Below are 90911 nucleotides of genomic sequence, written 5' to 3'. Positions count from 1 at the left end.
CATGGCTTGCCATGCCAACCCATTAACTGTTTCTTTGCACAAGCAAAGAAAAGTGAGTCGCCAAGAGGCGAAAAAAACTATCAAGCCCTGCGAGGCCAGCAGAGCGCGAACGCAAACCGCCGCACACCAGCAGAACTAAGCGAAAGCACTGCACTCCGCCACGGCAATCCCCCTCCCCTAACCCCTCCCCACAAGGGCGAGGGGAACAAGTTGCGAGAAGTCGCGGGACAGCCGTGGCCCCTCAGCCCTTGGGCACCGCCACCGTGCGCAGATAGGGCTTGATGGTCTTGTAGCCCTGCGGGAACAGCTGCTTGGCGTCTTCGTCCTTCACGCTCGGCACGATGATCGCGTCGTCGCCCGGCTTCCAGTTCACCGGCGTCGCCAGCTTGTACTGGTCGGTGAGCTGCAGGCTGTCGATCACCCGCAGGATCTCCTCGAAGTTGCGGCCGGTGGAAGCCGGATAAGTGAGCGTCAGACGGATCTTCTTGTTGGGGTCGATCACGAACACGCTGCGCACCGTGAAGGTGTCGGAGGCGTTCGGATGGATCATGTCGTAGAGGTTGGCGACTTGCCGTTCCGGGTCGGCGATGATCGGGAAATTCACCGCCGTGCCCTGGGTTTCCTCAATGTCCTTGCTCCAGCCGATGTGGTCGGCGAGCGGGTCCACCGACAGCGCGATGGCCTTGACCTTGCGCTTGGCGAATTCGTCCTTGAGCTTGGCGGTGTAGCCCAGCTCGGTGGTGCACACCGGCGTGTAGTCGCGCGGGTGGCTGAAGAACACCACCCAGCTGCCCTGGGCCCAATCGTGGAACTTGATCGTGCCCTGCGTGGTTTCGGCAGTGAAATCGGGGGCGAGATCGCCCAGTCGTAAGGTCATGGCTTGCTCCTTGTGTGCAGCTCCAGGGGGCAGCAGGTTGCGCCCGCTAAGCAGCCGATACAAGGGATTAGCTCAGAGCTTTTCGGCCATATCGCAGCGCGCCCGCCAGCAGCAGCGGCGCCAGCAGCAGACCACCCAGGCCGCCACCACCGCCCTGACCACCACCCGGCGCGTCGGCGACGGTGGAGCCACCCGAGGAAGAGCTGGAGCCGGAACCGGTACCGCTCTTGGCCGGCACCTGGCGGCCGAGATTGGCCGGGTCCAGCCAGGGCCGCAGCGAGCCGCTGCTGCTGCCGTCGCCGTTCCAGGCCGGGCCCAGGCGCGAGTAGTAGAGGCTGGGCAGCGGCACCGCATCGCAGTTGCTGGAGGCGCTGAGCACGCCCACCACCTTGCCGCCACCGACGAACAGCGCCGAGCCGGAAGACCCGGCCGACGCGGCGCCCAGTTCCGAGAGCATCTTCCACACCGGCAGATTGCCGATCGACAGGCCCAGCACGGTGATCTGCGGCGGGCTGGAGCCCCAGACGATCTGCCGCGCCAGCCGGCCGCCGTGGTGGATGCCGGTCAGCTCGCCGCTGGCAGGCTGGTCGCTGGCGTCGATGCCGGCCCAGTAGGGCTTGGCGCCGGCCGGCGGCGCGTCCTTGAGTTCCAGCAGCCAGACATCGCTGGACTCGGCGCGGTGATTGGCGCCGCTGCTGGTCTGCGGCGCGACGCTGCTGGCCGCGGCGAGATCGCTGCCGCAGGGGCTGACCGCGTTCCAGTACACCCGCAGCGAGGCCGCCGCCGCTTGCGCGTCGCCGCGCTGGCCGTTGAGCTCGCGGCAATGGCTGGCGGTGAGCAGATAGGGCCGGCCGTCCTGCAGACTGTTGTTGACCAGAGTGGCGGTGCAGCCCACGGCATTGAGCACGGTGATCGCCACCACCGACTGCCCCCATTCCAGCGCGTCGTTCTGCGCCGAGCAGCTGAAGTTGATGGCGCAGGCGCTGCCGGCCTTGGCGCTGACCGCCGGTGCCGCCAGCGGATCGCGGAAGCCGGCCTGCAGCTGGTCGATGCGCAGCGCGTAGCGGTTGGCGGCCAGCAGCGGCATGCGCGCGACCAGCGTCAGGCTGCTGCCCGGTTGCGGCAGGCTCCAGTAGTCCTCGCCCGCCAGGTCGGCGGCGGTGACCGTGCTGGCGCCGATCTCCAGGCTGGCCTGTTCCGGCAATTGCAGGGCGCTGGCATGAAACGCCAGGCTCTGCGCGCCCGGCACCTCCAGCTCCATGCGCCAGACCGCCTGCTCGCCTTCGCGGCTCCAGTGGCCGTCGCGGAGGGCGTCGATCGTCACCGGCCGGGCAATGGCGTAGCGCGCCGGCTCGGCGGCGGCCTGCGCCAGCTCGCGATCCCAGTCCACCGTGTAGGTCTCGGCCCGCGCGTCCAGCGCCAGTCCGGAAAGCAGCAGGCCTAAGCCCCAGTACCAGCGCTTGCTCTTGGTTTGGATGTCCATGTCCGTCTCCCCCCGCCGTCAACCACGGCGCCTGGCAAACAGACTGAAGGACTGAACCAGGCCGCAGGGCGCGGCGCCGATCAGCGTTGCGCCAGCGCGGAAGAACGGCTGTGGCGGCGGAAACGCAGGCTCAGCCCCAGCGCCGCCGCACCCAGGCCGGCGGTCAGCCCCCACCAGAGGCCGTCGGCGCCCAGGCCCAGCCCGAAGGCCAGGCCCCAGGCCACCGGCAGACCCAGCAGCCAGTAGGCCGCCAGGGTGATGAGCATGGGAAAGCGCGTGTCCTTGAGCCCGCGCAGCGCGCCATTGGCGGTGACTTGCAGGCCGTCGAAGAACTGGAAGGCGCCCGCCAGCGCCAGGAAGCCGGCGGCCTGCGCGGCGATCGCCGGGTCACGGCTGTAGGCGGCAGCGATGACGCCGCCGGCCAGCAGCATCAGGCTGGCGTTGAAGGCGGCATTGGCCACACCCAGCAGCATGCCGCTGTAGCCGGCCAGACGCGCGGCGGCGGCGTCGCCGGCACCACGGAAGTAACCGACCCGCACGGTGGTGGCAAAGCCGATGCCCATCGGGATCATGAAGGTCACCGAAGCGAAGTTGATCGCCACCTGGTAGGCGGCGATGGTCTGCTCGCCGATGCGCGCCATCAGCACCGACACCGCCACGAACAAGCCGGCCTCGGCGAGCAGGATGGCGCCGATCGGCAGGCCCAGGCGCAGCAGCTGGCGCCGCGCGCCGGGCTCGAAGCCAGAGCCGGCAAACAGACGCAGCGGCCGCAAGTGGCGGTCGCTGCCGTAGTACCAGGCCAGGGTGCCGGCCATCACCAGACAGGCCAGGCTGGTGGCAATGCCGGAGCCGACCACGCCCAGCGCCGGAATCGGCCCGGCGCCGTAGATCAGCAGCCAGTTGAACAGGGCATTGGCGATCAGGCCAGCCAGCCCGGCGAGCATCACCGGCCGCGAGGCTTCCTGACCTTCGGCGAGAAAGCGCAGCGCGAAGAACAGACAGAGGCCCAGCGAGGAACCGGCATAGGTGCGCAGATAGGCGATGGCCAGCTCGGTGGTCTCGGCCTCCAACCCCAGCCGGTGCAACAGCGGCGCCGCCAGCAGCTGCACCAGCGCGAACCAGAGCAGCGCCACCAGCAGCGCCAGCCGCAGCAGACTACGGCCGAAGCGGCCCAGGGACTCCGGATCGGCACCGGCGCCCCGCCGCTGCGAGACGATCGCCGAGGCGGCCATGAACAGGCCCATGAACAGCACGAAGGGCACGACGTTGAGATTGGTGCTCACCGCCACCGCCGCCAGCTCCCGCGCGCCGAGGTGGCCGGCCATCACGGTGTCGGTGGCGCCCATGCCGACGCCGGCCAGCTGCGCGGCGATCAGCGGCAGGGCGAGCTTGAGATTGGCGCGCATTTCGGCGCGGGCGGCGGGCGACAGCAACACGATGGGCTCCAGCGAGGGGCGCGCATTCTATCGGCCTCCACCGGAGGCTATAGTTGGTTCTCGTCTTCCCCGGTCGCTGCCTGGCATGCACTCCGCCCTCGCCGTCGCCAACCACCTGTTCGAGCGCGCCCAGCAGGCGCGGCTGCCGCTTACTGGCGGTCAGTTGCAGTGCCTGTGCTACTTCGCTCACAGCCTGCGTCTGGCCTTGGTCAACCTGCCCCTGCTCGACGAGACCGTGCTCGCCGACCGCGACGGCATCAGCATTCCCAGCATCACTCGGCTGGGCTTGCACGGCAGCCGTCCGGTGCCCCAGTTGCTCGCCGAGGTGCGGCCCACCGCCGCCGGTCTGCTCGACGAGGTGGCCCCGGTGCTGGACCCGCAGGAGCCGGCGCTGACCACGGTGGATCTGGTCTGGAGCCGCTTCGGCCGCTTCAGCGCCTACGACCTGGGAGTGTTCGTGCGTAGCGCCGGTGGCCCCTGGGACGAGACCTGGAACCATCCCGACCGCGTCGATGGCCTGCTGAGTAGCGTCGCCAGCCAGCCGCTGGCCGCCGATGGTCGCGCGCTGCCGATCGCCAATTCGCTGATCCGCCGCTGGTTCCGCGAGCTGACCATCCAGGAGAGCCGCGACCAGGCCAGCGCCGATGGCCTGGCGCCGACGGTGATGGCCCGCCATGTGCGGCCCGAGAACACGCTCAGTCTGGCGGCGGTGAAGAAGCTCCGCGCGCCCTGAGCCGAGCCGGCCCCTGGGGCCGGTAACGCGGCGGTCGCCGTCGCTTTAACGGGTCCTAGCCGCGCCGCCAATCGTGGTAGCGCGCCACCAGCTTGAGCAGGCCTTCCGGCTTGTGCGCCTGCTTCCAGACGCCGGCGCTGTACTTCGCCGCCTCCGACCAGGTCGGGTAGACGTGGATGGTGCCGAGCAGCTGGTTCATGCCCAAACCGTGGCGCATCGCCAGAGTGAACTCGGCGAGCAGCTCGCCGGCATGGGCGCCGACCACGGTGGCGCCGAGGATGCGGTCCTTGCCCGGCACGGTCAGCACCTTCACCCAGCCCTCGGCCTCGCCGTCGGCGATGGCACGGTCGAGATCGTCCAGGCCGTAGCGCGACAGCTCGTAGGCGATGCCCTTCTCCTGTGCTTCGGTTTCGTTGAGGCCGACCCGCGCCACTTCCGGCGCGGTGAAGGTGACCCAGGGCACCACCGAGTAGTCGATGCGGAAGCGCCCGCCGCGCAACCACAGCAGCGGCCCGAACAGCGCGTTCACCGCCGCGTACCAGGCGGTGTGGGCGGCGGTGTGGGTGAACTGGTAGGGGCCGCTGGCGTCGCCACAGGCGTAGATGTTGGGGAAGCTGGTGCGACCGTAATCATCGACCTCGATGGTCTTGCCCAGGCACACGCCCAGCTCGCGCAGGCCGGTGCCGTCCAGCCGCGCGGCGCGGCCGACCGCGACCAGGATCTGGTCGAAGCCGATGCGATCTTCGCGGCCTTCGCGCTCGCAGATCAGAAGCTTCTCGCCCTCTTCGACGACCACCGCCTTGGCGCGGGTGGCCAGCCGCAGATCGATGCCCTCGGCCGCGAAGCGCGCCTGCACCAGCGCCGAGACTTCCGGGTCTTCGCGGATCATCAGGCGCGGCAGCATCTCCACCTGGGTCACCTGCGCGCCCAGGCGGGCAAAGGCCTGCGCCAGCTCGCAGCCGATCGGCCCGCCGCCCAGCACCAGCAGGCGGCGCGGCAGTTCCTGGAGGTCCCAGAGCGTGTCGGAGGTGAGATAGCCGGCCTCGGCCAGGCCGGGGATGGGCGGCACGAACGGCGCGGCGCCGGTGGCGAGCACGATGTTGGGTGCGGTCAGGCGCTCGCCGTTGTCCAGCTCCACCGTCCAGGGGTCGACCAGCCGGGCGCTCGCCTGGCGGCAGTCGACGCCCAGGCCCTGGTAGCGGGCCACCGAGTCGTGCGGCGCGATCTCCGCCACCGCCCGGCGCACGCGCGCCATCAGCGCCGGAAAATCCACCTCTGGCGCCGGCAGCCGCAGGCCAAAGTCGGCGGCGCGGCGCGCCTCGCTGGCGCTCTTGGCGGCCCGGATCAAGGCCTTGCTGGGCACGCAGCCGGTGTTCAGGCAGTCGCCGCCCATCTCGCCCTTTTCGATCAGCGTCACCTTGGCGCGCACGGCGGCGGCGATGTAGCTGCTGACCAGACCGGCGGCACCGGCGCCGATCACGATCAGGTTGCGGTCGAAGCGCCGTGGCCGCCGGTGGCCGCGATAGGCCTGGCGCGCCTTCAGGGCGTCGATCAGCCGGCGTGCCAGCAGCGGCAACAGGCCGAGCAGCGCGAAGGCGCCGATCAGGCCGGGCGAGAGGATGCCGCGCAGGCTGCTGAGCTGCGACAGCTCGGTGCCGGCGTTCACGTAGGCGGCGGTGCCGAGCAGCATGCCGAGCTGGCTGACCCAGACATAGGTCCAGGTGCGGATGGTGGTCAGACCCATCACCAGATTGACCAGGAAGAACGGGAACACCGGCACCAGCCGCAGCGTGAACAGATAGAACGCGCCCTCGCGTGCCACGCCGGCATTGATCGCCTTCAGCCGCTCGCCGTAGCGCGCCTGCAGGCCGTCGCGCAGCAGGTAGCGGGCGGTGAGAAAGGCCAGGGTCGCGCCGGCGGTGCTGGCGAAGCTCACCAGCAACGTGCCCCAGCCCAGGCCGAACAGCGCGCCGGCCGCCAGGGTCAGCACCGCCGCGCCGGGGAAGCTCAGCGCGGTGACCAGCACGTAGACCGCGAAGAAGCCGGCGGTGAAGGCCAGCGGCCGCGCCTCTTGCAAGGCTTCGAGGGCGCCACGCTGGGCCTTGAGCGCATCCAGGCTCAGATAGCGGGTGAGATCGAAATACAGCGTCAGGCCGATGGCGGCGGCGACTAGGAGCAGCAGCAGGAGCTTGCGCATGGCGCGGTCTTGAAAGCCGGGAAGGAAGCCGGCTTGCAGCTTACGGCCAGTTCCCGCTCCCGGATGCTGCCGGAACGCTCGGGTTCATGTCCCGGCGTCCAGCGCGCTATTCCTCGTGCGGCGGCTTAGCCCCCTGCGGGCGCGGCCCGCGTAGCGGCGGCTCCGGCAACCGGCCTTGCAGGCTGATCGCCGTACCCTGGCGGATCACCTCCAGGCTCAGGCTGGCCTGCGGCGCCAGGCTGAACAGCTGATCCAGCAGATCCACCGGACTATGTACCGGCTGGCCATTGATGCGCTGGATCACGTCGCCGCTCTTGAGCTGAGGCGCGCCTTCGATGACCGGCGGCGCTTTCACCACCAGCACGCCTTCGCGGGTCTTGAAATAGCCGGCGAGATCCTCGTCGAGCCGCGCCAGCTGAAAGCCGGGGCCACCCAGCGGGCCGGCCATCAGGCGTCCGATGCCGCCGCCCGGCGGCGGCGGAAACATCGGCCCCAGGCCGTCGACGGGCAGCCGCGGCAGCAGCAGGTCGCCACGCGGCCCGAAGCGCTCGATGTCGAAGTCCAGGGCCGCCGGAACTTCCTGGCGCTGCGCCACCACCGACAGGTTCTTGTGCTTGCCGCCGCGCTCGACTTGCAGGCTCACGGTCGCACCCGGCTCCAGCTCCCGCAGCGTCTGGCGCAGGGTCAGGCCTGGCCCCGGGCGCGCATCCTCCGGCAACTCCAGCGACTTGCCGTTGGCGCTCAGGATCAGGTCGCCACTCTGCACGCCCGCCTTCTCGGCACCGGAGCCCGGCGTGACCGCGGTGACCACGACGCCGCGCTGCCGGCCTTTCTCCAGCGGGCCGGGGGCGATGCTGACGCCGAGCGCGGCGCGGCGCGGGTCCACCAGCAGACCCATGGCCTGCGAGAACGGCGTGTCTTCGCCGAGCTGGCCCTGGACGCGCGCCAGCTCGCGCGCCGACTTCACCAGCTGTTCGCGCGCGGCGCGCAGGTTCTGCTCGGCTTGCTGCAGCTGCGCGCGCAGCTCGGGCGTAGGGCTGGCCTCGGTCTCGGGCGGCTTGGCCACCGCCGGCAGGCTCAGGCCCAGGGCCAATAGCAGGCCGGGGAGCAAACGGAGATTTTTCATGGCTTACAGCTCCAGGACTGCGCCGTCGTCAGCGGCATCGCTGGCGAACTCGGCGGTGGTGGATTGCACCAGCGTCGACGCCTCGTGCGCCGATACCAGCTGATTGAGCAGGCCGACCCGGCGCTGCCAGAGCGCCTCGGCGGCGCGACGGTCGGCCACCGGCTCGAAGGCGAGATCGCTGAGCTGCACATCGAGCAGGGCGACATCGCGTTGCAGTGTCGCGGCGGTGCTGGCCTGGGCGCCGTTCCAGACTCCGGTCTCGGACTTGAGCGCCGAGAGCCGCTGCTCCAGCGCCTGCGACTGCTGCATCAGGCCGGCGACAGTATCCGGGCCGCCGACCTGGGGCGCCGGCCTCGCAGGGTCCGGCAGCGGTCGCAGGCCCACGACCGCCAGCAGCACCGAGGCCGCCAGCGCCAGGCCGCCGGCCCACTGGCGGCGACGGCGGCGCTGGCGCTGACGCGCGTCCAGGCTCTCGGCCAGCCGCGACCAGCCGTCGGCCGGCGGCGGCAGCTCGGGCAGTTCACGCAGGGATCGGGACAGGTCGTTCATCTCAACACTCGGCGGCAACGGTCAGGGCGGCAGGTGGCAGGGAAGACGGGAGCGGCTCGGCGACCGAGCGCGCCGGCGGCGGCTCGTTCTTCACCCCGAGCAGCTCGCGCAGTTTCTGATGGGCGCGTGCCAATTGCGACTTCGAGAAGCTCTCGGACTTGTTGTTCATGGCGGCGATCTCGGCATGGGTATAGCCCTCGACGTGATACAGCCAGAGCACCGCGCGCGGCAGCGGCGGCAGCGCCGTCAGCGCCCGTTCGAGGTCCAGCTGGTGCACGTCGAAGCTGGGCACCAGATCGACTTCGGCCTCCGGCGCGAACAGCTCCAGAAAGCGCCGCTGGCCGCGCAGATGCATCAGCGCCCGGCTCGCCGCCACCGCCCGCAACCAGTAGCCGAACGGCGACTCGCCGCGGAACTGGTGGATGCGCGCGAAGGCATCGAGAAAGCTGTCCTGCAGGAGATCGGCGGCGGTGTCGGCGCAGTCCACCATGCGCCGCAGCAGCGTATAGACCGCGGTCTGGTAACGGCGGTAGATCAGGCCCTGGGCGGCGCGTTCCCCGGCCCGGGCGCGGGCCAGCAGCTCGGCTTCGAGCGGCTGGGCGAAGCCGGTGGCGGGTTTGGAATCCTTGTCCATGTTCATCAGATGCGGGGCGTGGGAAAAAGGTCGCGCCCCTTGTAAGTCGGCCTGCCGCCTATCCGGCCGACATTTACCGGCCCTTTATATTTGGCCTGCCATCACCACCGTTTTCGGTCCATGCTTCACCGCCACCGCAGGCAGACCCCATGACTCTCGATCTCGACCGCGTCAACGCCGAACTCGGCAACAACAGCGAGGCTCTGCTGGACTGGGCGCTGGGCCTGGGCAAGCGGGTGGTCACCACCAGCAACTTCGCGCCCTATGCGGCGGTGCTGCTGCACATGGTCAGTCAGCGCCGGCCGGAGACGCAGGTGCTGTGGATCGACGCCGGCTATGCCACGCCGGCCACCTACCGGGTCGCCGACGAGATCGTCGAGCGCCTGAAGCTCAACCTGGTGGTCTACCAGCCGCGCCGCTCACGCGCGCACCGCGAGGCGGTGGAAGGCGCGCCGCCGGGCCTGGACGAACCCGAGCGGCTGGCGCGCTTCACCGAGGAGGTGAAGCTGGAACCTTTCGAGCGCGCGGTGCGCGAGTTGCGGCCCGAGGTCTGGCTCACCGCGCTGCGCGCCGAGAGCACCGCCGAGCGCGCCGCGATGCAGCCGGTCTCCTGGAGCCGCAACGGCCTGCTCAAAGTGACGCCGCTGCTGCACTGGAGCAGCAAGCAGATGTACGAGTACCTGCAGCAACATCGGCTGCCGAACAACTTCGACTACTACGATCCGACCAAGATCGAAGGGCATCGGGAGTGCGGGCTGCATACCGCGGTCTAGGGTTTCAGGTGACCTTGCCGCGCGCCTGGAATTGCTCCTGGCGCCAGGCGCCGCTGGCCATCAGCTGCACCAGCTGCTCCACCGCATCCCAGACATCGACATGGCGCAGGTAGAGCGGCGCAAAGCCGAAACGCAGGATGTCCGGGGCGCGGAAGTCGCCGACCACGCCGCCGGCGATCAGCGCCTGGCAGATCGGCCAGGCCTGCGCGTGCCGCCAACAGACCTGGCTGCCACGGCGCGCCGCCTCGCGCGGGCTGGCGAGCGCAAAGCCCTGCCCGGCCAGGCGTGATTCGACAAGGCCGATGCACAACTCGGCCAGCGCCACCGACTTGGCGCGCAGCTCGGCCAGATCGACGCCCTCGAATTGTTCGATGCCCACCTCCAGCGCACTCAGGCCGAGGATGGGCGGAGTACCGCAGAGCGCCCTTGCGATGCCGGACGCCGGCTGGTAGTCGGGCTCGAAGGCGAACGGCCGGGCGTGACCGAACCAGCCGCTCAGTGGGCTCGCGACCTGCCCCTGCCAACGATGGGCGAGGTACAGGAAGGCCGGGGCTCCGGGGCCGCCGTTGAGGTACTTGTAACCGCAGCCCACCGCGAAGTCGGCGCCGTCGGCATCCAGCGCCAGCGGCAGCGCGCCCGCCGAGTGCGCGAGATCCCAGAGCGTGAGCGCACCCGCGGCATGGGCGGCGGCGCTGAGCGCGCGCATCTCGTGCAGGGCGCCACTGCGGTAGCTGACGTGCGAGAGCATCAGCACCGCCGTGTCCTCGTCGAGCGCCGCCGCGTAGTCGGCGGCGCTGGCACCGGCCGGCAGCAGGCGCAGCGTATGGCGCCCGCCCAGCTGCGCGATCAGGCCCTGGGCGATGTAGAGGTCGGTGGGAAAATTGTCAGCCTCGCTGACGATCACCCGGCGCTCCGGGCGCAGGCTCAGGGCCATGGCCAGCAGCTTGTAGAGATTCACCGAGGTGGAATCGGCGACCGCCACCTGCCCCGGCGCGGCACCCAACAAGGGCGCCAGACGCTCGCCGAGGCGCAATGGCGCATCGACCCAGCCCGCGCCCGCGGTCGAGCCGGGCGAGGGACTGTTCCAGCTCTTGATCAGGCCCTCGCCCCATTCCTGCTCGATCACCCGTGCCAGGCGTGCCGGTGTCGCCGCCGGCAGCACGCCCAGGGAATTGCCGTCGAGGTAGATGAGGCCGGGCGGCAGGCGAAAGCGCGCGCGCATTGCCGCCAGTGGATCGGCGGCGTCGAGGGCGAGGCAGGCCTCGCGGGTGGCGGGAATGCTCATGGCCGGCAGGCTAGCATCGCCGCGCCAGAACATGGACGCCGGCCGCCGGGCTGCCGATACTGGCGCCACTCCGCACCGCGCAATCCGCAATCCGCAATCCACCCATGCTCCGGCTCAGCCTCCTGCTCATCCTGTTCGCGCTGGGCCCGAGTGCGCATGCCGATGCCGAGCCGCCCGAGTACGGCGGCATGCTGGCCGCCCACAACAGCCTGCGCAGCCAGCTGGGCCTGCCACCGCTGCGCTGGTCCACCGCCAATGCCGACAGCGCCCAGGCCTGGGCCAGCGAGCTGGCGGCGCAGGGCTGCGCGCTGCGCTACAGCAGCGACCCGGCGCGGCGCGAGACCACCGGCGAGAACCTGCTCAAGGCCTGGTCCACAACCGCCTACGACGGCTTCAAGCGCAGCCCGGCGGCAGTGGTCGAGCGCTGGTCTTCGGAAGGCCTGTACTACCGCCACGCCGAGCAGCGCTGCCAGGCGCCGCAGGGGCGCCAGTGCGGGCAGTACCTGCAGATGATCTGGGAGACCACCACCGAGCTGGGCTGTGGTCGTGCCCGCTGCGCCGATGGCGAGGTCTGGGTCTGCCACTACACCCCGCGCGGCAATCAGGAGGGCTTGAAGCCCTACGGCAATCCGCCGCCGGAGCCGATGGCGCCACCCGAGGTGCTCGGCTGCGCCATCGATGACGCCATGACCGTGCAGCAGGCGACGCCGGTACTGTCCTCGCCGCACCTGATCCCGGTGCCGCCGCCTCAGTAGTGCGGCGGCACTTCCTCGGCGAGGCTGAGCTTTTCCTGGCTGCCATCGCCTAGGCGATCCAGGCGCTCCTTGAGCTGCCGGCACAGGGATTCCAGCCGGTCGATCTGTTCGGTCTGCCGGATCAGCACCTCGTTGAGGATGCGCAGGCTGTCTTCCTGCTCGGCCAGCTTGATTTCGAGGGTGATGAAGCGGTCTTCGGACATGCGTGGCGGCCCTGTGGAATACCGGATCGTAACGAAAGTTGCGCGCCCAACCTGACTTGCGCGCCAGGTTGGTGCATTGTTTGCGTTAATTTTCCATCAATCACCCGTCTCGGACTCCCCTTCCATGCGTTTTCTCCGACTGCCGCCCACCGCCTGGGCAGCCGCCTGCAGCCTGCTGTTGGTCACCGCCGCCCTGCACACCCAGCCAGGGGCTGAGACCCGGCAGCAGCGCCTGAGCACCCAGCGCAGCGCCGAAACCCCGGCGCAGCTGATGCAGGCCAAGGACGTCCGCCACCGCAAGGCCGGCGTGGTGCCGGAGGGCGCGATCCGTTCGGCGCTGGCGCAGAAGGCGCTGATCGCCGGCAAAGCCGACATCCCTGGTTCCGCCGGCGTCTGGAGCGAACACGGCAAGGGCAATCTCGATGACGGCTCGGGCGCCTTCCAGGCGGCGCGGGTCGACAACTTCGCTTACGACGCCGCAGCCAAGCGGCTGTTCCTGGCCGGCGGCACCGCCGGCGTCTGGATGTCCAGCGCCGTCGATGGCGACATCACCACCATCGGCGATACCTGGGTCTCGGTGAGCGAGACCCTGCCCACCCAGATCGTCGGCGGCGTCGGTTGGAGTTCGTCGGAGGGCGGCACCCTGATCGCCGCCAGCGGCGAGGCGGTGATGGGCTCCAGCGGCTACCTGGGCCTGGGCGCCTACTGGAGCGGCGATCTCGGCGCCACCTGGCACCAGGCCAGCGGCTTCCCGGACGCGGCGCTGGTATTCCGCGTCGCGGTGGACGAGGCCAATCCCCAGTACGTCTACATCGCCAGCAGCAAGGGCCTGTTCCGCTCCACCGACACCGGTCGCAGCTACACCAATGTCGCCCTGCCGACCTCCGAGGACTGCGCCGGCGTCGAGGACATTTCCAGCAAGTGCTTCTACGCCAACTACGTCACCGACGTGATCGTGAAGGTGCCCGGCGGCCTTACCGAAGAAACCTGCGACCCCAAGGGCTGCCCGGTGCTGGCCGGCGTCGGCTTCCGTACCGGCTCCACAGCGACTTTCCAGGACGGCACGCCGCAAGCCCCCGGCAACGGTCTGTACCGCTCGGCCACCGGTGAGGCCGGCAGCTTCACCAAGCTCGATGTTTCCGCCGCCAGCCCGCTGCTGCCGGTGGGCTTCGCGCCGCAGGAGCGCATCGGCCGTATCGAGCTGACCAGCGCCCACGGCCCGGATCAGGACCACAACTACGTCTACGCCATCGTCCAGGACGCCATCCTGTTCAATGGCGGCATCACCGGCATCGAGCAGCTCGACGCCCTGCTGGGGCCCTTGCTGATCCTCGGCTTTCCCTCGGTGTTCAACGGCCTGTACGTGTCCTCCAACTTCGGCGACAGCTGGGTACGGATGGCCGACACCACCGAGATCATCGCGCCGATCACCGGCTCCGAGATCGCCCTGATCGGCGTGGTCGCCGGCAGCGGCGCCGGCATCCAGACCTGGTACAACGCCTGGGTCGCGGTGGACCCGACCCGCGCCGACCTGCTGCTGGGCGCGCCCACCCGCCTGGGCTTCGGCCTGGAAGAGGTCTGGCAGAACCGCATCCCCGGCGTGCCGCTCAACGGCCTGAGCCAGATCGGCCCCTCCGACTTCGAGGTGATCGGCACCTACTTCAATCTGGCTGGGCTGTTTCCCTCCACCACCCACCCGGACCAGCACGCCGGCATCTACCTCGCCACCGACGACGGCGGCGTCTGCCTGTTCGCCGGCAACGACGGCGGCGTCTACAAGCAGTGCGTGGCCGCCAACGCGCAGATGAACAACAGCGGCTGGGGACAGGGCTCCAACAGCGGCATGTACAGCCTGCTGCCCTATGGCATCGGCGTCGCCAAGGACGAAACCGTGTGGTTCGGCCTGCAGGACAACGGCTCCGGCCTGATCGACCCCAAGCGCGAATTCAAGATGTTCCAGGCTCTGGGCGGTGACGGCTTCTACGCCGAAGTCGACCCCGATAATTCTGATGTCGCTTACTTCGAGACCCAGAACGGCGGCCTCACCCGCACCACCGACCGTGGCGCCAGCACCACCGACATCGCGCCCACCTATACCCGGGTGATGTTCGACAACTGGTTCCGCATGGACCCGCTGGACGCGCAGCACATGGTCACCGGCGCGCAGGAGATCTACGAGACCAAGAGCGCCTCGACCGTCACCGGCAGCAGCTGGGTGGAGGTGTTCAACTTCGGCACCAATCCCGACACCGGCGCGATCATCACCACCACCACCATGGAGGTGCTGGGCACCGCGGTGTACGTCGGCGGCTGCGGCGACTGTGGCGCTTCCGGCAACGACACCGGCTTCCAGAATTTTCTCGCCACCAACGTGAAGGACGGCGAGGAGCGGGTACCGGAAACCTCGGCCGGTTGGCATCTGGCCAAGCGCGAGGGGCTGCCCAACCGCTACATCACCAGTATCGCCATCGACCCGGCCAACCCGAAGACGATCTACGTCGCGCTCGGCGGTTATCTGTCCAACCTGCGTCCACCGGGTCACTACAACGACCCCAATACCAACTTCGGTGGCGGCGCGCTGTACAAGTCGGTCGACGCAGGCGAGACCTTCGTGGCCGCCTCCGGAGATCTGCCGGAGGCCCAGGCCTCCAGCGTGGTGTTGCGCGGCAACCAGTTGATCGTCGCCACCGACGTCGGCGTGTTCATCTCCAGCGACCTCAGCGGCAGCAGTTGGACCGGGCTGGGCACCGGCCTGCCGGCGGTGCCGGTCAACATGCTGCGGATGAAGCCCAAGGCCACTCCTGCCGAGGAAGACAAGCTGTTTGCGGCCACCTTCGGCCGCCATGTCTGGAGCTATCGCTTCGCCGACCCGGCGGGCGGTTCCAGCAGCGGTGGTTCCAGCTCGGGTGGCTCGACCAGTTCCGGTTCGAGTTCCAGCTCCAGCTCCGGCGGCACCAGCAGCGGCGGTTCTACCAGCTCCGGCTCCAGTTCCGGCGGCTCCAGCTCGGGCAGCGGCTCGGGTTCCGGCGGCAGCTCAGGCAACGAAGGCAGCTTCGGCGGCAGCCTGGGCGGCGGTCTACTCGGCCTACTGATGCTGGCGGCGCTGGCTGGCCGTCGGCGCCTGGCTGGCGTCCGCTGAGATCGCATATGTCCCTACCCAAGACACCACTGCTGGCTGCCTCGCTGGCCATCATCGCCACCCTGGCGGTCAGCGGCGCCGATCCACGCCCCGAGCAATGCCCGCAAGGCACGCAGCCGATCCACAGCCTCCGGGCGCAGCAGGGCGGTCGCTACTGCAGCAAGCTGGTGCCGCGCGAACTGGAGGCGAGGGCGCCGAGCGCGCACCCGCTGTTGCGCGGTGCCGCGCCGGACCCGGCTGTCTTTCGCGGTGCCCTGCACGACAAGGCGAGCCTGGAACCGCTCAAGACCCTGGTGCCCAAGGCCAATGGCGACTGGCAGCCCTACGCCCAGGGCGGCCTGATCTCCGGGCGCTCTATCTACAGCGCGCGCGTCGACAACTTCGCCTACGACGAGGAAGGCAAGCGCCTGTTCGCGGCGGTGGGCACCGGCGGCCTCTGGATGAGCGAGGCGACCGATGGCGACATCCGCACACTGGGCGACCACTGGGTCTCGGTCGGCGAGAAGCTGCCCAGCCAGATCAACGGCGGGGTGATCTGGACGCCGGCCGGCGGCGGCACCCTGGTGGCGGCCGGCGGCGAGTCGGTGATGGGCAACAACGGCTACATGGGCCTGGGCGCGCACTGGAGCACCGACCTCGGCCAGAGCTGGACCCGCGCCACCGGCTTCCCCGACGGCGTGCAGGTCTACAACGCCCGCCGCGATCCGGGCAATCCGCAGATCCTCTACATCGCCTCCTCAATCGGCCTCTACCGCTCCGAGGACGCCGGCCGCAGCTTCGTCAACGTGCGGCTGCCGACCACGCCGGACTGCGCCGGCAACGAAAGCATCAGCAGCCCCTGCCAGTTCGCCAACGTGGTCACCGACGTGGTGATCAAGGCCCCGGGCGGCAGCACCGGCGAGGTCTGCGACCCCAGCGGCTGCCCGGTGGTGGCGGCGGTGGGCTGGCGCGCCGGGCAGGCGACCTTTCCCGACGGCACGGTGATGGCGCCGGCCAACGGGCTCTACCGCTCCGCGACCGGCGCGCGCGACAGCTTCGTCGCCATCGACGACGAGCCGGTGAACGCGCTGCTGCCGCAGGGCTTCGCGCCGCGCGCGCGTACCGGCCGCATCGAGATGGGCACCGCCAGCGGCCCGGAGCAGGATCACAACTACCTCTACGCCATCGTCCAGGACTCGGTGAATTTCAATGAGGGCTACGCGCTGCTCGACCCTATCCTCGACGACCTGCTGACCCTGCCGCTCACGACCGCCGTGCACGGCATCTTCGTCTCCGCCGACTTCGGCGAGAGCTGGTTCCGCATGGCCAATGACGACGAGCTGATCGCCACGCTGGGCTCGCTGTCCTTCCTGCCCGGCGTGCAGACCTGGTACAACGAGTGGATCGCGGTGGACCCTACGCGCCAGCTCGGCGGCATTCCCACCCGCATGACCTTCGGCATGGAGGAGGTGTTCCAGAACAGCCTCACCCAGGTGCCGCTCAACGGCATCCTGCAGGCCGGCCTGCTCGACTTCACGGTGATCGGCCGCTACTTCGAGCTGGGCCTGCCCGGCGAGTCCACCACCACCCATCCCGATCAGCACGTCGGCCTCTATCTGCCGGATGGCGAGGGCGGGGTCTGCCTGTTCGCCGGTGGTGACGGCGGCGTGTTCAAGCAATGCGTGGCCGCCAACGAGGAGATGGACAACACCAAGTGGGGCGCCGGCGCCAACGAGGGCTTCTACGCGCTGCTGCCCTATGGTCTGGCGGTGGCCAAGGACGGCACCGTCTGGCAGGGCCATCAGGACAATGGCTCCGGCCACATCGAGCCGGATACCCGTGAGCAGTTCCAGGACTTCGGCGCCGACGGCTTCTTCGCCGAAGTGGACCCCGACAACAGCGATGTCAGCTACACCGAGTCGCAGAACGGCGGCCTGCGCCGGACCACCGACCGTGGCGCCAGTTCGACCAGCATCGCCCCCAGCTACACCCGGGTGAACTTCGCCAACTGGTTCGTGATGGACCCGCTGGACGCCCAGCACATGCTCACCGGCGCGCAGGAGATCTACGCCACGCTGAACGCCGAGACGGTGACCAGCAGCTCCTGGGTGGAGGTGTTCAACCTCGGCACCAATCCCGATACCGGCGCGATCCGCACCACCACCACCATGCACGTCCACGGCCCGTACGCCTATGTCGGCTACTGCGGCGACTGCGGCGTGACGGTCAACGACACTGGCTTCGCCAATGGCATCGCCACCAACGTCGGCGGCACCGAGGCGCCGGAGAAGGGCAGCGCCAAGGGCTGGCACTTCGCCAAGGCGCAGGGCTTGGACAGCCGCTTCATCGCCGGCATCGAGATGGACGAAACCGATCCTAAGACCATCTACGTGACGCTCGCCGGCTATGCCTCCAATATCCGGCCGGCCGGCAGTTACAAGGATCCCAACGCCGCGAAGATCGGCAGTGGTGCGGTGTTCAAGTCCACCGACGCGGGCGAGAGCTTCACCGACATCTCCGGCAACCTGCCGCGCGCGCAGACCAATACCGTGGTGCTGCATCGCGACGCCAGCGGGCGTGGCCAGTTGATCGTCGGCACCGACATCGGCCCGTTCATTTCCACCGACACCGAGGGCAGCAACTGGGCGCCGCTGGGCAACCAGTTGCCCAATGTGCCGGTGGTGATGCTGCGGATGAAGCCCAAGGCCAGCGACGAGGAACCCGACACCCTGTTCGCCGCCACGCATGGTCGCGGCATCTGGAGCTACGAGCTGCCCAAGCTGATCGTCGATCCGCCGCCCTCCGGTGGTGGTGGCTCGGGCGACGGCGGCGACCAGGGCCGCTACGGTGGCAGCCTGGGCGGCCTGAGCCTGCTCGGCCTGCTGGGCTTGCTGGCCCTGCGCCGCAGCCGTCGAGTGCACTGAACCGACCTGTCTTTCGAACGGTCAGGATCAAGCCCGGGCAGAACCCGGGCTTTTTTCTTGCTAGCCAAACCGAATGAACCGCTCTCCCCTGCCCCGCCTCGCCCTCCTGCTCGTCGCCTTCGCCGCCCCCCTGCACGCGGCACCGATACCGATCCGGTTGCAGGTCGATGTCAGCGATACCCAGCGCCGGTTGTTCCGGGTGGAGGAAACCATCCCGGTGCAGGCAGGGCCTCTGTCCCTGCTCTATCCGGAATGGCTGCCCGGCAATCACGCGCCGCGCGGCCCCATCGAGGCCTTGGCCGGCCTGCGCATCGAAGGCGGTGGCCAGGCCATTCCCTGGACCCGCGATCCGCTGGACATGTACCGCTTCCGCCTACAGGTGCCGGAAGGTGTAGTCGAGCTGAAGGTCCGGTTCGATTACGCAACGCCGATGGTGCGCGAGCAGGGCCGCATCGTCGCCACGCCGGAGATGATCGGCCTGCAATGGAACACGGTGCTGCTGTATCCCGAGGGCGCGGCCCGCGCGCTGCCAGTGGAACCGAGCATCCGCCTGCCAACCGGCTGGCAGCAGGCCAGCGCGCTGCAGGCGCTGGACCGCGAGGGCGACCTCGTCCGCTTCGCCGGCGTGGATCTGGAGACCCTGATCGACTCGCCGCTGTTCGCGGGCCGCCACTTCCGACAGTTCACCCTGGACGCCGGCGCGCAGCCGGTGCGCCTGAACGTACTGGCCGACGCGCCCTACCAGCTCGACGCCAAGCCCGAGCAGCTCGCCGCCCATGCGCGCCTGGTGCGCGAGGCCGATGCGCTGTTTCGTTCGCGGCATTTCGAGCGCTACGACTTTCTGTTCGCGCTCAGCGACGCCTTCAGCGGCATCGGCTTGGAGCATCACCGCTCCAGCGAAAACGCGCTGGCGCCCAATTACTTCAGCGACTGGGACAAGGCCGCGGCCGGCCGCTCGCTGCTGCCGCACGAGTACGTGCACTCCTGGAATGGCAAGTTCCGCCGCCCCGCCGACCAGGCGGTCGTCAACCACAACACGCCACTGCAGAACAGCCTGCTCTGGGTCTACGAGGGGCAGACCACCTACTGGGGCAATGTGCTGGCGGCGCGCTCCGGGCTGTGGAGCGCTGACTTCGCCCGCGAAGCGCTGGCGCAGATCGTCGCCACCCAGGCGCTGGCGCGGCCCGGGCGGCTCTGGCGGCCGCTAATCGACACCACCAACCAGCCGATCCTGACCCCGCGCCGACCGCTGTCCTGGCTGGGCTGGCAGCGCACCGAGGACTACTACACCGAGGGCGCGCTGATCTGGCTGGATGTCGACACCCGCCTGCGCGAGCTGAGCCGCGAAAAGAAATCGCTGGACGATTTCGCCGCCAGCTTCTTCGGCGTCGAAGATGGCCGCGTCGAAGCCCTGCCCTATACCTTCGACGACGTGGTGGCGGCGCTGAACCGGGTTGCCCCCTACGACTGGGCCAGCTTCCTGAAGGAAAAGCTCCAGCGCACCGGCGAGGACGCGCCGCTGGACGGGCTGGCCCGCAGCGGCTGGAAGCTGAGCTTCGGTCCGGAGCCCACCGCCTTCGTGAAGAGCAACGAAGACCGCAACAAGAACAAGGATTTCAGTTGGTCTCTGGGTGTCGTGGTGGGCAAGGACGGCGCGCTGGAGGACGTGCTCTGGGGCTCGCCCGCCTTCGCCGCCGGACTCTCCAAGGGCGACACCCTGCTGGCGGTGAACGGCCGCGGCTACAGCGCCGACTTCCTCAGGCAGGCGCTGATCGACGCGCAGAAGAACGCCCAGCCGATCGAGCTGATCGTCAAGAACCTCGACCGCTGGCGCACGCTGCGCATCGACTACCGCGACGGCCCGCGCTATCCGCGCCTGGAGCGCCTCCCCGGCACGCCGGACCGGCTGTCCGCCATCCTCAAGCCGCGCGCGCCGAACTAGCTGCCTCGACGGCGCGCACATGCTCCAGCAGCAGGCCTGAGAGCTTGGGCAGCAGTGCCGGCGGAATGTCGTGGCCCATGCCCGGGATCAGATGCAGGCGCGCGCCCGGGATGTGCCGCGCCAGATCGTGCGCGGCCGCCACCGGCACCAGCGGATCGGCTTCGCCGTGGATGATCTGCACCGGCATGCTCAGGCGGCGCAGCAGCGGCCGGCGCTGGCGGGCGGCGAGGATGGCCGCGGTCTGCCGGGCAATGCCGCGCGGATAATAGGCGCGGTCCAGCTGGCGCTCGACCAGGGTGCGCAGCTCGGCCTCCTCTAGCGGGTACGCCGGGCTGCCGATCAGTCGCCAGGTCTGCATGGAATGGCGAACCAGGGCCTCGCGGTCACGGCCCTCGGGCCGGCGAATCATCCGCAGTTGCAGGGCGAGGCTGGGCCCCGGCAGGGCCGGATGCCCGCTATTGGTCATCCACAGGGTGAGACTGCGCACGCGCTGCGGATGCCGGGCGGCGAGGATCTGCGCGATCATCCCGCCCATCGACAGGCCGGCGACATGCGCTTCGGCAATGCCCAGGGCGTCGAGCAGACCGAGGGCGTCGTCGGCGAGATCTTCCAGGCTGTAGGGGGAGCGCACCGGCAGGCGCAGACGCGCGGCGATGCCGGCGCGCAGCAGCTTGGGCCGGCCGGCCGCTTCCATCCGGGTGCTCAGGCCGACGTCGCGATTGTCGTAGCGGATCACCCGAAAGCCGCCCTGCACCAGGCGCTCACAGAGCGCGTCCGGCCACATCGTCAGCTGACCGCCCAGGCCCATGATCAGCAGGATCACCGGCGCGTCGTCACGCCCCAGGCTTTCGTATTCGATTTCGATTCCATTGGCGGTGATGCGGGGCATGGCGGGGCTCGGATTGCGGATTGCGGATTGCGGATTGCGGATTGCGGATTGCGGATTGCGGATTGCGGATTGCGGATTGCGGATTGCGGCAATCCTCGCACAGCGCCAACGAAACCGACCGGCCGCTGGCTACACTGGTGCATGTCCGCGCCGCCCACCAAGAAACACCTGCTGCTGGTCTGGCACAGCCAGTCTGGACGCACCGCGGCGCTGGCCGATGCGGCCGAGGCCGGGGCGTCCGAATTCGCCGACGAGGTGGAGCTGCGCCGTTGCCGGGCACTGGAGGCGAATCTCGACGATCTGCTCTGGGCGCAAGGTCTGCTGATCGGCACGCCGGAGAACTTCGGCTATCTATCCGGCGCGGTGAAGGACTTCCTCGACCGCACCTATTACCCCGCGCAGGGCAGGGTCGATGGTCTGCCCTGGGCGATGTTCGTCAGCGCCGGCAACGATGGCAGCGGCGCGGTGCGGGCGCTGGAGCGCATCGCCCTGGGCTACAACTGGCGGCGCGTCGCCCCGCCGCTGATCGCCCAGGGCGAGGTCGCGGCCCATCACCTGGAGGCGGCGCGCGAACTGGGGCAGACCCTGGCGGCCGGCCTGGCCTATGGCGCCTACTGAAACGCCGGTGCTGGAGATTGCCGGGCTGGCCGTCTACGAACGCGAACTGGACTGGCAGGCGCTGCGCGCCCAGGGCTCCGGCGGCCAGAACCTGCACAAGACCGAGAGCGCGGTGCAGCTGCGCTACGACATCCGCGCCGGCTCGCTGCCCAGCGAGGTGCAGGAGCGGCTCTTGGCGCGCGGCGACCGTCGTATCAGCCGCGAGGGCGTCTTGGTCATCAAAGCGCAAAGACTGCGCAGCCAGGATCGCAACCGCGAGGACGCGCTGGCGCGGCTGGCCGAGCTGATCGCCACCGCCGCCGTCGCGCCCAAGCCCCGCAAGCCGACCCGCCCCAGCCGGGCGGCGAAGCGGCGGCGGCTGGACGAGAAGAGCCGGCGATCGGACCTCAAGGCCGGTCGCGGCAAGGTTCTTGAATAGCCGAACTCAGCTCCCGCAATCCGCAATCCGCAATCCGCAATCCGCAATCCAAAAAGCATGTCTCGCCGCATTACCGTCCGCCGCTCTCCCATCCATGGCTCTGGCGTGTTCGCCGTCCAGGACATCCCCGCCGGCACCACCCTGCTCGAATACCGTGGCCGCCGGCTCAGCCACGAGGAAGGCGACCTGATTTATGGCGACAACCACGAGGGCGGCCATACCTTCCTGTTCACGCTCAACGAGCGCTGGCTGATCGACGCCAATGTCAGCGGCAACGCCGCGCGCTGGATCAACCACAGCTGCGCGCCCAACTGCCAGGCGCTATTGGTGGAAAGCACGCAGCCCGGGTCGGAATTCGACCGGGTCTATATCGAAACCCTGCGCGAGGTGAAGGCCGGCGAGGAGCTGGCCTACGACTATGGGATCGATCTGGGCGTAAAGCCCACCGCCAAACTGCGGAAGATCTGGGCCTGCCGTTGTGGGGCGCCGGAGTGCACCGGCACGCTGATCAAGTCCTGGCCGAAATAGCGCTCGGCACCGAAACCGTGACCCAACGAAAAACCCCGGCGCGAGACCGGGGTTTTCTTACTGCGTCAAACCTTTAGAGCAAGCCTTACAGGGGCTTGATCTGGGTGGCCTGCATGCCCTTGGGGCCGCGCTGCGCGGTGTACTCAACGCGCTGGCCTTCCTTGAGGGTCTTGAAGCCGGTGCCCTGGATTTCCTTGAAGTGGGCGAAGAGGTCTTCACCGCCGCCTTCCGGGGTGATAAAGCCAAAGCCCTTGGTGTCATTGAACCACTTGACGATGCCGGTAGTCGTGGACATTGAAACGTTCCTTTTGAACTGATGTTTTTGAAAATGCGGCGAGTAACCGCGGTTTTGTCAGCCATCCAGAAACGTTACCGTGACGCTACTTCATCTACGCCGGAAGACGTCGATGAAACTCCCGGAAATCTTTTTTTGAATATGCTGCGGTGGCGATTCTACACCCAAGTAGAAATTGCAGCGCAAGCCCCAAATTGGCCCCGCCAACCGGGCCGCAGAACCCAGGCTGGGGCCCGGTGTCAGAGCCTACTCGCACCCGACCGGCGGGCTCGCTGCGCCAGTCGCGCGCCGCCTGCACCTTGCCCGCCGCCCCGGGCGTATCCTTCGCCACCTTTCACCGCCTGTTTCCCGCCATGAGCGACCGCCTTCACCCCAGCACTGTCACCCGTTACGACTGGATCGCCTGGGGCTTGGCGGTACTGACCCTGGTCTTCGTGCTGAAGGCGCATCTGCTGCCGGCCCTCTTGGCCGGGCTGATGGTCTACTCGCTGGTGCAGCTGCTGACGCCCAGACTGGCGATCACCAGCCTGGGCGGCGAAGGCCGGCGCTGGCTGGCGGTGCTGATGGTCGCCAGCGCGGTGATCGCCAGCATTGCGGCCCTGGGCTTTGCCATCGCCTCGTTCTTCCGCGCCAGCGACGAGAGCATCCCGGCCTTGTTCCAGCGCATGGCGGAGATCATCGACCAGTCGCGTGACCGCTTTCCGGACTGGTTGTTGGCCAATCTCCCCGACAACGCCGAAGACCTGCGGCGCTCGGCAACCGACTGGCTGCGAGTGCACGCGCAGTCCTTGCAAACCGCCAGCACCGGATTTCTGCGCGGGCTGGCGCATGTGATCATCGGTATGGTGATCGGCGCCATGCTGGCGCTGCAGGCCGCCATCGGCCCACGCGAGCCAGCGCCGCTGACCGCCATCTTCGTCCGCCACGGCCGCCGCGTCGCCGACTCCTTCCGCCGCGTGGTGTTTGCCCAGGTCTGGATCTCGGCGATCAACACCCTGCTCACCTGGGTCTACCTGGTCATTCTGCTGCCGACGCTGGACATCAATCTGCCGCTGACCAAGACACTGCTGGCACTGACCTTCGTGGTCGGCCTGCTGCCGATCATCGGCAATCTGATCTCCAATACCGCGATCTTCGTGGTGAGCATGAGCCAGTCCCTGGTACTGGCCTTTGCCTCGCTGGCCTATCTGGTGCTGATTCACAAGCTGGAGTACTTCCTAAACGCCCGGATCATTGGCGGCCACATCCGCGCCCGCGCCTGGGAGCTGCTGCTGGCGATGCTGGCGATGGAGGCGGCCTTTGGCATTTCCGGCCTCGTCATCGCGCCCATGGCCTACTCCTATTTCAAGGACGAGCTGCGCGACAAGGGCTTGGTCTGAATACCGTTCGCGCAACCGTTCGTCGGATACTTTTTAACCAGGCACCACAACCCATTGTGTCTGCCCCGGAGTTGATCCACGATCCCTAGCGCTGGAGGTCGTAGTCTCCGCGTGGTGCGGAAACCGCCCCCCACGTACTGAAAGGTAAGGAGGAATCAACATGGCCGCTGCTAAGAAACCCGCCGCCAAGAAGACCGCTGCGAAGAAGACCGCGAAGAAGAAGTAGGCGCTGTCCTTTACCTTGGGGCATGGCGCGCTTCCCGCGCCATGCCCTTTTTCATGCCCGGCACCCCAAGCTTCAGGCGGGGAAGAACGCCGCCACCGCCGCACGCTGGCTGGCCGCCTCGCCCAGCGTGCAGACCTCGCGCCAGAAACGCTCGCCCTCCGGCCGCGCCTCGCAATACCACTGGATGTGCTTGCGGGCGACGCGCAGTCCGCGCGCTTCGCCATAGAGCGCATAGAGTTCGTCCAGATGCTGCAGCAGCACCGTGCGCACTTCCGCATCGGACGGCGGCGGCGGGCTCGCGCCGGTCCGTAGATAGGTGCTGATCTCACGGAAGATCCAGGGGTTGCCCTGCGCCGCGCGACCGATGTAGAGGCCGTCGGCACCGGTCAGGCGCAGTACCTCGGCCGCTTTCTCCGGACTATCGACGTCCCCGTTGGCGAACACCGGGATGCGCACCGCCTGCTTCACTTCGGCGATGGTCTGGTACTCCGCCGCGCCGAGGTAATAGTCCTCGCGGGTGCGCCCATGCAGCGCCAGGCTGGCGATGCCGGAGGCCTCGGCAATGCGGGCGATGTTCAGGGCGTTGCGGCTCTGGCGCGAAAACCCGGTGCGGAACTTGAGCGTGACCGGCACCGAGACCGCCGCCACCACCGCCTCCAGGATGCGCGCCACCAGCGCCTCGTCGCGCAGCAGCGCCGAGCCGGAAAGCGCGCCGCAGACCTTCTTGGCCGGACAACCCATATTGATGTCGATGATCTCCGCGCCCTGCTCGACGTTCCAGCGCGCCGCCTCGGCCAGCAGCTGCGGATCGGCGCCCGCCAGTTGCACCGCAATCGGCCCGGGCTCGCCGGCATGGTCGCGGCGGGTGCGGCTCTTCTCGGTATCGCGCAGGCGCGGGTCGGCATGCGCCATCTCGCTCACCGCCAGGCCGGCTCCAAGCCGCCGGCACAGCACCCGGAACGGCCGGTCGGTGACGCCGGCCATCGGCGAGAGCACCAACGGCGGGTCGATGCAGTGCGGACCAATCTGGATCGCGGGCAGGTTCAAGTGGGTGACCAAGACGGGGCGGCAGGCAGGCGGGGCGCGAGTTTAGGCCGGCGGCGCCGCTCTTTTAAGGAGTAGAAAGCCAATTCAGCCGCCAGCCTGGGCTGGCGGATCGATTCGGCCGTCCGGCATGGCCCGCCACGACCGGCCAACAGCGCAGTTCGTCGGCCGGAGGGGCATCAAGCTTCATTTGCTGCTTGGCCGTGCCGATAGGGAGTGGTAGGTTTGACTAACGATTCATAGAAATCTCCCCATGATCAAGACCGCCCTCGTAGTGGACGACTCCAAGTCGGCCCGCTTCGCCCTCCGGAAGTTTCTGGAAGGCTTCAATTACAAGGTGAACACCGCAGACGGCGCGGCGGATGCCTACCGCCAGCTGGCCGGCCCCTTGCCGGACGTGGTGTTTCTCGATCACATCATGCCGGGCGTCGATGGCTTCGAGGCCCTGAAGGTCATCCGCGCCGATCCGCTCACCGCCAAGCTGCCGGTGGTGATCTGCTCGTCCAACGAGGGCGAGGACTTCGTCCACCAGGCCAAGCTGCGCGGCGCCACCGACGTGTTGCAGAAGCCGCCCAGCGCGGAGCAGATCGCCGGGGTGCTGGCCAATCTCTCCAACCAGGAAACCGACTTCGCCGCCCTGGCACCGAAGCTGCAACCGGAACCCGCGCCGGTGCGCGAGGCGCCGAGCATGATGGAGCGGCTGATGGCGGCCATCCCCGCCAAGTCCGGCACGGTCAACGCGGTGCCGACGCCGATCACGCCGTCCAAGGTGCAGCCGATCCGCGAACCGGCGGTGGCGATCCAGCAGGCGGTGATGAAATCTCTGCGCGACGCCATGCCGCAGAACAGCGAACCGCGCCCGCAGGCGCTGCCGGAACTGCCGGCGGTACCGACGCTGTCCAGCGAGTCCCCTGCCCTGGCGGCAACTTCCCTGGAGCAGTTGCGCGAGGAGGCGGAAGAACGTTTCGCCCAGTTGCGCCAGGATCTGTTCGCCGAGATGCAGGCCCTGCGCCAGCAGCTGAGCCAGCTGAATGCCGGCAGCAGCGGCAGCGAGGAGCGCCTGCGCAATCTCGCGCAGGAAGCCGCCAAGAGCCGCACCAACGCGCTGGCCCAGACCCTGGAGCAGCACCTGACCTCGCTGCAGGCCAATCTCGACGCCGTTCTGCGCGCGCAGAACGAGCGCCTGGAGCAGGCGCTGCAGCTGGTGCGTCAGACCGCCGCCGAGGAAGCCGAGCGGGTGGTGATGAACGCCGCCCAGCGTATCGCCGACCAGATGACCAGCTCCATGCTCAAGACCATGGGCCAGCAGCTGTCCTCGCTAGGGCGCGGCTCCTTCTAGAGCCGGCGGGCGCGTCAGTAGCGCTTCAGCGCCGCCCAGAACAGCAGAGCCCAGCCGGCCAGGAACAGCAGGCCGCCGATCGGCGTGATCGCGCCCAGCCAGCGCTGCCCGGACAGGGCCAGCGTGTACAGGCTGCCGCTGAAGATCAGCACGCCCAGCGCAAAGCAGATGCCGGCATTGGTCAGCGCGATGGACGGCCGCTGGCTGGCGAGCAGGCCCACCAGCAGCAGCGCCAGCGCGTGATAGAACTGGTACTCCACCGCGGTCTTCCACACCGCCAGAAGATCCGGCGTCAGCCGCTCGCGCAGGCCGTGCGCCCCGAACGCCCCCAGGGCGACGCCGAGAAAACCGTAGATCGCCCCACCCAGCAGGGCCAGTTGCGCAAAGCTCATGTCCGTTCCACCACGTCGAAACTGATGCCGGCCTTCTGTAGCCGCACCAGCAAAGCATCGCCCATCGCCGTGACGGGCGTCAGTTGGCCGGCGCGGGCCGGCAGATTGTCGTAGGCCAGCGCCAGGGTCGATTCGGCCAGCATCTTGGCGGTTTCGCCGTAACCGGGATCGCCACCCTTCACATCCACCACCACCCGCTGCCCACCGGCCTCGCCGACGAAGCGCACCCGGAACCAGCCCTGCTCACGCTGCCTTGGGCTAGGCCCCTCGCCGGAGGTCTGGCGAGCGAGCAGGAAGTCGCGGCTGAGCCGGAACTGCGCGCCGGCGAACAAGGCGCCGACTCCGGCCACTAGGGCCAGCGCCTGCGGCAGCTTGCTCACCTGCAGATAGTGCCCGTAGCGGAACGCCGGCCCGTAGCGATCCAGCGCCACCGCGCTGCGCTTGACGATCTGCGGGTCGATGGTCGGCATCGGCAACAGCCAGCTCGCCAGCGTCCGGTCGTAGCGCGGCCGCGTGCGACTGCCGCCGATCTTGCGCAGCAGCGGCCGGGTCTCACGCATCCGGCGCTCGCGGTTGATCTTGAGATAGCCACGGGCGCGGGCGAAGGCATTGATCAGCGAGTGATAGGTGCCGGCGGAAAAGCGGCCGCCGAAGCGCACATAGCCTTCGATCTTCACCGGCACGCCCTCGGGCAGTTGCAGCAGCGTGTAATAGGCGCCGAGATCGTGAGGGATGGAGTCGAAACCGCAGCAATGCACCAGCTTGGCGCCGCTGCGTTCGGCGACCGCCTGGTACTTCAGCCACATGGCGTCGACGAATTCCGGTTCGCCGGTGAGATCGCAGTAATGGGTACCAGCGTCGGCGCAGGCGCGTACCAGCGGCTCGCCATGCAGCGCATAGGGGCCAACCGTGCTCACCACCACCTTGCTCTGCGCCGCCACCCGGGCGAGGCCGGCGGAATCGCGGGCATCCACCACCAGCAACTCCAGCGCCGCACAGGCCGGATTGATGCGGGCGAGGCCGGCGCGCACCGCGTCCAGCTTGTCGCGGTTGCGGCCGGCCAGCGCCCAACGGGCGCCGCGCGGCGCATGGCGCGCCAGGTATTCGGCGGTCAGGCCGCCGGTGTAGCCGGTGGCGCCGAACAGGACAAAGTCATAGCTGCGTTCGCTCATGGGCAAGGACAGTCCACGCCAAGGCGCGGTGGCTCATTTTTGAGTGTCGGGAAAAGGGCGCCGCGTTCAGCGCGCCGCATCATAGGCGGCGCGAACCTGCTCCACATGCGCGCGGTTGGCGCCAAAGTCGTAATAGCCGAGCCGACTGGACGAACGCACCTCGATACGGCCCGGCGCTCCCGACGGAAACACGAACTCCAGGTCATCGACGTAACGCATGATGCCGGTGGTGTAGCTGGCGTGAATGTAGTCGCCCCGGTTGCTGAGCACCGCGTAGTTGGGCAGGCCAGCCAGGGTCCGCGCCAGACGCTCGCGCGCCGCCACGGCGGAGTCGGCATGGGCGAGCGGCGCAACCTGCTGTTCGCCGTCGGCGAGCGAGGAGACGCAATGCGGCGCCGGCGGACAAGGCGCCAATTGGCCATCGGCGCCGCGCAGCACCGAGGAGCCCAGACCACAGGCACTCAACAGGCCGGCGCTAACGAGGATCGAAACCGCGGTCCAACTGCTCGACATAGGTCACCCACCCGTCCTCAAGAACCACCAGGCGCATCGCCGCCCGCGAGCCGAAGTTGTAAACCCATTCCTCGCGGTACGTCGGCGTCACGTACTGATTGCGGTAAGCATAGGGATCGCGGTTTTGCCGGTAAATCTCCGGGCGGTTGTAGAGTGGCCGCAACACGTTCTCGGAGCGTCGGGTCAGCGGCTCGCCGCAACGGCGCAGCAGGCGGTACTTCGACAAGCCTTCGGTGAGCGCGCGCGGCTCGCAGCGCCGCGGCGCGTCTGCCGCGAAGCCATAGCCATCGGTCTCGACCTCGACGATGCGGCCGTTGCGCAGCTTCACCAGCCGCAGCAGCTGGCTGGGGCCAAGGTCGTAGACCCAGACCTCGGTGTCGGCCACATAACCGCCTTGCGGCAGCTGATAGCTCCACTGGTCGCGCAGGCTGGGCTCGCCGCAGGCGGCCAGCAGCTCCGCCGCCAGCGCGTTTTCGTCGACCAGCCGCGAGCCGCAGCGCAGCGAACCCGCAGCCGCGGGCGCGGAAGCTAAGATGCCGGCCGTCAGCAGCATCGCCAGCACGCCGAGTCGCAGCCACACCGCCACTTGGAACCGGTTTGTATTCACCGGGTCATTATCGCGCCCCATGGACAGAATTCCCGTGATCCGCCTTCTTTTCGCCGCCCTGCTGACCGCGTTCATCAGCCGGGCTCCTGCCGCCGAGCCCGAGAACCTCCCCCATGTCCGGGCCGAACTGGTCGCCGAAACCACCGCCCTGCTGCGCGGCGGCGACAGCCTGGTGGCTCTCAAACTGGCTCCGGAGCCGGGCTGGCACACCTACTGGCGCAATCCCGGCGACTCCGGACTATCGACCAAGCTCAACTGGACGCTGCCGGCCGGCGTCAACGCCGGCCCGATACAGTGGCCGGCGCCGCACCGCGCGCCACTCGGCGAGCTGACCAATTACGGCTACGACGACGAGACCCTGCATCTGGTCAGCATCGCGGTGCCGGCCAACTGGCCGCTGAGCCGCCCGCTGCCGCTGCGCGTGCTGGCGAAATGGCTGGTCTGCAAGGATGTCTGCATCCCCGGTGAAGCCCAGTTGGCGCTGAACCTGCCGGTGGTCGCCGGCAGCGCCGATCTCGATCCCGCCCAGGCCGCCGCCTTCGAGCGCGCCCGCGCCGCGTTGCCGGAGCCGATGCCGGCCGGCTGGCAGGCGCGCTACCAGGTCGCCGACGGCGCCTTGTCACTGGCGCTGAACGCCACCGGCCTGGGAAAGGCCGAGGTGATCGAGTTCTTCCCCTACGCCAACGATCTGGTCAATCATGCCGCGCCGCAGAAGCTGGCGGTGGATGCGCAGGGCCTGCGCCTGAGCCAGGGGCTGTCCAGCTATTTCCTCGAAGCCCCCGCCCAGGTCGAAGGCGTGCTGGTGCTGGAACAGGGCGGCCAGCGCCGCGCCTACGAACTGAGCGCCAGCGCCGGCACGGTCGCGCCGGTGCTCACCGAGCGCGCTCCACCGGCTGGCGCGGCGGAGGCCACCGGCAACACAGTGGCCAAGACGCCGGGTCTGCTGCCGGCCCTGCTGTTCGCCCTGCTCGGCGGCCTGATCCTCAACCTGATGCCCTGCGTGTTTCCGGTGCTCTCCCTGAAGGCGCTCTCGCTCGCGCAGCACGCCGGCCACGCGCGCGCCAAGCAGCGCGCCAGCGCCCTGGCCTACACCGCTGGCACGGTGCTCAGTTGCGTGCTCGCGGCCGGCGTGCTGCTGGCGCTGCGCGCCGGCGGCGAGGCGCTCGGCTGGGGCTTTCAGTTGCAGTCGCCGACCTTCATCGCCGCGCTGGCCTATCTGATGTTCGCGCTCGGCCTGTCGATGTCCGGCCTGCTGGAGATCGGCACTTCCTGGATGGGCGTCGGCTCCGGCCTGGCCAGCAAGTCCGGCCTGACCGGCAGCTTCTTCACCGGCGTGCTGGCGGTGGTGGTGGCCAGCCCTTGCACCGCGCCGTTCATGGGTTCGGCGCTGGGTTACGCCGTGACCCAGCCGGTGCCGGTGGCGCTGCTGGTGTTCGCGGCGCTGGGCCTCGGCCTGGCCCTGCCCTTCCTGCTGATCGGCTACTTCCCGCGGCTGGCGCGAGCGCTGCCGCGGCCCGGCGCCTGGATGCTCACCTTCAAGCAGGCGATGGCTTTTCCGCTCTACCTCACCGTCGCCTGGCTGCTGTGGGTGCTGACCCGCCAGGCCGGCGCCGATGCCCTGGGCCTGACCGCCTGCGGACTGGTGGCGGTGGCGCTGGCGGTCTGGCTGCTGGGCCGCCCCGGCCGCAAGCTCGCCAGCACCCTGATCGCCGCGCTGGCCCTGCTCGCCGCCGGCTACGTGCTGGCCTCGCCGCTGCTGCGTGTGCAGACGGCGACCGCCAGCCCGGCGTCGGCCAAGGAAGCCTGGAGCCCGGAGCGCGTCGCCGCCCTGCGCGCCGAAGGCCGCACGGTGTTCGTCGATTTCACCGCCGACTGGTGCATTACCTGCAAGGTCAACGAGCGCGGCGCGCTGGCCTCCGAGCGGGTGCTCCAGGCCTTCGCCGAGGCCGGCGTGGTGACCCTGGTGGCGGACTGGACCACCAGCGATCCGCGCATCACCCAGGCCCTGGCCGAGTTCGGCCGCAATGGCGTGCCGCTGTATCTGCTGTATCCAAAGGGCGGCGAACCGCGGGTGCTGCCGCAGATCCTGAGTCCGCAGATCGTGATCGACGCCCTGCAACCCTGAAGCGGCTCCGCGCTACAGCGGCCTCATTCGCCTGGTAGCCATCGCCAGCACTACATAGCTGCCCGCCGAGGCCAGCAGGGCGGCGAGATAGGGCGCCTCCCAGTCGAAAGCGTGGGAGCCGATGAGAAAGACGCCAGTGCCGCTCAACAGCGCCGCGTAGGCGGCGAGCCTGGAGCCGGCATCCCTGCGCCACAGCGAGGCCAGCAGCAGCACGAAGATGCCGGCCGAACCGAGGCCGGCGGCTTCCTCGACCAGGCCGTAGACGCTGTCGCTGGCCAGCGCGATGCCGTAGGCGACCACGCCAAACAACACCACCGCGATGCGGTTGGCGCGCAGCTTGTCGCGCTCGCTCCAGCGCGGCCTGAGCGGCAGCAAGACGTTGTGCGCGGCCAGCGAGCCGGCCACCAGCAGCGCGCCAGACAGCGTGGAAAGAATCGCCGACACCAGCGCGCCCAGAAACAGCACGTAGAGCGGCAGCGGCAACTGGCTCTGCGCATAGCGCGACAGCACCTGCTCCGGTTCCAGGCCCTCCCCTATCAGCCCCAGGGCGCCCAGACCCAGGGCCAGCGGGATGCAGGCGATCAGAAAGTACAGGCCAGCGGCACCGACGGTGGCTCCGCGCGCCAGGCCGGGGCTGCGCGTGGCCAGCACCCGCGAGGCCAGCTCCTGCGCGGCGATGGTGCTGAACACCGGCGTCAGCAGGGTTTCCGCAAAGTCCCAGCCGCTGCGCTCGTGCAGCGGGTCGAGGCGCTCGGCCGGCAGCGCCGCCAGTTGCTCGGCGCCGCCCTGCCAGAGAAACACCGCGCCCAGGCCGAGCAGGCCGGCGATCAGCACCAGGCCCTGCACCAGATCGGTCACCGCGTCGCTCCACATGCCGCCGAAGGCGGTGTAGGCGATCACCACCGCGGCCGCCAGGGTCATCGCCAGCAGCAGGCCCAACTCGCTGACCGAGGCCAGCACCTGCCCGAAGGCGCGCACCTGCGCCGCCGCCCAGAGCAGCGAGGAGGGAATCATGATGATCGCCGCCAGCCGCTCCACGCCCAGGCCGTAGCGCTGGCGGAACAGATCGGCGAGCGTGGTGACGCCGCGCTTCCACAGCGATACCGCGAACAGCAGGCCCACCGCCAGCAAGCCCAAGGTGTAGCCGAAGGGATCGGCGACCACGCCGGAGAGCCCGTGCGCATAGGCCTCGCCGGCGGCGCCGATGCAGGTCTCGGCGCCAAACCAGGTGGCGAACACCGCGAAGGTCGCCATCCACGGCCCCAGCGAGCGCCCGGCGAGCAGATAGTCGGACTCGCTGACCGTCCTGCGGCGAAAGCGCCAGGCGATCAGCAGTTGCAGCAGGATGTAGGCGAGCAGCGCGAACAGGATCAGGTTCACGGGCGTCAGCGGTCGGTGGAAGGAAGAGCTGGCGGAGTCTAGCCAGCGGCGTGCCAGAGTTGGTTGTCGGCGGGCTGCCCTGGCTCGAACCGGCTCAATCCCACTGGCTCCGTGCCGAGGCTTCGCGGTAAGGTCGGCAAAGGAGCAAGGGGGAAGCGATTGGGAAGTCGCTTATGTCGGGTCGGCAGCAAAGCGAGGTAGGGTGGGCAAAGCGCAGCGTGCCCACGCGACCGCGATGACCATCCGCGTGGGCTAAAGCCCACCCTACGCAGCTGTACGCAACTAGGGCGCCGCTGCGGGGCGCTGGAAGCTGGCGGCGATCTCGGCGACGGCGGCGATGCTCATCTTCTGCAGGGCCTGCTCCACCGGCGTGTTCTTGAACAGCTTGATCACCTCCGGCACCTGGGTCACGCCCAGGCCGCGCGCGGCGGCGACGGCGGCGAGATCGACGCCGAACTTGGTATTGCTGCCTTCCACCGCGCCGCTGTGCAGCACCCGGCCGGTGCGCGCGTCGAGCACCCGCACGTCCATCGCCACATAGCCTTTCTTGAAGCCGAGATTGAGCACGCCGAGCGCGGCGACATCGCTGTTGATGACGCCGGGAATGGGGATGGGCAGGGCGCCGCCCTCGCTGCCGGTGTCGAAGCCGGTGATGGCGGCGGCGATCAGGTACTGCGCGCCTTCCAGGCCGCCGCCGGGCGCGACCGTGGCGGCGTCGAAGCGCGGGCTCTCGGCAAAGGCCTGCTCGGCCAGCACCGCCGGCAGGTTGTCGCGGTCGAGCACGATGAAGGCCTGCGAGCTGAACAGCTCGGTGACCAGCATATCGCGCACCGCGCCGGTGAACTGCTCCCGGCTCAGCTCCTCGGCCTTGGGCCGGCGCAGGTTGATCAGCACCAGATTGAGATCAAGCGAGCGCACGCCGTAAGGCGGCGTGTGGTCCAGCACCGGCAGCACGGCGACGCGCGGCCGGGCGTTTTCCGGCAGCGCGCGGATGGCGGCGATGGCGTCGCCCTCGCCGCGCACCACCTGGGTGGAATTGCAGGCTGGCAGCAGCAACGCCAGCGACAGGACGATGCCGAGCCGGCGCAGGGCGCCGTGCATGTTTACGCGCTCAGAGCTTGGTCGCGGCGATGTGCTGCACCGCCGCCTCGATGGCGTTGCGGATCGCCTTCTCCATCGGCGTCTTGCTGAAGGCGCCGAGGCCGATCGGCAGATCGGAGCGGGTGTAGACCAGGCCGATGCCGCGATTCGCCGAGGTCGCCTCCACCGTGGTGGCGTTGACCACCCGGCCGGTCTTCACATCGACGATGCGCAGGTTGATGCCGATGCAGGCCTCCTTGGCGGAGACGATGATCGCCGAGCCGCCGCTGCACTCCTTCTCGAAGGAGGTGATCGAGCCACGGATCAGCAGCTCCGCGCCTTCCAGCTCGCCGACCGGCGCGACCGTATCCCGCTTGAAGCGGCCGCTTTCGGCGAGATCCTGCTCGGCAGTGAGGTCTTTAAGGCGGTCGCGCTCGACGACGATGAACTTGCCGGTGTTGACCAGCGAGTCGGTGAGCATGTCGGCCATGCCGGCGCCGACGCCGGGGCCGCCCTCGGAAGAACGGAACTCGAAGGGCTGCACCGCGATGCGCGGCTGCGGGCCGTGCGCCGGGGCGTTCTGCACGGCGGCGATGCCGGGCCCGGAGGAGGACACCACGGTCGCCGTCGAGGCGGCGCAGGCGGTCAGCGAGAAGGACAGGGCGGCAAGGGCGGCGACAGACAGACGCATGGGGTGGCTCCAGAGGGGACGGCAGACCAGCCGTTAGACTGTAGTGCCGCGGGAAGGTGCGCAAGCCTTGACTGTGCGGCTGAACACTTCATGAATTCCGAGTTCCACCGATGACCACCACCGCCGACCCCAGCCGCATCCGCTTCGCCATCCACGGTGGCGCCGGCGATCTGGCGCCCGACGCCGGCCCGCAGCCGGAGCACCGAGCGGCTCTGGCGCGCATCACCGCCGCCGGCCAGGCCCTGTTGCAACAAGGCGGAACCGCGCTGGACGCAGTGGAGCTGGCGGTCGGCCTGCTGGAAGACTGCCCGCTGTTCAACGCCGGCGTCGGCGCGGTGCTCAACCGCGACGGCCTGCCGGAGCTGGACGCCGCCATCCAGCGCGGCAGCGACCGCGCCTGCGGCGCGGTGACCGGCGTGATGCGCACGCGGAGCCCGATCCGCCTGGCGCGGGCGGTGATGGAGCGCTCGCCGCATGTGCTGTTCTTCGGCGCCGGCGCCGAGCAGCTCGGCCGCGAGCTGGGCCTGCCGGAAGTCGAACCCGCCTACTTCGTCACCCACGAGCGCCTGGAGCAGCTGGAGGACGCGCGGCGCAAGGGCATCATCACCCTCGACCACGACTCCGACTTCGACCGCGCGCAGAAGAGCGAGCGCGCCGATGCTGCCTTCGGCACCGTCGGCGCGGTGGCCCGCGACGCCTGCGGCGGTCTGGCGGCGGCGACCAGTACCGGCGGCCTCACCAACAAGCATCCGGGCCGCATCGGCGACACGCCGCTGGTCGGCGTCGGCACCTTCGCCGACGACCGCAGCGCGGCGATCTCCTGCACCGGCACCGGCGAGAGTTTCATCAAGGTCGGCTTCGGCCACGAGGTGCACGCGCGCATGGCCTACCAGGGCTGGGATCTCGCCCAGGCCTGCCGGCACGCGCTGGACGAGGTGCTGCGCTACGGCGGCCGTGGCGGCTGCATCGCCATCGACCATCAGGGCCGCATCAGCCTGCCGTTCAACTCCTATGTGATGTTCCGCGCCTGGGCGGGCGAGGACGGCATCGTCCACACCGGCGTTGGTCTCGAAGACGGCCCCTAGGGCGTAGCAACGGGAAGCGGCTCTATTCGGCCAGTGCGTAGATGCGCTTCAAGTTGGCAAAGCCCTTCATCGCCCTGGCCGGCTGGGCCTCCAGCTCGCGGCCGGCCAGCTCGGCGGTGCGCGGCGAAACCAGCAGCTCGCGGTCCTCGGCCTGCTCGCAGAGCCGCGAGGCGAGGTTCACCGCCGGCCCCACCGCGGTGTATTCCAGCCGCGAGGCGGAGCCGATCACGCCGACGGTGACATAGCCGGTGGCGACCCCGATGCCGATGCCGAGCCTGCCCTTGCGGCTGCTCCAGCGCTGGGTGAGCGCCTGGCAGTCCTTGCGGATGCGCTCGGCGATCTCCAGGCTCACCCGCGCGTGGTCGGGGATCGCCAGCGGCGCGCCGACCAGGATCAGCACGCCGTCGCCGGCGTAGTCCTTGATGGTGCCGCCGTATTCGGCCACCACCGCGCCCACCGCCGCGTAGTAGTCGCGCAGCACCTCCAGCACCCGCGAGCTGGGATGCGCCTGCGCGTAGGCGGTGAAACCGCGCAGGTCGCAGCAGACGATGCTGATCTCCAGATGCGCCTCCTGCATGGCGCCGCGCAAGCCCTTGCGGTTGACGATGTCGGCCACCTGCGGCGACAGGAAGCGGCTCATGAACTGGCCGCGCTGGCCCTGCATGACGTGGTACTGGGTGGCGCCGGCCAACAGGGTCATCAGCCCGGCGGTCATCGACAGCGCCGCGTATTCGTAGGGCAGCACGAAGGCGGCGAGCATGAACGGCGAGGCGGCGACGAAGCCCAGCACCCGCAGTTTTTCGGAGACATCCGGCCGGCGGTTGAGCAGCAGCAGGGTGGAGAACAGCCCGGCGGCGGCCACCAGCAGCACCGGCACCGCGAAGCGCCAGAAGCCGCTGCCGGAAAAACCCAGCGCGCCGTGGCGGGCGGCGCCATAGAACTGCTGCACCCGCAGCTCCGGCCACAGCAGCGACTCCACCAGATACAGCAGCGCCGCCGCCTGGCCTAGGCGGATCACGCCGTCGCCGCCGCGCACGTCGAGATTGCCGCTGGGGATGGTGCGACGCACGCGCAGCAGCCATTCCAGAAACGCCGCCATCGCCAGCGCCTCCGGCAGGGCCAGCCAGCCGGCCCAGCCGGGCACCGTCGCCGGGATGCTCATGCGGATGTAGCCGAAGTTGACGACGATGCCCACGCCCATCGTCGATAGCGCCAAGGCCAGCGCCCGCGAAGTCGGCGTGCGGCCGTCGGCGAGCAGAAACGCCAGCGCCATGCCGACCGCGACCAGGGCCACCAGCAGGTGCGGCAACATCGGGGCGAGTTGGATCACGGCGTCTCCGCGGTCTTGGCCTTGGCGGCGGCGCGCTCGGACTCGTTGTCGGCCTCGAACAACTGTTCCAGCTCGCGGGTGAACTGGTTGGCGGCGGCGCGCAGCGCGGCCTCGTCCTGGTAGACCGCGTGCTGGCGCATCAGGGTCTGCTGATCCTGCTGGTGGAACAGATCCACTGCGCGATGTACTTCGCGCGGCGGCAGGTCCAGCGCCAGCAGCACCCGGCGGGTCATCTCCAGGCTGGAGAAGTAGGCGCGGCGGATGACATCGTCGGGGTTGATGCCGGTATCGATCAGCTGCAGGGCGTGCTGGCGGGTGCGCGCCGAGGCCATCACCCGCAGCTTGGGCGCGAAGGCGCGCACCGCCTGCGCCACCCGCAGGCTCTCGGCCTCGTCGGCGATGGCGATGATGAACAGCCTGGCCTGGTGCACATGAGCGGCGCGCAGCACCTCGTGGCGGGCGGCGTCGGAGAAGAACACCGGGTTGCCGAAGCTGCGCACGAACTGCACGTGCTCGGCGTTCTTGTCGAGCACCGTGTAGGGGATCTTCTTGACCCTCAGCACGCGGCCGATGATCTGCCCGAACGGCCCGAAGCCGGCGATCACCACCGGCGTCTCCGCTACCTGGATCTCGTCGTAGGGCGCCGGCTCCGGCTGCTGACGGCGCGCCAACATCGCCAGCAAGGCATAGAGCGGCGGCGTGGCGATCATCGACAGCGTTACCGCCACCGTCAGCAGCTCGCGTTCGGGCGCATCCAGCAGGCCGGCGGCGGCGGCCACCGCGAACAGCACGAAGGCGAATTCACCGCCCTGCGCCAGCGCGCCGCCCAGGCGCAGGGCGCTGTGGTGGTTCATGCCGGCGCCGCGCCCCAGCGCATACAGCACCAGGCTCTTGAGTAGCAGCAGGCCCAGCGCCAGGCCCAGCACGGTGAGCGGCGCGCTGGCGATCAGACCGAGGTCGGCACCCATGCCGACGGCGATGAAGAACAGGCCCAGCAGCAGGCCCTTGAACGGTTCGAGATCGGCCTGCAGCTCGTGGCGGTATTCGGAGTCGGCGAGCAGCACGCCAGCCAGGAAGGCGCCCAGCGAGGCCGACAGGCCCACCGCCTGCATCGCCAGCGAGACACCGATCACCAGCAGCAGCGCGGCGGCGGTGAAGATTTCCGGCACCTGGGCATTGGCCAGCGCGCGCAGGGCCGGCCGCAACAGGGTGCGGCCGCTGGCGATCACCGCCGCCACCACCGCCAGCGCCTTGGCGATCTCCTGCCAGCCAACGCCGGCGCTGGCCGGCGCCGACAGCAGCGGAATCAGGGCCAGCAGCGGGATCACCGCGATGTCCTGGAACAGCAGAATGGCGAAGGCGCCGCGGCCATGGCGCGCCGCCAGCTCGCCGCGCTCGCCCAGCAATTGCAGCACCAGGGCGGTGGAGGACATAGCCAGCGCCACGCCGATCACCGCCGCGCCGGTCCAGGCCACGCCGAAGTAATGCGCGAGCCCGGCCAGCGGCAGGGCGGTGAGCAGCACCTGGGCGCCGCCCAGCCCGAACACTTCGCGGCGCAGGGTCCAGAGCCGGCGCGGTTGCAGCTCCAGGCCGATCACGAACAACAACAGCACCACGCCGAATTCGCTGGCGTGCAGCAGCTGCTCGGCATCGCGGGCATAGCCCAGGCCATGCGGGCCGATGACCAGACCGGCGGCGAGATAGCCCAGTACCGAGCCCAGACGGGCGCGCTTGAACAGCGGCACGAAGAGCACGGCGGCGGCGAGAAACAGTGCGGCTTCCTGAAGCATTGAGCCCTGATGGCCGGCGGGAGTGGCGGCATTGTACGGGGCCGAGGCGCCCGCTTCGGGGCAGGCGGTCACAGCTCTGCGTATGCTAGTGACTAGTATCCGCATCAGCCCCCGCAATGCTCCGCCCCGCCTGCCTCGCCCTGCTCGCCGTCTGCACCCTGCCCCTGTACGCCCAGGACGAAGGCTCGCCACCATCGACCAGCGCGCCGACCCCGGTGCTGGCGGTGCCGGTACATCTGCCCGGCGCGCCCGGCGAGATCCCGCTCGCCAACCCGGCCCCGGCCGCCGCCGATGCGCCTTTGGATAGCGTCGGCGCCACTCCGCCCAGCGGACCCAAGCCCCTGGTCCCGGCCGCCAACCGCCAGGCAACGCCGGTGCTGGCGACGCCGGCGCGGGTGCAGACCGGCTGCTCGCTGCGCGACTACGGCGCGCCGGTAGACCGCGGCCAGATCGCCAGCGCGATCTTCAACACCTGCTCGGGGGTCTCGCTGCACAAGGCCAATTTCATTCTGCCGTTCAGCTACAGCCCGCGTTTCCCCGGCGACGAGAGCGAGTTCATCTTCCAGATCAGCGGCAAGGCCCAGCTCTGGGACTTTGGCCCCGGCGCGGTCTATTTCGGCTATTCGCAGCGCTCTTACTTTCAGATCTTCAACGAGAAGAAGAGCAAGGCCTTTCGCGAGAGCGACTACAACCCGGAGCTGTTCGTGCGCCTGCCCAGGCCGCTCAAGCTGCTGCCGGACTGGTCGCTCGACGCCGGCTTCGAGCACGAGTCCAACGGCCAGGATCTGCCCGACTCGCGCTCCTACAACCGCCTGTTCTTCGCGCCCTACTGGACCAAGGGCCGGCAGGCCTTGCAGCTCAAGACCTGGTGGCGCATCCCCGAGGACGACGGCCGCCCTGCCACCGACCCCAAGCGCGACGACAACCCCGACCTCGGCAGCTACTACGGCTACGGCGAGCTGCGCTACCGCCACGACCTGCCCTGGAAGAACCAGCTGTTCGAAGTGCTGCTGCGCGGCAATGCCGCCACCGGCCGCGGCGCGGTGCAGGTGGACTACAGCCTGGAAATCGGACCGGTCGGCGCGCTGTTTCTGCGCGTGTTCAACGGCTATGGCGAGAGCCTGATCGACTACAACCGCAGCGTCACCCGCGTCGCCCTCGGCGTCGCCTTGCAGCGGTGAGCCAGCGCGGCCTGCTCGGCGCCTGGCTGGCGCTGGGCCTGATGATCGCCCCCGCAGCGCGAGCCCTGGACCCAGGCGAGGCGGCGCCGGAAGTCGCCGGCCGGCATCTGCTGTACGCGGATCAGCGGCTGCGGCTCAGCGAGATGCGCGGCAAGCTGGTGATCGTCGATTTCTGGGCCACCTGGTGCGGGCCCTGCGTGATCTCGATGCCGCAACTGGACGCGCTACGGACCAAGCTGCATGGCGAGGGCCTGGCCGAGCGTTTCGAGATCATCGGCGTCAATGTCGATGACGATCCAGCGCGGGCGCGCCGGTTCCTGGAACTGCACCCGGTGCACTACCCGGTGATTTCCGACCTCATCGGTCTGGCGGCGCGTCGCTATGCGCCGCCCAAGCTACCCAGCGCCTATCTGGTTGGCGCCGACGGCCAGGTGAAGTTCATCTACTACGGCCACGGCGAGGGCTATGCGGAGACCCTCGAAGAAAAGCTGCGCGAGCTGCTGGCCGCCGAGGCGGCGGGCGGCTGAAGCTGTGACTCAGGCGACGTCGGCCGGCTGAGCGCGGGCGAGTCGCTGCGAGCGTTGCAGGGCAACCAGCTCCATCACCCCCCAGAGCACGGCGCTGCCCAGGCTGAGCGCCGGGTAGCTGCGAAAGCTGCGGACGATTTCACGCATGGCTTAGGACTCCTCTTTGGGAAGGACACGGCCGGCACCGTATCAAGCCTCTGTGAAGTCTCTGTGGCAGTCCGATGACAGCGGCCATGACCGGCGCATTTCCGCTGGCTCGCGGGCTAGACTCCCGCGTCTTCAGACCCACCATCCGCGCGTGAACGACCGCCCCCTGCCCGAGCTGAGCGAGCTACAGCAACTGATCGCCGAGGGCGGTGCCCATCTGCAAGCGCGGACGCTCTGCGAAGCCCGGGTTGGCGGCCGACGCTTCCCGGTGCAGGCGATCACGCTGGGCAATCCCTCGCTGGAAGTGCCGGCGGTGGGCTTCTTCGGCGGCGTGCACGGCCTGGAGCGCATTGGTGCGGAGGTGGTGATCGCCTTTCTGCGCAGCCTGGTCAAGCGCCTGGCCTGGGATGAGCTGCTGCACCAGCAGCTGCGCGAGATGCGCCTGGTGTTCATGCCGCTGGTGAATCCGGGCGGCCTCTGGCTGGGCACCCGCGCCAACCCCAATGGCGTCGATCTGATGCGCAACGCGCCGGTGGAGGCCTTGCAGCCGGTGCCGCTCTTGATCGGCGGCCAGCGCCTGAGCCGCGGCCTGCCCTGGTACCGCGGTGCCGCCGGCGCAGCGATGGAAATGGAGAGCACCGCGCTCTGCGCTCTGGTCGAGGAAGAGCTGCTGAGTCGTAGCTTCAGCCTGGCGGTGGACTGCCATTCCGGCTTCGGCACCCGCGACCGCCTGTGGTTTCCGCACGCGCATACGGCGGCGCCGATCGAACATCTGCCGGAGCTGCACGCCCTGTATCGCATCTACGAGCAGGCCAACGTGAACCACCAGTACGTGTTCGAGCCGCAGAGCCTGCAATACCTCACCCACGGCGATCTCTGGGACTACCTCTACCTGCGCGCGCTGAAAAACCCGCAGCGGATCTTCCTGCCGCTGACCCTGGAGATGGGCTCCTGGCTGTGGGTGAAGAAGAACCCGCGCCAGCTGTTCTCGCGCATGGGCATCTTCAACCCGCTGATCGGCCACCGGCAGCAAAGGGTGATGCGCCGGCATCTGGCGCTGCTGGAGTTCTTCACCCGCGCCGCCCGCAGCCACCCACGCTGGCTGCCCACCGGGGCAGCGCGCGAGCCGCTGCGCCAGCAGGCCCTGCAACACTGGTATTCATCAGCCCCACGATGAGCGAAGCACCCTGGATACTCCTGCGCGGACTGATGCGCGACCGCCGCCACTGGGGCGATTTTCCGGCGCGGTTCCAGGCGCAGTTCCCCGGTGCCCGGCTGCTGATGCCCGACCTGCCCGGCAACGGCCTGCGCCACCAGGAGGCGAGTCCGGCGCGCGTCGAGGCGATGGCCGAGCACTTTCGCGAGGAGTTGCGCCGCCAGGGCATCGCCCCGCCCTACCGGCTGTTCGCGATGTCGCTGGGCGCGATGGTGGCGGTGGCCTGGAGCAGCGCGCATCCGGAGGAGATCGAGAGCTGCGTGCTGGTCAACACCAGCCTGCGGCCGATCAGCCCCTTCCACCACCGGCTGCGCCCGGTGGCCTACCCGCTGCTGCTGCGTCTGGCCTTGGGCAGCCCCGGCCCGCGCGCGGCCGAACAGGCGGTGCTGGAGCTGACCAGCCGACACACCGAGCGGACTGGCGCGGTGCTAGACGACTGGAGCACCTGGCGCCGCTCGCACCCGGTCTCGCGCGCCAATGGCCTGCGCCAGCTGGGGGCGGCGATCCGCTTCCGCGCGCCGGCCACCAAGCCTGGGGTGCCCCTGCTGCTGCTGAATGGTGCCGGCGACCGGCTGGTGGACCCGCGCTGTTCGCAGGCCCTGGCCGCGCTCTGGCAGGTGCCGTTGCGGGTGCATCCCAGCGCCGGCCACGACCTGCCGCTGGACGACGGCGCCTGGGTGGCGCAGCAGATCGGTGACTGGGAGCGTCAGCGCGCCGCAAAGCCGGCGGCTACACCCTAGGGCGTCTGCTGGCCGACGTACTGGAAGCGCGGCACCGGGCCATCCGGAGTGTTGACCGCTTCGTTCCAGACGCGCAGGCGGCGGGTGCTCATCGGCAGGCCCGCGCGCGGATACAGCCGGGTGTAGACCACCACGGTCTCGTCGGTCTCATCCTCCCGCGCCAGACCCAGCGCCAGGTAGAAATTGCCCTTGTAGTGGCGGTAGACGCCGGCGCGAAAGCGATCGAGATCGGTCATCGAAACTCCCCTGCGGCGATCGGCGCTAATGCAGATCGCCAACCCGCAGCGACCGCGCCGGCACCAGCTCGGCAGTGAGGGCAGTCGGGTTCGCCGTCGCCAGTCGGGCGACGCCCTTGCCGCCGCGCTTGGCCTCGTACATGGCCTGGTCGGCGGCGCGCAGCAGCGAGTCCGAATCCAGGCCGTGATCGGGGTAGAGCACCACGCCGACACTGCAACCCAGGCTCAGCGGCTCCTCCGGCGCGAGCTCTAGCTTGAACGGCCAGCTCATGATCTGGCAGATCTTGTTGCCCACCGCCAGCGCGCTGGCGGCATCGGCCTGCTGCTCGATCATCACCGCGAACTCGTCGCCACCCAGACGCGACACCGTATCGGCGCGACGCACCGCCGAGGTCAGCCGGGTGGCGATCTGCCGCAGCAGCTCGTCGCCGGCGGCATGTCCGTACTGGTCGTTGACGCCCTTGAAGCCGTCGATGTCGATGAACAGCACACCCAGCCGGCTGCGGCTGCGGTCGGCGCGGGCAATGGCGTTGGCCAGCCGGTCCATGAACTGCAGGCGGTTGGGCAGGCCGGTGAGCGGATCCTGGTAGGCCAGCTTGCGGAAAGTCTCCTGCAACTCCTGCACCTCGCGGCCGCGCTCGTAGAGCTGCTCCAGCGCCGACTGCAGGCCCAGCTTGCTGCGGTAGGCGTTGAGGTAGGCGCGTACCTTGGGCAGCAGATTGTGCTTCTGCAGGGGCCGCAGCACGTAGTCGAGATTGGCGGCATCGAAGCGCTGCAGACGCTCCGGATCGCGGCTGGAAGCCTCCGAAGCCAGGAAGATCACCGGGCTGTCGCCAAAATATTCCTCCCAGACCCCCGGCGCCTCGGAGCCCGGTTCCGGCAGCCGCGCCGGCTCCTGGGCGACGATCACCAGCGCCGGCTGCTGCTCCAGAAACATCTGCGCCGCCTGGTCCAGCGACTTGCGCAGGCTGAACTCAGCCTCGACACCTTCCAGCATCTGGCGGATGTTGCGGATGTCCTCGTTGGCCTCGCCGACCAGCAGGATGGTCGGCAGGGCGTGGGCGGCCTGGCTCATATCCCGCCCCACACTCGCACACAGCCGCCTAGCCGCCACGGCTGACCCGCCGCGGCAGTTGCCGACAAATGAGGGCCGCCCCATCCCGCAGTCGGGAATCTGACAGACCCTGTGGTACTCGCTGTCGCCAAGACGGCTACCTCGTTGCTACGTGCAGCCCGGAGCGGATGCCCCGGCCTGGATATCTCTGCTTCTCAGCAAACAACCGGCAACTTTCGGGCCTGAGCTCCAACTGGGAGCCCAGAAATGACCCTGCGACGGTGTGGGGGCGCTGGAAGAATTTTCCAGCTTGGTGCCGGCTGAGGGATTCGAACCCCCGACCTACGGTTTACAAAACCGTTGCACTACCGCTGTGCTAAGCCGGCCCTCTGGAAGGCGCGCAGTGTAGAGCCTGCGACGGTTTATTTCATCGCGCCGAGCCGGCCTCGGAAAGCGCCAGCAGCCCTTCCAGTACCAGTTGCGGACGCAACTGCCAGTCGCCCGGCAACTGCGGCAGCAGCAACACGGCGTCGCCGCCGGTGAGCATCAGAGCCTCCTCCGAGTCTCCCCCCGGGGCACGCAGGCAGTGCTCCACTGCCCCCAGGGCGGCGAACAGCGCGCCCTGGCGGATCGCGGTCTCGGAGTTGGTGCCCAGCCCGCGCGGATCGGCAGGGACGGCGGCCGGCGTCGCGGTCGCGGTCACCTGCAACAGGCTGGCCAGGGCGCTGCCATAGCCGGGAGCGATGATGCCGCCGAGGTGACGGCCCTCGCGATCCACCCGGTCGAAGGTCAGCGCGGTGCCGGCGCTGAGCACCACGAAGGGCCCGCGCCGCTGCTGCCAGACCGCGACCATCGCCAGCCAGCGGTCAATGCCCAGACGCTCCGGCTGCGGGTAGACGTTGCGCAGGCCCTGCCATTCGGCACGGCTGCGTGGCAGTTGCGGCGCGATGCCGCAACTGGCCTGCACCACCGACTGCCAGCGTGCCGCCTCACCCAGGCGCGGCACGGCGGAGAGCCAGACTTCCTCCACCGCCGGCCAGGCGCGGCTGGCGAATGCGGCCCAGGGATCACCCTGGTGGAGCAGCGGCTCGCCGGGCTGGAGCTCGCCATCCCAGAGCGCCCACTTGAGCCGGGTGTTGCCGACATCGACCAGGAGCTTCATGCCGCGACCCGCACGCTGACTTCGCCGGCATGCACCACCCGGCGCTCGCTGCCGACTTCGACGATCAGCCCCCCGTCGGTGTCGATGCCGCGCGCCACGCCCTCGTAGCCGCCCTGGGCCTCGACCCGCACCGGGCGGTCCTGCAAGAGGTCGCGCTGACGCCACTCGCCAGCGAAGGGCGCAAAGCCGAATTCCTGGTAGTGCTGTAGGGCCAGCGCCAGCTCGGTGAGCACCGCCACCGCCACCGCCTCGCGCGCCGGCAGTACGCGGCTGCGGGCCGCCAGCGCGGCGGCCAGGCTGGTCCAGGGCTGGCCGACGGCCTGGGCCTGTACCGCCTCCATCTGCAGATTGAGGCCGACGCCGACCACTACCCTACAGGGGCCGCCGGCCTCGCCGCGCGGCTCGATCAGCACGCCCGCCAGCTTGCGGCCGTCGGCGTGCAGGTCGTTGGGCCATTTGATGCCGGCTTCCGGCAGGCCCAGCGCCGACAGGGCACGGGCCAGCGCCACCGCCACCGCCAGCGGCAGGGTGGTGAGCCGCGCCGGCCAGGCCGGGAAGCTCCAGGCCAGCGAGAGGTAGAGATTGGCGCCGAACGGCGACACCCAGTCGCGGCCGCGCCGGCCGCGGCCGGCGGTCTGGCTTTCGGCGAACAGTGCCTGCGGGTCCTGCGCCGGCTCGGCTTCGAGCAGGCGGGTGTTGGTGGAGTCCACGCGGGCTTCGACTGCCACCCGCAGGCCCAGCGCACGCACGCTGGCCGGCAGCGCGGTGGTGATGCGGGCGGCATCCAGGCGTTGCAGGGGATGCGCGAGCCGGTAGCCGGCGCCGGGCTGGGCATCCAGCGCGACGCCCCAGTCGCGCAGCTTGGCTACACGCTTGGCAAGCGCCGCGCGGCTGATGCCGAAACGCTCGGCCAGGGCCTCGCCGGAATGGCGCTCGCCGTCGGCCAGCGCGTCGAGCAGATCCAGCAGCGGGTCGCTACTCACTTCAGGCCCAGGGCGCGGCCCAGCAGCCTCGCCTTTTCAAAACGCGGCTCGGTGCCGGCGCGCAGGCGCGCCCAGTTGGCGCGGTGCTTGACCAGCACCAGCAGGGCCATGGCGGTGGTGAACGCGCCGGCGCCAGAAAACAGTCCCTGCTCGCTGAAGCAGGCGACGTGCAGCAGCGCCACCACGCTAGCGCCCAGGGTGGCGAGGCTGACCGTGCCGGTGAGCAGCACCACCAGTACGAAGGCCAGCAGCATCCACGGAAAACTGGCCGGCAGCAGGGCGGCGAACACGCCGGCCACCGTCGCCACGCCCTTGCCGCCCTGGAAGCGGTGCCAGAGCGGATAGCAATGGCCGAGCACCGCCGCCGCACCGCAGGCATAGGCCAGTTCCGGCGTCGCCGCCGCCCCGGCCAGGCGCGGCAGCAGCAGCGCCGCGACCACGCCCTTGCCGACATCAATCAGCAGCACCGCCAGCGCAAAGCCCTTGCCCTGGGTGCGCAGGGCATTGGTGGCGCCGATGTTGCCGCTGCCGCTGGCGCGCAGATTCACGCCGCCCTTGAGGCGGGCGACGATCAGCCCGCCCATCAGCGAGCCCAGGGCATAGGCCGCCAGCATCAGCAGCGGCGTGGTGAGGATCAGGGGCATGGGTAGGTATGACGACGGTGGATGGCCTCGATGGCGGCCAGGACTTCCGGGCTCAGGCGCAACTGCGCGGAGGCGAGATTGGCCTCCAGTTGCGCCAGACTGGTGGCGCCGATCAGGGTGCTGGTGACGAACGGCCGGCTGTGCACGTAGGCGAGCGCCATCTGTGCGAGGTCCAGCCCATGGGCCTGCGCCAGCCGCCGGTACTCGGCGGTCGCCGCCTCGGCCTCGGGCGTGCTGTAGCGCTGGAAGCGGCTGAACAGCGTCAGCCGCGCGCCCTCGGGCTTCGCGCCGCCCAGGTATTTGCCGCTGAGCACGCCCATCGCCAGCGGCGAATAGGCGAGCAGGCCCACCGCCTCGCGGTGCGTGAACTCGGCCAGCCCCACCTCGTAGCTGCGGTTGAGCAGGGAGTAGGGGTTCTGGATGCTGGCGACTCGCGGCCCGCCCTGCTCGCGCTCCAGGCGCAGGTATTCCGACAGGCCCCAGGGCGTCTCGTTGGAGATGCCGATGTGCCGCACCTTGCCGGCCCGTACCAGCTCGCCGAGCGCGCCGTAGGTCTCCTCGATGGACGGGCCGTCGCGATCCTGCGGCGTGTAGCCGAGCTGGCCGAAGAAATTGGTCGGGCGCTGCGGCCAGTGCACCTGGTAGAGGTCGATCCAGTCGGTGCGCAGGCGTTTGAGCGAGCTGTCGCAGGCGGCGAGCAGGCTGGCGCGGTCCAGGCAGGAGCCGCCGCGCAGGTAGGGGAACATGCCCGGCCCGGTGACCTTGGTGGCGAGCACGATGTCCTGGCGTCGCCCAGTTTTGGCGAACCAGCTCCCGATGTACTCCTCGGTGCGGCCCTGGGTTTCGGCGCGCGGCGGCACCGGGTACATCTCGGCGGCGTCGAACAGGTTCACGCCCTCGGCGACGGCGCGGTCCATCTGCGTGTGCGCCTCGGCCTCGCTGTTCTGCTCGCCCCAGGTCATGGTGCCGAGGCCGATCAGCGAAACCTTGAGGCCGGTGCGGCCCAGTGGGCGATAGTCCATGCGGGTTTCCAAGCTAGCGGTGGCGGCGGTCGGCGAGCCGCTCGATGGCATCGCCGAGCAGCAGCTCCATCGCCTGCTCCTGCTGCTCGCCCGGCACCACCACGGTGCTGGGGCTGGAGATGAAGGCGTCGGGGATCAGCGCCAGGATGCCCTCGAAGCTGGCCTCGAAGCGCGCCGCCTTGTTGAAGTGGATGACGATCAGGCTCTCGTCGGCGGCCGGGATCGCCTGCGGCTCGAAGGGGTTGGAGGTATCGACCAGCGGCACCCGCTGGAAGTTGACGTCGGTGCGCGAGAACTGCGGCAGGATGTAGTTCACGTAGTCGGGCATGCGGCGCAGGATGGTGTTGGTGACCTCCTGCGAGGTGTAGCCGCGCTCGGCAGTGTCGCGATTGATCTTCTGGATCCACTCCAGATTGATGATCGGTGTCATGCCCACCAGCAGATCGACATGCTGGGCGATGTCCACCTCGCCGGTCACCAGGCCGCCGTGCAGGCCTTCGTAGAACAGCACGTCGGTGCCCGGGGCGATACGCCGCCAGGGCGTGAAGCTGCCCGGATTCTGCCGCGCGGCGCGCGCCTCCTCCTCGGTGTGCAGGTAGTGGCGGGTCTGCCCGCTGCCGGTTTCGCCGTACTCGCGGAACAGGTTTTCTAGACGACCGAGCAGATTGCCCTGGGTGCCGAACAGCGACAGCGTCTCGCCGCGGATGCGCGCCCGCTCCAGCATCTGCCGCCAGTTGTCGCGCTCGTAGGCGTGAAAGCTGTCGCCCTCGACATAGGCGGCCTTGAGGTCGAGGTCGGCGAAGATGCGCTCGAACACCCGCTTGGCCGTGCTGGTGCCGGCTCCCGAGGAACCAGTGACAGCGATGATGGGGTGGCGGGCGGACATGGCCTAGTGTGTCTTGCTTAACCGCGCGCTGTCAGCGCCGCCGGTAGCAGAAGTCGGTGACCACATGCCCCAGACGCTCGCCGCGCGCCTCGAAGCGCGTGATCGGCCGGCTGTCCGGGCGCGGCACCGGGCCGCCTTCGAACTCGGACGCGGCGTCCAGCACCTCGCGCATGTGCTCGGCGTAGGGAACCCAGTCGGTCGCCAGGCGGAACAGGCCGCCCGACTTGAGCCGACTGGCGACCAGGCTGGCGAAGGCCGGCTGCACGATGCGGCGCTTGTGGTGGCGGGTCTTGTGCCAGGGGTCGGGGAATTCCAGGATCAGCTCGTCCAGGCTTTCCGGTGCCAGCCAGTCGCGCAGCACCTCCACCGCGTCGTGGCAGGCCACGCGCAGATTGCCCAGCCCCGCCTTGTCGGCACGATTGAGCACCCGGCCGACGCCGGGTCGGTGCACTTCCACGCCCAGGTAGTCGCGCTCCGGCGACTGTTCCGCGCGGAACAATAGGGCGTCGCCGGCACCGAAGCCGATCTCGAACACCTTGGGCGCTACGCGGCCATAAACAACATCGAGGTCGAGCCGCTCGCCGGCGGCGGGCGCGTCCAGGCCGTAGCGCGGCCACAGACGCTCCAGCGACTCCTTCTGCGAATCGGTCATGCGCCCTTCGCGCCGCACGAAGGACTTGATCTCGCGCCGGTAGGGCGCGGCCCTTGCGATTTCGGTTGCAGCTTCAGTTTCGGTTTCAGCGGACATCGAGGGCTTCCATCCATGCGGCCATGGTCAGCAGTTCCGGGTGGGCGCTGGCGCGCAACTGCGCCGCCACCTGGGCGCGATCGGCCGGGGTCTTGTTCTGGTTGATCTTGCGCTTGCCTTCGATGCGGCTGGGCCGCAGACGGAAGGCGACGATGGCGTTGAGCAGTGCGTCCAGGCGCGCGGCGTCGAGCTGGCGGGTCCAGCCGCCGACGGCGGGCTCGAAGGCGGCGCTGGTCCGGTCCACCAGATCGAGCTTGAAGCCGGCGTCGTCGTCCAGCTCCGGCCGGCCGTGGACGTGCACCACCGCGTAGTTCCAGGTCGGCACCTCGCGTTCGGGGTTCACATACCAGCGCGGTGAGACATAGGCGTGCGGACCATGGAACACCGCCACCGTCTCGCCCACCGCGAAGGCCTGCCAATGCGGATTGGCGCGCGCCAGGTGCCCGCTCAGGCTGCCGTCGGCTTCCAACAGCAGCGGCAGATGGCTGATTCGCGGTTCTTCACCGGCGAGGCTGGTGATGAGCGTCGCGAAGGGGTAGTCGCGGATCAGGCCGTGCTGCTGCTCCTGATCGCTCAGCGCGAACGAGGACGGCGTGTACAGGCTCATGCTCAGGCTCCCGCCGGCCGCAGGCCGCGCCGCGCGGCCGCCTTGCGTGCCGCGACGGCGACGCCGGGCGCGTCCTTCCAGTGCCACCACTTCAGCTTTTCCGGATCGGGCGCGGCGCTGCTCGCGAAGTAGACAGCGCAGCGGAAGGTGTAGAGCACGCAGCGGTCCTGGTGCTGGCCATCGCGTTCGCAGAGGCGCTCGTACAGCGCCTGCGGGTCGGCGCCCTTGAGGTCGGAGACCCGCCGCACGCCCAGCGACAACAGGTCGCTCGCCAGCGAGGGGCCGATACCGGGTATCCGCCGCAGCTCGGCCAGTTCTTCCTGCCCGGCGCGCGCGCTCACCCGATGACACCGTCCAGGGGCGAGGACGCCGAGGCGTAGCGACGGCGCGGCATGCGGCCGGCGAGAAAAGCCTCGCGGCCGGCGATGATCGCGTGGCGCATGGCGCTGGCCATCAGCACCGGGTTCTTCGCCTCGGCGATGGCGGTGTTCATCAACACGCCGTCGCAGCCCAGCTCCATGGCGATGGCGGCATCGCTGGCGGTGCCGACGCCGGCATCGACGATGATCGGCACCTTGGCGTTCTCGACGATGCTGAGGATGTTGTAGCGGTTCTGGATGCCCAGCCCTGAGCCGATCGGCGCGGCCAGCGGCATCACCGCCACGCAGCCCAGCTCTTCCAGACGTTTGCACTGGATCGGGTCGTCGGTGCAGTAGACCATCACCTCGAAGCCCTCCTTCACCAGTACCTTGGTCGCTTCTAGCGTGGCGGTAATGTCCGGGTAGAGCGTCTTGGGGTCGCCCAGCACTTCCAGCTTCACCAACCGGTGGCCATCGAGCAGCTCGCGCGCCAGCCGGCAGGTGCGGATCGCATCCTCGGCGGTGTAGCAGCCGGCGGTATTGGGCAGCAGGGTGTAGCGCTCGGGGCGGATGAAATCCAGCAGATTGGGCGCGCCGGCGTCCTGGCCCAGGTTCACCCTGCGGATGGCGACGGTGACGATCTCGGCGCCGCTGGCCTCGGCGGCGGCGGCGTTCTCGGCGAAGTCCTTGTACTTGCCGCTGCCAACCAGCAGCCGCGAGCCATAGGTCTTGCCGGCGATGGTGATGCTGTGTGTGCTCATCCTGATCTCTGGTGATTCTGGCCTTGCGTGTTATCGGCGACTTGCCGGAGAAACGGTCTGCTGCCATCTCCGGATCATGTCCTTTGCGCTGCCATCCCTGGCGAGACCACAGCGCACTGATCTGACTCCGGGGCGCACATCCCTGTGCGCCCGTTCGCCGGGGAAACGGTCCACTGGACTCTCTCCCTGGCTACCTCAGCGCCGCCGTCCCTGGCGAAACAGCAGCGCCTTGAACTACCCCCTGGGCGCACATCCCTGTGCGCCCGTTCGCCGGGGAAACGGTCCACTGGACCGTTTCCTTTTCCGGCTCACCCACCTCCGATCGCTTTGACGATTTCGATCTGGTCTTGCTCCGCCAGCCGGGTCTCGGACCAGAGACTGCGCGGCACGATCTGGCCGTTGTGTTCGATGGCCAGCCGCTGGCCCTGCAGCTGCAAGGCCTCGATCAGGCCGGCCAGGGTAGCCGGCGCCGGCAGCGGCTCCGGGCGTCCGTTGACGGTGAGCAGGGGCATGGTGATCCCGCGTCGTGCAAAGGCCCTCGCGGGGAGGGCCTTGGAAAGGTCTGGAGCGGGTGATGGGAATCGAACCCACGCTAGTAGCTTGGGAAGCTACAGTTCTACCATTGAACTACACCCGCGTTGGCCGGCATTTTAGCGCCTCAATCGTCCTCGCGCCGAGGCCCCTGCCGGCGCTCAGGCTGCCCAGGCTTGGGGCCCGGCTCCTTGCGGCGGTCGCCCAACTCGAAGTCGCGTCGATTGAAACGCTTGTAGAAAGGCACCATCCGCGACTCCGGATCTTCCTCTTCGCGGATGTCACGACGGGCCGAAGCCGAGATCGCCGCCACCAGGAACACGCCCCCCAGCAACAGCAGGGTCAGCCAGGGGTGCACTTCTACTAGGTTCAGCAAAGCGTCCAAATCCGCGCTCCCATCGTAGGTCGGGGGAAGCTTAGCAGGGCAGCGCCGGGAGCCCGCCCCTACACTCGAATCCCCCTACCGGAGCCGCGCCCAATGAGCAGCTATTTTGAATCCGAAGACCTCGCCAAGTTCGGCCAGATCGGTCGCCACGCCCCGAAGCTGGCCGAGGACTTTTTCAAGTACTACGGCAACGTCACCGCCACCGACGGCGCGCTGAGCAAGCGCGAGAAGGCGCTGATCGCGCTGGCCGTGGCCCACGCCCAGAAGTGCGCCTACTGCATCGACGCCTACACCACCCAATGCCTGGAAACCGGCAGCAATCCCGAGCAGATGATGGAGGCGGTGCATGTGGCGGCGGTGATGCAGGCCGGTATCACCCTCGCCCACTCGGTGCAGATGTACAACCACCTCGACAAGCTGGTGCTGTAGCGCCATGCGTCTGGACGCGGCGGCATGAAATCCGGACGCACAGCCCTGGCGACCGGCGACCACGCTTCGGCAAGCTGCCGTCCCAGCGGAGCAGGCAGCCGCTCTCCCCACACTCAGGAAGCCGTCCATGCTGATTGCCGCCGCCTGCGTTCTGCTATTGGCCTATGCCAACGGCGCCAATGACAACTTCAAGGGTGTTGCCAGTCTGTTTGGCAGCGGCGTGGCCGACTACCGCAAGGCGCTGAACTGGGCGACCGCCGCCACCTTCGCCGGCTCGTTGGCAGCTCTGGGTCTGAGCGCGCATCTGGTCGCCACCTTCAGCGGCAAGCTGTTCGTGGGCGCCGACACCCTGGCGCTGCCCGGCTTTCCGCTGGCGGTGACCGCCGCCTGCGCCGGCACCGTGCTGCTCGCTACCCGCCTGGGCGCGCCGATCTCCACCACCCATGCCCTGGCCGGCAGCCTGCTGGGAGCGGCCTACGCCGCACCGCAGTCACTGGTCGACTGGGCCGCCGCCGGCCGGCAGATCTTCCTGCCGCTGGCGCTGGGCCCCCTGATCGCCGTCGCGGTCGCGCTGCTGATCTACCCGCTGCTCAGCCAGATACGTCAACGACTGGGCATCCGTCGCGACAGTTGCCTCTGCCTGGGCGAGACCTTGAGTCCACAAGCGGATGGCAGCGCGCTGGCACGGCTGTCGATCGGCAGCGGCGACGCCGCGAGCTGCGCGACCCGCTATCAAGGCCGGTTGGTGGGCGTCTCCGCGCAGCGACTGATCGACGGCGCGCACTATCTTTCCGCCGGACTGGTGAGCTTTGCCCGCGGCGTCAACGACACGCCCAAGCTGGTGGCGCTGGCCCTGATGGTGAGCCCGGCCCTGCACGGCGCCGGCGTATTCACCGTCATCGGCCTGGCCATCGCCGCCGGGGGACTGTTCGGAGCACGCCGGGTGGCCGAGACCATGGCGCACAAGATCACCGCGATGAATGCCGGACAGGGGCTCTCGGCCAATCTGGTCACCGCCGGCCTGGTGCTGTCGGCCTCGCCGCTGGGCCTGCCGCTGTCCACTACCCACGTCAGTTGCGGGGCGCTGTTCGGCATTGGCGCCGTGACGCGCCAGGCACGCTGGAAAACCATCGCCAGCATCTTCGCCGCCTGGCTGATCACCTTGCCGCTGGCGGCAGCGCTGGGCGCGCTGATGCTGAGTGCAATACTGCGTTTCACCGCCTGAGAGACTCACAACCACCATGAGCGATGGACAGATTCCCACGCACTCACCGACCACCCAGCAAGCGGTGCGGGACTACTACGGCAAGGTGCTGAGCTCCTCCGCCGACCTCAAGACCAGCGCCTGCTGCCTGGCCGAGGCGATGCCGCCCTATATCGCCGCGCTGCTGGCCAATATCCATCCGGAAGTGAAGGACCGCTTCTACGGCTGCGGCTCGCCGATCCCACCGGCGGTGGCCGGCGCGACGGTCCTCGACCTCGGCTGCGGCTCCGGCCGCGACTGCTACACGCTCTCGCAACTGGTCGGACCCGCTGGCCGCGTCATCGGCCTGGACATGACCGAGGAGCAACTGGCCGTGGCCCGCCGCCACCAGGCCTGGCATGCCGAGCGCTTCGGCCACGCCAACGTCGAGTTCCGCCAGGGCTATATCGAAGACCTGGCCAGCGCCGGCATCGCCGACCACAGCATCGACCTGGTGGTCTCCAACTGCGTGCTCAACCTCTCGCCCGACAAGCCTCGGCTGTTCGCGGAAATCTTCCGCGTGCTCAAGCCGGGTGGCGAGCTCTACTTCAGCGATGTGTTCGCCGACCGCCGCATTCCTCGCGCGCTGACGGAAGACCCGGTGCTCCTGGGCGAATGCCTGGGCGGCGCGATCTATCTGGAGGATTTCCGGCGTCTGCTTGCCCAGGTCGGCTGCGCGGACGCGCGCGTGATCGCCAGCGGTCCTCTGGCGGTCAACAACCGCGAGCTGGAGGCACGCACCGGCAACATCCGCTTCTTCTCCAACACCGTGCGCGCCTTCAAGCTGCCGCTGGAGGACCGCTGCGAGGACTACGGCCAGGTCGCCACTTATCTCGGCAGCATCGCCGAGTGCCCGCACTACTTCGATCTCGACGACCATCATCACTTCGTCAGCGGCAAGCCCATGCTGGTCTGCGGCAATACCGCCGACATGCTGCGCGGCAGCCGCTATGCCGCGCACTTCCAGGTGATGGGCGAGAAGACCAGGCACTACGGCCTGTTCGATTGCGCGCCCTCCCCCGGCACGACGGCCGCGCCCGTCGGCGGCGCCTGCTGCTGAGGCGGCGGCCATGGACGACACGCCGATCCCGCTGGCGCAGCTTGCCGGCCACTCGCCAGACCACGACTTCCAGTCCCTGCTGGACGCGCGCGGCCTGCGCCTGCCACCGCTGTCGATCGAAACCCTGCAGGTCAACCTCACCAAGCTCTGCAACCAGGCCTGCCGGCACTGCCACGTCGACAGCAGTCCCAGCCGCACCGAAGCGCTACCGCCGGAGGGCGTGGCCGCCGTGCTCGGCCTGCTGGCGCGGCATCCGCAGATCAGCAAGCTCGACATCACCGGCGGCGCACCCGAGCTGCATCCGCAGTTCGATGAACTGGTGCGCGCGGCCGTGCGGCTCGGCAAGCAGGTCATGGTCCGCCACAACCTCACCGTGCAACTCGACGGCCATCCGCAGACCGGCGAGAGCAAGGCGCATCTGCCGGCCTTCTTCGCCGAGCAGGGCGTGGAGGTGATTTCTTCCCTGCCCTACTGGCAGGAGTTCTTCACCGACAGCCAGCGCGGCAAGGGAGTGTTCGGCAAGTCGCTCACCGCGATGCAGCGGCTCAATGCCGTGGGCTATGGCATCGAGGGTTCCGGCCTGCTGCTCAATCTGGTCTACAACCCGGTGGGCCCCTATCTGCCGGCGGCGCAGGCCGGACTGGAGGCCGACTACAAGCGCGAGCTGCGCGAGAAGTTCGGGCTGCACTTCAACCGCCTTTACACCATCACCAACATGCCGATCCACCGCTTCGCGCTGCACCTGCGCAAGAGTGGCCAGTACCAGAGCTACATGGACAAACTGCTGTCGGCCTTCAATCCGGCCGCGGCCGCGGGCGTGATGTGCCGCAGCCTGATCAGCGTCGATCACCAGGGGCGGCTCTACGACTGCGACTTCAACCAGCAGCTCGGACTCGCCGTCGAGACCGGGAGCTCATCCAGCCTGGCCGATTTCGACTTCGAGGCGCTGATGGCGCGCCGAATCCGCTGGGGTAGCCACTGCCTGGGCTGCACGGCGGGCACCGGCTCCTCCTGCGGTGGGGCGACCGCGGCCTGAGCAAAGCTTCAGCAGAATCCGGACAGTTGTCCCCAATCGGACTGGATGAGTCTGTTGATAAGTCTGTACGGCCGGCTTTTTTTCCTGCGCCATCAAGCGCTTTGGTGGAACTGCGGAGAACTTCGCCGACACCGCGCTTGCAATCCGCGCGTTATCGCGACGTGGCCATACGACGCACGCGCTGCCTACTCAAATGCGAGGGCTGACACATCAGCAGCGGCAATTGACTTGACCTGAGCGCGCCGCCAGCATTGGAGGCGCAGGATGAAGCTGCGGACTCGGCAACATGCCTTCACCGAACCGAAGTCGGCCGCTTTACCATGCTGTCTGGGAAAAAAGTCACGCCGTCGTCGAGGCTGCCGGTAACGGAGCAATCGACCCGGCCAATATCAACTTCGTATTCGGGGAATACCAAATGCATCGCAAGCTTAAACTGGTAGGACTGCTGCTTTCCGCCGTCATCGCAACCGGCTGTGCGTCCGTACCCATGGCGTCCACGGAAGCCGACGCCGCAGCAAAGACCTTTCAGCAGACGCCGGGCATGGCCAATCTCTACATCTACCGCAACGAGTCTTTCGGCGCGGCGGTGAAAATGCCGCTGCTCCTTGACGGACAGATCGCCGGCGATACGGCGGCGAAGACTTACATCCTGAAGAGCGTGGCCCCAGGAAGCCATGTGATCACCTCGAAGACCGAGAACGACGCGACGCTGACGGTAGATACCGCACCGGGCAAGAACTACTTCATCTGGCAGGAAGTGAAAATGGGTGCGTTCTCAGCACGCTCGGACCTGCACTTGGTTGATGAAGCAACCGGGAAGGCGGGAGTGGCGGCCTGCGCCTTGGTCCAATAGGCCTAGCGCAGAACCAAACCCAAAGGCATCTCACCTCCCCGCCGCGGCAGCACGACGGGGAATTTCACTCCGGGGTGGCTGGCAGGCGAGGCACACCTGGCATCGGCGCCGTTGTTCAAATGTCTGACTCGGCGTCGGATGGTAGTGCGGCTATCGCCATCCCCACCTCGCTGGCCGGCAAGGCCTCAACCTCGCGCAGCTGACGCTGGATGGCGCGCGAGCGCACGCCGGTTTGCTCAATCTGTTTCTGCGCCTGTTCCAGCTTCTCGCTGACCTTATCGAGCACTTCGCCAAACTTGCCGAACTCGGTCTTCACCGCACCCAGCACCTTCCAGACCTCGCTGCTGCGCTTCTCGATGGCGAGGGTGCGGAAGCCCATCTGCAGGCTGTTGAGCAGGGCGGTCAGCGTGGTCGGGCCAGCGATGGTCACCCGGTAGTCGCGTTGCAGTCCGTCGGCCAGACCAGGGCGGCGCAGCACCTCGGCGTAGAGGCCCTCGGTGGGCAGGAACATCAGCGCGAAGTCGGTGGTGTGCGGCGGCTCCACGTACTTGTCGTGGATGGACTTGGCCTGCACCTTCACCGCCGTCTCCAGGGCCTTGGCGGCGGCCTCGATGGCGGCGAGCTCGCCGCGCTCGGCGGCATCAACCAGACGCTCGTAGTCCTCGCGCGGAAACTTGGCATCGACCGGCAGCCAGACCGGCGCGCCCTGCGCCTCACGGCCGGGCAGCTTGATGGCGAAATCGACCCGCGCATCCGAGCCCGGCCGGGTGGCGACGCTACGGCCGTATTGCTCGGGTGTGAGCAACTGGTCGAGCAGCGTCTCCAACTGCACCTCGCCCCAGCCGCCGCGGGTCTTCACATTGCTGAGCACGCGCTTGAGATCGCCGACGCCGGTGGCCAGGGTCTGCATCTCGCCAAGGCCACGGTGCACCTGCTCCAGGCGCTCGCTGACCAGCTTGAAGCTCTCGCCCAGCCGCGCTTCCAGGGTGGCGTGCAGCTTCTCGTCAACGGTCTTGCGCATCTCGTCGAGCTTGGCCTGGTTGTTGGCCTGTAACTCCTTGAGCCGGGTTTCCACCGCCAGCCGCAGCGCCTCGGCGCGGGCATCGGTCTGCGCGGTCAGCGCGGCCAGACGCTGCTCGAAACCCTCGAAGGACCGGGCGATGAGCTGGGCGATGGCCTCGGTGCGCTGCGCCACCGCCTGCTGGCTATTGGCGAGCTGGCCACCAAATTCCTGCCGCTGCTGCGAGAGCGCGGCCAGCAGACTGTCGCGGCTGCGGCCCAGCTCGGCCGGCAGCGCCTGCGACTGCGCGGCGAGCTGCTGCTCGATACGCGCCAGCAGCGGCGCCAGTTCGTCGGCGGCCTTGCCGCGACCGCGCCCCAGCAGCACCGAGAGCAAGGCACCCAGCACCGCCGCGATCAGCGCGACGGCAATCACCACCAGCAGCGAGAGCATGTCCATGCCGGCATTATCGCCCGCGCCGGTGGCGATGAGGCTTTAGGGCCTGTTAACGCTACGGGGGTCGCTGCGGCGGAAGGCGGTTTTGGGGCAGTGCAAGGAAGCAAGAGTGCGCAATAGTGGTTCTATTGAAACTCTTGCTGACGTAGCAATGCCCCAAATCCGTCCCGCCCCGAACGGTTGCTGGCCAAAAGCGCGTCATGCGGCGTTGCCAGCCTAGCGAAGGCAACAAGCCTTCGCGTCGGCCGGCGCCTTGCCTGACGCACTTTTGACCGGCAACGCAGCGACCCCCGTAGCGTTAACAGGCCCTAGCCGGTCATCGCCTGCGCCTGACCCCAGACGTGGTTGCCGTACTTCCAGTAGCCGAGCACGTTGTTGAGGCGGGCATCCTGGTCGGCCGGCACCGGCAGCACCTCGCCGGCGACCTGGCCTTGCAGATACGGCGCCAGCACCGCGCCGCCGCCGCCGGAGAGCACGATGGCGTCGATGTCCCAGTCTTCCGCCCACAGGCGGTTGGCCTCGGTGGCGATGCGCCCGGCGAGCTGGCTGAAAGCACGCTGCACCAGTGGCCCCAGCTCGTAGCGCTGGCCGCGGATCTTGATCGAGCCGGCGTTGATCGCTTCGTAGAGCCGGTACAGCTCCACCTGCACGCCGCTCTTCTCCTTCAGCACATTGGCGATGGCGTCGTAGGCGAGGCAGATGCCGGAGTCGGTGGACTGGCTGCCGCGTTCGGAATAGCGGGTCTTGTCGGCGATGGCGAAATCACAGGTGCGAAAACCGACGTCGATCACACCGATCTTCTCGCTGGTGAAGCGCTGCTGGCTGACGCGGCCGGAGCTGTCGAGCATCAGGTTGTAGAGCGAGCCGAAGGGCTGCGGGATGACCCGCACCTTCTCCACATAGAGGGTTTTCTCCTCGCGCTGGCCGGCGCCGTTGTAGACACCGATGTTGTGCCGCCCAAGCAGGCTGGTGGCCAGGCTCTCGCGGTTGCGCCGGAACAGGCTGATCGGCAGGCCGGTGACCAGTCGCACCGGATCGCTGTGATCGGCGAACGGCACCAGCGCCGCCAGGCCCAGGGTCTTGGCGTACTGACTGAGGAACTGCGCCGGGTCAAGCGTGAAGCCGCGACCGCGGCTCTGCGCCTCGGCCAGCTCGCCAACGAACACCGACTCGCCGCCGATCTCGAAATGCCTTGGCGCCTGCTCCTGGCCGGGCAGCAGAGCTTCGGAGAACGCCGCCGGATTGGCCTCGCCGACGATGGACTTGAACGCCTGCGAGCGTCGGCCATCAGTGGCCTTGCAGTAACCGAAACCGATGTCTACAGCGAGGATGCGCATGGCGTTTGCCGTCGTCCGAAGAAGAATCGTTGACGGTTTAGCACGCCGGTTTCGGCGCGGTCAAAACCCCGGGAAGCGCCTCTTCAGCGCTACGCGACCTGCGCCTTCTTGCGCGCGAAGGATTTCAGAAACTCCATCTGGTCGGCGAGGATGCGCCGGTTCTGGAGGATCAGGTACTCGGCCAGATTGGGGGTGTAGGGCACCGCCAACAGCTTCATGCCGGCTTCTTCCGGCGTGCGCGCGTCCTTGGCCTGGTTGCAGTCGCGGCAGGCGGTGACGCAGTTCTCCCAGGTGTTCTCACCACCGCGCGAGACCGGCACGATGTGGTCCCGCGTCAGCTCGCCGTTATGGAACTCATCGCCGCAGTACAGGCAGAGATTCTGGTCGCGCTGGAACAGCGTGCGATTGGTGAGCAACGGCTCGCCCTGGCTGTAGCGCTTGGAGCGGTCGGCGACTGCGATGATCGAGCCCAGCTCAAAAAACGAACGCTCGCCAGTGCGAGCGTTGATGCCACCGGCGACGGCGAATCGCTCCTCGCCGGCCTCCCAGCAGACCCGCTTGCGGGCGTAGAGCGTGACGGCGGTTTGCCAGTGGATCCATCCCACCGGGAGACCGCCTGCATTGAGCTTCAGAATTGCCGGAATCATCACCTGTTCAACCCGCAATGTTCGCCGCTACGGATTGAATCTACGGACTTTTCCAGCGTTTGACCAGTCTTTGACCAGATTCTTCACCAAAGCGTCACCGGCCTCGGTGACCGGAGCCACTCAGCGCGGACCAGACTCCGGCACCGGTGCCTGCCCGCTGGGATCGGTGACGAAGCCGATCTTGCTGACGCCCGCCTTGCCGGCCTCACTCAGCACCTCGGCCACCACTTCGTAGCGCGCCTGACGGTCGATGCGCAGGTGCAGTTCCGGCGCCGGCTGCATGGCACCGGCCTGGCGCAGCCGCTCGATCAACTGCGGTTTGCTGATCTCCTCACCATTCCAGTAGAGCTGTCCGGCGCCATCGATGGCGAACTGCACGTTGTCGGCCTGCAAGCTGTTGGCTGTGCTGCTGGCCTTGGGCAGATCGACCTTCACGGCATGGCTGAGCAGCGGCGCGGTGACGATGAAGATCACCAGCAGCACCAGCATGATGTCGACCAGCGGAATGACGTTGATCTCCGCCATCGGCGCGGAATTGCGATTGGAGTTGAAGCTGCCGAAGGCCATGATCAGCCCCGCTGCAGCGGCTTGAGCGGCGTGACATTGCCGCCGCCCTGGGCGTCGATCTTGGCGCCGGTGGCGAGGAAGGTGTAGAGGTCGTGGGCGAAAGCGTCGAGCTGCGCCAGCACCACCCGGTTGCCGCGGACGATGAAGTTGTAGCCCAGCACCGCCGGAATCGCCACGCCCAGGCCGATGGCGGTCATGATCAGCGCCTCGCCCACCGGGCCGGCGACCTTGTCGAGCGTGCCGGCGCCGGAAAGGCCGATCGCCACCAGGGCATGATAGATGCCCCAGACCGTGCCGAGCAGGCCCACGAAGGGCGCGGTGGCGCCGATCGACGCCAGCACCGTGAGGCCGGATTCCATGTTGGCGGTCTCCTCGTCGATGGTCTTGCGCAGGGTGCGGGTGATGAAGTCACCGGAGCTGCCCGCCTCGTTGAGCCGGTTGACGCCATGACGCTCGTGGTGCCGGCTGGCGGCGATGCCGTGATAGGCCAGATGCGAGAACGGCTCGTCCGGATGCTTCTGGTCCAACTGCGCCGCCACCGCGTCCAGCGAAGGGGCGTTCCAGAAGAAATCGAGAAACACCGCGCTGCGCCGCCGCGACCGGACATAGGCCAGCGCCTTGGTCAGAATCAGATACCAACTGGTCACCGAGGCCAGAGCCATCAGCACCAGGATGGTCTTGGCCAGGCCATCCGCCTGCACGATGAAATGGCCGAAGCCGATGCTCTGCATGCTGTCCATTGACACGTCCTCGTTCTAACGCTTCTTCAACCCAAAATTCATCGGCACCAGCACCCAGGCCGATACCGCCGCGCCGTCCTGCTGCGCCGGCACGAACCGCCAGCGCTTCCGCACCACGTCGACCGCCGCCTCGTCCAGCAGCGGATAGCCGCTGCTCTGCTCCACCCTGACTTGCTCGGCCTGACCCGCCTCGCTGACCAGTACCTTGAGCAACACCTCGCCCTCCTCGCGCCGACGCCTGGAGGCATAGGGGTATTGCGGGCCGGGATTGTTGAGGTAGGCCGCGCGGAAATCGGGAGGCATCACGGTCGGCGCGGCCGATTCGGCGGCAGCCGAGGCAGGCGCGGGTGCCGCAGCCGTGGTCGGCGGCGCGGTCGGTGCCGGCTCCGCGGGCATCTCCTCGGGCGGTGGCGCCGTCATCGGCGACACGCTGGGCTGGGTCGAGCTCAGCACCTTGGGCTCGGGTCGCGGCGGTGGTGGCGTCGGCTGAGGCAGGGGCGGCGGGGGGCTTTCCGGCGCGGCTTCGCTGATGAGCCGCACCATCACCGTCTGCGCCGGCCCCAGGCTGACCGCCGTCTGCGGTCGCTGCAGAAACAGCGCGAGCAGCAAGCCATGTGCGGCGGCGATCAGGCTCCAGACCAACAGCTTCTGCCGGGCCGAAAGGCGGGAGGCCGGCTCGTAGGAAGACGTTGGGAAGTAGACAGACATGCGCTTGCTTGCACCGGACTGCGGGCCCCGCAGGAAGGCGCAGAATCTTAGATGAAAACCATTTGCATTAACAGTTGCCCGCCTTCCCCCTGTTTCACGGGCGCGCCCAGAGACGCAGCAGGTTGTGATAGATGCCGGTCAGGCGCAGCAGCTCGGCCTGGCCGGCCGGCAGTGCCGGCGTCAGGCGCTGGATGGTCTGGTCGAGATCGAACAGCAGGCTGCGCTGGGCCTCGTCAGCCACCAGGCTTTCGATCCAGAAGAAGGAGGCGATGCGCGCGCCCGCGGTGACCGGCGCTACCCGGTGCAGGCTGCTGGAGGGATACAGCACCAGATCACCCGCTTCCAGCTTGACCGCCTGGGCACCGAAGGCGCCTTCGATCTCCAGCTCGCCGCCTTCGTACTCCTCCGGTTCGGCCAGAAACAGCGTGACCGACAGATCGCTGCGCAGTACCGCCTGGCTGTCCGGCAACTGCATCAGCGCGCTGTCAACGTGCGTACCGTAGCTGCCACCGTCGGCGTAGCGGTTGAATTTGGGCGGGTAGATCTTGCTGGGCAGGGCCGCCGAAATGAACAGCGGGTGCTGGCCAAGCTTGCGCAAGATCAGTTGGCCCAGTTGCTGCGCCAGGGCGGAGCCATCCGCGAGCTGCTGGTTGCGCTTGGCGGTCTTGGCCAGGCTGCCGGCGGTACTACGGCCGTCCTGCCAGTCGGCGCGACTCAATTGGCTGCGGAACTGCCCGACTTCCTCCTTGCTCAGTACGTGCTCGATACAGGTCAGCATGCCGCCTCCGTGAAATTTCCCGTTGGGCCGCTGGTCGCCGGACAAAGACAGGCCGGCCCCAGCTCGGCCAGGCTGGCGCAGCCGGCCATGGCCATGCAGACCTCCAGCTCCTCGCGCAGAAGCTTGATCAGATGCGCGACGCCGAGTGCGCCGGCCACGGCCAGGGCATAGACCTGCAAGCGCCCGATGAGCACCGCGTTGGCTCCCAGGGCCAGCGCCTTGAATGCGTCGCCGCCGCTGCGGATGCCGCCATCGAACAGCAGCGGATAGTCCGCCCCCACCGCCGCGCGCACCGCCGGCAGCGCGCGCAGGCTGGCTGGCGCGCCATCGAGGCTGCGCCCGCCGTGATTGGAAACCACCAGCCCCGCTACTCCCCTCGCCTTCAAGGCGCGGGCGTCCTCGGGGTGAGATACACCCTTGACCCAGATCGGCAGGCGACTCTCGGCCAGCAGCCAGTCGAGATCCGCCCAGCGCGGCGCTTCGTTCATCAGCCCCTGGAAGACGCGGCTCTGACCCGGTGCGAGACCGGCCGGCACGGGCGGCGCATAGCCGCGAAGATTGGCGGCGACACAGTCCGCGGGCAGCCGGAACCCGGCTTCCAGGGCGCGCCGGCTGGGTTGCTGCACGGCGGCATCCAGGGTCAGAACGATGGCCTGGTAACCAGCGGCCTCGGCGCGACGCAGCAGGTCCAGACTGTCTTCCCGGCGAGGCTGGAGATACAACTGGAACCAGCGCCGCGGGCTGGCCACCTCGGCGATCTGCTCCAAACTGAAGGACGACAAGCTGCTGCACAGCAGGCCGGCCCCGGCCGCAGCAGCGCCCCGCGCGGTCTCCAGTTCCCCGCCAGGATGCACGAGCTGCTGGTACGCGAGCGGCGCCAGCAGGATCGGATGCGGCAACTCCTGGCCCTGCAGTTTGAGGCGGCTGTGCCCGGCTCGCAGGTCGCGCAACAGACGTGGGTAGACCGACCAGTCGGCGTAGGCGGCGCGATTGGCTGCCAGCGTCACATCCTCACCGGCACCACCGGCGAGATAGGCATAGGTCGGCTCGGGGATGCAGCTTCGCGCCGCGCGCTCGTAGTCGCGGGCGGCGTGAATCCCCGGAGGAATCTGACGAGGCACCGGGTTGCTGGAACTGGATGGCGGCATCGCGTGCATGAAAAAGCCGGGCCTGGAGCCCGGCTTTCACCTCGGCAAGAACAGCGTCGGCTTAGTTGAACTCGTAGTCGAGGGTCAACCGTACATTACGGGCGTCGCCGAAGTACAGGAAGGAACCCGAGCGGTAGCCGGCGAGGTAGTAGTCCTCGTCGGTGACATTGCCCACGTTCAGACGCAGATTCAGATCCTTGCTGTGGTGGTAGGCGGCAAACAGGTCAAGCACCGTGTAGGCCGGGATCGGCTGGCTGTACTGCCCGTCGGCGCCGTAGGCGGCGGCGGTGTCCGGCTGGCCGGCGTACCGCTTGCTCTCGTACTTCACCGCGCCACCAAGGTCGAACTTCTCGCTCAGCTCGTACTTGAGCTGGGCGGAGGCGCTCTGGTCGGCGAAGTTGCTCAAGGTCTTGCCGACATTGTTGGCCGTCGCGGACTGCAACACCTCGGCTTCCATGAAAGCAACGCCGGCCTGTGCCATCAGCTTGTCGGTGATGTTGCCGGAAACGCCCAGCTCCACGCCGCGCACACGGTTCTTACCGGAATTGAACGAGCCGCCGGAATCGTAGCCACTCCCCTCCATCACATGGGTCTTGGTGATCTGGAACACCGAGCCGGTGAGCAGCAGCTTTTCATCAAAGAGATTCCACTTGGTGCCAACTTCCAGGTTCTGGGAATTTTCGGGCTTGGCCTCGATGCTGCCGTTCGGATCGCAGCCACGCAGAGTCGGGTCGGCGTTGGTGCGATCGGTGCAGACATAGTTAACCGCCAGACCGCCGTAGCCGGAGCTGGTGCCGACGTCGGATTCGCCACCGTTGATGTCGCTGGAAGTCGAGTACGTCGCGTAGACGTTCGCATCCGGACGGATCTTGTAGGTCAAGCCGAAGTGACCGTTCCAGACTCCGGCCGAATCCTTGAAGTCACCGAGGACGGTCGGCGTGGCGCCGGCACCGGAATCACCATCGTGGTTCCACAGGGTCTTCAGCTCGTAGTCAAACTGGTCGCGCCGCACTCCGGCGAACGCCGTGATCCGGTCGGTGAGATCGACCGTGTCCATGATCGCCAGCGCAATCGTATCGATGGCCCAGTCCTGATCCCAGGCGCCCTTGCTGATCTGGCGGTTCATCAGAGTGTTGAGGCCGTTGACCGGCTGGCCATTCGGACCGATCGCACACCAGGAGTTCGGCGTAGTGGAGGTGCCTGTGGTGCAGTTCTGCCCGGAGCTGCTGACGCTGTAGACGCCGTTGAGGACCTTGTGATCCGTGTATTCCAGGCCAAAGATGAACTCGTGCTCCATCCCGAACAGGTTCTGGTTGAGGAACAGATTGGTCTGGTTGGCGAGGTAGTCGACATCCTGCCAGCCCTGGTGCGTGCTGAGGGTGGCGGTGCTGTAAATGCCATTGGGGTCATTGGCATTGGTGGTTGCGCTACGCGCGCCGGTGGCCACGTAGCCGTTGTCGGACCAACCCTTGCGGGTGAGATTGGTCAGACGCAGCTTCGGGCTGATCTGGTACTTGACCCGCGCAGTCAGGGTATCGACCTTGGACTTGAGGAAGTCCGGATCCTGCGCATACACCGGAACGTTCTCGGCCGGCTTGCGATCCGGCACGGTGCCAATCAGATAGCCACCGAGGTCGGGATTGTCGTCGGCACGCAGACCGTAGTAGTCCACCACCATGTCAAGCTTGTCGGTGGGCAGATAGAGGCCGGAAAGAGCCAGGCCCTTGCGTTCGCGATCGGCCGGCGCACGGTCAGGCACCTGCTCGTAACCGTACAGCGCGTTGGCACGCACCGCGAATTTCTCGCCCAGGGTCTGATTGGCGTCGAAAGTCAGGCGGGTGTACTGATCGGTGCCGAAGCCGGTGGACAGCTTGGCGAAGTCGTAGTCGCGAGTCGCCTGCTTGGTGATCGCGTTGATCGCGCCACCGGAGGTGCCGCGGCCGGCGAAGCTGGAGTTCGGGCCCTTGGAGATTTCCACCTGATCGACCGCGAAGCTCTCGCGGATGGTCATGCCGGGATCACGCAGGCCGTCAACGAACACATCGCTGCGGGCCTCCTGGCCACGGATGATGTAACGGTCGCCGAAGGCATTGCCGTTTTCGCCAGTGCCGAGGGTGATACCGGGCTGGGCGTCGAGGATCTGGCGCAGGTCGGTGTAGCCGGAGTCATCGATCTGCGCCTTGGTCAGCACCGAGATGTTCTGCGGCAGCTCGGCCAGCGGCCGGGTGTGGCGCTCGTCGCCCGAGGTCTTGGCCTTGTAGGGCGCGCCCAGTTCGGCGTTCGGGTTGGGGTCGATGGCGGTGTCTTCCACCTTGACCGCGTCCAGACGCGTGGCGTCCTCGGGCTTGGGATCGGCGGCGACCGAGGCCAGCGGCAGCAGCAGGGCGGTCGAGATGCCCAGGGCCAGGCTGGTCTTGCGGGCGGAAAGGACCGGGGCCGGCGCTTCCGCGCGCAGGCTGAGAGGACGCTGGATGCTTCTGGACGGCTGCTTTTTCATTGTGGTCACGCGCTTTCTCGGCTCGTTGGTTGCTTTGCGTTTCTAAATGATAATTGTTATCAACAGCAAGTCAACCAAGCGCACCTCGGGCGCGCTCAACAAGCGCGGCTGCAAAGACGGGTTTTCCGCTTGGGGCGGAGCGGGGCGTTCAGCGAGAAGGCGCGCTCTCGCGACCAGCGCCTGCGGACCGACGCCCGGTAATCATCGTGCGCACCAGCCGCAGCCCGCTGTAGCGGGACATGACCAGCACCGCGCAGACGTGCAGACCCACAGCCCCCATCAGGCCGTGCGCGGAGTACTCGTGCAGCAAGGCCACCCAGTCCTCGCCCCAGAACCGATCCAGCCCCTGCATCCAGCCGCTGACCACGGTCAGGGCCAGCAGTAGCAGCATCAGCAGGATCATCAGCGCACCGAGGGGGTTGTGTCCCTCGGCCGGGTCGAACCGACGCTGGCGCAGTTGCTGGAGGTGGCGACGCAGGCGTGTCGGCGTCGGCCAGAAACTGCTGAAACGGGCGTTGCGCGAGCCAACTCCGCCCCAGATCAGCCTCGATAGCAGCAGGGCGGCAATCGCGTAGCCAACATACTCGTGCGGGGTTTCGCCGCCCTCCAGCCACCAATAGTCGAGCAGGAACAGGCCGGCCGTGCTCCAGTGGAAAACCCGGACCCAGGGGTCCCAGACCACCAGCTCCGCCGGCTCACGCGCCACTGTCTAGTCCTCGACTTTCTTCTTGACGATCTCGCCAGTGACCGGATTGAAGTACACCTCGATCTTCTCGAATTTCTTGCCGTCTGCGCTGAGGCCCCAGCCATAGATTTCGTAGCAGTGGCCATCGGTCTGAAACTTCTTGATGGCGAAGCCGTACTCGTTGACGATCTTCTTCTGCATGTCGAGCACATGCATCCAGCGTTCCTGCGGCACGTCAGGACAGTTGGCGGCGGCCTGGGCGGCGGTGCCGGAGAACATGGCAGCCAAGGCCACCAGTAGTTTGAGATGGGTCATCGGGTTTGAGTGGCTTGGGGCCGCTTTGGGTGGGGAAAGGACAGGTCGCTCAGTCCGCGCGGCCTGCCGCATCGAGGCTTAATGATAATCACTCCCGTCAACAAGCTAAGCGCCGTCGGTAGCCAGGGTTATGCCTCGGTTATTGAAGGCTCCAGCCGAATCCGAGGCGGACTACCCCAGCCCAGCGAGGCGGGAGTTGGCTCGAGCGCAGAGCCTGCCCTGAACAGGATGCGCTGCCTCCTCCCGGCGTCGCGGGACGCCGGGAGGACCGCGCTTTAGCGCGGACGCAGGTTGAGCTCGACGCGGCGGTTCCGGTCGCGCCCCGCCTCGTCGATTTCATTGGCGATCGGTTCGGACTCGCCAGCACCGATGGTCTCGATCTGACCGGCTGGCGCACCCAGCTCCACCAGGCGATCCCGTAGGCGCTCGGCCATCTTGATGGTCAGGTCGAGGTTGTAGGACTGCTGGCCCAGGGTATCGGTATGCACCACCAGCTCCAGGCCCAGGCCCGGCTGCCGTCGTAGCGCAGCGGCGAACGGCGCCAGCACGGCGTCGGCCTCGTCGCTCAGGGCAGCGCCCTCGCCTTGCAGCAAGCGCGAGCGCGGCAGCACATAGTTTTGCGCCACCAGACAGCCGGCGCTGTCGGTCTTGGCACCGGCCGGGGCCGCTGGGCAGCCGGACAGATAGTCCACCGCCGGCGGTGCGGCGACAGCGACCGCAGGCGGTGGCAAAGCCGGCAAGGCCGGAGCCTGCGCCACCACCGGCGGCGACTGCGCTGGCGGTGCGGCGCGACTGCTCGCAGCCGGCCGGCTGCCGAAGCGCTTGACCAGACCCACCGACGCCATGGCGTCGTAAGTCACGCCACGGCCGGCGATGAATTCGTCGCCGAAGCGGGCCAGGCCGCGCAGTTCGGTGCGCAGCGAGAGGCTGGGCAGCAGATCGGTTTCCACGCCCCAGCCGACATTCACGTAAGGCGCATTGACCTTGACCTCGTCGCGCTTGGCCTGGGAATAGCCGGCGCCAACCAGAAACAGGAAGTTGAACTTCTCGCCCAGGCTCTCCAGCCGCAGGTCGAGGCCGCCGCCCAGCGTGGTTTCCTTGGGCGCGCCGTCCTTGCCCTCGGCGCTGATCCCGAAACCGGAGACTTCCAGAAAGGCCTGCGGCCGCAGCGGAATACCCACCAGCAGGCGCCCCTGGGCACCGGTGGAAACTCCGCGCAGCGACTCCGGCACCACCACACCGACATTGCCGCCGATGTACCAGGGCGTGGACAGCAGGCTGCTCTGCGCCAGGGCGGTGGCAGGCAAGGCCACGGCCAGCGTCAGGGCCGTGAAAAGAATGCGGTGGGATCGATTCTGGCTCACGTTCAAGCTACCGGTGCGGTGGGGATGAGGGTGGTGTCAGCATTATGGCGCATCGCGTCGCGCTGCCGGGCGTCGGGACGATGGCGCAGGCCAGCCGCGATCAGGGCGCCCATCAGCACCGCCAGCCAGCCGCGCAGGGCCGGGATGTGCAAAACGAAATCGCTCAGGGAATGCAGCGCCACCGCGACCAGGGCGGCGGCCCCGGCCAGGGCCAGCGCCCGCGCACCGCCGCTACGCCGGCCAATCAGCAGCCAGACCGCGTGGCGGAAGTGCAAGGCGCCCATCGCCAGCAACCAGAACAGGCCGAACAGGCCGTGCTCGATCAGGAATTCCGCGTATTCGTTATGGGCGTGGTCGTAGAGCCCACGCAGCTCCGGGCTCTGCACACCCAGGAACAAACTCTGGAAGCTGCCGCCGCCGGAGCCAGTGCGCAGGTACTGCCCGATCAGGGGTTGCAGGTCGCGCAGCGCCAGGGCGCGCTGCTCGGTCTCCAGTTCGGTGTCGTCGATGCGCTCCACCACCTTTTCCAGGCCGTAGTAGTTGTCGAGTATCCAGATGTCTGCGACCGCGAAGCTGGCCAGCAGCAGCAGCGCCGGCACGAAGCGCCTACGGTTGTGCAGCAGCACCCAAAGCAGCACCGCGAACGTCAGCGCCACCATCAGCGCGACATTGCCCATGCGCGACTGGCTGAGCACCACCGCGGCCAGCATCACCAGCAGCAGCACGCGCCACACCGCCGCCGGGCTCATGATCCAGGCCGAAAAGCGCAGGAAGGCGCCGCGCCAGCCGTCGCGGACTTCATCGCTGGCGCGCTGCGCCAGCAGCAGTCCCAGCGCCGCCACCGCGCCCAGTGCCAGCAGATGGGCAAAGTGGTTGCGGTTGACGAAAGTGCCGGTGGCCCAACCACGGCCATAGGTCTTGCGTACCAGATAACCGATCTCGGTATCGGTAAGCGTCATGCCCAGACCATAGAAGGCCTGCACGCCGGCGGTGAGCGCCATCACCGCCAGCAAGCCCTTGCGACGACCGTTGTCGCACACCGTGCGCGCGGCCAACAGGTAGAGCCCGAACAGCCCCAGGCTGGCAATCAGGTAATGCCAGGTCGCGCCCGGCTCGGTGGACAGCGTGTAGCGCGGCTCCAGGCCCAGCAGGCGCAGCCCTTCATGCACCGCCACCGCCGAGGGCGAGAGACGCAGCAGCCAGGACTGCGGCAGTGGTACCAGGCTCAGCGCCAGCCACAACAGCCACAGCAGCCAGGCCGCGACCGCGATCCTGAAACCCAGGCCGACCGGCCAGCGCGCTCCTTCCGCCGAGGTCAGCGACAGCAGCAAGCCCAGGCCGGTGAGCGCCAGCACCCCACCCTGCGCCGCCTCGCCGACGCTGCCCCAGGGCCAGGGCAGCGCCACCACCACCAGTAGCAGCACCAGGTAAGACAGCCGGTCCTGCAGGGAGTAGCTCGGTTCGGTCTTCATGGCGGCAGCGCCTGCATGCGCTGGCACCAGCGCAGCTGATGGCGATTGAGCCTGGCGCCACTGGCGCAGCGCGCCAGCTCGGCATCGATGGTGTCACACCAGTGGCGCCGCCCCAGGGCGTAGCCGTATTCGGCGCAGAAGGCATGTTGCCGGCGCGAACGCGCCACCGAATCCAGCAGCCGATAGCGCTCGGCCTGGTTGTAGATGCTGTAGCGCAGGCTGGGGTAGAGCCATTGCCGCTGGGTTTCCGAGAGACGTCCGCTATAGCGCCAGAGTACGTCCGCCAGCACTGCGTGCACCGCCGGCGACCAGGGCGCCAGCTGGTGCGCCCTTGCCGCGGCTCTGTCGAACTCGGGCCCGAAGTCGTCGGTCACCGCCAGCGAGCGCGCCAATTCCACCCAACGGTAGGCGTCCGCCGGCGCATGCCGCAGTACCGGCCGATAGGCCGCCAGCAGGCCCTCGGTATCCCCGCGCACGGAAGCCAGGCGCCCGCTCAGGGCGCGCGCGGCATCAGCTCCGGGCAGCACGGTCGCGGCCAGTTCGGCGGCGACGCTGGCGCGATGCAAATCGCCCAGCCAGCGACTCTGGTGCGCGACTTCGTAGTAAAGGCTGGAAGCCAGCTTCAGCAGCCCCCCGACCAGCAACAGCAGGGCCAGACCAACCGTCAGCCAGCGCCCCGGGCCCACCATGGGCTAACCGTAATACCGGTAGGCGTACTGGTAGTGGCCGTAGGCATCCGGATTGCGGCGCACATCCACGCGGTTGAGCACGCAACCCACCAGCGGCGCCTGGATGTTGTTGAGCTGGTGCACCGCCCGCCGCACGGTGGCCATGCTGGTGACATCGGCACGCGCCACGAACAGCACCGCGTCGGACAAACGCGAAAGCACCAGAGCATCGCTCGCGGCCTGCACCGGCGGCGAGTCGATGATGATGCGCTCGTAGCGCTCACGCAGTTGCTGCAACAAGGCGGCGAAGGCCATGGAGCTGACCGTCTCGGCCGGGTTCGGCGGCCGCTGGATCACCGCCAGCACATGCAGGCCGGAAGCGGCATCGACATAGATCGCCTCGTCCAGCGTCGCGGTGCCAAGCAGCACCTCCATCAGGCCACGTTGCTGCTTGGGCAGGCCGAGAATCTTGCGCAGCGTCGGCGCCCGCAGATCGCCTTCGATCAGCAGGGTCTTCTCGCCGGCCGCCATGGTCAGGCCCAGGCAGGTCGCCAGACTGCTCTTGCCCTCGCCCGGCACGGCGGAGGTGATGACAAAGCACTGCTTGCGGCCAGCCACCTCCGCCAGCCGCACCGCGGTGCGCACCGAGCGCACGCCTTCGGCAAACGGCGTGCGCGGATCGTCGCGGAACTGGTTGATGACACCGGCGGAGCGCTTGAAAGCCACCCGCGGGACCACGCCGAACAGAGGCACCTGGGCCACCGCTTCCAGGTCTTCGACGCTGCGCAGGCCTTCGCTGAGCACATGGCGCAGCGAGGCCATGATCACGCCCAGCAGAAAGCCAAACAGCGCGGCGATGATGACGATCTTCGGCCGGTCCGGCAGCAGCGCACCCTTGGGCACCAGCGCGGCATCGGTCACCCGCGCGTTGAGCGGTTCGTAGCTGGTGGTGCTGTCGTTTTCCTTGAAGCGCTGCAGGAACATGTCATAGAGCTGGCGGTTGGTCTGCACCTCGCGCTCGAGCACACCCAGCTCAAACTGCTTGCGATCCAACTCGCGGACCCGTGAGGTGGTGGTGTTCACCACCTCGGAGAGCTGCCGCTCGGTATCCGCCGCGATCTCGTACTGGTTGCGTACGCCTTCCGCGGCGTTCAGCAGCTGCTCGTGGAACGCGCGCCGCGCCGCCTGCAGGCTCGCCACCGCGGCCGCCATCTGCGGATGCCGGGAGCCGTAACGCTCCTCGACTCCCTTCAGAGCCTGCTGGGCATCCAGCACCCCGGAGCGCGCTTTCTGCACGCCGGCGTCCTGCAACAGCGCTGTGATCTGCTCCAGCCGGTCGGCATCACTGCCGGCAGCACGGATACGGGCATAGGTGCTGGCCAGCGCCGCCTTGGTGCGTTGCGCCTCGCGCAACCGCGAAGAGTTCTCCATCACTTCCTGATCGACCAGGCCGCGATTGCTACCCACCACCACCAGCTGATTGCTGTCACGGAAGGCTTGCAGCGCCTTCTCGGACTTCTTCAGATCTTCGCTGAGGCCACCGAGCTTGTCGGTGAGCCAGCGGCTAGCGCGCTGCGTCGCCTCCAGGCGCGCCTCCAGGCCGCTTTCGATGAAGACATCACCCAGCGCCTCGGCGACCCTCTGCGCCAACTGCGGGTCACCGGAATGAAAGTGCACCCGCACCAGACGGGTCTTGGGCACCGGCTGCACCAGAATCTGGCCCATCACCAGGGAAGTGGCGCGCTCGCGACGCTGCTCGGCGCTGGCGCTGGCGCCCTGCTCGGGCTCCGGCAAGCCGGGCAGCCACTGCGACCAGTCGAGCTTGCGCTTGAGGCTGGTGCTGAGACTCTCGCTGGCGGCGTCGTGCAGAAACGCATCGTTCTCATCCAGCTTGAGCTTGATCACCACCCGCTCAGCCAAACCGCGCGAGCGCAGCAACTCGTGCTGGGTGGCGTAGTACTCGTCGAGCCCGCCCTGGGTGGGATCGTAGATCTCGGCGACCTGTACCACCCTCTGGGTACGCGGCTCGATCAGCAGGGTGACAGTGGAGCGATAGACCGGCGGCAAGGACAGCGCGATCAGCAGGCCCAGCAGCGTGAACGCCAGAGTGACCAGCAGGATGCCACCACGGTAGCGGCGGAAGAAGCGCCAGAGTGCGGCGATCTCGGACGAGTTCTGCCGGCCGGCATCGGATACCGCTGCCAGGGTGACGGAGGTGGAAGTCAAAACACGCCCTCTTCAACAAACACGGTGTCGCCCGGATACAGGGGCGCGTCGAGTCCCACTTTCTCGCGGGCGCTGGCCGGCGCGCCTTCGCGCAGCACGTAGATGCGCCGCGGCGAGCCCAGCGGGGTCATGCCACTGGCCAGGGTCAGCGCCTTTTCCACGTTCAAGCCTTCGGTGAACGGATAGGCGCCCGTGTTGCGCACCGCGCCGGAGACAAACACCGGCCGGTAACGCACCACGTAGGCCCTGACATCGGGATTGCGCAGATAACCGCCACGCAGCCGTTGCGTGAGATCCAGTTCCAGCTCGCGGGTGGTCAGACCAACCGCGGGCACATAACCGAGCAGCGGGTAGTTGATGTAGCCGGTGGACTCCACCGAGGCCTCGCCGGAGAGATCGGCTTCACGGAACACATCGATCCGTATACGGTCACCCACACCGAGTCGATAGCTCGCGGCCACGAACTGGGTACGCGAAGCATTGTCGGCCAGGCGCGGCGCCGGCGCGGAGGCACAGGCGGCGAGCCCGCCCAGGAGTAGCAGACTGAGTAGGGACTTCAAGATCATCTTCAAGTTGACGGCCGCTCAAGGCGTCCAGCGCACTCCCAGTCGAATCTGCGGCGCATCGTAGTCCAGCCCATTAACAGTGGATTCGCGATTGCGCGAGCTGTAGTCGCCAAACACGGTCACCGGCGCCAGTACCTGGTAGTCGAAGCCGGCGCTGGCATTGATGGTTTCGTCCTCGCGGCTGGAGCCGATGAACTCACTCTGGGTGTAGTTGGCTCCCAGCGAGGTGCTGAAACGGCTGGTCCACACCTGCCGCCAGTTGAGCGCGTAGTTCTTGTTGTCGATATAAAGCGTGTCGTTGCGATAGGTCTCGGACGTGGACTCGCCGGTGGACAAGCGCAGCGTGGAACGCGCCGTCGGCGTCCACTCAAAGTTGGCACGCCAGGCGAAAGTCTGCCGCGAGGGGCGGGCGCGACCATCCAGCGACACGCTGCGCAGGCCCACCTGGACGTCGCCCGAGGTCTTGGCGGTGGCCACCCAGCGGAATCCGGTGCGCACCCCAAACTCGTTCAAGTTGCGGTTGCCGCTGGCGCGCACCGGAATCTCGTAATCGGTGGAGTTGTGCGCCATCACGAACAGGATGGCGGTCTTGGGGGAGTAGGCATACGACAGCAGATAGCCCAGCTGTTGGGTGTCGTAATTGAGAAAGCGGGTGGCGTCGCGATTGGTGACGTATTCGCGATTGCGGATGCCGACGCTCAACTCGTTGCGCGCCAGCGAGGCGGGGGACCCATAGCCATAGGTCAGCGACAAGCGGGTCTGATCCCATTCGTCGACCTCGCCCTGGTCGAACAGCGGCGTCCCCTGTTCGGTGCGGACCAGACCGGCCGGATCGTGGCCGCGCTGGTAACCGCCGTTGAGATCAAAGTTGTGCTTGGTCAGCGGCCGCCAGTCGTAACGGACAGTGCCGCCGTAGTCGAGATTGCTGTCCAGCGAGCCACGCAGGTCGTAGTCGGAATACTCGCCAAAGCCATCCAGCCGCAGGCTGCCCACCGAGTCGGTGCGGGTCAGCGAGGCCGACGGCCGCACCCGGTATCCAGTGGCGGACACGCCCTCATCAGCTTCGTAAAAAAAGTTTTCCATCTGCACGGCACCGGCTTCCACCGCGACGCCGCCCAGAAAACCGCCGCCCAACTGGTACAGGCGTGCGTCCTGCGCCGCCGCCGGCAGGCTTAGCAAGGCCAGCGCTACCGCAAGGAAGGAAGCCCGAGGAGAAACGGCGCACCGACGACGAATGACAATCACTGGCTGATGCTCCACATGTGAACCGCGCAAATATCCCCGGGAAGCTGCCCCTGTGGCACCGGCCCCACCACCTACAGCCCGGCGCTAGGCCCTCGCCATCCGCTGCAGCAGGCGCTCGAAGGTCTCCGCCTGCTGACTCGGCACCCATGTTAATGCCAAGTCTTTACTTTGCCGAGACATAAGGCACTTTTGCTCTGGGCTGAGATGGTGGAAGCCTAGCAGGATGGCGGTCAGGGCCGCCGCGCTCGGCGGATACAGATACCCGCTCTCGCCGTGCCGGACAAAGGCGGTGGCCGCCATGCAGGCCTCGCTGGCCAGCACCGGCAGGCCGGCGGCGGCGGCCTCGTGGATCACCACCCCCCAATGCTCGTCACGACTGGGCAGCACCAAGGCCTGACAGCGCGCCATCCAGCCGGGCAGGTCCGAAGGCTGCACGAAGCCTAGCGGCCGCAGGCCCTCCACGCCCTGGGTCAGCGGCGCCAGCGGGCCGGTGCCGGCCAGGAGCAGTTCCATGGGCTCGCTCACCTGCTGGCGATAGGCGCGATAGGCCTCAACCAAGAGGTCTACGCCCTTGTCCGCAATCAGCCGGCCGGTGAACAGGAAGGCGCGTGGCCGCTGCGTCAACGGCAACTCACAGCGGTACGCCTCGACATCGGCGCAATACAGGCCGGTCTCCACCCAGCGGTAGCCGAGCCGGCGGGCAAACTCGGCCTGCGGCTCGCCCGCCACCCAGGCCGCCCGCGCCATCGGCCAGAGCCGGAATGGCGCCACCAGCCGACCCAGCTGCTGGCGCCAGGAACCGGTCCAGGGATTGTCGATGCCACAGACCACCGGCCGGCCGTGGCGTTGCAACAGGCGTCCGGCCGCCCGTTCCAGGGGCTCGACCCAACCGGCGATGAAGGCAGCGTCCGGCAATTGCTCGTGGCCGCGCCGCAGCCAGGCGCGACGGTAGCTGCGGTCGCCATCGGCGACCGCCCGCTCGCAGCAGGAAAGATCGAAGGCCTGGAACGGCGCCTCGCCGGCCGCGGGCTCGTAGATCAGCTCCAGGCGATGGCCGCGTGCGGCCAGGGCACGTAGAAAACTGATGGTGTATGGCGCCAGACGCCGGGCAAAAATGGTGATGCGCACTGCGCCCCCGAAAGAATGTCTGCGGCGCCAGAGTGGTAACGTGTTGGCAAGACCGCAGACGCAAAATAGCATCCGATAGCTGACAGGCGATGCTGCTTGCAGCCACTACTTTAAAAAGTCCTTCACCTTGTCCTTCAACAACCAGACCCAGGCGCCGCGCGACAGCAACCCGCCGCCACCGGTGAGTTATGCCGTCGCGCTGCTCGGCATCCTGATCGGCACTCTGGCCGCAATACTGCTGGTGCCCGCCGATTACTTTGAACCGGGCCAGCTGCGCGCCTCCGCGGTCTGCCTGGCACTGGGGCTGCTGGTAGGCCCGATGGCCTCGTCGCTGACCGACCTGCGCGGCTGGCTTAGAGCCGAGAGCGTGATGATGCTGGGGCTGGTCTACTGGATTCTGACCGAGCCGCTGTCGTCCAGCTACGACGCCTACGAGATCACCCAGGATGGCGTTCTGCGCGCCTACGCCTACATCGGCCTGTTTGCCGCCACCATCCAGCTCGGCTCGCTCTTGGCCCACCGCTGGCACGCGCAGATCTCGCCGCTGCGACCATCGAGCACCGAGTTCAGCGACCGCTGGCTGTTCAACGTGCTGGTCTACAGCTCGCTGCTGGGCATGCTGTCCAAGCTGGTGCCCTGCGGCTTCTCGCCGGAATGCATGGTCGACGGCCTGTTCAGCGGCCGCGCCGATGGCCCCTGGCAGCAGAGCGTGACCGGCGGCGCCGGCTCGCTGGTCTACCAGCTCGCCTACTTCGGCTATCTGTCGCTGCCGCTGACCGTCGCCCTGCACCACCGGGTCGGGCGCATCGACTGGCGGGTGGTGATCGGCCTGGTCCTTTCGACGATCTTCCTGTTGTTCCTGATCCGCGACGGTGGCCGCAGGCTGGTGGGCATGGTCACCGGCGCCGCGCTGCTCACCTGGCTACTGCTGCAAGCGCGCATCGGCCTGCGCCAGTTTGTCATCGGCGGCGTCGCAGGTCTGGCGCTGATGGCGCTGATGGAGGTGATGCTGATCTTCCGCACCTCCGAGGGCGGCATCGTCAGCCGCCTGTTCAGCGGTCGCGCCTTCGCCGAGAACCCCTTGGACGAGGGCATCCGGGTCGACAACAACTTCAAGTTCCTGGTCAAGACCATGGACCTGATCCCGCAATTCATGCCCCACACCGGCTGGGACGCGATCATCTACTGGGCGGTGCGCCCCATCCCCCGGGTGCTCTGGCCCGGCAAGCCGGTTGATCCCGGCATCGACCTGCCCTGGGAACTGGGCGAACGCTGGGGCGAGGGCTTCACCCTCACCGTCTCGGCGATCGGCGACTGGTACGTCGCCTTCGGCCTAACCTCGGTCCTCCTGGCCGGGCTGATGATGGGCTTCCTCGGCGGCAAGCTGGTGCTGCACTGGATGCGTCCGACGGTGCGCAGCACCGTGCTCTACAGCCTCGGTGCGATGTGCCTGTTCATCGGCCTGCGCAGCTATCTGGAACTGATCCTGATGAGCTATCCGATCCTGGCGCTGCTGCTGTTCAGCAAACTCACCAGCTGGCTGCCGGACAGCCGCCTGCCATTCACCCGGGCTCTGCGCCGATGAGCCGGGCACTCGACATCGCCGGCAATCGCGGCAGCACCAAGTACAGCCGTCGGGAGCAGGTCGAGCGGGTGCTGTGGGCGCTCTGCTCGCCGCTGTTCCGGCTCAGCCCGCGCCACCTCTACGGCTGGCGCAACCTGCTGCTGCGCGTGTTCGGCGCCCGCATCGGCAGGCGGGTGCAGGTCTATCCCAGCGCGCGCATCTTCCTGCCCAGCCTGCTGGCGATCGGCGACGACACCACCATCGGTCCCGAAGCGCGGCTCTACAACCTGGGGCCGCTGCGGATCGGCGCGCGGGTCACGGTTTCCCAAAGCGCCCATCTCTGCGGCGGAACGCACGACGATTCCGACCCTGCCTTTCGCCTGATCCGCGCGGCGATCACGCTGGGCGATGACTGCTGGATCTGCGCCGATGCCTTCGTCGGCCCGACCGTGACCATCGGCGAGGGCGCGGTGCTGGGTGCGCGCGCGGTGGCGACGCGCGATGTACCCGCCTGGCAGGTACACGCCGGCAACCCGGCCCGCTACATCCGCGACCGCCGCCTGGCGAACACAGCCGGCAGCCCGCAGTGAACATCCTGCTGACGGTTCCCGATCTGGAGCTGGCCTCGGGCGGTCAGCCGCTGGCCGCGGTGCGCCTGGCCGCCGAACTGGCCTCGCTCGGCCATGCGATCAGCCTGGCCTACAGCCGTCGGCCTGCCGCGGCGGAACTGCCCTTGCCGGCAAGGGTGCGGGGCGTCGCGGTGCCGCGGGCTGCCGGGCCCTGGCAGCGCTACCGGCAGTTCCGCGCCGCGCTGGAAACCTGCATCCGCGAGCAGCGCATCGAGCTGCTGCACGACCATGGCGTCTGGCTGCCGGAAAACGCGGCGGCAATGGCCGCTGCGCGCCGCCAGAACATTGCCCTGGTCGCCCAGCCCTGCGGCATGCTGCAAACCTGGTCCTTGCAGCAGAGCCGCCACAAGAAAGCCCTGGCCTGGTGGCTCTACCAGCGACGCCTGCTGGAAACCGCCGCCGCCGTGGTGGTGACGTCCGAGGACGAAGCCCAGGACCTCCGCCCGCGCCTGAGCGCCGAGGTCGAGATCGCCCGCATTCCCCACGGCATCGACCTGCCGGCGCCGACTCCAGAGGTGCAGCGGCAGCGGCAGGCACTGTTCCTGGGACGTCTGCATCCGAAGAAGCAGGTCGATCTGCTGCTGCGCCTGTGGGCGGAATTGCGTCCGCCGGGCTGGCGGCTGCTGATCGCCGGCGAGGGTGAGCCAGCGTATGAGCAGCAACTGCGCGCCCTGGTCGCGGAGCACGGCCTGCAGGAGCAGGTGCGCTTTCTCGGCCTGGTGAGCGGCGAGGCCAAGCTGCGGCTGCTGGCCGAGAGCCAGCTATTCCTGCAACCCAGCCTGCAGGAAAACTTCGGCTTCGCGGTGGCCGAGGCGCTGGCCGCCGGCCTGCCGGCGCTCACCTGCCAGGGCATGCCCTGGTCGGAGCTGCGCGAGCGGGATTGCGGCTGGTGGGTTCCCGCCGACCCGGCCGCGGTCGGCGCCGCCCTGAGCCTGGCCCTGGCACTACCCGCCGAGCGGCTGGCGGCGATGGGCGAGCGGGCACGGCAGCTCGCCAGCGGCTACGGCTGGCGCGCCACCGCCGAGCAGAGTCTGGCGCTGTACCGGCGAATTGCCGGTACGCGGTCAGCCAAGTCCGGGGTTTGAGCGTTGTCTGCCGGCGCCCCCCACTGCCGCACCGCCCCATGCCCTCCCTAGCCCCGCCAGACCGCGTCGCCGCGCCGGGCCTGCCCGTGGGCGTCGCCGGCCAAGCACCGATCTGCTGGGTCTTGTGGGGCGACGAACCCATCGGCGGCGTGCGCCGCGCGCTGCTGAATTTCGCCGGCGGCCTGCGCGCGCGCGGCTGGCCGGTGCAGATGCTCTGCCTCGACGCCGGCCCGCTGGCCGAGGTGTTGCGTTCTCTCGGCCATGACGTGCACTGCCTGCACGAAGACGGTCAGCAACACGCGCGCTACGCGCAAACCGGCGCCAGCGGGCGTCTGGGCCAGCTCGCCGCGCTGCGCCAGTTGCGTGCCTATCGGCCGGCGCTCACCGAGGCCCTGCGGCGCTTGCGGCCGGCGGTGGTCAGCGTCTATTGGCCGGACTTCCTGCCGATGGTTGGCGGCCCCTGCCGGCAGTTGGGCATCCGCCTGCTGTGGGAGATGCCAGAGGTGCCCTCGGTCTACCGCTTCCGCCTCAACCAGCGCATCTACGCCGCGCTGCTGGCCTGGTATCGGGTCAAGCCCATCGCCAACAGCCGCTTCAGCGGCGAGCGGCTGGGCCAGCCGCGCGGCCTGGCGGTGGTTTACCCGCCTTCCGACCCTGCGCACTTCGACCCGGCCCGCGTGCAGCCCTGGCGGCGCGCCGACTGGCAGCTGCCGGAAGACGCGATCCTGCTCGGCGCGGTGGCGCGGCTGTCGCCGCAGAAATGCGGCGAGGCGCTGATCCAGGCCCTGGCCCTCGCCCGCCGCAAGGAGCGGCGCCTGCACCTGGTCTTCCTCGGCGGGCCGCTGGACTCCCCCTATGCCGAGACGCTGCGCGCCCTGATGCGGCAGCTCCAACTCGAAGCCTGCGTGCACTTCATCCCGGCGGTGGACGATCCGGCGCCGGCGCAGGCGATGATGGATCTCATCCTCAGTTGCCGGCCCGACGCCGAAGGCTTCGGCCTGGCCATCGTCGAGGCCATGCTGATGCAGAAACCGGTGCTGGCCCGCGCACTCGGCGGCCCCGCGGAAACCGTACTGGACGGCGTCACCGGCTGGCAGCTGGCCGACGCCGAGCCCGCGACCCTCGCCGCCGGCATCGAGCGTGCCCTGGCGGAACGGCCACGCTGGACAGCGATGGGAGCGGCGGCGCGCCAGCGCGCCATCGAGCACTACAGCCTCGCGGTCAGCCTGCCGGCCTATGAGCGCTGCCTGCGCGCGGAGCCCTGGCGATGAGCGCGCCAACGGCCCTGCGCATCGCCTGGCTGGTCTGGGGCGACGAGCCCGGCGGCGTCGCCAGCGCGGTGCTCAACAACGGCCGTCTGCTGACCGACCTCGGGCAGCGCGTCTCGCTGCTGAGCCTGGCCGAAGGCCCGCTAGGCACAGCGGCCCGCGAACGAGGCTGGCCAGTGCGCGGTGTGCAGCCCGACGGCGCGCTGCACGCGCGCTACCTGAGCCATCGCTTCTCGCCACGCGGGCTGCTGGGCCGCGCCGCCATCCTGTGGCGCTTGCGCGCCGCGCTGCGCGAGGCGCTCGCCGCCGAGCCCCCGGACCTGCTCTGCCTGCCCTGGCCCGATCTGATGCCGCTGGCCGGACCGATCTGCCGCAAGCTGGGGATAGGCCTGGTGCTGGAAATGCCCAACACGCCCTCGCCCTACCCGTTCGCGCTCAACCAGCGCATCTACGACGCGATGTCGCGGCGCTGGCGCATCCGGGTGCTGGCCAATAGCGACTACAGCGCCCGGCATCTGGTGCGGGTGCGGCTGCTCTCGGTAGTGACGCCGGCGGTCGATGCCGCGCGCTTCGACCCGGCGCGGGTGCGCGCCATCCCGCGCACGCAACTGGGCATCCCTGAAGACGCGCTGCTGCTGGTGCAGATCGCCCGCCTCGATCCCAGCAAGGGGGCTGTACTGCTGCTGGAGGCGGTCACAGCCCTGGCCGCCGAGGAGCCCCGCCTGCACCTGCTGCTGGTCGGTGGCCCGCTCGCCTCCGACTATGCGCAGGCGCTACAGGCCCGCGCGCGGGAGCAGGGCATCGCCGACCGCCTGCACTGGGTCGATACCGTCGACGACCCCGAACGCTATTGGGCGATGGCCGACTTCGCCGCCAGCACCCGCATCGACGCCGAGCCGTTCGGCCTGGCCATCGTCGAGGCGATGCTGATGCGCAAGCCGGTGCTCGTCCACGCGCTGGGCGCGCCGGCCGAGACCATCGACGACGGCGAGACCGGCTGGCACTACCAGCAGCCGGATGCCGCCACGCTGAGCGCCGCGCTGCGCCGGGCACTGGCGGACCGAGGGCAATGGGCGGCGATGGGCGCGCAGGCGCGCGCAACCGCGCTGCGCCGCTACGCCTCGCCCGAGCAGGCGCAGCACTATCTGAGCCTGCTGCGCCAGCAAGTGGCGGAGGCAACGAGCCGATGAGCCTCCGCGTCTCGGTGATCGTCCCCACCTACCGCGACTGGCCGCGGCTGGCGCTGTGCCTGGAAGGCCTGCGCCTACAGACGCTGCCGGCCAGCGAGTTCGAGATCATCGTCGCCGACAACGACGCCACATCGAACCCGCCGCCGCTGCCCGAGGGCGTGCGCTATGTGCATGCGCCGGCCGGGTATTCCTACGCCGCCCGCAACGCCGGTGCCGGTCTGGCGCGCGGCGACGTGCTGGCCTTCACCGACGCCGACTGCCAGCCGGCGCCACAGTGGCTGCAAGCCGGCCTCGCCGCGCTGGATGCGCATCCGGAGTGGGATCTGGTCGGTGGCCGCATCGACATCATCGCCGGCCAGCAGAACACCGCCGTGCGCTACGAGAGCCTGTTCGAGTTCCAGCAGCGGCAGCTGGTGGAGCTGGGCGGCTACTCGGTGACCGCCAACCTGTTCGTGCGCCACGAGGCCTACCGGGCAGGCGGCGGCTTCGACGGCCGGCTGAAATCCTGCGGCGACTCCGAGTTCTGCACCCGTCTGGGCGCGCTAGGCCACCGCATCGGCTATGCCGACGACGCCCTGGTGCGCCACCCGGCGCGCGAAACGCTGACCGAGATTCTCGACAAGAACCGCCGCATCGCCAGCGGCCAGTACGACCGCCTGCTGCGCGAGTCCGAGGGCAGCAGCCGGCGCTTCTACACCCTGCTGCTGCACGCCTTCCGACCACGGCCACGCGAGTGGTACTACCTGCTCGCCGGCGGCCGTGGCAGCGAGGCGTACACGCCGATGCAGCGAGTGCCGGTGATGCTGCTGCGGCTGTGCCTGCACTACCAGATCGCCTGGCGCATGCTGCACAGCCGGCTCAGCGACCGCCGCGTCGAACACCATATCCGCTAACCGCTTTAGCCCCATGCGCTCTCACGCTCCCACCCAGAAACTGCGCGGCCTGCTGGCGGCCGCCGCCGAACGCAGCGGCCTGCGCGGCTGGCTCAACTGGCACCTCAACACCCGGCGGCGGCTGCGGCTCGACGGACACAGCCTGAAGGTGCCGCGCCTCCAGGGCCTGGCCTGCACCGCCTCCGAGCCCTGGATGCTGGACCTGCTGCGCCAGCTGTTGCCGCTGCATCCAGGCCTGTTCGTCGATGTCGGCGTCAACCTCGGCCAGACCCTGCTCAAGTTCAAGACCGCCGAACCCGGCCGCGAGTACCTGGGCTTCGAGCCCAACCCCACCTGCCTGCACTACCTCTCGGTGCTGATCCGCGAACAGGGCTATGCCGACGTGCAGATCGTCCCCGCCGGCCTGTTCGAGGAAGACTGCCTGCTGAGCCTGGAATTCTTCTCCGACGACCCGGCCGATGCCTCCGCCTCGCTGATCCACAACTACCGTCCGAATCCGGTGCGTCGGCGGACGCTGGTGCCGGTGTTCCGCTACCAGAGCGCCGAGCAGGCGCTGGGCCGGCGTAGCGTCGGGCTGGTGAAGATCGACGTCGAGGGCGCCGAGCTGGAAGTGCTGCGCGGCCTGCTGGAAATGCTCAAGCGCGACCGGCCGCCGGTGCTGATCGAGGTGCTGCCCGCCTACAACGCCGACAATCAGGCGCGCCTGCAAAGACAGCAGGCGCTGGTGGAACTGCTGCGCGAACTCGACTACCGCATCTATCGGGTCCTGAAGCGCGGCGACGGCCACTACCAGGGCTTGCAGGCCCTGAGCGACTTCGGCCTGCATGGCGACCTGAACCTCTGCGACTACCTCCTGCTGCCGGCGGAGTCGCCATTGCCGGAGGCAGGCGCATGAGCCAGACGCCGCCACGCATTTCGGTGCTGATCCCGGTCTACCGCGACTGGCCGCGCCTGCGCCTCTGTCTCGAAGCCCTGGCCCGCCAGACCTGGCCGCGCGAGGACTTCGAGATCATCGCCATCAACAACGACGTCGCACCGCCACCGGCGGACTTCGCCTTGCCGCCTGGCGTGAGGCTGCTGCACGAACCGCGCGGCCATTCTTACGCCGCCCGCAATGCCGGACTGGCGCTGGCGCGTGGCGAGGTGCTGGCCTTCACCGATGCCGACTGCCAGCCGGAACCGGACTGGCTCGCCGCCGGCTGGGCGGCGCTGCAGGCCGAGGACGTGCACCTGGTCGGCGGCCGTATCGGCATCCTCATCGAGCAGCCGGGGCTGGTCGCCGACTACGACCGCGTATTCGCCTTTCCACAGGAGCGCTACGTCAGCCAAGGCACCTCGGTGACCGCCAATCTGCTGGTCAAGCGCGCGGTGTTCGAGGCTATTGGCCCCTTCAATGCCGACCTGCAATCCAGCGGCGACTTCGAGCTGTGCCGGCGCGCCGGCCAGGCTGGCTACAGGCTGGCGTACTCGGCGGAAGCCGCGGTGCTGCACCCGGCGCGCGAGAGCGTGTCGGCGCTGCTGCGCAAGAACCGGCGCGTGGCGGGCGGCTTCCGTCGCCGCGAATTCGAGTTGCTCGGGCGCGGTGAGCGCGAGATCTGGCGCAATCTGCCGACCATGCTGCGGCCCCGGCCGCGCTACTGGTGGCGCATGCTGGTCGGCACCGACAAGACCCAGAACCTGCCGCCGCTGCGCCGCCCCGGCGTGGTGGCGCTGAGCATCCTGCTCTACTACCACTTCGCGATCTCGGTGCTGCGCAAGCCGCCCACCAAGGATCAGCACTAGTGCGCATCGCCGTCGTCGTCACCGAATTCCCGGCGGTGTCGCAGACCTTCGTGCTCGACCACGTCGGCGGACTACTGGCGCGCGGCCATGCGGTCGACATCCATGCCCGTCGTCCCGGCAGGGAGAGCGCCGCGCATCCAGAGATCGAGCGCCTGGGCCTGCTGGCCCGGACCCGCTATCTGCCGGTGCCACCGTCCGGGCGCAGCGCGGTCTGGCGCGACGCCCTGCGCCGCGCCTGGCGGCAACTGCTCGGCCACCCGGCGCGGCTGCGCGCGCTCTGGCAGGCCGGGCCGCGCGACCAGTTCTGGAGCCGCTTTTACGCCGCGCTGCCGTTCTGGGCGCAGGGCCGCGACTACGACTTGGTGCACGCGCACTCCGGCCAGAACGGCCAGCGGCTGCTGCCGCTGTATGCCGCCGGGCTGCTGCGGGCGCCGCTGGTGGTGACCTTTCACGGCCACGACGTGCACGGCTATCTGCGCGGCCGCCCGGCGGACTACTACGCGCCGCTGTTCGCGCGTGCCGCCGCGCTGGTGGTGTGCTCGGAGTTCATGCGCGCGCGCCTGCTCGCCCTGGGCGCACCGGCCGCCAAGCTCCGGCTGATCCCCAATGGCATCGCTCCGGAGCGCTACCCCTGGCGGCCGCGCACGGCGCCACGCGAGCGGCCGGTGGAGCTGCTCAGCGTCGGCCGGCTGGTGGAGTTCAAGGGCCTGAAATACCTGCTCTCGGCCCTGGTCGAGCCGGCGCTGGCGCAACGCCCCCTGCGTCTGCAAGTGGTCGGCGAAGGCCCGCTGCGCGCCGCGCTGGAGGCGCAGGCGCAGGAACTGGGCCTGGGCGAACGGGTGCGCTTTCTCGGCGCCCAGCCGCGCGAGGCGGTGCAGGCCCTGATGGACGCCGCCGACCTCTACGTGGCACCGGTGGTGATCGACGCCGAAGGCAATACCGAAACCCAGGGCGTGGCCCTGCTGGAAGCACTGGCCTGCGGCCTGCCGGTGATCGCCAGCGCGGTCGGCGGCATTCCGGAAACCCTGGGCGAAGCCGCCGCTGGCCTGGTGCCACACGGCGATCCGGCGGCACTCGCCGCCGCCATCGCCAACTTGCTCGATGCAGGCGAGCGCTGGCCGGTACTCAGCCAGGCCGGCCGCGCGCGCGTCGATGCGCATTACCGGAATCAGGCCTGGCTGGACCGCCTGGAACAGCTCTACAACTCCCTCAACAAACCAACTTAAGGAAGCGCGGACATGAAGATCGGACTGGTGGTCACCACCATACAGGCGCCCAACCCGGTGATGCAGGCGCTGGCCGCGCAGGCGCAGGCCTGCCAGGCCGAATTCGTGGTGATCGGCGACCGCAAGTCGCCACCGGTATTCGAGCTGGAAGGCGCGGACTACTACGACCTCGCGCGGCAGAACCAGGTGCTGCCGGAATTCAGCCAGGCGCTGCCGGTGGGCCACTACGCCCGCAAGAACCTCGGCTACCTGCTGGCGCTGCAGCGCGGCTGCGACTGGCTGCTGGAAACCGACGACGACAACTATCCGCTCGACAATTTCTTCAGCCTGGTGCGCGGCGACGAGCTGCGCGCGCGGCGCCTGCGCAGCGAGTCGCGCTGGCTCAATGCCTACCGCTACTTCTCGCCCAGCGAACCGGTTTGGCCGCGCGGCTACCCGCTGGAAAAGCTGGCGGAAGACCTGGCGAGCAAGGCCAGCGAACAATGGGAGCTGGAGCGCCCGGCGCTGGTGCAGGGCCTGGCCGACGACAACCCGGATGTCGATGCGGTCTACCGCCTGACCCGGCCGCTGCCGGTGAACTTCGACCGCCAGGCGGCGGCGATCTCGCTGGAGTCCGGCCTCTGGTGCCCGTTCAACAGCCAGAACACCTGGTTCCGCCGCGACGTCGCCGCGCTCTGCTACCTGCCTTCGTATTGCAGCTTCCGGATGACCGACATCTGGCGCAGCTTCGTGGCACAGCGCTGCCTCTGGGCGCTGGGTGAGCGGCTGATCTTCACCGCACCCAGCGTCCGCCAGGAGCGCAACGAGCACAACCTGCTGCGCGACTTCGCCGACGAGGTGCCGGGCTATCTCAACAACGAGCGCATCGTCGGCGCGCTCGACGCCTGCGAGCTAAAAGGCGAGGTACGCGGCGACCTGCGTCGCTGCTACCAGGCGCTGGTGACGCTGGGCGTGATTCCCGAAAAGGAGCTGGCCCTGGTCGATCTCTGGCTGGCCGGGCTGCCCACTTGAATCCTCAGGCGAGCGCGGGCCGCAGATCGGCGAGGATGCCCTCGCCGATCTCGCGCGCCACCCGCTGCCAGCTGTAGTGCGCCAGGCAATGCGCCTGCCCCTCCTCCCCCATGCGCGCCAGTCGCGCCGGATCGGCGAGCGCGGCCAGCAGCAGCGCGGCCAGCGCCTCCGGTGTCTGCTGCTCCAGCACGAAGCCGTAACGGCCCTGGCCGCTGAGTTCCGGAAAGGCGCCACGATTAAGGCCGACGATGGGCGTGCGGCAGGCCAGGGCTTCGAGATAGGCCAGGCCCCAGGGTTCGTAGCCGGCCGGCATCACGTACAAGGCGGCGCGGTCGAAGATGTCCTGCAGCTCCTCGGCGCTGATCCAGCCGGTGCCACGCACGCCGGCGAGCCCCTGCAACTCCGGATACTTGGCGCCGCCGATCACCGTCAGGCTGATCTCGGGGTCGCTACGGCGCGCGATTTCCAGCGCCTGCAGCAGCAACGGCAGGCCCTTATCGGCCGGGCGCAGCTTGGCGACGATCAACAGCTGTTTGCTGCCGTAGTCCTTGGCCGTCGGCAAAGGCCGGATGTCGCCCAGGCCGGTGCCCACCGCCCGCAGGCGCGCCGGGGCCAGGCCGTAGCGCTCGACCATCTCGGCGGCGACGTGTTCACCGGCGGTGAACACCCGCCGCGCCGCACGCAGGGTCTGCCGCTCCAAGAGGCGAAAGGCCTCGCGCTGGTAGCGGCCAAGCTGGCGGGCCGCCAGCGCGTTGCGCGCCCAGAAGTCGTAACAGCTGTCGACGTAGACGTAGTGCGGCAGCCGGCTGGGCAGAGGCAGCAGGTCGTAGGTGCCCAGATGCAGCAGCGCCGAGCAGCCGGCGGCACGGGCGGCGGCGGTCGCGCCCAGGGCGGCGCCGGCGCGACGCGCCGGGCCATGGATGAAGCCGTGTTGCAGGCCCAGCAGGCGGTCGAGCTTGCGCAACCGCGGCTGCCAGCGCTCGGCTGGCTGGCTGGCCCAGCCCACCGGCTCCAGCAGCGTCTGTTCGCGCAGCGCGCTATAGAGCTTGTAGGGCGTGCCCGACCAGGTGCGCGGCTCCAGCGGCGAGCCGGCGTGACTGCACAACAACAGCTTGGGAAGCACGGCCAAGAGGGAATCCTCGTATTCAGTCGCGGCCGGCAAGTCCGGCGCGGTGCGGGAGTTTTCCGGGCCTACGCGGCAACTGCAAGCTTGCTAATCTGCCGGCCATAAAAAGTGCAGTCCACCACTACGACACTGCCCCCTTCTAGAGGAGACTCCCGACCATGACCGCGCCCACGGCGACCGCCGCGCCGCTACGCACTGCGCCCATTCGTTTCTTCGAGATCGATGGCATGCGCGGCCTGGGCGCCTCAATGGTGATCCTGGCGCACATGAACGCCAAGCCGCTGTTCTGGGCCTGGATGTTCATGGACATGTTCTTCGTGATCTCCAGCCTCTTGATCACCCGCATCGTCATCAAGCAGGCGGTCAACTTTCGCGGTCTGCTCAGCTTCTGGGGCCGGCGCGTCGAGCGCATCTGGCCGCTCTATCTCTTGACGGTCTGGGTGCTGTTTCTGCTCGCCATCGCGCTCAACCCGCAGAGTGCCGAAAAGGCCTATCAGCTGGAGCAGTTCTGGCGCTTCTTCAGCTTCTCGCAGTACTCGGAGCTGCTCTACAGCGACAGCCCGATGTACAAGGACATCTACTTCATCCGCCACCTCTGGTCGCTGGCGGTGGAGGAGCAGTTCTACATCCTGCTGCCGATCCTGGTGCTGGCGCTGCGCTACCTGCCGCGCTGGATCTGGCTGACGCTGCTGCTGCTGGCGCTGCCGCTGGGTATCCACCAGCGGCTGGTCAACACCCACATGGTGCTGATCAGCAACCACATCGACGCTTTCGCACTGGGCAGCCTGATGGCCCTGGGCATGCCCTGGATGGAGGCCAACCGGGCGCGCGTCAACTGGCTGCTGGGCGCGCTGTTCGTCGCCGGGCTGGCCGGCTTTCTGCCCTATGTCTTCGAGAACTACGCGGCCAGTGCCGCCGGCCTGGAGATCGACAAGTACGAGCCCTGGGCCGCCACCGCCGGCGTCTACATGAGCTGCGCCTGGATCAGCATCCTGGCGATCAACCGCCAGGCGCGCGGCCTGGCGCCGCTGCGCTGGCCACCGCTGGTCTATCTGGGCGTGATCAGCTACCCGCTGTACCTGGTGCACTTCCCGATCACCAGCCTATTCCCCAAGCTGGTGCCGAAGCTGCTCGCCAAGATCGGGCTGAGCGATCCGCCGGCGCTGCTAGTGTCGGCGATCATCCTGGCCAGCTGCCTGGTGTTGGCGCACCTGCTCTACAAGCTGATCGACCAGCGCCTGCAGGCCGGCCGCAAGGCCTAAGGCCTAGGGTGCTAGCTGGTCTCCTTCCCCTGCTTGCGGGGGAAGGCCGGGATGGGGGCGGGTGGACGCAGCGAAGAAAGATGCCGCCAGTTGAGCCAAAAAAACGCTCTAGCCGACGGGTGGCTTGGGCTTGGCCAGCACCACGTAGATCATCGCGTCGCGGGCACGACCCATCTCGCCGTGCAGGTGGCGGTCGGTGAAGGCGATCAGGCTCTGCATCAGCCAGACAAAGCCCTTGCCGAACCAGCGCTTGCGCAGCGCCAGCCGCTTGTAGAGGTGGTCCTGCACCAGATGCAGGCCGGTGGGGATCAGACCGATCAGGCCCTGGAAGGACTCGACCTCGAAGCCGGCGTCCTCCACCGTCTTGCGCAGGCCGGTAGCGGTCCAGCGCCAGTAGTCGTTGGGCTCCGGGTGGTAGATCCAGATGCCGTGGGTGGACAGCACCAGACGGCCATCCGGCTTGAGCAGGCGGCGCGCCTCGGCGAGATAGGCGGCCGGGTCCGGCACGTGCTCCAGCACCTGGGCGGAGAGCACCAGGTCGTAATGACCGTCGGCCACCGGCACCCGGCCGTCGTCGCCGATGATGCGGTCGGCGTGCTTGTTGCCCTTCAGATCGGCGCCCTCGTAGGTCGCACCGGTGGCCAGCACGATGCCCTCGTAGGGACAGTTGCCGCAGCCCAGCTCCACCGCCAGCTTGCCTGGCCCCAGCCCGGACTTCTGCAAGGCGGAACGGATGCCCTCGCGCAGCTGTACCAAGGTGTACCAGCGCCAGTGGCTGCGGGGCGGTTCGGCACTGCCGACTCGGGGCATGGCGTTGAATTGACTGGCGTCCATCGGGGGCTTTGGGAAGAGGTGGCTAAGGAAGGGATCATCGCCGCAAGCGGTGACCTGCGGCTAGGGTGTGTTGGCCACAAATACCTCGCTGCGTTGCCGGTCAAAAGCGCGTCAGGCAAGGCACCTGCCGACGCGAAGGCTTGTTGCCTTCGCGAGGCGGGCAACGCCGCATGACGCGCTTTTGGCCAGCAACCCTTCGGGGCGGGACGGTTTTGGGGCATTGCAGCGTCAGCAAGAGTTTCAATAGGCCCGCTATTGCGCACTCTTGCTTCCTTGCACTGCCCCAAAACCGCCTTCCGCCGCAGCGATGTATTTGTGACCAACACACCCTAGACTGACAGCAGAACCAGTTCCAACGCACTGCCCCTGGGACCGGCCGACACAAGGACGTAATCAGTAGCCCAGGCCTCCAGGAGGGAGGACGGAATGGAAGCTAGGGACAAGGCCTTGGACGGCCTGCGCGGCATCGCCATCCTGCTGGTGCTCGCCACCCATTTTCTGCACCTGAAGGCCAGCGGGCCGCTGTCGCTGTGGACCCATGCGCTGGCGCGCGCCGGCTGGATCGGCGTCGATCTGTTCTTCGTGCTCTCCGGTTTTCTGATCACCCGCATCCTGGTACAGCTGCGCGCGGAGCCGCAGCGGGCGCGCACCTTCTACGGTCGCCGCGCGCTGCGCATCCTGCCTGCCTATTACGCCTACCTGGGCCTGAGCCTGCTGCTGATCTTCAGCCTGGTGGAAGACGCCGCGG

89 protein-coding genes and 2 tRNA genes (1 of these 91 only partly in view) are annotated in these 90911 nt (G+C 68.5%); 34 read left to right on the top strand and 57 right to left on the bottom strand.

Annotation, left to right across the window (positions count from 1 at the left end; translation table 11 throughout):
• Positions 1 to 241 precede the first annotated feature (241 nt).
• From AC3WT6_RS15505 to AC3WT6_RS15495, 3 genes are all read right to left on the bottom strand, one after another.
• Positions 242 to 877, bottom strand: coding sequence for a peroxiredoxin (locus AC3WT6_RS15505; protein WP_492654503.1), 636 nt, complete (start codon positions 875 to 877; stop codon positions 242 to 244).
• A gap of 67 nt (positions 878 to 944) precedes the next feature.
• Entirely contained in the window at positions 945 to 2360 is a 1416-nt protein-coding gene (locus AC3WT6_RS15500; RefSeq protein ID WP_492654502.1) for a trypsin-like serine peptidase, read from the bottom strand.
• A gap of 80 nt (positions 2361 to 2440) precedes the next feature.
• Positions 2441 to 3796 carry an MATE family efflux transporter gene (locus AC3WT6_RS15495; protein WP_492654501.1) on the bottom strand — a complete coding sequence of 452 codons (1356 nt, stop codon included), beginning with the start codon at positions 3794 to 3796 and terminating at the stop codon, positions 2441 to 2443.
• A gap of 85 nt (positions 3797 to 3881) precedes the next feature.
• Between AC3WT6_RS15495 and AC3WT6_RS15490 the strand changes: the two genes are divergently transcribed.
• Positions 3882 to 4529 carry a Panacea domain-containing protein gene (locus AC3WT6_RS15490; RefSeq protein ID WP_492654500.1) on the top strand — a complete coding sequence of 216 codons (648 nt, stop codon included), beginning with the start codon at positions 3882 to 3884 and terminating at the stop codon, positions 4527 to 4529.
• Positions 4530 to 4584: 55 nt separating this feature from the next.
• On the opposite strand, the gene AC3WT6_RS15485 is transcribed toward AC3WT6_RS15490, so the two are convergent.
• The 4 genes from AC3WT6_RS15485 to AC3WT6_RS15470 form a co-directional block, all read right to left on the bottom strand.
• Complete coding sequence (locus tag AC3WT6_RS15485) at positions 4585 to 6726, bottom strand: dihydrolipoyl dehydrogenase family protein (RefSeq protein WP_492654499.1); 2142 nt, start codon at positions 6724 to 6726, stop codon at positions 4585 to 4587.
• A gap of 106 nt (positions 6727 to 6832) precedes the next feature.
• Complete coding sequence (locus tag AC3WT6_RS15480) at positions 6833 to 7852, bottom strand: PDZ domain-containing protein (protein WP_492654498.1); 1020 nt, start codon at positions 7850 to 7852, stop codon at positions 6833 to 6835.
• A gap of 3 nt (positions 7853 to 7855) precedes the next feature.
• Complete coding sequence (locus tag AC3WT6_RS15475; RefSeq protein WP_492654497.1) at positions 7856 to 8401, bottom strand: hypothetical protein; 546 nt, start codon at positions 8399 to 8401, stop codon at positions 7856 to 7858.
• Position 8402: 1 nt separating this feature from the next.
• The gene (locus AC3WT6_RS15470) at positions 8403 to 9041 is read right to left on the bottom strand and encodes an RNA polymerase sigma factor (RefSeq protein WP_492654496.1); all 639 of its coding nucleotides are present in this window, start codon (positions 9039 to 9041) and stop codon (positions 8403 to 8405) included.
• Between the two features lie 143 nt (positions 9042 to 9184).
• Between AC3WT6_RS15470 and AC3WT6_RS15465 the strand changes: the two genes are divergently transcribed.
• Complete coding sequence (locus AC3WT6_RS15465) at positions 9185 to 9808, top strand: phosphoadenosine phosphosulfate reductase domain-containing protein (protein ID WP_492654495.1); 624 nt, start codon at positions 9185 to 9187, stop codon at positions 9806 to 9808.
• Positions 9809 to 9812: 4 nt separating this feature from the next.
• Here the strand turns inward: AC3WT6_RS15465 and kynU are convergent, their stop codons facing one another.
• Positions 9813 to 11093 carry a kynureninase gene (gene kynU / locus AC3WT6_RS15460; protein WP_492654494.1) on the bottom strand — a complete coding sequence of 427 codons (1281 nt, stop codon included), beginning with the start codon at positions 11091 to 11093 and terminating at the stop codon, positions 9813 to 9815.
• Positions 11094 to 11197: 104 nt separating this feature from the next.
• Between kynU and AC3WT6_RS15455 the strand changes: the two genes are divergently transcribed.
• Complete coding sequence (locus AC3WT6_RS15455; RefSeq protein ID WP_492654493.1) at positions 11198 to 11848, top strand: CAP domain-containing protein; 651 nt, start codon at positions 11198 to 11200, stop codon at positions 11846 to 11848.
• Here the strand turns inward: AC3WT6_RS15455 and AC3WT6_RS15450 are convergent.
• Positions 11842 to 12051 carry a SlyX family protein gene (locus tag AC3WT6_RS15450; protein ID WP_492654492.1) on the bottom strand — a complete coding sequence of 70 codons (210 nt, stop codon included), beginning with the start codon at positions 12049 to 12051 and terminating at the stop codon, positions 11842 to 11844. The two genes, AC3WT6_RS15455 and AC3WT6_RS15450, sit on opposite strands and share 7 nt — an antisense overlap.
• Positions 12052 to 12175: 124 nt before the next feature.
• Between AC3WT6_RS15450 and AC3WT6_RS15445 the strand changes: the two genes are divergently transcribed.
• The 3 genes from AC3WT6_RS15445 (at position 12176) to AC3WT6_RS15435 (ending at position 20035) form a co-directional block, all read left to right on the top strand.
• Positions 12176 to 15190: a WD40/YVTN/BNR-like repeat-containing protein gene (locus tag AC3WT6_RS15445; protein WP_492654491.1), complete on the top strand. Its 3015-nt coding sequence runs from the start codon at positions 12176 to 12178 to the stop codon at positions 15188 to 15190.
• Between the two features lie 8 nt (positions 15191 to 15198).
• Entirely contained in the window at positions 15199 to 18093 is a 2895-nt protein-coding gene (locus AC3WT6_RS15440) for a hypothetical protein (RefSeq protein WP_492654490.1), read from the top strand.
• Positions 18094 to 18166: 73 nt separating this feature from the next.
• Positions 18167 to 20035: a M61 family metallopeptidase gene (locus AC3WT6_RS15435; RefSeq protein WP_492654489.1), complete on the top strand. Its 1869-nt coding sequence runs from the start codon at positions 18167 to 18169 to the stop codon at positions 20033 to 20035.
• On the opposite strand, the gene AC3WT6_RS15430 is transcribed toward AC3WT6_RS15435, so the two are convergent.
• Complete coding sequence (locus AC3WT6_RS15430; protein WP_492654488.1) at positions 20013 to 20924, bottom strand: alpha/beta fold hydrolase; 912 nt, start codon at positions 20922 to 20924, stop codon at positions 20013 to 20015. The genes AC3WT6_RS15435 and AC3WT6_RS15430 overlap by 23 nt on opposite strands.
• Positions 20925 to 21065: 141 nt before the next feature.
• Between AC3WT6_RS15430 and AC3WT6_RS15425 the strand changes: the two genes are divergently transcribed.
• From AC3WT6_RS15425 to AC3WT6_RS15415, 3 genes are read left to right on the top strand one after another with little or no spacing between them, the layout of a single operon-like run.
• Complete coding sequence (locus AC3WT6_RS15425; protein WP_492654487.1) at positions 21066 to 21542, top strand: flavodoxin family protein; 477 nt, start codon at positions 21066 to 21068, stop codon at positions 21540 to 21542.
• Positions 21529 to 21960 carry an alternative ribosome rescue aminoacyl-tRNA hydrolase ArfB gene (gene arfB, locus AC3WT6_RS15420; RefSeq protein ID WP_492654486.1) on the top strand — a complete coding sequence of 144 codons (432 nt, stop codon included), beginning with the start codon at positions 21529 to 21531 and terminating at the stop codon, positions 21958 to 21960. Before AC3WT6_RS15425 ends, arfB begins: the two co-directional genes overlap by 14 nt.
• A 57-nt stretch (positions 21961 to 22017) precedes the next feature.
• Positions 22018 to 22488, top strand: coding sequence for an SET domain-containing protein (locus tag AC3WT6_RS15415; protein ID WP_492654485.1), 471 nt, complete (start codon positions 22018 to 22020; stop codon positions 22486 to 22488).
• An 85-nt stretch (positions 22489 to 22573) separates the two neighbouring features.
• On the opposite strand, the gene AC3WT6_RS15410 is transcribed toward AC3WT6_RS15415, so the two are convergent.
• Positions 22574 to 22783, bottom strand: coding sequence for a cold-shock protein (locus tag AC3WT6_RS15410; protein ID WP_123210844.1), 210 nt, complete (start codon positions 22781 to 22783; stop codon positions 22574 to 22576).
• A 353-nt stretch (positions 22784 to 23136) separates the two neighbouring features.
• On the opposite strand from AC3WT6_RS15410, the gene AC3WT6_RS15405 reads away from it, so the two are divergent.
• The gene (locus AC3WT6_RS15405; RefSeq protein ID WP_492654484.1) at positions 23137 to 24162 is read left to right on the top strand and encodes an AI-2E family transporter; all 1026 of its coding nucleotides are present in this window, start codon (positions 23137 to 23139) and stop codon (positions 24160 to 24162) included.
• Positions 24163 to 24460: 298 nt separating this feature from the next.
• Here AC3WT6_RS15405 and dusB read toward each other — a convergent pair whose 3' ends face one another.
• Positions 24461 to 25420, bottom strand: a complete 960-nt coding sequence (gene dusB, locus AC3WT6_RS15400) for a tRNA dihydrouridine synthase DusB (protein ID WP_492654508.1) — start codon at positions 25418 to 25420, stop codon at positions 24461 to 24463.
• 265 nt (positions 25421 to 25685) lie between these two features.
• On the opposite strand from dusB, the gene AC3WT6_RS15395 reads away from it, so the two are divergent.
• The gene (locus tag AC3WT6_RS15395) at positions 25686 to 26771 is read left to right on the top strand and encodes a response regulator (protein WP_492654483.1); all 1086 of its coding nucleotides are present in this window, start codon (positions 25686 to 25688) and stop codon (positions 26769 to 26771) included.
• Positions 26772 to 26785: 14 nt separating this feature from the next.
• On the opposite strand, the gene AC3WT6_RS15390 is transcribed toward AC3WT6_RS15395, so the two are convergent.
• The 4 genes from AC3WT6_RS15390 to AC3WT6_RS15375 form a co-directional block, all read right to left on the bottom strand.
• Complete coding sequence (locus AC3WT6_RS15390) at positions 26786 to 27163, bottom strand: DUF423 domain-containing protein (RefSeq protein ID WP_492654482.1); 378 nt, start codon at positions 27161 to 27163, stop codon at positions 26786 to 26788.
• Positions 27160 to 28335 (bottom strand): saccharopine dehydrogenase family protein, encoded by a 1176-nt coding sequence (locus tag AC3WT6_RS15385; protein WP_492654481.1) that lies wholly within the window; start codon positions 28333 to 28335, stop codon positions 27160 to 27162. Before AC3WT6_RS15385 ends, AC3WT6_RS15390 begins: the two co-directional genes overlap by 4 nt.
• Before the next feature lie 66 nt (positions 28336 to 28401).
• On the bottom strand, positions 28402 to 28848 hold the full coding sequence (locus AC3WT6_RS15380; protein WP_492654480.1) for a DUF1499 domain-containing protein: 447 nt from the start codon (positions 28846 to 28848) through the stop codon (positions 28402 to 28404).
• Complete coding sequence (locus AC3WT6_RS15375) at positions 28811 to 29455, bottom strand: DUF2845 domain-containing protein (protein ID WP_492654479.1); 645 nt, start codon at positions 29453 to 29455, stop codon at positions 28811 to 28813. Before AC3WT6_RS15375 ends, AC3WT6_RS15380 begins: the two co-directional genes overlap by 38 nt.
• 34 nt (positions 29456 to 29489) lie before the next feature.
• Here AC3WT6_RS15375 and AC3WT6_RS15370 point away from each other — a divergent pair, with 34 nt between their 5' ends.
• Positions 29490 to 31580: a protein-disulfide reductase DsbD family protein gene (locus tag AC3WT6_RS15370; RefSeq protein WP_492654478.1), complete on the top strand. Its 2091-nt coding sequence runs from the start codon at positions 29490 to 29492 to the stop codon at positions 31578 to 31580.
• Between the two features lie 12 nt (positions 31581 to 31592).
• Here AC3WT6_RS15370 and AC3WT6_RS15365 read toward each other — a convergent pair whose 3' ends face one another.
• The 3 genes from AC3WT6_RS15365 to AC3WT6_RS15355 form a co-directional block, all read right to left on the bottom strand.
• Entirely contained in the window at positions 31593 to 32960 is a 1368-nt protein-coding gene (locus AC3WT6_RS15365; protein ID WP_492654477.1) for a high affinity choline transporter 1, read from the bottom strand.
• 282 nt (positions 32961 to 33242) lie between these two features.
• Positions 33243 to 34061, bottom strand: a complete 819-nt coding sequence (locus AC3WT6_RS15360) for a CsgG/HfaB family protein (protein WP_492654476.1) — start codon at positions 34059 to 34061, stop codon at positions 33243 to 33245.
• 10 nt (positions 34062 to 34071) lie between these two features.
• Positions 34072 to 34731, bottom strand: coding sequence for a CsgG/HfaB family protein (locus AC3WT6_RS15355; protein WP_492654475.1), 660 nt, complete (start codon positions 34729 to 34731; stop codon positions 34072 to 34074).
• Between the two features lie 110 nt (positions 34732 to 34841).
• Between AC3WT6_RS15355 and AC3WT6_RS15350 the strand changes: the two genes are divergently transcribed.
• Positions 34842 to 35816, top strand: coding sequence for an isoaspartyl peptidase/L-asparaginase family protein (locus AC3WT6_RS15350; RefSeq protein WP_492654474.1), 975 nt, complete (start codon positions 34842 to 34844; stop codon positions 35814 to 35816).
• 22 nt (positions 35817 to 35838) lie between these two features.
• Here the strand turns inward: AC3WT6_RS15350 and AC3WT6_RS15345 are convergent, their stop codons facing one another.
• On the bottom strand, positions 35839 to 37146 hold the full coding sequence (locus AC3WT6_RS15345; RefSeq protein ID WP_492654473.1) for an adenylate/guanylate cyclase domain-containing protein: 1308 nt from the start codon (positions 37144 to 37146) through the stop codon (positions 35839 to 35841).
• Complete coding sequence (locus AC3WT6_RS15340) at positions 37143 to 38936, bottom strand: monovalent cation:proton antiporter-2 (CPA2) family protein (RefSeq protein WP_492654472.1); 1794 nt, start codon at positions 38934 to 38936, stop codon at positions 37143 to 37145. Before AC3WT6_RS15340 ends, AC3WT6_RS15345 begins: the two co-directional genes overlap by 4 nt.
• A gap of 116 nt (positions 38937 to 39052) precedes the next feature.
• Here AC3WT6_RS15340 and AC3WT6_RS15335 point away from each other — a divergent pair, with 116 nt between their 5' ends.
• Positions 39053 to 40117, top strand: a complete 1065-nt coding sequence (locus AC3WT6_RS15335; protein ID WP_492654471.1) for a phospholipase A — start codon at positions 39053 to 39055, stop codon at positions 40115 to 40117.
• Positions 40114 to 40644 (top strand): TlpA family protein disulfide reductase, encoded by a 531-nt coding sequence (locus AC3WT6_RS15330; protein ID WP_492654470.1) that lies wholly within the window; start codon positions 40114 to 40116, stop codon positions 40642 to 40644. The genes AC3WT6_RS15335 and AC3WT6_RS15330 overlap by 4 nt, the downstream gene beginning before the upstream one ends.
• A 9-nt stretch (positions 40645 to 40653) precedes the next feature.
• Here AC3WT6_RS15330 and AC3WT6_RS15325 read toward each other — a convergent pair whose 3' ends face one another.
• Complete coding sequence (locus AC3WT6_RS15325; protein WP_492654469.1) at positions 40654 to 40791, bottom strand: hypothetical protein; 138 nt, start codon at positions 40789 to 40791, stop codon at positions 40654 to 40656.
• A 151-nt stretch (positions 40792 to 40942) separates the two neighbouring features.
• On the opposite strand from AC3WT6_RS15325, the gene AC3WT6_RS15320 reads away from it, so the two are divergent.
• Both AC3WT6_RS15320 and AC3WT6_RS15315 read left to right on the top strand, forming a co-directional pair.
• The gene (locus tag AC3WT6_RS15320) at positions 40943 to 41968 is read left to right on the top strand and encodes a M14 family zinc carboxypeptidase (protein ID WP_492654468.1); all 1026 of its coding nucleotides are present in this window, start codon (positions 40943 to 40945) and stop codon (positions 41966 to 41968) included.
• A complete protein-coding gene (locus AC3WT6_RS15315) occupies positions 41965 to 42747 on the top strand; it encodes an alpha/beta fold hydrolase (protein ID WP_492654467.1) in 783 nt (260 codons plus the stop codon). The genes AC3WT6_RS15320 and AC3WT6_RS15315 overlap by 4 nt, the downstream gene beginning before the upstream one ends.
• Here AC3WT6_RS15315 and AC3WT6_RS15310 read toward each other — a convergent pair.
• From AC3WT6_RS15310 to AC3WT6_RS15240, 15 genes are all read right to left on the bottom strand, one after another.
• Positions 42744 to 42983 (bottom strand): DUF1653 domain-containing protein, encoded by a 240-nt coding sequence (locus AC3WT6_RS15310; protein WP_492654466.1) that lies wholly within the window; start codon positions 42981 to 42983, stop codon positions 42744 to 42746. The two genes, AC3WT6_RS15315 and AC3WT6_RS15310, sit on opposite strands and share 4 nt — an antisense overlap.
• A gap of 25 nt (positions 42984 to 43008) precedes the next feature.
• Positions 43009 to 44058, bottom strand: coding sequence for a diguanylate cyclase domain-containing protein (locus AC3WT6_RS15305; RefSeq protein WP_492654465.1), 1050 nt, complete (start codon positions 44056 to 44058; stop codon positions 43009 to 43011).
• A 290-nt stretch (positions 44059 to 44348) separates the two neighbouring features.
• A tRNA-Thr gene (locus tag AC3WT6_RS15300) sits at positions 44349 to 44423 on the bottom strand.
• A 41-nt stretch (positions 44424 to 44464) separates the two neighbouring features.
• A complete protein-coding gene (locus AC3WT6_RS15295; protein ID WP_492654464.1) occupies positions 44465 to 45199 on the bottom strand; it encodes a type III pantothenate kinase in 735 nt (244 codons plus the stop codon).
• A complete protein-coding gene (locus AC3WT6_RS15290; protein WP_492654463.1) occupies positions 45196 to 46182 on the bottom strand; it encodes a biotin--[acetyl-CoA-carboxylase] ligase in 987 nt (328 codons plus the stop codon). The genes AC3WT6_RS15295 and AC3WT6_RS15290 overlap by 4 nt, the downstream gene beginning before the upstream one ends.
• Positions 46179 to 46826 (bottom strand): glycerol-3-phosphate 1-O-acyltransferase PlsY, encoded by a 648-nt coding sequence (plsY, locus tag AC3WT6_RS15285; protein WP_492654462.1) that lies wholly within the window; start codon positions 46824 to 46826, stop codon positions 46179 to 46181. The genes AC3WT6_RS15290 and plsY overlap by 4 nt, the downstream gene beginning before the upstream one ends.
• The gene (locus tag AC3WT6_RS15280) at positions 46817 to 47848 is read right to left on the bottom strand and encodes an NADP(H)-dependent aldo-keto reductase (RefSeq protein ID WP_492654461.1); all 1032 of its coding nucleotides are present in this window, start codon (positions 47846 to 47848) and stop codon (positions 46817 to 46819) included. Before AC3WT6_RS15280 ends, plsY begins: the two co-directional genes overlap by 10 nt.
• 13 nt (positions 47849 to 47861) lie before the next feature.
• Positions 47862 to 48734, bottom strand: a complete 873-nt coding sequence (locus AC3WT6_RS15275) for a phosphoribulokinase (RefSeq protein ID WP_492654460.1) — start codon at positions 48732 to 48734, stop codon at positions 47862 to 47864.
• A 31-nt stretch (positions 48735 to 48765) separates the two neighbouring features.
• Entirely contained in the window at positions 48766 to 49482 is a 717-nt protein-coding gene (gene trmB / locus AC3WT6_RS15270) for a tRNA (guanosine(46)-N7)-methyltransferase TrmB (protein ID WP_492654459.1), read from the bottom strand.
• Positions 49472 to 50089, bottom strand: a complete 618-nt coding sequence (locus tag AC3WT6_RS15265; RefSeq protein ID WP_492654458.1) for an FMN-binding negative transcriptional regulator — start codon at positions 50087 to 50089, stop codon at positions 49472 to 49474. Before AC3WT6_RS15265 ends, trmB begins: the two co-directional genes overlap by 11 nt.
• Positions 50090 to 50091: 2 nt before the next feature.
• Entirely contained in the window at positions 50092 to 50430 is a 339-nt protein-coding gene (locus AC3WT6_RS15260) for a helix-hairpin-helix domain-containing protein (protein ID WP_492654457.1), read from the bottom strand.
• On the bottom strand, positions 50427 to 51209 hold the full coding sequence (locus tag AC3WT6_RS15255; RefSeq protein ID WP_123210930.1) for a thiazole synthase: 783 nt from the start codon (positions 51207 to 51209) through the stop codon (positions 50427 to 50429). The genes AC3WT6_RS15260 and AC3WT6_RS15255 overlap by 4 nt, the downstream gene beginning before the upstream one ends.
• Before the next feature lie 308 nt (positions 51210 to 51517).
• Positions 51518 to 51721 (bottom strand): sulfur carrier protein ThiS, encoded by a 204-nt coding sequence (gene thiS, locus AC3WT6_RS15250; protein WP_492654456.1) that lies wholly within the window; start codon positions 51719 to 51721, stop codon positions 51518 to 51520.
• Positions 51722 to 51772: 51 nt separating this feature from the next.
• A tRNA-Gly gene (locus AC3WT6_RS15245) sits at positions 51773 to 51846 on the bottom strand.
• A 21-nt stretch (positions 51847 to 51867) separates the two neighbouring features.
• Positions 51868 to 52116, bottom strand: coding sequence for a hypothetical protein (locus tag AC3WT6_RS15240; RefSeq protein WP_492654455.1), 249 nt, complete (start codon positions 52114 to 52116; stop codon positions 51868 to 51870).
• Positions 52117 to 52218: 102 nt separating this feature from the next.
• On the opposite strand from AC3WT6_RS15240, the gene AC3WT6_RS15235 reads away from it, so the two are divergent.
• The 5 genes from AC3WT6_RS15235 (at position 52219) to AC3WT6_RS15215 (ending at position 56746) form a co-directional block, all read left to right on the top strand.
• Entirely contained in the window at positions 52219 to 52554 is a 336-nt protein-coding gene (locus tag AC3WT6_RS15235; RefSeq protein ID WP_492654454.1) for an arsenosugar biosynthesis-associated peroxidase-like protein, read from the top strand.
• Between the two features lie 127 nt (positions 52555 to 52681).
• The gene (locus AC3WT6_RS15230) at positions 52682 to 53779 is read left to right on the top strand and encodes an inorganic phosphate transporter (RefSeq protein ID WP_492654453.1); all 1098 of its coding nucleotides are present in this window, start codon (positions 52682 to 52684) and stop codon (positions 53777 to 53779) included.
• A gap of 16 nt (positions 53780 to 53795) precedes the next feature.
• Positions 53796 to 54857, top strand: coding sequence for a methyltransferase domain-containing protein (locus tag AC3WT6_RS15225; RefSeq protein WP_492654452.1), 1062 nt, complete (start codon positions 53796 to 53798; stop codon positions 54855 to 54857).
• Positions 54858 to 54867: 10 nt separating this feature from the next.
• Positions 54868 to 55893, top strand: a complete 1026-nt coding sequence (arsS, locus tag AC3WT6_RS15220; RefSeq protein ID WP_492654451.1) for an arsenosugar biosynthesis radical SAM (seleno)protein ArsS — start codon at positions 54868 to 54870, stop codon at positions 55891 to 55893.
• Between the two features lie 415 nt (positions 55894 to 56308).
• Positions 56309 to 56746: a DUF2846 domain-containing protein gene (locus tag AC3WT6_RS15215; protein ID WP_492654507.1), complete on the top strand. Its 438-nt coding sequence runs from the start codon at positions 56309 to 56311 to the stop codon at positions 56744 to 56746.
• Positions 56747 to 56861: 115 nt separating this feature from the next.
• On the opposite strand, the gene AC3WT6_RS15210 is transcribed toward AC3WT6_RS15215, so the two are convergent.
• The 18 genes from AC3WT6_RS15210 to AC3WT6_RS15125 form a co-directional block, all read right to left on the bottom strand.
• A complete protein-coding gene (locus AC3WT6_RS15210) occupies positions 56862 to 58199 on the bottom strand; it encodes a DNA recombination protein RmuC (RefSeq protein WP_492654506.1) in 1338 nt (445 codons plus the stop codon).
• Between the two features lie 311 nt (positions 58200 to 58510).
• Positions 58511 to 59539, bottom strand: a complete 1029-nt coding sequence (locus tag AC3WT6_RS15205) for a ParM/StbA family protein (RefSeq protein WP_492654450.1) — start codon at positions 59537 to 59539, stop codon at positions 58511 to 58513.
• An 89-nt stretch (positions 59540 to 59628) separates the two neighbouring features.
• On the bottom strand, positions 59629 to 60186 hold the full coding sequence (locus AC3WT6_RS15200) for an HNH endonuclease (RefSeq protein ID WP_492654449.1): 558 nt from the start codon (positions 60184 to 60186) through the stop codon (positions 59629 to 59631).
• 120 nt (positions 60187 to 60306) lie between these two features.
• Complete coding sequence (locus tag AC3WT6_RS15195; RefSeq protein ID WP_492654448.1) at positions 60307 to 60753, bottom strand: ExbD/TolR family protein; 447 nt, start codon at positions 60751 to 60753, stop codon at positions 60307 to 60309.
• 2 nt (positions 60754 to 60755) lie between these two features.
• Positions 60756 to 61493, bottom strand: a complete 738-nt coding sequence (locus tag AC3WT6_RS15190; RefSeq protein WP_492654447.1) for a MotA/TolQ/ExbB proton channel family protein — start codon at positions 61491 to 61493, stop codon at positions 60756 to 60758.
• Between the two features lie 15 nt (positions 61494 to 61508).
• Complete coding sequence (locus AC3WT6_RS15185; protein ID WP_492654446.1) at positions 61509 to 62201, bottom strand: energy transducer TonB; 693 nt, start codon at positions 62199 to 62201, stop codon at positions 61509 to 61511.
• A 94-nt stretch (positions 62202 to 62295) separates the two neighbouring features.
• Positions 62296 to 62979, bottom strand: coding sequence for a Fe2+-dependent dioxygenase (locus tag AC3WT6_RS15180; protein ID WP_492654445.1), 684 nt, complete (start codon positions 62977 to 62979; stop codon positions 62296 to 62298).
• Positions 62973 to 64136, bottom strand: a complete 1164-nt coding sequence (locus AC3WT6_RS15175) for an alpha-hydroxy acid oxidase (protein WP_492654444.1) — start codon at positions 64134 to 64136, stop codon at positions 62973 to 62975. Before AC3WT6_RS15175 ends, AC3WT6_RS15180 begins: the two co-directional genes overlap by 7 nt.
• Before the next feature lie 52 nt (positions 64137 to 64188).
• Positions 64189 to 66624 carry a TonB-dependent receptor gene (locus AC3WT6_RS15170; RefSeq protein WP_492654505.1) on the bottom strand — a complete coding sequence of 812 codons (2436 nt, stop codon included), beginning with the start codon at positions 66622 to 66624 and terminating at the stop codon, positions 64189 to 64191.
• Positions 66625 to 66772: 148 nt separating this feature from the next.
• Complete coding sequence (locus tag AC3WT6_RS15165) at positions 66773 to 67330, bottom strand: cytochrome b/b6 domain-containing protein (RefSeq protein WP_492654443.1); 558 nt, start codon at positions 67328 to 67330, stop codon at positions 66773 to 66775.
• Positions 67331 to 67333: 3 nt separating this feature from the next.
• Entirely contained in the window at positions 67334 to 67624 is a 291-nt protein-coding gene (locus tag AC3WT6_RS15160) for a PepSY domain-containing protein (protein WP_492654442.1), read from the bottom strand.
• Positions 67625 to 67899: 275 nt separating this feature from the next.
• The gene (locus tag AC3WT6_RS15155; protein ID WP_492654441.1) at positions 67900 to 68931 is read right to left on the bottom strand and encodes an OmpA family protein; all 1032 of its coding nucleotides are present in this window, start codon (positions 68929 to 68931) and stop codon (positions 67900 to 67902) included.
• A gap of 59 nt (positions 68932 to 68990) precedes the next feature.
• Complete coding sequence (locus AC3WT6_RS15150) at positions 68991 to 70460, bottom strand: O-antigen ligase family protein (protein ID WP_492654440.1); 1470 nt, start codon at positions 70458 to 70460, stop codon at positions 68991 to 68993.
• A complete protein-coding gene (locus tag AC3WT6_RS15145; RefSeq protein WP_492654439.1) occupies positions 70457 to 71149 on the bottom strand; it encodes a tetratricopeptide repeat protein in 693 nt (230 codons plus the stop codon). The genes AC3WT6_RS15150 and AC3WT6_RS15145 overlap by 4 nt, the downstream gene beginning before the upstream one ends.
• Positions 71150 to 71152: 3 nt before the next feature.
• Complete coding sequence (locus AC3WT6_RS15140) at positions 71153 to 73354, bottom strand: GumC family protein (protein WP_492654438.1); 2202 nt, start codon at positions 73352 to 73354, stop codon at positions 71153 to 71155.
• Positions 73351 to 73914, bottom strand: coding sequence for a polysaccharide biosynthesis/export family protein (locus AC3WT6_RS15135; RefSeq protein ID WP_492654437.1), 564 nt, complete (start codon positions 73912 to 73914; stop codon positions 73351 to 73353). The genes AC3WT6_RS15140 and AC3WT6_RS15135 overlap by 4 nt, the downstream gene beginning before the upstream one ends.
• Before the next feature lie 24 nt (positions 73915 to 73938).
• The gene (locus tag AC3WT6_RS15130) at positions 73939 to 75099 is read right to left on the bottom strand and encodes an outer membrane beta-barrel protein (protein ID WP_492654436.1); all 1161 of its coding nucleotides are present in this window, start codon (positions 75097 to 75099) and stop codon (positions 73939 to 73941) included.
• A 150-nt stretch (positions 75100 to 75249) separates the two neighbouring features.
• Positions 75250 to 76293, bottom strand: a complete 1044-nt coding sequence (locus AC3WT6_RS15125; RefSeq protein ID WP_492654435.1) for a glycosyltransferase family 4 protein — start codon at positions 76291 to 76293, stop codon at positions 75250 to 75252.
• A 127-nt stretch (positions 76294 to 76420) separates the two neighbouring features.
• Between AC3WT6_RS15125 and AC3WT6_RS15120 the strand changes: the two genes are divergently transcribed.
• From AC3WT6_RS15120 to AC3WT6_RS15075, 10 genes are read left to right on the top strand one after another with little or no spacing between them, the layout of a single operon-like run.
• Positions 76421 to 77878, top strand: a complete 1458-nt coding sequence (locus AC3WT6_RS15120) for an O-antigen polymerase (protein WP_492654434.1) — start codon at positions 76421 to 76423, stop codon at positions 77876 to 77878.
• On the top strand, positions 77875 to 78447 hold the full coding sequence (locus tag AC3WT6_RS15115) for an LbetaH domain-containing protein (RefSeq protein WP_492654433.1): 573 nt from the start codon (positions 77875 to 77877) through the stop codon (positions 78445 to 78447). The genes AC3WT6_RS15120 and AC3WT6_RS15115 overlap by 4 nt, the downstream gene beginning before the upstream one ends.
• Complete coding sequence (locus tag AC3WT6_RS15110; protein ID WP_492654432.1) at positions 78444 to 79571, top strand: glycosyltransferase; 1128 nt, start codon at positions 78444 to 78446, stop codon at positions 79569 to 79571. The genes AC3WT6_RS15115 and AC3WT6_RS15110 overlap by 4 nt, the downstream gene beginning before the upstream one ends.
• Before the next feature lie 38 nt (positions 79572 to 79609).
• Positions 79610 to 80842: a glycosyltransferase family 4 protein gene (locus AC3WT6_RS15105; RefSeq protein WP_492654431.1), complete on the top strand. Its 1233-nt coding sequence runs from the start codon at positions 79610 to 79612 to the stop codon at positions 80840 to 80842.
• Positions 80839 to 82029 (top strand): glycosyltransferase family 4 protein, encoded by a 1191-nt coding sequence (locus AC3WT6_RS15100; RefSeq protein WP_492654430.1) that lies wholly within the window; start codon positions 80839 to 80841, stop codon positions 82027 to 82029. The genes AC3WT6_RS15105 and AC3WT6_RS15100 overlap by 4 nt, the downstream gene beginning before the upstream one ends.
• Positions 82026 to 82922: a glycosyltransferase family 2 protein gene (locus AC3WT6_RS15095; protein ID WP_492654429.1), complete on the top strand. Its 897-nt coding sequence runs from the start codon at positions 82026 to 82028 to the stop codon at positions 82920 to 82922. Before AC3WT6_RS15100 ends, AC3WT6_RS15095 begins: the two co-directional genes overlap by 4 nt.
• 13 nt (positions 82923 to 82935) lie before the next feature.
• Positions 82936 to 83817, top strand: a complete 882-nt coding sequence (locus AC3WT6_RS15090; RefSeq protein WP_492654428.1) for an FkbM family methyltransferase — start codon at positions 82936 to 82938, stop codon at positions 83815 to 83817.
• Positions 83814 to 84704 (top strand): glycosyltransferase family 2 protein, encoded by an 891-nt coding sequence (locus tag AC3WT6_RS15085; RefSeq protein WP_492654427.1) that lies wholly within the window; start codon positions 83814 to 83816, stop codon positions 84702 to 84704. Before AC3WT6_RS15090 ends, AC3WT6_RS15085 begins: the two co-directional genes overlap by 4 nt.
• Entirely contained in the window at positions 84704 to 85930 is a 1227-nt protein-coding gene (locus AC3WT6_RS15080) for a glycosyltransferase (protein ID WP_492654426.1), read from the top strand. Before AC3WT6_RS15085 ends, AC3WT6_RS15080 begins: the two co-directional genes overlap by 1 nt.
• 12 nt (positions 85931 to 85942) lie before the next feature.
• Entirely contained in the window at positions 85943 to 86941 is a 999-nt protein-coding gene (locus tag AC3WT6_RS15075) for an STELLO glycosyltransferase family protein (protein ID WP_492654425.1), read from the top strand.
• Positions 86942 to 86945: 4 nt separating this feature from the next.
• Here AC3WT6_RS15075 and AC3WT6_RS15070 read toward each other — a convergent pair whose 3' ends face one another.
• Positions 86946 to 88064 (bottom strand): glycosyltransferase family 4 protein, encoded by a 1119-nt coding sequence (locus AC3WT6_RS15070; protein ID WP_492654504.1) that lies wholly within the window; start codon positions 88062 to 88064, stop codon positions 86946 to 86948.
• 161 nt (positions 88065 to 88225) lie between these two features.
• On the opposite strand from AC3WT6_RS15070, the gene AC3WT6_RS15065 reads away from it, so the two are divergent.
• A complete protein-coding gene (locus AC3WT6_RS15065) occupies positions 88226 to 89329 on the top strand; it encodes an acyltransferase family protein (protein WP_492654424.1) in 1104 nt (367 codons plus the stop codon).
• Between the two features lie 108 nt (positions 89330 to 89437).
• On the opposite strand, the gene AC3WT6_RS15060 is transcribed toward AC3WT6_RS15065, so the two are convergent.
• Positions 89438 to 90163 (bottom strand): class I SAM-dependent methyltransferase, encoded by a 726-nt coding sequence (locus AC3WT6_RS15060; protein WP_492654423.1) that lies wholly within the window; start codon positions 90161 to 90163, stop codon positions 89438 to 89440.
• 426 nt (positions 90164 to 90589) lie between these two features.
• Here AC3WT6_RS15060 and AC3WT6_RS15055 point away from each other — a divergent pair, with 426 nt between their 5' ends.
• Positions 90590 to 90911, top strand: the 5' portion of a protein-coding gene (locus AC3WT6_RS15055; RefSeq protein WP_492654422.1) for an acyltransferase family protein. Its footprint extends 803 nt past the window's final position; only the first 322 of its 1125 coding nucleotides appear in the window; it begins with the start codon at positions 90590 to 90592; its stop codon lies off the right edge, out of view.

This window comes from Stagnimonas sp. FW305-C-60, from assembly GCF_058782965.1.
The sequence above is the reverse complement of the archived record's forward strand: the minus strand, read 5'-3'. Positions and strand labels throughout refer to the sequence as shown.

Bases quoted from the DNA above. Each gene is read 5' to 3' on its own strand.
- AC3WT6_RS15505 (WP_492654503.1), bottom strand. From the start codon at position 877: ATGACCTTACGACTGGGCGATCTCGCCCCCGATTTCACTGCCGAAACC.
- AC3WT6_RS15500 (WP_492654502.1), bottom strand. From the start codon at position 2,360: ATGGACATCCAAACCAAGAGCAAGCGCTGGTACTGGGGCTTAGGCCTG.
- AC3WT6_RS15490 (WP_492654500.1), top strand. From the start codon at position 3,882: ATGCACTCCGCCCTCGCCGTCGCCAACCACCTGTTCGAGCGCGCCCAG.
- AC3WT6_RS15485 (WP_492654499.1), bottom strand. From the start codon at position 6,726: ATGCGCAAGCTCCTGCTGCTGCTCCTAGTCGCCGCCGCCATCGGCCTG.
- AC3WT6_RS15480 (WP_492654498.1), bottom strand. From the start codon at position 7,852: ATGAAAAATCTCCGTTTGCTCCCCGGCCTGCTATTGGCCCTGGGCCTG.
- AC3WT6_RS15475 (WP_492654497.1), bottom strand. From the start codon at position 8,401: ATGAACGACCTGTCCCGATCCCTGCGTGAACTGCCCGAGCTGCCGCCG.
- AC3WT6_RS15470 (WP_492654496.1), bottom strand. From the start codon at position 9,041: ATGAACATGGACAAGGATTCCAAACCCGCCACCGGCTTCGCCCAGCCG.
- AC3WT6_RS15465 (WP_492654495.1), top strand. From the start codon at position 9,185: ATGACTCTCGATCTCGACCGCGTCAACGCCGAACTCGGCAACAACAGC.
- kynU (WP_492654494.1), bottom strand. From the start codon at position 11,093: ATGAGCATTCCCGCCACCCGCGAGGCCTGCCTCGCCCTCGACGCCGCC.
- AC3WT6_RS15455 (WP_492654493.1), top strand. From the start codon at position 11,198: ATGCTCCGGCTCAGCCTCCTGCTCATCCTGTTCGCGCTGGGCCCGAGT.
- AC3WT6_RS15450 (WP_492654492.1), bottom strand. From the start codon at position 12,051: ATGTCCGAAGACCGCTTCATCACCCTCGAAATCAAGCTGGCCGAGCAG.
- AC3WT6_RS15445 (WP_492654491.1), top strand. From the start codon at position 12,176: ATGCGTTTTCTCCGACTGCCGCCCACCGCCTGGGCAGCCGCCTGCAGC.
- AC3WT6_RS15440 (WP_492654490.1), top strand. From the start codon at position 15,199: ATGTCCCTACCCAAGACACCACTGCTGGCTGCCTCGCTGGCCATCATC.
- AC3WT6_RS15435 (WP_492654489.1), top strand. From the start codon at position 18,167: ATGAACCGCTCTCCCCTGCCCCGCCTCGCCCTCCTGCTCGTCGCCTTC.
- AC3WT6_RS15430 (WP_492654488.1), bottom strand. From the start codon at position 20,924: ATGCCCCGCATCACCGCCAATGGAATCGAAATCGAATACGAAAGCCTG.
- AC3WT6_RS15425 (WP_492654487.1), top strand. From the start codon at position 21,066: ATGTCCGCGCCGCCCACCAAGAAACACCTGCTGCTGGTCTGGCACAGC.
- arfB (WP_492654486.1), top strand. From the start codon at position 21,529: ATGGCGCCTACTGAAACGCCGGTGCTGGAGATTGCCGGGCTGGCCGTC.
- AC3WT6_RS15415 (WP_492654485.1), top strand. From the start codon at position 22,018: ATGTCTCGCCGCATTACCGTCCGCCGCTCTCCCATCCATGGCTCTGGC.
- AC3WT6_RS15410 (WP_123210844.1), bottom strand. From the start codon at position 22,783: ATGTCCACGACTACCGGCATCGTCAAGTGGTTCAATGACACCAAGGGC.
- AC3WT6_RS15405 (WP_492654484.1), top strand. From the start codon at position 23,137: ATGAGCGACCGCCTTCACCCCAGCACTGTCACCCGTTACGACTGGATC.
- AC3WT6_RS15395 (WP_492654483.1), top strand. From the start codon at position 25,686: ATGATCAAGACCGCCCTCGTAGTGGACGACTCCAAGTCGGCCCGCTTC.
- AC3WT6_RS15390 (WP_492654482.1), bottom strand. From the start codon at position 27,163: ATGAGCTTTGCGCAACTGGCCCTGCTGGGTGGGGCGATCTACGGTTTT.
- AC3WT6_RS15385 (WP_492654481.1), bottom strand. From the start codon at position 28,335: ATGAGCGAACGCAGCTATGACTTTGTCCTGTTCGGCGCCACCGGCTAC.
- AC3WT6_RS15380 (WP_492654480.1), bottom strand. From the start codon at position 28,848: ATGTCGAGCAGTTGGACCGCGGTTTCGATCCTCGTTAGCGCCGGCCTG.
- AC3WT6_RS15360 (WP_492654476.1), bottom strand. From the start codon at position 34,061: ATGCACGGCGCCCTGCGCCGGCTCGGCATCGTCCTGTCGCTGGCGTTG.
- AC3WT6_RS15355 (WP_492654475.1), bottom strand. From the start codon at position 34,731: ATGCGTCTGTCTGTCGCCGCCCTTGCCGCCCTGTCCTTCTCGCTGACC.
- AC3WT6_RS15350 (WP_492654474.1), top strand. From the start codon at position 34,842: ATGACCACCACCGCCGACCCCAGCCGCATCCGCTTCGCCATCCACGGT.
- AC3WT6_RS15340 (WP_492654472.1), bottom strand. From the start codon at position 38,936: ATGCTTCAGGAAGCCGCACTGTTTCTCGCCGCCGCCGTGCTCTTCGTG.
- AC3WT6_RS15335 (WP_492654471.1), top strand. From the start codon at position 39,053: ATGCTCCGCCCCGCCTGCCTCGCCCTGCTCGCCGTCTGCACCCTGCCC.
- AC3WT6_RS15325 (WP_492654469.1), bottom strand. From the start codon at position 40,791: ATGCGTGAAATCGTCCGCAGCTTTCGCAGCTACCCGGCGCTCAGCCTG.
- AC3WT6_RS15315 (WP_492654467.1), top strand. From the start codon at position 41,965: ATGAGCGAAGCACCCTGGATACTCCTGCGCGGACTGATGCGCGACCGC.
- AC3WT6_RS15310 (WP_492654466.1), bottom strand. From the start codon at position 42,983: ATGACCGATCTCGATCGCTTTCGCGCCGGCGTCTACCGCCACTACAAG.
- AC3WT6_RS15305 (WP_492654465.1), bottom strand. From the start codon at position 44,058: ATGAGCCAGGCCGCCCACGCCCTGCCGACCATCCTGCTGGTCGGCGAG.
- AC3WT6_RS15295 (WP_492654464.1), bottom strand. From the start codon at position 45,199: ATGAAGCTCCTGGTCGATGTCGGCAACACCCGGCTCAAGTGGGCGCTC.
- plsY (WP_492654462.1), bottom strand. From the start codon at position 46,826: ATGCCCCTGATCCTCACCACGCCGCTGCTGATGCTGGCGGCCTATGCC.
- AC3WT6_RS15280 (WP_492654461.1), bottom strand. From the start codon at position 47,848: ATGGACTATCGCCCACTGGGCCGCACCGGCCTCAAGGTTTCGCTGATC.
- AC3WT6_RS15275 (WP_492654460.1), bottom strand. From the start codon at position 48,734: ATGTCCGCCCGCCACCCCATCATCGCTGTCACTGGTTCCTCGGGAGCC.
- trmB (WP_492654459.1), bottom strand. From the start codon at position 49,482: ATGTCCGCTGAAACCGAAACTGAAGCTGCAACCGAAATCGCAAGGGCC.
- AC3WT6_RS15265 (WP_492654458.1), bottom strand. From the start codon at position 50,089: ATGAGCCTGTACACGCCGTCCTCGTTCGCGCTGAGCGATCAGGAGCAG.
- AC3WT6_RS15255 (WP_123210930.1), bottom strand. From the start codon at position 51,209: ATGAGCACACACAGCATCACCATCGCCGGCAAGACCTATGGCTCGCGG.
- thiS (WP_492654456.1), bottom strand. From the start codon at position 51,721: ATGCCCCTGCTCACCGTCAACGGACGCCCGGAGCCGCTGCCGGCGCCG.
- AC3WT6_RS15235 (WP_492654454.1), top strand. From the start codon at position 52,219: ATGAGCAGCTATTTTGAATCCGAAGACCTCGCCAAGTTCGGCCAGATC.
- AC3WT6_RS15230 (WP_492654453.1), top strand. From the start codon at position 52,682: ATGCTGATTGCCGCCGCCTGCGTTCTGCTATTGGCCTATGCCAACGGC.
- AC3WT6_RS15225 (WP_492654452.1), top strand. From the start codon at position 53,796: ATGAGCGATGGACAGATTCCCACGCACTCACCGACCACCCAGCAAGCG.
- arsS (WP_492654451.1), top strand. From the start codon at position 54,868: ATGGACGACACGCCGATCCCGCTGGCGCAGCTTGCCGGCCACTCGCCA.
- AC3WT6_RS15215 (WP_492654507.1), top strand. From the start codon at position 56,309: ATGCATCGCAAGCTTAAACTGGTAGGACTGCTGCTTTCCGCCGTCATC.
- AC3WT6_RS15210 (WP_492654506.1), bottom strand. From the start codon at position 58,199: ATGCTCTCGCTGCTGGTGGTGATTGCCGTCGCGCTGATCGCGGCGGTG.
- AC3WT6_RS15205 (WP_492654450.1), bottom strand. From the start codon at position 59,539: ATGCGCATCCTCGCTGTAGACATCGGTTTCGGTTACTGCAAGGCCACT.
- AC3WT6_RS15200 (WP_492654449.1), bottom strand. From the start codon at position 60,186: ATGATTCCGGCAATTCTGAAGCTCAATGCAGGCGGTCTCCCGGTGGGA.
- AC3WT6_RS15195 (WP_492654448.1), bottom strand. From the start codon at position 60,753: ATGGCCTTCGGCAGCTTCAACTCCAATCGCAATTCCGCGCCGATGGCG.
- AC3WT6_RS15190 (WP_492654447.1), bottom strand. From the start codon at position 61,493: ATGGACAGCATGCAGAGCATCGGCTTCGGCCATTTCATCGTGCAGGCG.
- AC3WT6_RS15185 (WP_492654446.1), bottom strand. From the start codon at position 62,201: ATGTCTGTCTACTTCCCAACGTCTTCCTACGAGCCGGCCTCCCGCCTT.
- AC3WT6_RS15180 (WP_492654445.1), bottom strand. From the start codon at position 62,979: ATGCTGACCTGTATCGAGCACGTACTGAGCAAGGAGGAAGTCGGGCAG.
- AC3WT6_RS15175 (WP_492654444.1), bottom strand. From the start codon at position 64,136: ATGCACGCGATGCCGCCATCCAGTTCCAGCAACCCGGTGCCTCGTCAG.
- AC3WT6_RS15170 (WP_492654505.1), bottom strand. From the start codon at position 66,624: ATGAAAAAGCAGCCGTCCAGAAGCATCCAGCGTCCTCTCAGCCTGCGC.
- AC3WT6_RS15160 (WP_492654442.1), bottom strand. From the start codon at position 67,624: ATGACCCATCTCAAACTACTGGTGGCCTTGGCTGCCATGTTCTCCGGC.
- AC3WT6_RS15150 (WP_492654440.1), bottom strand. From the start codon at position 70,460: ATGAAGACCGAACCGAGCTACTCCCTGCAGGACCGGCTGTCTTACCTG.
- AC3WT6_RS15145 (WP_492654439.1), bottom strand. From the start codon at position 71,149: ATGGTGGGCCCGGGGCGCTGGCTGACGGTTGGTCTGGCCCTGCTGTTG.
- AC3WT6_RS15115 (WP_492654433.1), top strand. From the start codon at position 77,875: ATGAGCCGGGCACTCGACATCGCCGGCAATCGCGGCAGCACCAAGTAC.
- AC3WT6_RS15105 (WP_492654431.1), top strand. From the start codon at position 79,610: ATGCCCTCCCTAGCCCCGCCAGACCGCGTCGCCGCGCCGGGCCTGCCC.
- AC3WT6_RS15100 (WP_492654430.1), top strand. From the start codon at position 80,839: ATGAGCGCGCCAACGGCCCTGCGCATCGCCTGGCTGGTCTGGGGCGAC.
- AC3WT6_RS15095 (WP_492654429.1), top strand. From the start codon at position 82,026: ATGAGCCTCCGCGTCTCGGTGATCGTCCCCACCTACCGCGACTGGCCG.
- AC3WT6_RS15090 (WP_492654428.1), top strand. From the start codon at position 82,936: ATGCGCTCTCACGCTCCCACCCAGAAACTGCGCGGCCTGCTGGCGGCC.
- AC3WT6_RS15085 (WP_492654427.1), top strand. From the start codon at position 83,814: ATGAGCCAGACGCCGCCACGCATTTCGGTGCTGATCCCGGTCTACCGC.
- AC3WT6_RS15075 (WP_492654425.1), top strand. From the start codon at position 85,943: ATGAAGATCGGACTGGTGGTCACCACCATACAGGCGCCCAACCCGGTG.
- AC3WT6_RS15065 (WP_492654424.1), top strand. From the start codon at position 88,226: ATGACCGCGCCCACGGCGACCGCCGCGCCGCTACGCACTGCGCCCATT.
- AC3WT6_RS15060 (WP_492654423.1), bottom strand. From the start codon at position 90,163: ATGGACGCCAGTCAATTCAACGCCATGCCCCGAGTCGGCAGTGCCGAA.